This is a genomic window from Puia sp. (assembly GCF_036500295.1).
GTDB lineage: Bacteria > Bacteroidota > Bacteroidia > Chitinophagales > Chitinophagaceae > Puia.
In genome coordinates, this window is the sequence record NZ_DASYCH010000009.1 from 1 (window position 1) to 115,343 (window position 115,343).

Sequence of the window (115,343 nt, forward strand, 5' to 3'; positions counted from 1 at the left end):
ATACCGGCACCACGGAGATCTTCGACCCCGCCACCTATCATTTTACCTATTCCGGCAGCCTCCATATCCCGCGCTGCGGGCAGACCGCCACGCTTCTTGCCGGCGGAAAAGAACTGCTGATCACCGGCGGGAACAACGACAGACCCCGGTTGGCCAGCGCCGAACTGTATAACGTCGCCACGAGTCAGTGGACCCAGCTTCCCGACATGCGGGCCGGCCGCGAAGGCCACCAGGCCGTACTCCTGAACAATGGAAAGGTCCTGATCATCGGCGGCAGCGGCGACCCTACAAAAGCAACGGAACTCTATAACCCGGCCACGCGGAAATTTGAAAGTGGCCCGACCCCGCCCCTCGATCTGGCCAACACCCTCGCTGTTCCGCTCGCCGATGGCCGCATCCTGCTGGCCGGTGGCAGGGACGGCCGGAAGCTCACCCCGACAGCCATGGTCTATGATGCGGCGACCAACCGGTTCACCCGGGTAGGCGATCTGGTGACGGCCCGCTACAAATGCGCCGCTGCGAATTTGCCCGATGGCCGGTCGCTGATCATCGGCGGCAGCGATGAACGGGACTGGAAGGGGAAACTCCGCAGCACGGAACTCTTCGACCCCAAGACAAACACCTTCTCAAAAGGTCCCGAACTTAATTTCGAACGGTTTAAACTGACCCATGCCGTCATCACGATGAAAAGCGGTGATCTGCTGGTCGCCGGTGGGGACCAGCACCTGGAACAATGGCGTCCCTCGACCGGCCGCTTCACCGTCGTAGGGGCCTTTGATCAACCCTGTTATTACTCCACGGCAACGCTGTTGCCTTCGGGGCAGGTGCTGATGGCGGGTGGGTATGGGAATGATGCGCAATGCGTCGCCAAGGCCTGGGTGTACGTGCCCTGACCGGCCGCGGCCGGACGCAAATCTCTAATTGACGATGATGCCCTTTTGATCGAGCAGTTGATAGATGCTGGTGCGGATCTCGCCCGTAGTGTATGGTGTTTTTGTGATATCCTTTATCCAGAAATAGACCTTCAGCTCTTCGGTCTTTGAGGTCAGGGTATTGATCATGACCTCCGGATCGCGGCGATCGAGCACGTTGGGATGTTTTTTCACGACGTCGCGGATAGCTTTGGGATCGAGGGCCCCGGGATGCGTGGGTTTCTCGATGGTGAAACTCAGGGCCAGCCGGACATGGTTGTTGCTGAGGGTCCAGTTGACGATATGATTGGACAGTACGTCGCCATTGGGAATGATCACCTCCGCACCGTCGTCGGTCAGCAGGGTGCTGCTCCGGATGCCGATCTCTTTCACCCGGCCGCGTTTGTCGCCGACCTCCACCGTATCGCCGATGCGCACCGGGCGATCGAAGATCAGGATGATACCCGACACAAAGTTGTTGACGATATTTTGGAGACCCAGGCCGACGCCGACGCCGAGGGCCCCCAGGATGACGGTGATCCGATCGACAGAAAGTCCCGATGCGGCAACGGCCAGCAGAAAGCCGCCGATCAGCAGGACGAGCCGGGTGATTAGCAAGCGCGAACGCTGACCACGGTCATCCATAGCCGCGTCGTCCCCGGTGTCGCCGAAGAAATAGGCGATGAAACGCTGCAGGAAGTTGGCGAGCCAGATGATGCCGAGGAAGAGAACGAGTCCGCCAAGCGTGAAGGAAAAGCTGCCGACCGAGCGGGAGTGGCCAAAGAAATCCGTCGGCCAGTCGTTGAGGGCGTCGAACAGGTTCAGGTTGGTGGTGAAAACGATGAGCCAGAGAACGATGGCCAGCAGCAGGACAAACCGGTTCAGCGATTTCGAGACCGCGGCGAGATCAAAGTTCTCGGGATAACCCTTGCGTACCCGGCTGCTGACGATCTGCAACAGAAAGGTCTCCACCACGAGCCTGAGAAATACGGCGAGCGACACCGTCTGGGCAAAGGTATAGACGGCCGTTGCGCCGAATATCTGGGACAGCGTCACCCGCCCGAAGATATTGCAAACCACGGCCAGCAGGTTGAGCAGTAGGTAGAGACCGGCCGCCGCATAGATAAAGCGCAGCCGGCCGCCCAATTTCCGCTTGCCGAAAAGATAGAAGGAGGCGAAGGCGAGTGAGGCGAGGTCGACAAAGAGTTCGGCCCAGCGTTGCATGGCGAAGGGCAGTCCGAGGATGCGGATGACGGGCAATAGCAGGAAGAGGATCAGAAAAGTGCACCAGCCATAGAAGAGAAAGCGGGAAAGATGCTTTTTCAGGATAAAGCTAAGCACGATCATGAGCAGAAACTCGATGGATTCGATATAGATGGCCGGCGCATGAAGGTCGAATAGGGGCGCGAGGCTAAGGACGAAGACCAGCGCGCCGGCGACGGGATGGGGGTTGACAAAAGAAAAATGGTACTCGTCGAGGGCGGGAAGTTTACTCATCCGGCGAAGAGTATGGAAGTTGTACCAGACCCAGAAATAGAAGGCGATGCCGGTGAAGAGCAGCCAGAGGCGGTTGGTCCGGTTGTTGTCGAAATAGAATCTGGCCAGCTGCCGTTCGCTGTCGACCGATCGCTGGAAGTTCGCGCGGGAAAAACTGCTGGGATTGGCCGACCGGGGCTCCCAGATATATCTTCGTTCTTTGCCGAAGGCGCGGGAGCCGACGGCTTTCAGGGCCTGGTCTACGCGGTAGCTGAGATCGGTGATGGTGATCGCATGCGCCGAAGCCTCGGACTTCAGCGAGTTGACATAGTTACCGTTCAGCGCGACGAGGCTGTCCACCTGCCGCCATTTGGTCTTTAGCTGTTGCAGCTGCAGCTGAAAAGTATCTTTTAAGGCCGTGTCGCGGAAGATATGGAGGATCAGGGTATCCTTGCGGAGATCGGCAATTTCCTTCCGGATGCCGTCGAGAGCGGTGTCATATTGATTGAGATAACGCGCATAACCCCGGATATTCTTGTCGAGGGCATCCAATAACGTATTGAACATCTGCAAGTTACGGATATTCAACGTGCGATCGCTTTGCGACATCCTATCCTTCAGGATGTCCAGTGCGGAGTCTTCCAGGTCCAGTTTATTATCGATCTCCGGCAGCCGGACAAAGGATTCCGTAACGATCGGCACCCGGTTGAGGGTCTGGTACACCCGTTCCAGGTCCTCGGCATAGTCGCTGGTGGTAGGCAGATCTTTTGTGGTAAAAAGCGTGGAGTCGAATTTGCGCCGGACATGCTTGAATGCCTCGCGGTAGATCTCGCTCTTTCTTCGGGTGGGCTTTGCCGAGTCGGTCTTTTGCGAGTTTGCCTTTGCCGAGTCGAGCTTTTGTGCTGCCGGTTTTGGCGGCGGCACCTTTATAGTATCCTGCGCATGCAGGATCCCGATGGTCCAAATGCTTGCCGCCAGAAGAAAGAGGTGTTTCATAGCATCATATCTAGTGTGTTGGCCATTTTCCGGTACCGGAATGAGTCGATCACGTAGAACGTTCCCATAATGATGCCAAAACAGCCGATGATCAGCGTAATACTTGTTGCCCGGGCAAACGGACTGAAGAGAAGCAGGGCTCCGAAGAGGAAGAAGATCATCCCGATGAAGATGATGAATCCCCATCTTCCCAGGCGGCGACGGAGGAACAAGGCCGCGAGTATCTTTAATAACCCGACGAGGAAGAGCCAGCTACCGATAAAATAGGGTAGGGCGATAAAGGCGAGCAGCGGGTTCAGCAGGAACAGGATGCCAAAGAAAAGATGGAGGATGCTTTCGGCCTGTAACCAGTTGCGTTGCTGTGGCCGCATCGGGCGGATAATGATCATCGCCAGGAGCAGTCCGCCGTTTAGCAGGAGACCGATGCCGGCGAATTTCGTCAGCTTTACATAACTGCTCATCGGATTAATAAAGGCAAGAACACCGACGCTTATAAAAACGACGCCGGCGATAAAGAGCAGTCCCCAGGTGGCAAAATTCTTGGCAGGAGAAGACATGCAGCAATATACGCAGAATCAGCTTTTTATTAAAAATATACCCAAAAGATACCCTTAGACGGAGCGAAAATTATCCAAAAAAGCTTGCAAGGCTCAAAATCGAACACTATTTTTACATCATCGACAGCACGCAACTCCAATCTCCCCGAGAAACCAGCGTCGTACCCAATCTCCCTCGAAACACCTTTTCTTTCTTCCTTTCTTCCAATGACTATGAGCTACCCCCAATAGCGTAATTCCTTTTTATACATAGTCTTCAATCACCAAAATCGTACCCAGTTATGAAAGCTCTTATCAGCATCACCGTTCTCGTTGCCATCGTTTTTACCTACATCGTCAGCGCCTCTTTTTATGTTCAGGGCGAACTGATCCTGGCTTACTCCCTGATCCTCGTTTCCATCGCTTCTTTTGTTCTCTGGATCAAGTCGAATGACTTGCTCAAAACGCTGGCAAAGGCTTAATGCCTGCTTTGTTTCACGGTTGATAGTTCATGTTCTTGCTTCTTGCTTCTTAGTTGTTGCTTCTTTGTTTCCTGGAATGCTTCTTTTCTCTAACACCGCAAAATCACAAAAATGAAAAAGTTCGTTGCTTTTCTGACGCTGCCCGTTATCTTCCTGCTTTGTTTCTTCGCCGCAAAACTTTACATTAACGACCAGTATTTCGCTGCCTACACGCTGGTGGCCACCTGGTTCTTCTCCTTCATCTTCTGGATCCAGAACGTCGGCCAGCTGTTTAATAAGCCGGCGGTAGTCGTTCCGGCGGTTCCGAGGGCGTATATCAGCAATAAGAAAGTTGCTTAATCGACAATTTGATCAAGAATAAGGCCTGCCTTATGTAAATAATTTCGGGCCTGCTGGTGGATTCTCTTTTTTTGCTTTACAATTTCAGATTATGAAAAAAGCAAAACAGGAGGATCCTATCAGTGTTATCGAAAGCGAGGACGGCATCGACAGAGCCGGCTTTATAAAATGTATGGCCTGGGCCGGTACAGGCGTGTTATGGATGTTATCCGGCGGCGGGCTCAAATCCTACGGGATGAGCCAGTTGCTCGACAAGGACACCGGCAGGCTCAAACCGGGCATCTCCCTTCCCAAGGCGGATTTCAGTTTTGTTCAGATCAGCGACAGTCATATCGGGTTCAACAAAGCCGCCAACCCGGATGTGATGGGCACGCTCCAGGCGGCCATCGACAAGATCAACGGCCTTCCCACGGCCCCTTCTTTTGTCCTGCACACCGGCGATCTGTCGCATCTTTCCCAGAAGGATGAGTTCGATGCCCTCGACCAGTCGCTGAAAAATATAAAGACCGACCGCATCTTTTATGTCCCGGGTGAGCATGATGTCCTCAACGACGGCGGGAAATCCTATCTCGAACGGTATGGAAAGGGCACCAAGGGTCAGGGCTGGTACAGCTTTGATAAAGAGGGCGTCCACTTCATCGGCCTCAACAATGTCTTCGACACTTCCGAAGGCGGCCTTGGCTCGCTTGGCGCCGATCAGCTCGCGTGGCTGGCGGATGATCTGAAAGGGCTGTCGAACAGCACGCCCATCGTCGTGTTTGCGCATATCCCGCTTTGGGCTGTTTATCCGCAATGGGGGTGGGGGACCAGAGACAGTGAGCAGGCGCTTTCGCTGCTCAGGCGGTTTGGCTCGGTGTCGGTCCTCAACGGACATATCCATCAGACGATGTTGAAGGTGGAGGGCAATATCACGTTCCACACCGCGACTTCTACGGCATTCCCGCAGCCAAAGCCCGGAACGGCGCCCGCGCCCGGACCGATGAAGGTGCCGGCGGAACAGCTGCGTGGGTTGCTTGGGCTTACTTCGGTCGTTTACCAGGAACATGCCAGCTCGCTGGCGATCACGGATACGGCGTTAATTACGGCGCCATGAACAAATACATCGTCCTTCTTTTGAGCCTCTTCATTGCCCGGCAGGGTGTGGCTCAATACCAGCCGCAGGGATCGGGGTCTTCGGTGCAGTTCAAAATAAAGAACCTCGGCTTCAATGTCACGGGATCGCTGAGCGGTCTTGCGGGAAAGATCGTGTTCGATCCTGCCAAACCGGAGGAAGCCAGCTTCGACGTTTCGGTCGACGCCAGTACGATCAACACGGATAACAATATGCGCGATGAGCACCTACGGGCGGAGACTTACTTTGACGTGTCGCATTACCCGCGGATCCGGCTGGTGTCGGACAGGATCACCCAACAAAAAAAGGGAACTTATCTTTTTACCGGTCAGCTCGCGCTGAAAAATCATCAAAAGGAGATCTCCTTTCCTTTTATGGTCACGGAAGCCGCCGGTGTTTACCGGTTTCAGGGAAGTTTTGTGATCAGCAGAAAAGACTTCGAGATCGGGGGTTTCAGCACGATATCGGATCAGTTGGAGGTCACGCTGGACGTGACGGCAAAATAAAATCAATCGGGTTTTAAATAAGAATCAACATGCTTGTAAATAAAAGGACAAGAGTGGTCACGGGTTTGGCGGTCGCGGTGACGATCGCTTCGATAACGGCCGGCTGGGCGAAGCCCGACAGCGAATTCGTGAATTTGAAGGTTCTTCCGAAGGATGTCTCTTCGAAGATCCTGCAACATATTATGATCGATGAGTTTGAAGATGGTCTTGGCGTAAACTGCGCCTTCTGTCATGCGGAGCAAAAGGGTTCGCATAAACTGGATTATGTCAGTGATGCGAAGCCTGAAAAGCAGATTGCGCGGAGTATGATGCGCATGACGTTGAAGCTGAACGCCAGGTATTTTCAGGTGCACCGGCCGGGGTTGGGGGACCCCGGTCTGGTGGTCACCTGTACGACTTGTCATAATGGTAAGCCGATGCCGGGGGAGTGAGGCCTTGCGGGGGCGGACCTTGCCGGGGAACGAGGGCTTTACGGGGAGAAAAGCTGCGAGATCTTATTGGGGCGGTGCGGGTGGTGGCGCCGGCGGGGTTGGGTCGCGATTGAGGATCAGGTCGAATCCGAGTCCGCTGCTGCCTTCTCCGCGGCCGGTCGTTTTGCGTGCGCCGAACCAGACGAATACCTTCCCATTTGCCCAGCGCGTTCGTTTGAAGCCCTGGGCGACGATGATGCCCGAGCGCGGCACTTCTTCTTCGTGGATGAAATAGGCTTTTTTATCGGGAAGACCTTCCTGTAACAGGGCGGTGCGTGGCCGGACCTTGTCGGGCTTTGGGGAGGGGTTATTCTCCAGGATCCTCGGCATGGCGGCCCTTTGCAATTGTACCTCCCGGTTGCTACCATCGACATGCGTTGGGATAAAGGGTATCCAGTTTTCAGGAACGGTATTCATGATCTCGTAGCGGATCTTTGCCACCTCGTCGCCGTCTGCAACCGGCGGTTCAGGCGGTGGCACTACTCCGAGGTCGTCGATCTGTTTTTGCAGCAGCCCGAAATATTCCGCCGCGGCGCCAAAGCCCGATTTGCTCCAGCCGCTTGGCAGAGGGATGATGGTCTCTACGCCCCAGACCATATTGGCTACCTCGTCGCGGATGAAAAGCACTTCTTCCATGGATGGACTCTCCTGGATCCTGGCGACGGTCGGCAGAAGGAGCAGATCGGTGTCGGCGGCGACGGGTTGGTTACTGTCCACTTTCAGCGTGAACATATCCCAGCGGCTTGTGTCGGCGTCGCTGCCTTTATCGGCGGCTTCGATCCAGAAGTTCTCTCCAAAGGAATTGGTGACGGAAAGACCCTTTATCGCCGTCAGGCTGCCAACCGGCAGATCATAGGGAACGAGATACCAGTCGTTGGCATATACGAGCCCGAATTCGATGAGGAGTGATCTGGCCAGACCGGTCGTGTCGGGTTTGACGGCGCCGAAGTTGGTCTTCGCATCTTCGAAGGCCCACCAGCGGGTATTCGGCATCCCTGCGAAGGTTACGGGCGTAGGGATGAGGGACATCCTGGTGAGGACGGGCGGTACACCCGGCGGTACGATCGGGGGCACGACCGGCGGTGCGACCGGCGGTACACCCGGCGGCACAGCGGGCGGCACGGGGGCGGAACCATCCGGCAGGGGGCCGAGTGGTTTATCCTTGCGGTCGACATTTACATTATACCAGTCCAGGTGACCCTGGTAGTACCCTTCGGCATGCAGCAATTTCTGGCCGTCGCTCTCCGGCGCGGAAAGATAGAACTGGTATTCGAGCTGGGCGGGCTCCCAGGCATCGTTGACCGGATCGTCCGGCTGATAGAAGAGATCCCGGTACCAGGAAGTAAAGTCCGTTTCCGCTTTATCAAAGGCGTTATGGTCCAGGCCTGCCGGGAAGGAAGGGTCATCATAATAATGCGGGACCGTCTTCCAATCGGCATATAGCGCGGCGCCGTCGACCATCCGGCCTGCCACCGCGGCAAACTGCTGCCAGGCTTCGACATGTGCGCAGATGGCGGCATCTGTTTTTTGCGTCGGATCGGGCTTTTTGAATCCGTAGTGATCCAAAAAGAATTTCCTGCTGTCATTGGTCAGCACTCCATTGTCATTTACCAGCTGCAGCCAGCGTCTACCCATCACCAGCCGCAGGTCCAGGGAGATATCCTGCTGAAAGGTGGAAAAAGGGAGAGGACGCTGCTCGACTTTTGCTTCGAAGGGGATCTCTTTATCGAACGCCTGCACCCCCTTGCTGTCGGCCTGGTATTTATCCAGTTCCGTCGTCGACGTACACAGCTTGGCCGTCACGGGGGAGCCGGCATCTTCGCCCTGGAACTCGCCCATCTGCCATTGTTTGCACAACATCCAGGAGGCATCCCTGACCTCGGCCTTCAGCGCCCTTTCAAATTCGTCGGTGTGGGGCCTTCCTTCGAGTCTGCTCCAGGCAAAGGTGAGCGGAAAGGCTTTCCGGGCGGTGAACTCTTTCAGCGCTACTTCAGCAGGGATTATCGTTAGCTCAGCCATGGGATCATTTTTTTGTGGTGATGATATTCTTTACCGTTGTTTCCGACAGATAATGCGCTTTGTTGTCGAGCACGATGGAATAGGGAAAAAGGCTTTCTGCCGCCAGCACGGCGGGCAGGAGGCTGGCAAAGGGCGTAGTGTCGATCTGGTCGGGCCCGACTGCCCGGCTCTTCGCGGCGTCCAGCGTATAAATGAGGGAATCCACCAGGTCGTCCCATTGCCAGTTGTCTGTCAGTTGGGTGGGGGTGACGAGCAGGAGGGTCTGCGGGGCCTCGGCATTGGGGCGGTTGTAGTTGAACGTTATCCCTGTCGTTTCTTTTCTTGCGGGTATTATCTCCACCCATTCGTCGGCCCTTACGCCGCAAACTTCGGCGGGCGCCGCGGCGTCACCGGCGGTGAGGGAGGTATAGAGGAGAACGTTGGACCCTTCTGCATCGACATCGGCTTCCGGGTAGGGCAGCGCCATCCAATGGTAGTTTGACGTGAGGAAGGGCAGTTGCACGGGATGCAGGGTCAGGTCTTTTTCCGGGAGTCCGAACGCCTCCCGCAGTAAGAGACAGTTTTCCAGGTGTTTCATCTTGTCGTGCACCCGGGCGATGCCGTGCAGCCAGTCCTCCAGCGGGCGGGTGCGTCCGCCGGTGATGAGGAAATCAAGCAACGGCCCGGTAGCGCCCCATGAATTGCCCACCTCTGCCTGCTGGTCCGCCGGCAGGACATATCGCGGGATCATCGTGAAGGCATCCCCAAAGATCTGTCTGGCGGCGGCCTGTAGTTGTGTAACCTGGTCGCCCGGTGACAGAACCGGAAGTCCTGTCAATGCCTGGTCGACGGCGGGAAGCCGTTTTTGCTGAATGTCGGTCGCGAGGGCAGCGCCCCTTGTCTGCCAATCGTAGACAAAGGTGACGATCTGGCCAAGCAGGGCGCTGATATCCAGCGGTTGCAGGTCGAAGGGCCGGGTATCTACGGCCTGGATATCGGTGATCAGGGCGTGTAAGGAAGTCTGTTTGCCCTCGACCGCCTTGCTCAGTGCGTCAAAGGCATCGTCGAATTGCGATTTATGATCCTGGACGATCGCCAGGGTGATGGCATCGGCCGATGTGGCCGTGGCGGCGACCAGCCGGTCCAGGCTCTGAAGTGTCGGGATATCCGGGACCGGGTTGGCGAGCAGCAGGGCGGCATACTTGTCGGAATTCACCTGCCAACGGGTAAGGGTATCTTTTTTTACCTGGGCGATCAGTGCCGTGAACCACTGTTGCCGTTGGGTGTACAGGGACCCGGAACCCGTCTGGGGGATCCCGTAACTGCCCAGCTGCAACAGGAAGGAAATGAAACCGGCGATCGTGTCGTCCACCTGCTGCACGATCTTATCGAGTTGAAGGGGGGTGGCTGTCGCCCGATCGGGCAGGACGGCCAGGTAGTGCAGGATACCAGCGGTGGCCGAGTCGGTGACCAGGTTGCCCAGGGAATGCGAGACATCGGCTATCCGTTGGGCAGACAGTTCGGGCGGCGGCGCTGTTTTTTTATCCGCTTCGTTGGAAAGGGCGAGGTCTGTCGGGCTCAGGGAAGCCGAAGCCACCAGCAGGGTGCGCAAGCTGTTGAGCAGCGGCATGACCTCGAACAGGGAGAGGCGTCCGGCAACGGCAGAGCTCTCCGTATAGCTCAGGCGGATGGTGCTGTCCAGCCGGACATCCGTGTTATCGTAGACAAAATGTATGAACCGGTCGTCCAGTTCGTCGAGCGAACCGGTATCCCGCGTGTTGGCCACATAGAGCAGATCGATGGGCTGCAGTCCGATGTCCGCGAGAGATATCTCGAGTCGCTGATCGGGGCCGGCAGCCAGACTGTCAAAGCGGATGACGCAGATGATCTTGTCGAGTCCCGGGAATATATTTTCCAGCCACTGGTTCATGGAGGGCTCGCCCTGGACGCGGGGATTGGTGCCTGCCGCGGCCAGCGGCATATAGGTAAAAGGAATGGCGACACGATGTGTCAGGGTTGTCCCGCTTCGGGGGGTGCGGATGACCTCGGGCGCCTGGGGATAGTTGCCTTTGCTGTATGAGTCGAGGACGCCGGCCGCCCTGTCCATATTTCCCATCAGCGCATGGTGTACGCTTTCCGCCATGCCCAGGTCGGCGACGGCATCCGCCATATCGATGATGTGGTTGACGGAATTGGTTATCGCGAGGGCAACGGCTGGGGTGGCCGGCGGGAGAACGAGATTGAAGGGGTAGCTCTTGCCCGCGCCCGTCTGCTTTCTAACCCAGTCGGCTAATCGCTGTCCATGCACCACATTCCTGGCCTCGATGGCCGTGATCGGAACCTTGTCCGGGTCCACTGAGGGATCGGGGGTATTCTTCACCTGGGTGTCTTTGATCTGGTCGGAGTTGAGGGGGAACAGTTTGCGGATGGAATAGATATAGCTGTCGATCTTCTGGGCGGTGAGATCCTGCCGGTCGTGCAGATCCCGTTCGAACTGGTAACCCAGCAGGGCGGCAAGGCTTTGTCCACCCTGGATCCCCTCGATGATGGAAAGGGCGAGCCGGATGCGTTCGGAGTTGAGGTTGACGGCCAGCACGCTGGTATCGTCCGGTTTGCCGTGGGAGAGATAGCCGTTGCGCAGGATCGCGGCCGTGACGGCCTGATTTAGCGAGGGGGCATGGATATATCCTTCGTTGGCGCTGTCGCTGAGGAATGTCTTCGCGCCATCCGGGTTGAATTCCTTCGCCATATCGGATGGGAGCTGTGCGTTGCGGATGGCCCCTGCCGGTGCGGGGGCTACATTTTCCAGCCAGCCGAAGGCGCCGAGGAAGATGCCCTTTTTTCGGTTGTCCCCGGCGGCGGATGGGGAGTTTTGCCGCATGATCGTCAGCTCGTCGGTCAGGATGCCCATCTTCCAGGCATCCAGCCGGTAGGAACAGCAGTCGAGGTGTTCGGCCAGCGCGCGTTCGAGCCGGGCGGTGGATATCTTCTGCAGGGCATCCAGGGCCGTCAGCTGTGCGGCGAGATAACGGGAATGCTCAGGTACCAATGCAAGGAATAGCGAATCGCGGATAAATTCCGACACCGGTTTCGCCGGCGAGATGGCGGGGACCGTCTGATATAGCAACGCATAACGGCTCTCGGTGACCACCCCTTCCCACTGCTGGTGGATGAAAGGTTGTTCCACCCGCATGGTGGCCAGCTGCGCCGCGGGAAAGGCGTTGACCGCACCGGCCGCGTTGACGGCGCTGCCGTGATAACCCAGTTCCAGCGCATATTTTAACAGCCGGTAGAGTTCCGCTTCCGGTCGTTCCTTCAGCCCGTCCCCGACGCGTACGGCGTTCTCCGAGGTCCTGGCCTGTTCCAGCAGGGCGGTGAGATAGTTTTTGCCATCGGCCGTATAGGCGCGGATGGGCAGGGTTTCCGAGAGGGGGCTGTCGTCGATGAGCACCTTGATGGGGTAGGGGACGGGCAATGCCAGCAAATGGGCCAGCTGCGGATCGGTGACCGTTGGATATCCCAGGACTCTCAGCATATTGATGACATTGGCGATCAGCGTGGATGCGGGCGGGGAGCCGGGCCGGAGGAAGCGGATGGCATTACCCAGCTCTTCCAGGCTTTCGAGATATCGCCGGTGGAACTCCACTGAATTGGGGTGAAGGCTGAGGATGTCGAGCAGGGTCTTGTATACATCGGGTGTCGGTGATCCGATTTGCGGCAGACGGCTTGCCTGGTCCGACCAGGTTCCGTCAAGCTTTAGCAGCAGTTGATAGAGACCGGCTACAAATTTCGTTGCCGGCGGGATGAGGAATTCCCGTGGACTATTGGGACTGGGGTTCATCCATTTCAGCCGCCGGAAGGCTGCCGTCGGCAGGATACCATAAGGTTGTGTTCCGATGCGGATGGCGGGGACGGGCCCGCGGCCGCTGATAAAGGCATTGAAGAAGTCCCGGGTCTGAACGATGGTCCCGGTGGAGAACCCGTCCTTCATCATCGACTCCATGGCATAGCCGAGGGTGGCGGGCCACAGGGCCGTATTCATATTCCGGGCATCCGCCTGGTCAAGTCCTTCGCTGTACAACACCTTTTTGATCACCGCGTCGTCCAGTCCCAGCCATTCGGCCAGCCATTGGCCGTCCGACTTTTTGTTCCAGTCCGCGGTATAGCTGAAGCCCTCCTTCAGCAGAAAATATTTGTCAAAACTCTTATCGGGGTCGTCGAGGGAGATATACCCGCTGCCGCCGGAGTCGGTATTGTTTGTCGCAGTACCCTGTGGAACGATGGCAAATCCTTTGTTGCTGAAGTAATGATGATCCAGCAGGTCCGCCAGTTGCTGACTGCCGGTGGCGGCATCGGCGCTGAGCCGGACGCCGAGCACCATCAGCCGTGCGAAGCCCCCGGTCTCATCGGGCGCCAGATCGACGCGGAAGCCCATGCCGATGGAGACCGCCCTGTCGAAGTCGGCTACCCAGCGAATGGCATCGCCAAAGACAAGATCCCCGTCGGGGGTCTGCTGGAATTGTGGATCGGCGGGCGGCGCGCCGGGATCGTCGGGGAGGGGCGAAGGATCGGGGCTTGTCGGCAGAGGAAACGGTATCGGCTGGCCGAAGATGGGGGCCATCGCCATGTTGTTCTTTATGCGGATCAGGGCCAGCCGTTCGGGCATCAGGTTGACCCTTGTAGGCTGGGACCAGCTGTTCTCTTTTCCGATGTTTTTGTCGAGGTCGGGGAACACGACGATGGCGAACGCCAGGGTCGTCTGCTGGCGGGTGAGTCCGGTGGGGGGCTGGTCCCCGAAATTGACCGGTTGGAATTGGGTGATGACCGTATCGGCATCCAGCAGGGGGTTGGCGAAATTAAAGGCGTCTTTTACGGTTTGTACCTGCTGGGCGTTGCCGTTGGCCAGCCATAGTTTGCCGAACAGGTCGAAGATCGCCGCCTGATTGGTGGGATCCCATGTCTGGATCTGAATGGCGAGGATCAGCGTTTTGTCGCCGCCGACGGGAAAGATGCTGGTGGCGGCATCGGGTTTCAACTGCCGGGTTATCCAGGCCGCACGACCACCGCCGTGGACGCCGCACAGCATCCGCCAGGCCGCTTTCTGACCGGCGAGTGTTGTCGCATCCGGATTGGCCGGGTCGGCCGGCTGTCCGGCGCCGTAATAGGCTGCCCAGAACCGGGCGCCGTTGTTCACCTCCTGGCGCGAAAGCAGGGGCTCGAAGCTGTCCACCAGGCAATCGTCGGGATACACCCGGACCCATAATTGCGGTTTGCCGTTGACGGTCTTGAAGCGTGTCTCCATCCGCAGGGGGAAAAGAAGAAAGGGGGTCGTGGCGGCAAAGGTGGACTCCAGCTGTCTGCGGGGATCGAGGAAGACGGCAAAATTGTTCTCGACGGCAGCCAATTGCTTCCGAACGTTGGAATAGCTTTTCTGTAAAGCTCCGGCCCTTTCTTTGCTTGCGGCTATCTGGTTGTCGAGCTCGGCACTGCGCTGAATAAAAGCGGGGTTGTTGTCGCCTTTCTGCCGGTCCAGGCCGGTCCGTTGCTGCTGCAGCATGTGAAGCTGCTGATTGGCCGCAATCAGGTCGAGCCTTGCCTTTTCCGTGTCCTGCCTTCTGGCAAGCAGATCGGTCCTTGTCTGTGTGAAGTCCGCCATGGGTTGATCGGTTAACTATTTTTTCAATAACATTTCTGACGCATGCACGCATACCATCATCGGCTCCTGGTAAAGGATATAGGCGAGGTTGGCGGAATCGATCGCGGCGTTCCACTTCACCTTTATATCATCCCCATACTGTTCATTCTCGTCCTGGCTTTCCGTATCTGTTCCGGGATTGTGAAAGCCGGGCGGCAGGGCCAATGGGGCCGGCAGGCCGATGACATCGATGACCCCTTCATCGGCGGGTAGCACCCTCGACCAGGCGAGATCGTTCCAGGTGTTGAGGGTATCATCGCTGCCGTCGGTGGCGGCGATATCCAGGCCAAAGCGCAGCTCACCCGGTCGCTCCTTGAGTACAAAGAACCAGCCGGCATTTTCCTGCGTCGGGATGGCCGGCTCAGTCGCGCCCTTGGCTTCGTCCACGGTGAGGTCGAATCCGAAGAAATAGATATCCGGGTCGATCTTTGCCTGATACAGCGGGGTGCGGACGGCGGCGGGGTCGGGCGTCTCGGCGTCACCCTGTTCCGGCTCGAAAAGGCTGCGGACGAGGTGTACGTCGATCTTTCCGGTTTCCTTGTCGACGGTCCAGGCTGCTTTCTGCGCATATACGACGGTGGTAGGATATTTCTTGAGGAGTTCGCCGCGGACGACGAGCACCACTTCTTCTTTTGGCGGCTGGCCTTTCGGCTGGCGGTTATCGTGATCACCCAGGTTGTCGCTGCGGAGCCAGGTATCCAGCCGGGTAATGTCATAGTAGGGCTCGTGCTGCAGGTCTTCCGGCAATCTGGCAAGCGCCGGGTTTTTCAGAATGGAGGTTACGTCCCAGAACTGGCGGAAATAGCTGCCCCGCTGGTCGGTTGGAAATTCCCGCCACAGCAGTTCACGGGCAAACTCGTGGTTGAGGCCTACCATATAGGATTCGATAAATTTCTCGTTGGTCTCCAGGAGGGTAAGACTGTTCTCTTCGAGGAGCCCGACGTTTGGGAGGAACAGCTCGTCCGAGATCTTTTTTAAAGGCAGGTACATGGGCGTATTGATCTTTGGATAGGCCATGGCTTCCACGAGGCCGTCGTCGGTCTGCTGATCTTTTATCCATGCGGGGATGGTGATATATTGCCGGAACCAGGCAGGAATGGTCTTTGACGGCAGTATTTGCGCGAGGATGGCGTTTGAAAGGGTGGGAAGCGTCAGGGTGGTCCGGGCAGGCGCCGGCGGGTTGTCGTTTTTGACGATCGTCAGCAGACCGTACATGTCTTTTACGGATGTCTTGAACAATGCGGCTGCCGCGTTATCGGTGGTCCCACCTGTCGAAGGGGAAAAAGGTTCCTGCGGTTCGGTGAGCTTGAAGTCATTGCTTGCGGGCCATTCGTCGACGGAAGCCGGTGTCTGGTTGGCGGACAACAGCGTGTCGTCGGTCTTTAGCTGGTTTGCCCAGGTGGTAAGCCGGCGCCAGAGATAGACAAGGCCGCCCGCGACGGCCAGTCCAGCGATCCACAAGCCGGCGGCGGCTCCCAGCAGGATCAGGAGCAGGACCAACAGGATGGCCAGTCCGAGCGGGACAGCCGGCAGCCAGGGATATTTCCGTAGCAAGTCTTTCAGCCAGCCGGGTATCGCAGGGGATATTGCGCCGGCGATGCTGTCCACGGTGGGCAGGGCCGGCGCCGTCACTTTTGGCGGAGAAGCCGGAAGCTCGCCGGTGCCGACGCGGGTGACCACGGTTTCCAGTCTCAGGGTCTCGCCGGCGGGCAGTTGTTTTTGCAGGCGGACAGCCATGCGGCCGCGGGGGCGGACGATGCGGCGCATGGCCGAAGAGAGGATCGTATTGGGCAGGACGCTCTGTTTAACGGTGGAGAATACGGTGGCACCGTCGACCAGTACGCGCCGCTTCAGCGGGGCCGTCAGGAGTAACAGCTTGGATGGATCGGTGTCCGCGGCCCGGATAAAATGTTTTGAGTACAAGGCCGTCGTCGCCAATAGAGCGAATTGGCCGAGACGGATATGCCGGTTACCGGTCAACACATCGCCTATCTGCTCCCAGGCCGAATTCATAAAATCTTCCTGGTTCTCCTGGACCACCCGCGTGCCAAAATGGGCCGGGACCCGGAAGCGCGGATCGAGGTTGAGCTCGGTGATCCAATTGTAAAAATTATTATCGTTATTGATCCGGGTGCCATCCGCGTTCTCATACACTCTTTCGACCATCGCATGCCAGCGGCCATAGATGGGCGGCAGGATCAGCGGGTCCTGGTCGACATTGGGGTCCGATGAGGGCAGGCCGTCAAAATCAGCGTTGGCGTCAAGGGTCGACTTACTGTTATAGTCGTCTCCCAGGTTCAGGAAGCTGGCTACGGATACCTGGAAGGGATGGAGGTCCGGCAGGTGATTGATGGCCCAGTCGTCAAACTTCTTCATCTTTGCGATCTCGTCATCCGTCAGCGCATCTTCGGGCACTTTGAGGGCGCCGCCGAGCCGGAGGATGCCGCCGAGGGGACTGGCGGGGTCTTCTTCCCAATGGAGGTTGCCTTCCGGTTTGGTCATGTCCATCACCCTTCTGCCGATACGGCTATCGGCGACCTTGGGTTTCAGGAGCCGAACGAGATATTCGAAGTCTCCCAGCGACCCCGTATTGAACTTCCAGCGATAATAATAGGGATAATCCAGGCTTGCGACGCTGTCTTCCCATGCGATGGTCTTTTTTGCGTTGGCGATATCTGTTGCGCTGCCCCCGGTGCCGGCCAGGCGGCCGCTTTCGTAGGCCGGGATGAGAAAGGCGCTGTAGGAGGTCGCCGGCTTTAGTTTGCGCGGACAGATGAGCCGGGAATAAGCCTGATCGGGATTGGTATCCAGGGCAGTTTGCAATTTGTCCAGGGCCGCGCCGACACCCGGGGCGTCATCGGTCAGGATGGTGGCGGGATCGGCGGTCAGGTCGCCGTTGTAGTGTACATGGGCCCAGGCCCATAGCTGATCGGTCCTGGGAAAAAGGCTTCGGGTACTTATATCCTTTAGGGTGAAATAGGGCAGCGGGCGATCGAGCAGGTTCTGGCCTTCGGTATACTCTCCATCCGCCAGCACTACCAGGGCTATCCAGGGATTGAGCCGTTGTGATGCAGCCTGTACGGGGGTGTACCGCCAGGGGAAATCCTCGTCATAGAAATCGATATGCGCGAGATAATTGGATTCGAAATTCGTGATCCAATTGTGCGGCTCCGTTTTTATGACCTCGCGTGGATCGATGCCGATGATATCCCCCGGGCCGTAGATCTCGATCGTCTTGTCGTCGAGGTCCTGGGACAGGGCGTCACCATTGGCCTTTAGCTTAACGATAAAAGCGGCCCGGGCCCCGGCGGTCGGAACGATATCGTTGGCAATGCCCTGCCGGAGATAGGGCAGGAAGGAGTAGGTTGCTAGACTCATACGAATGCGGCTTCAAATGTCGGGATGACGTGAATTTCTTCCGTCATTCCGGGGTTGTTGGAAATATGTGTGTTCAGATAATCCCTGGCATGCACTTCCGAGGGGAAGACCGGCGCGCCGGACAGCGGCCTGTTATCATCCACGCCTGCTACGACATAGGTCGGCTGACCCACCTTGATCCGCTGATCGACGGTCGTCGGAACTTTGTCCTTTTTAACGGCGTAGGACAGGGAGTTGCGGGTGATGGCGGCCCCAGCCAGCCAGTGATAGAAAAGTGTGCCGAACGTTTTGAAATGGCGTGTCGGCAGGTCTTTGTCGCCGTCGATGACCTTGAGTTCGTACCGGACGATCCTTTTGACCACCTTTCCCGAGCCCAGTTGCCTGCCGGAGAAGGCCAGTTCCACGCCGCCGGCGATATCCTGGAAAGGGGCGAGGGAGAGCTTGTCCGCATCGCTGAGGTTCTGGAACTGCGCGATCGCGAATTTCTCTTTTGGCGGGTTAGCCGTGGCGGTCAGGTCGGCGCTGTTGACGGTCACGCTGAAGAGATGGGCGTCGGAGATGGGGCTATTGCCCACCTTATCCACGTGGACGCCCAGGGGGAGGACCCGCTGGCTGATCCGCAAACTGCCGAGGGGATGCAGTACCATGACCTCCGTCGTCGCATCGAGCTTGCGGAGCGACACGAGGAGGTTGGTGTTCGGGGGCAGTTGGGCGCGCCAGTTGTCCGCTTTGTTCAATTCGGTCACGAGGATCGGGATCGCCGGGATGGCGGGGAGGGCCGGATTGTCGGCCTGGCCCCAGGTGATATCGAAGTGGACGGAGATGTCGATGGAGAAAAGCCACAGATCGATGGACAGCGTGGCCTTGCCGGAGGCGCGCCAGGGGGCAGGACCTTCAAGATGCAGGGCCAGGGAGATGGTGAACAGTCCTGCTCCGAAGACGGTTATGCCGATGGAGAACGAGATGTCGATGATAAAATGGAAGGGAGAGAATTGGAAGAGGGCGTCGAAGGCGAAATTGCCGTGGATGTTGAAATCGTCGATGCCATAGAACAATTCCGCACTGGCGCCAAACTGCACTGTGTTGGAGGTGACGGCGAAATAGCACTCCACCGAGATGCGCTGCAGAGGATTGCGCAGCACGTCGATCGCGATGCGCTGAGGGCTGGGGAAGGGGAGGGGCGGCGGATTGAACTGAGGGTGGAAGCCGCCAACGCTGAGCACGAAATTCGGGTTATCGCTAAAGTCCATCAGCAGACCCATTTGTCCTTCCATGGTCATGAACAGGATGCGCGAGTCGAAGAGCGAGGCGAAGAACCAGACCCTGCTCTTGTCAAATTCCAGCGCACCGATAAAGGCGACGTTGATGACGATCAGCGCCGCGTCCGCGGTGGGCAGCGCGACGGCCAGGATGCCGATGATCGCCACGTTACCGGGGATCTCTATGATCAGGCCAAAAGAAAGACTGATCAGTGTCGGGGTGCCCCAGCCGATCTTGAGCATCGGTCCGATGAGAAAAGTCCCTTCCTTTGGCGGGAACCAGGTACGCAGATCGCTGATGATCCGGGGTGCATTTGCCACGGGGTCCGTTGGGAACATAATGCTGTTGATGGCGCCGGTTTTGACACCGGCGGCAAGGGGCTCGAGCAGCATCGTGCGGTTCAGTCCGAGGAGCCCGCCAAGGCCTATCAGCGTGAAACCAAAACCCAACTGGATGCCGGTGCCGAATTCCGCCGTTATGATGACCAGCAGGGAAAATCCTTTTGTGCCGTCGGGCATGATCGTCGTGATGATGCCGATGGCTTTGACCGTGACGATCTCCGCAATGGACAATTCCAGCACACCTGCATATTCTCCCTTGTCGGGATTGCAATAGAGAAAACCGCCGCCCTGGACGATGGCCGCGTCGATGCTGAGACCGGCGCCGTCGGGCGGTTTGAAACCGATGTCCAGCTGAACGGGTCCCAGGTTGCCGCTGTTGCCGGGAGGGAAGGAGAAGGTACCGGTGACCCCGATATTCTGCACCACGGCTGTCAAAGGCCCCAGCGCCGCTTTCATATTTGCGCCGATGCTTATGGGGAACTTCCCGCCGTTGAAGCCAGCCATCAACGTCAGGCTATCGATGGAGAGGGGTCCCAGGTCGATGTGTGTGGGCAACTGTATCTCCAATGCGCCGCTGCCCTGGAAGTATACGCCCTTCGATGTCGAAATGCCTAACAACAGATCGAAGTCCCCTTCGATCTTTGTATTGCCCAGCAGTTTGCCGATGAATCCGTCGCTATTCGACGTATCAATCACCACCTTGCATTGAGATAATGCCGTTTCCCAGGCAAAACTTCCTTCCGCCTGGTTGGTAGCGCTGTTCCAGGTGAAAGTAGCCTTGATGCCTGTTTTCAGCTGGTTCAGGGTGATCCTGCTGCCACCCGATTCTCCCAGCAGCATCAGCGCGGATTGGCCCTCCGGCGGATCGATGATAAAACTGATCGTCAGATCGCCCGCCACCTGCCCCGAGGGCGGCTTGATAATGATGTTACCGCCGGAATCGAGGATCAGGGTGGTTGAGCCTTTGATATCGGCGTTCACCACCAGGTCGAAGAACCAGTTGTCCCGGAGAAAGGGCAGCTTGACCTCGATCCCTTTTGAGAGGTCTCCCTGCAGGATGAGCTGAAGGCCTTTTTTTCCCGTTAGCAAGGGTTGAAGGGTCAGAAAGGAGAACTCAAAGGACGGTATATCGGCCGGCAGTATCGGCTGGTGATAGATGACCGGAAGACCGATGGCGCCGATAAACTTGTTGATATTGGTAAAAAGCTGCTTCCCGTCGAATGCGGGGTCGCCCCATCCGTATAAGGTTTTGAAATACCCGGCGGGATCGCCGAAGAAATTACTAAGGTTGCTGAGCGTAATGCTGCGTTTCGTATAGGCGGGATTGGAGATATTCCCGTCCACTCCGGGAACGTCCTCGTAGGTGATCAGCCCACCGAGGTTGAGTATATTCGAAAAGACGGGATAGTGTCCTTCGAGATGATAGACGACCAGGTATTCGAATATCCTGCGCGGAAGTTCGTCTGCGAAGGCGGTCAGTTGACCGGGATCGACTCCGGGCAGCGAGCCCGACAGGTTCTTCAATTCGGTGCCGATCGCAGTTGCATCGGTGATGATGTTCTTCAGGAAGGAGGAGACATCTTTTACCGAATTGATCGCGGCCCCCAGATCCTCATCGGTAACCGCTTTTTCGACCTCCGTCACCAACGCGGGTATCCTGGCCACTTCCGTCACCAGGTTTGTCAGAGAAGTAACGAACTGGCCAAAGGTCCCCAGGTTCTCCGGCAAGCGAAGACCCAGGGATGCCAGGGTCGCCCTGATCTTATCGCCGGCAAATTTATCTTCGATGGGCTCGAAGGCGGCAGCCAGCTCTTTCGCGATCAATTCCAACGTTCCGGAGGGTTGATTGGCCATGACTGTTTATTTAAAGAAACCAATAGAATAGAGAAAAGACGCTGAGGCTTGCGAAGGTTATCAGCAGGATGATCATGGACAGACATCCCTTGCTGGTGGAACCCGATGCCGGCGGGGTGGACATTACCACTGGCGACCAGGTGGCGGCATATTTCAGCATCGCGATAACCGCAAACTGCGCCTCGCGCCGAACCTTTAGAAATTGGTTGGAGGTGGAACTGATGGATGGCCAAAACTCACCGTCGGAGCCGTCTTTGAGGCCAACTTCTATGGTAAAGGCGAACACCGGGAACAGGGCCGGTTTTATCCTGACCTTATCTCCCTTGGTCGGGTCGGGGACGGGGTCTTTTTCCAATTGGGTGTTGAGAGCAAAATCGTCCGAACTGCCGGCGGTGGGGTAGAGATCGATGGATTGTTTTGTCGCGTAGTTTGACCTGGCCTTTGCATGGACATCGGTTCCGGCTGCCAGCTGGATCAGGCCGGCCATCGTCCCCGCCAGCTTTTGATGGCTATCGAGGAGATCATAGGCCGGGCTGGTAGGGAAGAATTCGCTGAAGGTAGCCGGTTTCTTAAAGGGCCGGCCTTGCTGGGCCGGCGGGTTGGCGGCGATATTGTTCCATTTGGGATTGAACTGGCTTTGGGTCGGGTCGGGGCTGCCGGCGGGCTGGTCGGGATTGAATCCCCAGGGCCAGTAGATCTCGCCGTGGAATCCGTGGATGTCGAGAAAGAACCGGATCTTCTTATCGGTAATTAGTTTTTGGATGTTTTGGGTCTCGTTCTCAGAACCGGCGGAGGGACCGTGGTAGTTCTGGAAAAAATTACCTTCCAGTTTACCAAAGTCTTTTGCTACGGCGGTATGCCGTTTCGCCTCGTCCAGATCGGTCGGGCCATTCTTGAAATAGAGTTCGATATTCCAGGCGGGCAGGTCGAAATTCCGGTTGATGTCCACGCCGATAGCCGGTCCGCCGTCCGTACAGACGCCGTAGTCCTTTCTGTTCTTTCGCCAGCGAAATTTCGGGACGGCTTTTCCGTCTCTATCCAGGACTCCGGTGATCGTACCCGCCTGTTGAGAAAAATTCCGTCCGTCGGGGTTGACACAGGGGACGATAAAGACTTCCAGGTTCTTGAAGACCCGGTCGATATCCGGCAGGGAAAAGAGGTCGGGTTTTGTCTCGTCATAAATGACTGTTCCGGTATAACTCCCATCCGTAGCCGATTTCTTGGCGTCGAGTACGAAGCGCGGGTCAACATAGGGCTTCCTGGCTGTAAAGCATTTTACGAGTCGTTCGGCGAAGTCTACCAGGGAATCCGGCGGGGCCCATTCCCTTGCGTGGACCCCACCGACGATCAATACCCCGACCGGTGGTTTGTCCGCGGGGGCCTTCGATATCCGGATGCATTTTATGTCCCGGCCGTCCGCGGAAGAAGGCTTGTCCAGTTTGAAGACGGTGACGATACCGGCATTGGCGGGATCGTCGGCGAGGGCCTGAAGCCTGGTGTTGATTTCGTCAGTAGTTAGGTATCGTGCCATAGGTTATGCGCTAAACGATGGTGGTGCCGTCGATATCGTCTTCCAGTGATGCGAAATGATCAGTCCGGTCGGAGTCGCTGATCAGGATCGTCACGGTCAGCCCGAGTGCCTGGATATCCGGGATCGCGATGTCCGGGCTGTAGGCATACAGTTGGAATTTCGTGTTATCATCCGGGGAAACCGATTTGCCCATGGGGGAGATCGTTTCCAGTGCCGCGGCCGAGTCGATGGCATCCGAAGAACCTTCTATAAGAATGTAATTCATAAGCTTATAGCAGTTTAACCCGAAAATGAGATCAATAAGATGGAAGCAGAGCCCGGGTAGGGAGCAGGGAGGCGAATTGGGTGTATGAAAAGACCTTTTTAAAGGTATAGGGAATATTCAAGTTGGCCAATACCACTAAGCGGTAAGAAATCGGACAATAACCATCGGCGTCCTCCGTTTTTCAGTCGATGAGGCTACCCCCTAAACCCGATTGGTTCCTGAACGTTCTGCTGCCGCTGGCGCTGGGGGTTGGGGTCTATTGGAGCGCGCGTCCGCTTCATCTTCCGTGGGGCGTCGCCGGTCATCTTCCCGACGGCCTGTGGGCGTATAGCCTTCTGTCGGCGGTTCTGCTGGTCTGGCAGCGGCGGGTCGTCACCGGTTGGGTGCTCGCGGCGATGGGCGTTGCTGTCGGCTTCGAAGCCCTGCAAAGCGCGCATTGGATTGCCGGCACCGGCGATCTTTACGATATCCTGACTTATTTTATCTTCTTCGCCATTGCTCTGGCGCTAAATCCAAAATATGAAAAATCGGACAAAACATCTCGCCTCCCTCGGCGTCCTCATCGGCTTTGCGCTTCTCGCGGCGTCCTCGATGGTCAATAAGATCCACAATGGGGCCTTCAATTATGGGAACCGGGTGGAAGGAAAGACGGATAACTGTCTCGTCAAACAGGATGGAACAAAAGTTTGGGGGCACCGGATCTATTGGAACACCGGTATCCTGGCTCGAAAAAGCATCAAGATCGATAATGAGCGGTATCCTTTCACGGAGATAAAGGGGTATTACGAGGATGGGAGCTATTATGGATTTTACCGGGGGGAATATGGCCGCCGGATCGTCCATGGAAAGATCAATGTCTATGTCCAGTTCAAGCAGGTCACCAGTACCAGCACCAGCAATGGTTTTACGAATACCCACTCGTACCTGGATGCTTTCCATTATGCGCAGATGGGCGAGAACGGCCCGATGATCGCGCTGACGAGCAAGGGCAGGATCACACAGTTGTTGGAAGGCTGTCCGCTGGCCCTCGAGATGTTTGGTAAGGGCCGCCGCGAGTTGAAGAACGACCCGGACTATCTGAATCGCGTATTTGATGTGTATAATGCGGGATGCAGGGAACCGGGTACGGATTCGACGTCTATCCGGTTACAATAACGGACGACGGTTTTGGTGGGGCTACGAAGTCTCAGGGGGCTTCCAGGTTAACACTCACCCTCAGGGCTTTTAGCCCGCTGACTCCCTGCAGCTCCTCCAACTCGAGACATTCCACCCCGGGGCTCAGCAAACGTTTGCTTTGGAGGAACAGGATATATTCCTGGTATTCTTCCGCCTCTTTGGGATTGGAGTAGACCATCGCTATTTTTCCAGGCTGGGTAAGCCGTTCGCCGGTCCCCTGGATACGCACCTTGTCCAGCCGTTTTTTCATGACCTCATAGCGAATATTGCGGGAGCCTTCCACATCGAACCGCCGTTCGTCGCGGCGGAAACTGATGGAAATGGGATGGCTATGGATCAGGATCAACTGGGTTGTCTGTAGGGCAACCGGCAGTGAAGGCGTTAGTTTATGGGTAATGCCCGCTATTTCGGCCATGGAGCGGATCTGCCACAGCCGGATGTTTTTGAGGTACAGCAGATCGAATTGGCGATCGGGGGTGATGGACTGGCCGATGTAAATGGTATATTCGACTCCGTCGGTCTTGAATTTCTCATAATAATGCGGGTAGGAGCGTTGCATCGTTTCCTCGGCCTGCTCGAAATGGTGCAGTACGACATTATTGATGGTGGTCATCGTTTGTTCGTACTCATTGCGGAAGCGGTAGAAATAACCGGCTGTATCGTCTGCGAGTTGGTTATATCCCTCGATCACTGTTTGCACGTCTTCGTTGCTTTTTTGCAGATGGCGCAGGACAGGGTGTAGTTCTTTTTCAAAGAAATCATGGATGCGTACCTCGTCATCCGCCAGCAATTCTTTGCTGATCACCTGGAGCAGATTATGGGTTTTGAACTTCAGGCTTTCCAGCAGGGGCAACTGCAGTTGGGTCTGCAGGTGGTCTAATGTCAGGTCGATAAAGTCCAACTGGACCTCGAGGTCTTTTCTAATGGCCTGGCTTCTTTCAACGGACGAATTCCGGATATCAATAGCCCCATACAGCGGGTATACATCGTCAAAAGCGACATTTCCGGATACACAATCCGGCCCCTCTGTATCAGGATTCTGCATATATTCCCATGCGACTTCCGCGAATTTCCATTCCACGGAGGGCTGTAAGGCGGTGAATTTTTCTTTGATCAGTTTCTCTACGCGAGCGTTAAATGCGTCCCTGTTTTTCAGCAAGGCCACCGACAACAGGGGCATGGCAGGTTCTATCCGGCGCATGATATCCTGGTTCAGTTGATTGGGAACGGAGGACGCGATCTCCAATATTCCCAGCAATCCGTCATCGTTTTGGATGGGGCACACGATATAACTGCGTACGCCGTCGGTCCACATTTCTCTCAGCATGGGGGCGTTATCCAGGACCTGCTCGTCCACCATGCAAACCGGGATGGGCTCCGGGTGCTCGGTGAGGAAGTCCATGCACGCCCGGTAGGCCCTTTCGCTGTTCTCATCGGAGGCCCGCCATCTGTTTCCGATGAGCCCATGTCTGGTGCAGGTTTCATCCAGGATAAAGCGATTGTTGAGCTTGACGAAGGGGGTCAGCCCGACTTCGACATTATTCATGCCGACGAGGGCCTGAATATTCATCTTCAATTCATCGATTATGCCGGCGTCGCAGCCTCCATGGCGTAGCAGCGCTTTTTTGATCGCGTCCAGCGATTCTTCAGCGGTGACGTCTTCCGCGATCCACACCGCAAAACCTTCCATGGAAAACAGGCTTAACGGCATGGTCCGGAGCTGGCGTTCAAGGTCCAGGATCCGGAATGTATTCAGACAAACGGCACAATCCTGGATCAGCGGCAGTTGTCCTTCCAGGTGGATATCAATAAACCTTCTGTCGATCCGCAGCCGGTAATACCGGCGCATCCCACTTTCCCGGTCGACCACGGGATAGATGAGGCCGGCATTGTCGTTGAGTTTTATGCCATAGAATTTGTCAAGCACATGTTCATAGACGAGTGAACACTGAACATGTCGCATGTGCTCCATGGAAACGCCTTCGGGCAGAAGGAAATGCTCTTTTTCCGGATCGACAAACAATTTGCCGAAAGATGGGGTATAATCGAAGAGGGCGAACTGATAGGGAACGGCGAGAGCAAAGGCGTTCTTTTCCTGTTCGCTTATGAGGGGGAAGAGGGTGGTGTTCAGCAGTTCGAGGAGGTCTTCCTTGCTATCCGGTGAAGGATCTATCAATGGCTGCGACGGGTCCGACCCGGGCTCGAATTTTTCGAGCAGGTATTTGTAAAATCTTGATCGGGTGCCTGAGCTGGCTTTTGATTTATCTTTCAGGTAGTTGATGAACGGCTGAAAAGAGATCTTACTGTTTACGGATAGCCGGTCGTCTATTGACCCAGGGTTGGCAGCAAGTATTTTCACTTTTCTAAGAAGCCGGGTAGCAGGTGCTAATTCTTCCAGCATAATCAGAGCAGTTAAAAAGTGAACAATGTCGACGAACTATAAAGTTACCATTTCTTTTGCAGCATGAATTTCAATTCACCGGATACTTCATAATGTGTTGAAATTCAGTGAAGTATAGGCATTTGGATCATTCGTTGGCCGGCCGTGGAAATTGCGTCCAGACATTATCATCGGGCCTGTCTTTAGGCAGCTGATCCAATTTGTCATACCTGCGCATATCGATCCATCGATGACCTTCGCCAAATAAAGAATACCGTCGTTGATCAAGGATCTCGTCGATCAGGCTGTTTAGATCTGTTGGTCCTGCATAATCGGGCAATCCTGCCGCTTTCCGGATGACATTTATTGCCGTTTTGGCATTTGTGACGTCACCCAACTGAGCCTTAACTTCTGCATAGATCAATATAAGCTCCTCATTCCGGATAAGGGGGATCGGCGCAACATTTGACTGATAAACCCAGAAGTCATAGTCGCTTTGTAAGCCATCCTGAAACGCAGTGGCCGTTCGTTTACTTGTTTTGGATGCAACGCGGGTATCACCTGGCTGGGCGTCTGTAATGAAAGAGGGTTGTACCACTCTTGTTTCACCGCTCGAGTTTTGGGGGAAATATTGGGGATTGAGCTGATCGCCGCCCGCCGTGGAGAATAGATGGTAGGACCCGGTGGTCAGGTCTCCGTTGATATCAAAGAACGATTCCGATAAAGCGGAATTAGCCTGAGCCCAGTCCTTCCTATAAATGGCTACTCTTGCAGCAAATGCCCTGTTCAATTTTGAAAAGTCGTCGGCCACATTACTGTACAGACTTGTGGTGAAGGGAAACCTGGCAGCGTTGTCATTCAGGTCCAGGTCTGCCTTGTTCAATGAATCCTGGATAGCCTTCAGGGATTCATCCTGGGAGAGGAATGGACCGAGCCTTTCGGGATCGGATACGTCAACCCGTATACCATTGCCGTACTGTTGGTTGAATACCATTAATAACTGGTATGCCTGTATGGTCAATGCGTAGGCAATGCCTGCCTTGCGTTCTGCCTCCGAGATGGTTGCTTTTGTGTTTTGTAACGCCTTGATAAGGATGTTGGTATTCTTTACCACCCTGTAGCGGGATGCAAACGGATTGGTGGTGTAAAAAGTGTTACTGTCCAGCGTAGCATTTCCTTTTCCCAACAGGTCTGATGTAAAACGGGGATCGGAAGTCGAGTAGCGATAGAATTCCCTGCCGATGACCCCCACACCGTCGAAATAACTATTCAGATTGTCCCGCATCCCGGATTCCATTCCATCCACCAGATTTTGTATCTCGCTCAATGAAGCATTTTCCGAAATAGTTCCGGCGCCCGGATTATTGGGATCATCGATAACATCCACTTTGCAGGAAGTCCACATCAATATCGCAACAATAGGGAGCAGAAAGATATTTTTTGAGTAGTTGATAATCTTTTTCATAATAGGTCATTTGCAGTTTAGAAAGCAACAGATACATTAAAATAGATGCTCTTTGCCGAGGGGAAAGGTGTAACGTCCACATTGCTGGAGATGGCATTGGTGCCAAAGTTGGATACTTCCGGGTCATAACTCCTGTATTTAAAGACATTGATTAGGTTTCGTCCGGAGACGCCCACCACGATGCGGGAGACACCTTTGATCAGATCGGGGGGCAATCGATACGTCAACCCGATTTCCCGGACGCGGAAATAGGAAGCGTCCTGTATCCATGGACGGGCGGATGCGCCCAATTGCGACAGCCGATAGTTGCCGTTGGTCAGTTTCTTCCCAGGATCCAGATCTGTCTTGTCAAAGTCGGGTGAGGTGCCGAATATATCACTCAGCAAGGTTGTCAGATTGATATTGTCGCCGCCTTTTTTCCAATGCATAAGAAACGTAAAGCCAAAATTCTTCCAGGTTAGAACGCTGCGCAGGGAAGACTGAAAGTCGGGTTCAGCATTTCCGAAAGTATGCAGTCCCGACTCCGGATCCTTTACGTCCTGGGAGTCTGCTATGCCAACCAGTTGCGTTGGGCTTTGTCCCTTTTGTATCCGATACGTTCCCAAAGACGCTCCGAACACGCCCAAATTGAAAGAGGGCACGTCCAAACGCGTCACCTTCGCCGTGTTCTTCCAGAAGCGGAGCTCCAAATTCCATCGCAGGTCTCTCGTCGTCACGGGAATTGCGCTAACTCCCAGTTCAATCCCTTTGTTGTCGATGGCAGCAACATTCTTCCATGCGAGGCTGAAGCCTGATGAAGTGGGCACCTGCACATTCAATAGGAGGTCTTCCACCTTTTTAATATAATAGGTGCCTTCAAAGGTCAGCCTGTTTTTCAGGACACTCATATCCAGGCCGAACTCGAATTCCTTTTGTCTTTCCGGCCCCAGGGTTTCATTACCCCGGGTGAGGTCGATGAGGGATCCGGTATTGCCATTGATGATAGCCGGCACCAGCGGGGTATAGATCGCCCCAAACGGAGCAAAATTGCCCGCCTCGCCATAAGCTGCTCTTACTTTCAGCTGATTAACCTGCTCCAATGACCAGGAAGCCAAATTTTGAAGATTGACCGCTACGGACGCCTTTGGATAATAATAGAGTTTATTGGCGTCTCCATTGCGGCTGGACTTGTCCCCTCTGACTCCGAGCGTTGCGATGACAAGGTCATTGAAATTGACTTCTTCCTGGGCAAAGAATCCTCTGTCCTTTTGAATCGTTCTCACCTGATTCACCTGGATAGATCCGGATTGGTTCACGTTCGTCTGGGTGCCGATCAATTGAGTGGCCGTGCTGACCACCGTATTTTGATCGGTGTTTTCAGCCGTCATACCGGCCTGAGTGCGAAAGCTTAGGTTTGGCGTCGGCCTGAAATCATAGACGGCGGATGCGTTGATATTGGAGTTTCTCGTCAGAGTCGTTCCAAAAATGGAAGCGCCATTGGTACCGGCGCCGTCTTTTTCGAATTGCAATTCCTTGGGGAAGATCGCGGTGGTGCTGAGCGTGTAGTAATCGATGCCTCCTCTGCCTGTCAATCTTAAACTATGTCTGTCAGAAGAAAATAGTTTCCAGTTTATAATGGTCCCCAATAAGGTCCGGTTGACATTCTCCCTGTTGGTCATGAGGTCCCTGGTTTGGATGAAATTGGAAGGGGCGAGGGGGTTATTGGGGTAATTGCCGTTGGCGTCCGGATAAAGGTTTACCCAACTGGGCGTGGCGACATACGACACACCCAATGTGGTACTGGTGTTGTCATTGTTGAAGTATCCTCTATCGGCTTTGGATTCAACGTAATTGGCTGTTATGGAAAAATCCAGTGTTTTGGTGATCTTCTGATCCAGGTTGACCCGGAATGACGTTTTTCGGTAGCCGGTGTTTTCTACAATGCCGTCGTCATTCCGATAGGTAACTCCTGCATAATATGTCGTAACATCATTGCCTCCGCTGACGCTCAACCTTGTGTTGTTCAATAACCCTTTGCGGCCATATAATTCGTCCTCGTAGTTATAGGTTTTCCCATTGTTGGCATTGTATATTCCCAGGCCGGCGGCCCCAAACGCGCTGTTCACTTTTGCGGTATCCCAGCTGCGTTGGCCCAGTTTGCGCAACTGAGCCTGCACTCCGATGCTTTCGCCGATCTCAATTCTCGGTTTCCCTCTGATCCCTCGCTTGGTGGTAATAATAACGACACCGCCTGCCGCCCTTGAACCATATATAGCAGCGGCCGAAGCTCCTTTTAATATTTCGACGCGGTCGATGTCTTCGGGATCCAGATCGGCGACCCTGTTCGACGGATTATCCTGGAAGTTATTATTTCCCTGTCCGGCAGCCTTTGAAACGAGGTTTAGTCCGGCATTGATGGACGAATTATCAAAATAAACGCCATCTACGATGAATAAGGGTTGTGAGTTGGCGACAATAGATGTAATACCCCGTAGTTTAAGGGATATACCTCCTCCCGGTGCGCCGGAATTGGCGGATATATTCGCGCCAGTGAACTTTCCATACAGGGCCCCATCGACCGTCGGCTGTGTGATCGTACCTATGAGCTCCCGGCCGGATACCGAGGCTATCGCATTGGCAAGATTGGATCGCTTGATCGAGGTTGCAAAGCCGCTGATCACTACTTCTTCCAACTTGCCGGCTGCTGCGACCAGTGTAACGGAAAAATTGTGATGGGCATCGTCGACTTCAAAGGTCTGAGGGCTATATCCAATAAATGAGATCTCGATCATCCCGGCTTTGCCGGGGATGGTCAGAGAAAATTTCCCGCCTTCATCCGTGGTAGTCGCGAGTGTACTGTTCTTCAGATTGATCGTTGCTCCCGATAGAGGAGCGTTTGCGGCATCCCTTACGGTGCCTGTTGCGGTGATCTGTGCCGATGAGAGGAATGGCAATAATAGCACAACCAGCACTGGAATAGCTCGCATGAATTTTTTTTTCATGACAGTTGTTTTGGTTAATGAATCAGAATGGTCTCTGATGAAGGGGAGGGGAGGTTCGGGTGGGATAAATTCGGTACGAGTTTATCTAATATACAAAAAATAATTAATATTTAAGAATTTACCGTTGCTCGCTGCGAGATTTTTAAGTTTGTGTTCATGAACAAATCCTGCCCCGTATTCTATTTAACATAATGTTAATTATAGGACAAAAGGGGCAACATTTCCGAGCCCGCCAGCAGGAATGCGCCGACGCCGTAGGCGTCGGTGCTGTTGGCGTCCGACGTGCCGGGCTGATCGCCGATCGGCTGGACGAATCCTAATCGGCCGTCGGGCTGTACGGCGTTGGTTAGCGCGGCCCAGGCGCGCCGGATGACGGGAACATAGGATTTGCGGTCCAGCAGCCCGTGGTTGACGCCCCAGGCCAGCGCATAACAGTACAGGCCGGTGCCGCTGGTTTCCTTGTTTGGATAGCGCTGGGGATCGAGCAGTGAGGTTCGCCAGGTGCCGTCGGGTTGTTGTAAGGCGCTGATCCGGGCGGCCATTTTGCGGTAGAGTTGGATGAGTTTGGCCCGTTGGTCCGACTGGGTTGACGTACCGTTCTCCCGGGCAAGTATATCTTTCTCCCGGGCAGGCAGGTTGGCTAAAAGCCGGGCCAGCCCTGCCAGCACCCAGCCGTTGCCGCGCGACCAGAACATTTTCCGCCCGTTGGGTTCCTGCTGATGGAAATACCGGCTATCGCGGAAGAACAGGTTCTCCTCCTTGTCGAAAAGGTAATCGGTGGTCTTCCACCACAGCCGAACGGCCATGACGCGGTATTTGCGGTCACCCGTGACCGTGGACAGCGCCGCGAGCCCGGGCGGCCCCATGAACAGCGCATCGCACCAGGCCCATTCCCGCAGATGGATATCGTTTGTCCATTCCAGCGATTCGTTATGCGGAAGCGAATAGATGGTATCGCATTGCGCGCGAAAGTGTGCGAGGATGCGGGGTTGGCGGTAGGTTGTGAAGAGTTCGGTATAGGTTTGGCCGATACAATAGTCATCGGCCAGCGTTCGGTGGGCGCCGGTATTCCAGTCGAGCTTCTCCCCGATGGCATATAAGGCGCGATAATACGCCGAATCGCCGGAAACCCGTGCCAGCGCCGAGATACCGGTATAGCAGACGGCATTGACCCAGTCGTAGGCGGGCCAGCGCATCCCCTGCTGCTGCCAGCGATCGAGCTGCCAATCGGTAACGCGCTTCATAATCGTCAGCGTTGGCGGTCCGGGCACGGAGGCACATGCCGTATCCCCGGACACGAAGGCACATGCCGTTTCCCCGGGCACGGGGGCACATGCCGTATGCCTGGACACGGGGGCGAACGCCATAAACGACATCGTCATCACCGCAAAAAGCCTTTTCATACCCGGCAATGTAATAAAATTCGGCCGCTGCCGACCCATCGGATATGCTTGAATTCAGACAGGTGGAAAAGCGATTCGATGACCGGCTGATCGTCTCCATTCCCGATCAAACCCTGGACAGCGGCATCTATTGGCTGCAGGGCGCCAATGGGACCGGCAAGACTACCCTGCTGCGGATGATTGCCGGGATCCTGCCCTTCCGGGGCGATATTCTCCTGCAAGGCTGCAGCCAGCGAAACAATCCCGTGGACTACCGCCGGATCGTCGGCTGGGCCGATGCGGAGCCCCTATATCCCGGTTTCCTGACCGGGGACGATCTCCTTAACTTCTATGGCGGCATCCTGCGACCCGAGCCCCGGCAGATCGCCGGTCTCACCCAGCATTTCGGGGTCCGCGGCTGGCTGAATACCCGGGTAGCCACGTGGTCGAGCGGAATGACCAAGAAGTTCGCCCTCCTCCTCGCCTTTCTGGGCCGCCCGGCGCTGGTCACACTGGACGAACCGCTGATCACCCTCGATGAACCCGGGCTCACCGGCCTGACCGCCCTGATCCGGGAATATCACCGGGAATATGGCACCGGTTTCCTGCTCAGCAGCCATCAGCCGGTACCGGCCGAAGCCTTTCCGGCGGTGCGTCCGCTGACCTTCGAGGACCATTCTATTAAAGTGGAGATGAATGTTGTATTAAATTGATTTTGCGATTAATATGGGTATTGTTTGGACTAAAATGGTGGTCAAGGCCTTTTACCGGCAGCACGCAGGTTTCTTTCTTTTTGTATTCCTGTTGTTTTTTGGGATCGTCCAGCCTTCCACCCAGCTTTATTTCCATTATGCGCTGATCCGCGGCATGCTCGAAGCGCCGGCGTTGATGTTCGCGGTGGCCGTCGCCTGGCTGCTTTATGGGCTCAGGGTCCGCCGGTTTGTCCTGGGGGTGCTGGAAGGTCCGGATGCCCTCTTTTTGTATAAGGTGAACGCGCGGCCGCCCGCCGGGGTGCTACGGGAATGGCTTCGGGTGGAGACCGTGCTTTTTGCACCGGTGCTCGGGTATGCGGGGGTGGTAGCCGGGGTGGCGATCGCCCAGAAGGCGCAGGCCCAGGCGTTGGGTGTCCTGGCGTATGTGGCGGGGTTGATCGGGCTGGAGGCCCTCGAGGTGTGCTACCGGCTGAGGTATCCGGGGATTTCGGCAAAGGCGGGCCGGCTCCGGCTTCGTTACCGGTCGGTACCCTACTGGTCGATCCTTTTGCGGTTTCTCCTGGCGGAGAACAAAGGCGTTTTGGCCGCGGTAAAACTATTCAGTTGTGCGATCCTCTATCTCCTCCTCCGGCTGCAGACCCCGGGTGATTATGATCTCCGCATGCCCTTCCTGGTCTATAGCCTGGCGTTGTTTGGCCATGGGATCCTGTTCTACCGTTGCCGGCAATTGGAGACGATGCGGCTTTATTTTTACCGGGGCTTACCGGTACCGGTATTCCGCCGACTTGCGCAGTATGCCCTGTTCTGTCTTCTGCTGTTGTTGCCGGAAACGCTTCTGCTGGCGGGGCTTACGCCGCATCCTGTCAGGCTTGCCGACGCACTGATCTTTGGCGGTATGGGCTACGGCCTGCTGCTATTGCTCAATAGTCTATGGGTAATCTGGCCCCTGTCGGCGGCGGATTATCTGAAACTATGTCTGGTTCTCTTCGGGATACTGTACGTCTTCGTACTGAAAGTGTGGGGATAGTGGATCGAAAGAAAGCGGATCGAAAGAAAGTGGGGATAGTGGATCGAACGAAAGAGCGGGGATATTGGGAGGACTAGTTGCTGTCCTTAAGGATGGTCAGGTCGTTGAAAGAAGGACGGTAAGCGGGGATCTTTACATTGTCCTTGGAGAAAACTTCGGAGTCTTCGAGTTTGATGCGAACCTTCTCGTTTTTCTGCGATTTAACGTTCACGAGCATTTCCATGTGGTCGCGGTGCAAGCCCTTGCACTGAACCGTCACAAAATACTTCCCGGCAGGGATCGTGGAGATCGTGATACCATGTTCTGCGTCGGTAGCGAACACCTGGAAGATGATCCCGGCGCCGGTGTGGTCATAACGGTCGAAAATAACGAGTACGGAATCCTGATGGTCATCGCCGGTAGGCATTGCGTTGAACTGGAAACGAACGGTACCGGAATTGACGAGGGCCTTACTGGCGGTGGACTTGGTGCCGGAAGGAGCCGGGGTGGGCCCCGGGTCGGCGATGGCTGCGGTGGAGATCAGCAGACCGATGAGGTAAAGGGTTATCTGTTTCATTAAGCAACGAATTTGCTTATATAAATCCAATCCCGATGCCAGAACATACTCGTCTGTGATCCAACCCCATACAAACAGGTGTCAAGCCGCAGTTTTCCCAGGTTGGGAAACCTCCTTCCAAAATCCAGAAATACCCTTATTGTCCGCTCAGGATATTCTCTATTTGTTTTAGTTCATCCTCCGAGAACCAGGTATTGCGGAAGCATTGGAGCGAATCGGTCACCTGTTGCGGCCGGCTCACCCCGATCAGCACCGAGGTGATGCGTTTGTCGCGGAGGATCCAGGCCAGGGCCATCTGGGCCAGCGTCTGATCCCGTTTGGTCGCCAGATCGTTGAGCCGTCGGATCTTGCCGAGTTTGTCTTCGGTAACTTCTGTTTCCTTCAAAAAGCCCGTCGGCTTCGCGGCCCGGGAATCCCCGGGGATCCCTTTGAGGTATTTATTCGTCAGCAGCCCTTGCGCCAGCGGCGAAAACGGGATACAGCCAACGCCTTCTTTGTCGAGCAGATCGAGCAGGCCGCCTTCCACCCAGCGCTCGAACATCGAATACTTGGGCTGGTGGATCAGACAGGGCGTGCCCAGCTGCCGGAGGATGGCGATCGCCTTCGCCGCCTCATCCGCGGGATAGTTCGAGATGCCTGCGTACAGCGCCTTCCCCTGGCGGACAAGATGATCCAGCGCCGTCATCGTCTCTTCGAGGGGCGTATTCGGATCGGGCCGGTGGTGATAGAAGATATCGACATATTCGAGGCCCATCCTTTGCAGGCTTTGATCGAGGCTGGAGACCAGATATTTCCGGGAGCCCCATTCTCCATAGGGACCGGGCCACATATAGTACCCCGCCTTGGAGGAGATGATCAGCTGGTCGCGATAGCCATGAAAATCCTGCTTCAGGATGCGGCCAAAATTCTCTTCCGCGGAGCCGGGGGGCGGTCCGTAATTGTTTGCCAGATCGAAATGCGTGATGCCGGAATCAAAGGCAAGATGGAGGATTGACCGGGCGTTTTCGAGGAGGTCCACATGCCCGAAATTGTGCCAGAGTCCAAGGGACACGGCCGGCAGCATCAGGCCGCTTCGGCCGCAGCGCCGGTATTCCATGGAATCGTATCGGGTAGGACTGGGTTTATAGCTCATGTTGGAAGGAATTATGCCCTAAATTTAGGCAACTATGGATATACTGCCCTTGCTAAAAAAAGAACACAGCAAAAAACAAACGGACCGGATCGTGAAGTGGATCGGTGCGGACAACAAGCCGTTGCGCTAGAGCATTCTTTTTGAGTAGACCTCTACGGGCGAGCCTTCCGCCAGGAAAACGGATTGCGGCTTCTGCTGCCGGAGATGGGCAAACGCGGGGCCGTACAGCTTCCCGAAATCACAGTCCAGCTCGTATTCCCGGACGGGATAGATGTCCCAGCGGGGATGCTGCACCTGGTATTCCACCGTGTTTTCGCCGTGTGCGGAATAACCCCAGAAATGTTCGGTAATGAATTCTTCATGGCTGCCGGCGACGAGGGGGCGGGCGACGGGGTCTGCCTTCAGGCTTAATCCGTTCCACCGGGATTTGAATCGCCAGTGGTAAGCCGCTCGCAGCACCGTGCCGTCATTGGTATCCACGAAGCGCATGGGGATGGCGATATACCGTTCATGAAAGATCGTATTGGCAAAAAAGGCGACGGCGGGCAGGGGAACGATCTCCCGGATGAACACGACTCCCCGCTTCCATTCTCCTTCTTCCTGGTATCGCACGTAGAACCGGAGGTTGACCTCGGGGAATTGCGTATGAAGGGGGATCCGCAGGCCGCGGACGCGGACCTCACGAAACTGAAATCCGACGAGGCTGACATAGGCTTGGCCGTCCCAGGTATCCAGTGTGGTCCGGGCGGGCAGGAAGGGCCGAAGGGCCCCGGCGTCGATGGGATAATTCGCCATGGCCAGCTTTTTCCATTCCGCGGTAAGAAAAACGGCCGCCATGAGAGAAGGTTTTTAGTACAATAATCGCGTTTTGATCGTCTGTTTGACTTCTTTCAACAACTGCAGGGCCTGGTTGGACAGCCGTTTGTCGATGTCCAGCACCACATACCCGATATCTTCGTTGGTCTTCAGGTACTGGCCGAGAATATTGATATTATGGCTGGAGAGCGTGCTGTTGATCTCGGAGAGTACCCCCGGCACATTCTTGTGGATATGGAGGATGCGATGCGTTCCTTCCTGGTGCGGCAGGCTTAGTGGAGGCACGGTATGGCTGCCGATGGTGGTCCCGGTCTCGAGGTATTGGAAGAGCTTGTTGCTGACGTCCTCGCCGATATTCTCCTGCGCCTCTTCGGTGGAGCCGCCGATGTGCGGGGTCAGGATCACGTTGGGCAATCCTTGTAGAGGGGTGGTGAACTTATCACCGTTTTTCTCCGGTTCCCAGGGATAGACGTCGATCGCCGCGCCTGATAAATGCCCTTCTTTCAGCACGGCGGCCAGCGCTTCGAGATCGACCACTTCGCCGCGGGCGTAGTTGAGCAGGATCGCCCCCTTCTTAAACTGCTTTAAAACCGCTTTGGTGATCATATTCTTCGTCTGCAGGGTTTCGGGGACATGCAGGGTGACAATATCCGCCTGGCTCACCACGTCTTTGATGCTCTTTTTGGCTTCGGCATTGCCAAGGGGCAGTTTGGTCACGGTATCGTAGAAGATGACCTTCATCCCCATGGACTCGGCCAGGATGCTCGCCTGGGTGCCGATATTTCCGTAGCCAATGATCCCCAGTGTTTTACCTCTCAATTCGTAGCTGCCCTTCGCCTCTTTCAGCCAGACCCCTTCATGGGCGGCCTTGCTTTTGTCGGGAATCCGGCGGATGAGCAGGATGGAAAGGCCGATCACCAGTTCGGCAACGGACCGCGTATTGGAATAGGGTGCGTTGAAGACCACTACCCCATTACTGGTGGCAGATTTGAGGTCTACCTGATTGACTCCTATGCAGAAACAGCCTATTGCCTGTAATTTTTTTGCGGCCGCCAGTACCTTGGGGGTGATCTGGCTTTTGGAGCGGATCCCGAGCAGGTGGACATCTTTTACTGCTTCGATAAGTTGGTCTTCCGGCAGGGCGCCGGTCAGCTTTTTGACGGAGGCATAACCTGACTCTTTGAAATGTTTGACGGCGGCGTCGCTGATATTTTCTAAAAAGAGAATGTTAATCTTTTCCTTCGGATAGCTTGTAGTTTTTTTCTCCGCCATAATTTTGACCGTCTTTTTTCGTTAGTTGCGAAATGGAAGTGCAAAGTAACGTCGGATTCTTTTAATTTTGCCATTTTTCTAATCCAAAAAATTCAAGACAATCTTAGCAGAGATGAATGGAAAAAGATTGGGCTATATAGTATTGTCCGTATCGTTGACGATCGTATCCTGTGGTCAGGCTCAGACAGCAAAGAGTGGCCCTCAGGCAGATACTCTGGCGCCCGCACCGGTGGCCGTTCCCGCGCTGACGGGTCCTGAGGCCGAGCGATACACTGTGATGACCGAGCATTTTTTCGATCCGATGCTGGCCGGCCGCTTCAACGGAAGCATCCTCGTGGCAAAGAATGGAGTTGTGTTGTACGAAAAATATAAGGGCTTCCGCGACCCGCGGCATCACCAGGACTCGATCACTTCGCACACCGCGTTTCATCTGGCTTCCATTTCCAAGACCTTTACGGCGATGAGTGTATTGAAGCTCTGGCAGGATGGGAAACTGGATATCCACGATCCTGTTTCCAAATACCTCACCGGTTTTCCTTATCCCGCGGTGACTATCCAAAGCCTGCTCGATCATCGCAGCGGTCTCCACAACTACGTGCATTACATGGACCGTCCGGGTATGGACAGGCATACGTTCCTCCGCAACCAGGACGTGTTGCAATATATCATCGATCATCCCAATGCCCGCGAGATCTTCAGCGGTCAGGCCAACCGGCACTTCGAATATTCCAATACCAACTATGCGCTGCTGGCCCTGGTCATCGAGAAGGTGTCCGGCCTCCCTTATCCCGATTATCTTTCGAGGACCTTCTTCCAGCCGCTGGGCATGCAGGACACGTATGTCTGTACGGCCACGGATTCCGGCAGGAGCATGCTCTCCTATTACCAGAGCGGGCGCCCCTTTCCTATGCAGTTCCTGGACCAGGTATATGGCGACAAGAATGTCTACAGTACGGTGCGGGATATGTACAAATGGGATCAGGCCCTGCGTTCGGGTCAGCTTTTCTCGAAGGGGGTGCTTGACAGCGCCTATTCGGGGTACAGCTTTGAAAAGCCCGGTCAGCACAACTATGGGCTGGGCTGGCGGATGCTGCTGATCCCCAATGGCAAGAAACTCATCTATCACAATGGCTGGTGGCATGGCAACCGGACCGTTTTTGTCCGGATGCTCGACGAGGATGCGACGATCATCGCTCTCAGCAATAACGACTACAAGAATGTCTATTCGGCCAAGCGGCTTTGCGATCTCTTCGGTGACTACCGACAGGGTTCGGAGCGCTTTGACGAAGGGGAGAACGACTCCGCCGACAGTACCGCCGGTTCTACGAGCGGCGAGCCTACGCCGGTAGAGCGGAAGCCCGTCGTACATACGGTGGTACATCACCGCGTGCATACGGTTACGGCTGGTAAAAAGACGGCCGCCACCACGCGAAAGACTGTAGCCGGAAAGCCGGCGCCTGCGGTTCATCGCAAGCGGACGGTAAAGAAGAAGCCGGTGCAGTCGGTTTAGAGCGGGTGGGCTTTCGCCAGCTTAGAGCGGAGGAGCTTTCGACAGCTTAGAGCGGAGGAGTTTCCGCCAGGTTAGAAACGGAGGAGTTCCGACAGCTTAGCGCTTGCACATCGCTGCGGTTCTCGGCGAAATTGCCTAAATTTCCGCATGGAAATCCTTTCAGCCGAACAGATCCGGGCCTGGGACGAATATACCCTGCAGCATGAGCCCATCGCCTCTATCGACCTGATGGAGCGGGCTGCGGCGAGCTGTCTGGCCTGGCTGGAAAAAGCCGGCTATGCCGGTCGATCGTTCTCCATCTACTGTGGTAAAGGCAATAACGGCGGCGACGGGCTGGCGCTCGCCCGGATGCTTTCCGACTGGGATTGTCCGGTCGCCGTTCACATCCTGGAATTCGGCAATATCGGAACCGAAGATTTTCAGATCAACCTGGCCCGGCTTCACTCCACGCCGGTGGAGGTGCGGTTTGTCCAGGGGCCGGAGCATTTCCATCCAATTCCGCCGGGCGATGTCCTTATCGATGCCTTGCTGGGTTCGGGTCTCAACCGGAAGCTGGAAGGTGTGACTGCGCAGCTGGCGGAACATCTCAATGCGTCGGGCAACGAGATCATCTCTATCGATATCCCCAGCGGGCTTTTTGTAGGCAGAAGCTCGAAAGACAATACCGTCATCCGCGCCACCCATACGCTGAGCTTTCAGGTGTATAAACCGGCCTTCCTGATGCCGGAGAACGAAGCCTGGGTCGGCGAGGTCCATATCCTGGATATCGGCCTGCATCCGGGGTTTCTGGCTCAAGCCGCCGGCGAGGCCGAGCTGCTGGATACGGGTATCATCGAAGCCATCTACAAACCGCGGAAGAGCTTTGCGCATAAAGGTAATTTCGGTCATGCCTTACTGGTGGCGGGAAGTTATGGGAAGATGGGCGCCGCAGTCCTGGCCGCAAAGGCCTGTCTGCGGGCCGGCAGCGGGCTGCTGACCTGTTCTATTCCGGGCTGCGGATATGTCATCCTGCAAACGGCGGTGCCCGAGGCCATGCTGGTGATGGATCCCGATGAACGGATACATACGGCGGTTCCCCCGGACCTGGACAAATATTCGGTCATCGGCATCGGTCCGGGGCTGGGTCAGGAGGAGCGGACGGTGGCCTTTTTCCGCGATCTGCTGCGGCAATCTAAAAAGCCCATGGTGGTGGACGCCGATGCGTTGAATATCCTCGCCGCCCATCCCGATCTGCATTCGATGCTGCCCCCCTACTCTATCCTGACGCCCCATCCCAAGGAGTTTGAACGGCTTTTCGGCGCCGCTGCCGACGACTATGCCCGTTTTGACCGGGCGCGTGAGCAGGCCAGACGACTCGGCGTCATCATTGTACTGAAGGGTCACTATACGTTCATCGCGATGCCCGGCGGCAAGAGCTACTTCAATTCCACGGGCAACGCCGGTATGGCCAAGGGCGGCAGTGGCGATGTGCTCACCGGCATCCTGACGGCGCTGCTGGGCCAGTCCTACTCTCCGGGCGAGGCAGCCCTCCTTGGCGTCTACCTCCACGGCCTTGCCGGCGATCTCGCCGCCGACACTCATTCTCAGGAGAGTATGCTGCCTTCCGACCTCGCCGACCATCTCGGTAAGGCCTTCCAGCGCATTTCCAAAAGACAATAATCGATTTTGCCGGATGCCCGGAGCGTCTTAAATTTGCCTCCCGTTTGACGGACAATGCGCACGTCAAACGCCTCGGGAAGTAGCGCAGCCCGGTAGCGCACTACGTTCGGGACGTAGGGGTCGCAGGTTCGAATCCTGTCTTCCCGACAATGAGTCTAAAGCTATCTTAAGACGGAAGCCCGTAACATGCTGTGTTGCGGGCTTTTTTGTGAGTTTTTCATATCATTTTCAATCTATCAAATATTATCTTGTTGGTGAGTCGTGAGCCCCGCCCAAAAAGGCAACCACGCCAGAGCCTCTAATTCGCAAATATCAAAGCCTGTTGGCTTCCATTACAACGGCTTTGATATCGTCCCGCATCTTCCATCTGGAGGTGAACCTTTCGTCGATGAATTGCCCAAGGCCACCGGCCTCTCCGTAAAATACCTTGATCTTATTCTGGAAGGTTTCCAGTTTGTCGTAGTTTTTTAAAAAAAGGACAGCGCCATCGGCCCTTTCGAATGTGAAATAGGTAGGTGGGGAGCCATAGCCACCTGCGCTGTTAGGCTCATAATAATACAAGCTGGCCTTTGGACCGAGGACAATTACCTGCTGAAACTTTATCGTGCTGTCCCGGTGCATTTTCGCTCGAAAGATGTGTTCTCCACTCTTATCGGTGAAACCAAAGGCGATTACTTCGCCGGGTTGATATGTGCTGTCCCGCCCAGTACTATCAGTTATAGCTACCGCATCATAAGGGTTATATCCCTGGCCCAAAAAACTCGCGCCACTGATCTTTATATCTCCGCGAAGTGTATCATTATTAGGGAAAACGACATAACCGGGTAGTTTTTTGGCCTGTGTTACTCCCGCAACAAGCAGAAGAGTGGCTAAGATGACAAGTGGCTTCATTGCTATTTTAAGGTTCAGGGCTAAATTTACTACTTTCAATGTGAAATCGCTCGCCTTAAAAAAGACGGGATTACTGACTGGCTGATATAGCCTTTTCGGGCAGCTTCTAACATTTTTTTAGCTTTTCGGGCTTTGCAACGAGAAATAAAAAAAGCGACCGAAAACATTCGTTTTCAGATCGCTAGGTTCGCTAATCGCCCCAAGTCATTGACAAATTGGTTCGAGAATTGTCCTGCCAGGTCGACTTGAGTCTAAAGCTATCTTAAGACGGAAGCCCGTAACACACTGTGTTTCGGGCTTTTTTCGTTTTCTCCACTTCAAAGGGCGGGGTTAATAAAATTTGGTATTCCACATTTTCAAGCTAATTTTATAGAACGAAAGTCCTCTCTTCAATTTTATCCCTTCCCACAACAATCCTTACTATAGTCCCCCCGAGAATTTTAATAATATTGGACTAATCCGATAACAAGGGAAAACGGTCTTCATTTGAATTCCTCTGAGCTCTCCGTGGTCCACCAGGTACCGAATCTCACGAATCATTTTTTAGCCAACTAAAACTAAAAACAATGAAGAAGTTTATCATCAATAGCCGAATTTCCGTGCTATTGGCATTCTGCTTTGCCATGTTAGTCCCGAGTTGCAAAAAAGGTGACCATCCGCATGGTGTCCCAAAGACCGCACAATTACTCGTTACGGGCCTGGAGGAACTCCAGGGCAGTGCCGTCGGTCCTGACAAGGCGTTGTACGTCACCGCACCACTCGCCGGCACCATCTGGCGTGTAAACCCGAAGACCGGCGCCTTCACTCCCTTCACCACCGGATTGCCGAAGCGCATCCCGGATCTGTTCTACATTGGTAGTGGAGTGGTCGATGTCGCCTTCCGCGGCGGGACTGCCTATGCACTGGTTACCGGTGTTGCGCCGGATCTCGATGGTCACGACACCGTAGGCATATACCGTGTGGACGGGCCGAATAGCTTTACGATCGTTGCGAATATCGGCGCGTGGTCCGTTGACCACCCCCCGGTGCCGGCCTTCTTCGTGCCTACCGGCTTCCAGTATGCGCTCGAACCCTACCGGGACGGTTTCCTTGTCACTGACGGGCACCATAACCGCGTACTATATGTCACGCTCGACGGCGAGATCACTGAGGTGATCGCCTTCGCGGATGTCGTGCCGACGGGGCTGGCGGTGAGAGGCAACACGATCTACGTCACCCAAGCCGGTCCCATTCCCCACCTGCCTGAGAATGCCAAGCTCATGTCCATCTCGCCAAAGTCGCCCACTGCCACGGAAGTGGCATCCGCCGCGGGGTTGGGTGTTGGGTTATTCGTCGACGTGGAATTTGGCTTCGGGAGTAGCCTCTATGCCCTCGCACAGGGCATCTGGGATGGTCCCTTTGAAGGGGCACCGGCGTTGCCGAACACCGGCGCACTCCTGAAACTCAAACCGAATGGCACTTTCAGCGTCATCGTAGACAGCCTTAACCAGCCCACCTCGATGGAGTTCATCGGAAACAGCGCCTACGTGGTTAGCCTCGCCGGCGAGGTCTGGAAGATCGACAATTTCTCGCATCCGATTTCTGGTCATTGACATCTGTATTTTAGATCCATCTCCTCACCTTCTTCCTAAAAGTCTCATAATCTTCTCCAAATGCCTCCTGCAGATATTGTTCCTCTTTTCGGATCACAACCTGTTGAATAGTGATCATCAACAAAGGGAGCAACAGCATAGTCCAGGCATTGCCTTTGAAAATGGCTACCCCATCATACAAAAGCAGCAGTCCCAGGTACATGGGGTTGCGGGTGATGGCATAAATGCCGGTTGTTTGGAGAGAACTTGCCGGCCTAACCGTTACGAGCGTGTTTTTGGATGCGGCAAACCGGCGGAGGGCGGCGAAAAGGATTAAAAAACAAAGCACAAACATGATCCAGGCTGCTGCCCGGGCCGCAATGGTTTCCTGCCAACTGTTGGGTAGTGGCCATTGCTTTTGCAGTAAATGGGAAAGAAAGAAAAATGCGGCATAGATCAGCGGCGGCGGCACGTAAACGCCGGGGTGTTTTTTGTTCTCCATAAAATGAAAATTATTGGAAAACGAAATTATAGGGTCAATTCGTCAGGCTCTGGTATAAAAGCGACATTTCTAACCGGTGGGGAATTCGCTGTAGCCACTGGTGGGCTGTAAATAGAAGCGGCTGGGAGGAAATTCGGCAAATTCTTTAAACTCCCGGAGTATATGTGAGGAATCTGTATAATCACATTCCGCGGCAATATCAACCCAACTCCTATCGGGGTATCGGTTCTTTATTTTCATCGCCCATTCGAATCTGACAATGCGGACGAACAATTTAGGAGATATGCCTACCCGGGTGGTGAAATTGCGTTCGAACTGTCGGCGACTGAGGCAGGCCATAGCGGCCCATTCTTCCAGGGGGCGGGTATTTTGCGGATCGAGCATGCTGATAGCCACCTTATCAAGAGCCTCTTCCGGCCGGCACGAATGGATAACTTGTTTCTCCAGGAAGGCCTCAGCGATCCTGGCCATCGAATCGTAATCAGCTGCCTGGCGCAACCGATGCAGAATTTCGACTACTTCATTCCCCCAGAACTTCGTTGCGTCCAGCCCGGTATTGACGATTAGCCGCATATTATTGCCAAGCAGACGATATATGCCGGTCGGATGAAAAGCGACTTTTAGCATCAGGTGATCTTTACCAAATAGCAACCCGGCTGTCTTATATTTTGGCCCGGTGACGATCACCGGGGGAACGGGCAGTTCCATCCGGGTAGGAGTAATTAGTGTAGTCGGGTCATTAATATAGAAATAGAGATTTTGTTCGGTATTAGCCAGGCAGGAGATAAACCGTGGAGGCAGATCTCCTTCGACATTCCAATTCGCACGATAGATCTGAAGTTCCCGGATAAGGGTGCCCAGGATGGCCGGAGGATGATATACTTTATAAAAAGGCAAAATTATTTAATCACTTTATTCCCGGATTAAAGGTAATGTGTTTGTACTCAAGAAAAGCTTCCATTGCCGCCTCTCCATTCAAACGTCCAATGCCACTTTGTTTGTATCCCCCTTCTTCAAACTCGGGAAATACCTGGGCATAGGTATTTATCCAGATGGTGCCGGCTTGTAATGCTTTGGCAACCCGCCAGGGCCTGTCCACATCGCGTGTCCAGATGCCGGCCGCGAGTCCATAATCGCTGTAGTTTGCCAGGGCAATCGCTTCGGCTTCCGTGTCGAACACCTGTAATGTTGCGACAGGACCAAATACTTCCTGCTGGACGACAGGGAGATCGGGGTTGGTCACCTCCAGAAGAGTAGGCCGGTAAAAGGCCCCCTTGCCAAGTATGCCTTCGGTAGCGGGACCACCCCTGACAATGACTTTTGCCCCGGAGGCAATGGCCTCTTCCACCACACCATTTACCCGAAGTACGTTCGCTTTGTCGATCATCGGGCCCAGCTCACTGGAAGGATCAGATGCGGGGCCTACGCGGACCTTTTCGAGTCGCTCTGCAAGTAGTTGCTTTACCCTTTCGGCAACTGCTCGTTGTACGAGTATCCGGCTGCCGGTCATACAAAACTGCCCGCTAAAGATCGTAACTGCCTTGCCTATCGCAAAAATGGCAGCCTCTATATCCGCATCATTAAAAACGAGCATTGGGGTCTTACCGCCCAGTTCTAAACTAAGTCGTTTCAATCGCGATGCACCGGCTGCCATAATCGCCCGGCCTGTTTTACTGCTTCCTGTAAAGCTGATGACCGGGACATCGGGGGAATTGACCAGGAATTGAGCGGCTTCACTCCCGCTTTCCGTAAGGATATTTATCACGCCTATGGGCAAATCCGGTGTTCCGGACAGTATTTCGCAAATAAGATGATTGGTTTGAGCCGTAAGGCCAGGCAATTTCACGACTGTGGTGGCACCTGCCGCCAGGGCCGGGGCAAGCGCCCTGATCGTTAAGGCCACCGGCGCGTTGAATGGTGCAATAATGCCCGCCACGCCCACGGCTTCACGGATCGTAAAGGAAAAACTACCAGGTCTTACTTCCCCCGAACGCCCTGCCGTAAAGGTTTTGGCTGCCCAATACCGCAGAAGCATTGGCGCCGCATCAACTTCCATCGCAGCTTCCGACGCTATCTTTCCATTTTCGGCACATAATATCTGTATCAGATCGTTGGCTCTCGTTTCGATCCGATCAGCCATGGCCAAGAGAACCTTAGACCGTAGTGCGTGATCGGATTTCCATCCTGTTTGCCGGAAGGCGGTCAATGCGGCATCCACCGCTCTCCCGGCTTCTGCGTCTCCGCCGTCAGCATAGGTCCCAAGAGATCCCCCGGTGGCCGGGTTTAGGCTTATCCCATGTTTTTGGGAATCTATCCACTCGCCGCCGATCCAATGTTTTGCAATACTTTGTGTATCGGCGGTTACACCTTTTGATGCTGGTGCCTTTTCAAGGATTTCCATGAGCTGTTTATTTAACCCTAAAGTTGAAACATAGTGGGCATAGCCCGGTGGTAAAAAAAGGACATTCCTATATCAGGCCCCATCCGGGAGACGCAACCGGCTCTGGTAGACGCAACCGGCTCTGGTAGACCTCGTCTGTAAGGCCCAGCCTTCTTTCAGGGGAGTTACCCTCCAGTAAATGCAGCTCATTGGGAGTAACCCCGGTGAGATCTTTGTAATCTTTTACCAGATGCTGGTAATCAAAGTAATCGCATTCCAGCGCAATGCGCAGCCAGTCCCAATCCGGGTTGGCATTTTTCGTGTTGAAGGCTTTTGAAAATCGGATGATCTTCGTATAGGTCTTGGGATTAACCCCTGCCCTCTCATTAAATTTTCTCCTGAATTGTTTTGGACAGAGACAAGACTCCCTGGCGAGCCAATCGAGGGAAACATTGCCGTCCCTTTGCATCATCAGTTTGCTTACCGAATCTAACTGGTGCACACTCTTGCGTACGCCCTTTATAAGGGTATCTACAAATTTATCCGCGACTTGCAGCATTTCAGTATAATTTCCTGCATGCCGAAGCTGTTCAAGGATAAAGCGGATATTTTTTGAAAAAATGTCTTCTGCGTCGAGGTATTGATTGGTCAGCTCGAAAGAGGGGATACCCGTTAACCGGTATAAGCCGGTGGGTTGAAAAACGACCTGGAAATTGAGAAAATCCCTTCCCAAAAACCTGTTCAAAACAGAGGTCAACTGACCCACCAGAACGATCGGTAGTTGATAGTCTTTTTTTTTGGCATTCAATAATTCCACCTGTTCTCCCTCCCGGGTAAAAAAATGAAGGCATTCTTCCGGCAGCGGGGGATAAGCCTTAAAGGGGAACTCGGCCGTTTTGTCAAACTCAAAATGAACGATCCTGTAACATCGCACGAACTCCCTGAATGCGGGATCAGGCAAATAGTCACGCACGATCATAATGAGTGCTTCCTTTGATTTACTTCAAGATATGACTTTTAATTGTAATAAGGCGTCCAGTTTTCGATAACCCTCGTTAAGCCCTTTTTCTACGCCCGACTGCATCATGGCGTTTCTATCGGCAACCGAACGGAAAACAGAATGTGCGGTCACCTTTGTCCGGTTATCCGGTAATTCTTCAAAGATCACGGTATCCAGCGTAACGTGTCCTCTCTCGGGTAAACCTTCAAATTCAAAAGTTTGGATGATCCTTTCCGGCGCCGTTACCTCATGGATCGCGCCGTTGAAAGCCGCGATGGTCTTTCCCTGCCGGTTACAAATAAAGTATCGGTAAGCTCCTCCCGAACGCGATTCATACTTCTCTATTTTCATGATCCTGTCTTCGGGGCCAAGCCATTGCACCAATATTTCCGGATCGGCGTAGGCATTGAATACAGCTTCTCTCGGGGCATCAAACTCCCGAATGATGTAGATCTCCTGTTTGTTGCTCTCGGCGATGATCTTTGTTTGATTTTGCGTGCTCATTTTATTTATTTTTTGTTATTGATCTTTTCGCTTTTTATTAACCAGCTTGTTAAGAACCTTATCCAGGCGATCATGTTTTTGCTGCCATACCGCTCTGTACTGTTCTATCCACTGGGCTACTTCATCCAGTTTTTCGAGTTTGGCCTCGCAATACCTTTCCCGCCCTTTTTTCTCTACGGCTATCAGCCCGCACTCGATCAATATTTTCATGTGCTGTGAAATAGCCGGTCTGCTCATTGTGAAGTTTTCGGCAATGGTATTAAGGTTCAATGGCTGGTGAGCTATAAGGTTAATGATCTCTCTTCTTGTAGGATCCGATATTGCATGGAATACGTCTCTTCTCATAGTGTTACAGTTATATGTAAGTAATCGCTTACAAATATATGCGTAAGTATTTACTTACGCAAAAAAAATTACTTTGAAGGTTTTTTGGGGATTCAGACTTCCGATATCACCGGGTCCCATATAATCCTGCGGCATTGTCATGCAGCGCCATCCTGGCCATTTCCATTGCCTTTGCGCGGTCTATTTCACCGTCGTTTATCATGCCGGTTAATGCCAGTGCCAGCGCCCGCCTTGTCGAGTTGTTTGAAAGCCATGTCACCACCTCCCAGTCAATTTCCGGGCTTAAGGAAAAGGCATCCGTTCCAAAAAGGATCTTTTCGGGGTACATTTCAAGCCAGTTCCTCAATGTTTCACTGAGCTCACGGGGGTAAGTGATCAGTGTTTGCAGCGAAAAGTCGCCATAAACATTTGGTTTGCTCATCAGGGAGCTGACCTCTTTTGTGAAGGGATAGCCGCCATGGAGGAGCACAAAATTGGTTTTACGCAAAGAACTATCGTTAAAAACCGATTGAAGGAGCAAAGGGTTGCTGCCGCTTTGGTCGTAGAAACTGCCGACCCCCGAAAAGCAATGGATGTGAACTGCCATTCCCAGGCGGCCTGCTTCACGTGCCAGGTAGTAGAAAAGAAAATCCTGGAGGATCTTATAGTCATTGGCGCGCGGCTCGCCGCCTGCTACGAACCTCGCGTAAGTTGCGCTGGCTATCGTCCTGTCGGGGTTGTTAAAATCCAGTTTGCGCAGGTAGGCGGCTTCGAATTTAATGGCCACTGCCCCGGCCTTCTTTTGCCTTTCGAGCGTTGGCGTCACAATGGTCTTAAGGTAAAGATCCAGTGATGACGGCAAGGTGCTCAGGCCAAGATCGCCGATATAGCGTTTGAGCAATTTCTCCACCCCAGGGTAAAAGCCATTGTAGTCCGGATTGGCGGCTTTCGCCTTTTTGTTGCTAAGCGGAAACAGTAAGGCATCGTCAAATGCCACCCATCTAAAACGGGGATGAATCAGCCCCTCGCCCATCGCAACCCGGTTGGCGAACATCGTTTCAATATTGACCCTGTCCAGTACCCAGGCCGGAAAATTTTCTCCCAGCCTGTCGAGTACGCGTTGTTTGGAAGCCATCAGTTCTTTGAGATGTGCCGGGCTCCTGTCATTATAGGGATAGCCATATAATTCCTTCCAGGCCCTGATGAATTCGGGGTTGGTTTCTCTGATCCGGAAGGGCAGCGGGAAAGGGGGAACGGCTTCGACCGGTAATGCGTCATATTCATTATCGGGCTTCTGCCCCGCAGCCACATACTTCAATGGATGCGCGTGATTGTCGATCGCTTTGATCGCCGAAATATCTTTCAGCAGGTCTTCATCTATCCCCACTTGCGCGCGGGCTATCATCGGCGCGATCGCCAGCAATAAACATACGCTGACCACAATCGATCGATCTCTCATATTAGTATAGTTTTGGCAACCTAAATTTACAATTCCTGGAAGACGTTAAAAAGCCCGGCCTCAGCTTTCCGACAAATAACCGGTAAGCATGGAGATCACCGAAACGATAAAAAAGATGATCGCATATTTCTCCTGTCCGGCCCTGGACCATAAGAAAGCCGCCAGTCCGAAAAGGACGGTGGCAAAAATGGCCCGATAAGGCATTCCCAATCTGCGGGAAGATCTGGGTGCGGCCCATATCCCCCATAGAAAGGCTACTGCCAGCGGCAGGCCGATTCCCCATAGCCAGGCGGGGGCGCCTGTATGGGTATGGAATCCCCAATAGCCCAGTGCCGTCAACATCCCTAATTCCATAAAAAAAAGGACGACCAGATTAAATTGTAATACGGTCTTCATTCGTTACTTATTTTTCATGTAAATGACGTTATAATAGTCGACATTTGTCTGGACCCTTTAAAGAATATCATCACTTGCACATGGCCAAAGTAAGCTTCAATAACAAAAATCAAGTCTTTTACACCTCCCTAAAAGCGTCTGTAGACCAATATTTTACATATACTGGAAAAAAGAAGACGGGCAATGTACAGCTATACGTTAAATCTGTCGTTCTCATCCTTTCGGCTATTTGCTTATATGTATTATTGCTATTTGTACCCATGACGGTTCTGCCCACGATCCTGGCCAGTTTGTTTTTGGGTTTCGCGCTGGCAAGCATCGGGTTTAATGTCATGCACGACGCCAATCATGGCAGCTATTCTTCCCGTAAATGGGTTAACAAGACACTCGGGCTTACCCTGAATGCCCTGGGGGGTAATAGTTTCATCTGGAAACAAAAGCACAATATCATCCACCACACCTACACCAATATTGAAGGGATCGATGATGATATTGCCAAAAGCCCTTTTATCCGGATGTGTGGCTCACAGCGGTGGTTGCCTGCTCATCGCCTGCAACACCTTTATACTCCGTTGCTATACGCCTTCAGCTCCATCATTTGGGTGCTTTTCCAGGATTATGAGAAGTATTTTAGAAGGAAGATAGTCAACACCCCGCTTGCGAAGATGTCGGCGGCCGATCACACGATCTTCTGGATAAGCAAGGTGCTTTACCTGGTCTTTTATATCGTTGTTCCCATTGTGCTGATGGGTTGGCAATCCTGGTTGGTGTACTTTTTCTCCATGCACATTGGCCAAGGGCTCACCCTATCCATCATTTTCCAGCTGGCCCATGTCGTTGAGGAAACAGAATTTGATTCGGTAAGCGTTGAAGCGAAGCTGATAGAGAATGAGTGGGCAATACACCAGGTAAAAACGACTGCCAATTTTTCACGCAATAACAGAATTATTTCGTGGCTTGTCGGCGGGTTGAATTATCAGATAGAACATCATTTATTTCCGCGAATAAGCCATATACACTATCCGGCATTGAGCAGGCTTGTTCAGAAGGAGTGCGCGGCGTTTAATGTGCCCTACAATAATATGCCCACCTTCAGATCAGCCGTCGTTTCACATTTTCGGTTTATCCGGCTTTTGGGAAAGAAGCCAGCGTAGGTCGCCTTTCAGGGGTTCGGGCTTACCAATGCCTTTTCGGTGAAACGGTTCTTTTGAATTCGTATTGATTTTCAATTAGTTGTATTTCCTGGCGCTTCCTTCCTGTAAAAACGATCACCTATAACCAGGCCATTAACGGTCGCCCGGCCGCTAAGCACCTTGTCATTGAACTTTTCCAATCTTGAGCTGCCGCTTGGTATGACGCAATAGTCACATTTGGTCATAATAAGACGGATAACGAATTGATCTTCTTTGCTGGTGATCGTTCCTCTGTAGTAGAAGAAACCACCGTCTGATGCCGACCAGACTGTATCATGTCTATGGATCGTGACCGGGTCCTGGGAAACCCATACGCTATCACCTTTTATTGTAGCCTTGCCCGGATGTCGTGTTTGTGAGGAAAAGACCTAGAAAGAGTATGGAGATTAAAATTGGGTTATCCATTGGCTAATTTGTCAAAAGGTGTAATTGATTCACCACTCTTTAATATAGTAACGCTATTGTTATCTTCGGTCACACAAAAGAATGTAAACCAACCGTATTTTTTTTCAACAATGAAGAAACTGGCCTTGTGCAGTCGTACCAGGGCAATCAGCGAACCTAGATTGCAATCATACACATAGTGGCTTGCTGTCGGCGCCTGACTATTGGGGATTATTACCCAATGATTGGTCGAATCAGTCAGAAACATTAAAGAGCTTTCCAGGTCTTTCGCGTTTATGGTTGCTACTTCAATTTCTTTTCTAATATTATTCTTCCAATTGGAAAAATGGTAATTAGAATTGACCTTCTTTATAAAGCGATTCTCAATCTTTTTCATTATCTCAACCCAATCGCTAAAGGGGACTGAAAACTCTGCAGGAGAATATGATTTTTTTAGTCTGTCTATATGTTCTTCCCAATACATATTGGTCAAGATTTTGGCAATACTGAATCAAGTCAATTTTGCTTTTGGAGAATTACTTATCCAAAAAAGCAAGCACCATCTTCATAAGCGCCACCCGTTTATTTGTGAAGGGATGATCGGTTTGCCAAACGTCGTATTTGAAATAGGACTCGTTAGCCGATCGTAACGCATTGGCCAGGGCACTATTCCGGGTATGTTCATCAAGCATTATGAGCTGTTTTTTCGCCAATGCGGTTGCCCCTTTGGCCAGATTAAAATAGTCCGGGTCCTTTAATACGGGATCAAATATTTCATGAAGCGAGGAATTTAAAACGAAGTACCGTCCGCCAAGGTCGGGGGCGGCGGCCATTGCCACCATTTCCTTTTCTGTCAGCACCTTTTTGTAATCACCGTAAATATCCCAGGTCGATAAGGCAAAGCCCTTTTTTATTCCGGGCAGCAGCTGCAATGCCTTCAGACAAACAAACCCGCCCATGCTATGCCCAAACAGCGCGATATTGGAGGTGTCGATCTGCAAAGAATCTGCCTGTTTTCTACAAAAAGCCACGACGTTGACCACATCTTCAACACAGTTTTTGAACGAAAATTTGCCCTGGCTTCCCCACGACCCACGATAATCAAAATAGATAACATTCCATCCATGGGCCCTGACCACCTGTGCCAGGTCGAGGTTACGCTCGTTACCCGGATAGCCATGGAGGAGCAACAGCGTAGGGTGTTTGCGGGACCCATTCGCCTTATAGATAAATCCGGCTAAGAGCGCATTATTCGAAGGAATAAATAACTCCGTCATGCCGGCCGGCGAATTCTTATCCCAGGAGATGTCCCTTAAGACGATGGAATCGGTTTGGGCAACGGCAAGGGTTGAAGCAAAGAAGGTCAACACAAGGGAAAACCATAAACACAATGCGGGCTTTGATCTGAAGAGAAGGGGCATAATTTAAAGTGGGGTTTGATAACAAAGATATGGATTAGGAGCTCTGGGTTAGCGCGCGCGGTGCTGATTGGGCCAGGGCCTCCCCTCGCCGGTTTCGCACAGCAACTTTAAACTCCGCAGGAACTGGCCCCAGGTATAGCTGCATTCGGCGAACATGGGCGTATCCTCCCGCCAGCCATCATGCCGGAAGATCAACAGCGTCCCTTCCGGTTCACTTTGCTGACCGATCTGATCCTGTGCTTCTGGATGCAGACGCAGCAAGGTGGCTTTGCTGCCCGGCAGGAGGGTAAAAGAGAGTGCGGTTCCTGTCCACTCGGCAGCCCCGCTGATGCAGGTCCACTTGACGAGTTCACCGGGTTTTAGTTGCGTAATCTTCATTTCCTTGAAGTAATCCGGGCCAAAGGGAAAGCGGGCGATGCTGTTGACCTCGGCCCTGGCCGTCGTGTCGGGTGTCCACCAGGCGGCGAGGCCTTCCTGCGTGGTGAGGGCGCGATAGACGTTTTCAGCAGACGCGCCTATAAGTACTGACTGGTGGATATCCGGCATTGGTTGGGCTTTGCTATTTTATCGTTATGACCGCGCGCCGGTTCTGGTGATTGACGGCGGGATTGCCGGGCTGCACGGGATCGCTTTCGCCGGCCGACGTGACGCTCATTCGGTTGCGGTCGATGCCTTTTTCCCGGAGGTAACGGGCAACGGCACGGGCCCTTGCCGCCCCTACCCCTTTGTTCTCCGTTTCGGTTTCGCTGTCGCAATAATGCCCTTCAATGATGATGCGAACTTCGGGATATTGCTTCAGGAGGTTTACCACATCTTCCAGATGGGCTTTCTGGATCTCGGGAACGGCTGTCTCCCCAACAAAACCAAATACAATTGGCGCCTGGATGATCGCTGCTTCGTCATAGTTGAGGGTCGACTGCGTGGGTTGCTGCGAGCCGATCTTTTTGGGCTGGTAGGCCGGTTTTTCCTTCGAGGCGCCGATGGTCAGCCTTGCCTGCAGTCCGAAGGAAAATATTTTCGCCGGGCCGGCACCGGGCAGATCGAGCACGCTGTTGACCTTCACCCCGTTTATCCCGGAGGAACTGTAGGTGGCGAGGGACGTGACGCTGTTCTTGCCATTTACCTTGGTCAGGCCGTAGTCGAGGAAAAGGCCCGTATAAAGACGCATCCCGGGTCTTATCACAAAACTTACACCGGAGGCTGCGCTTAGCGCCGCCGCGGGTTTCAGGTCGGAGCTGGTGCTGCCGGACCAGTTGTTCAGAGTTCCGAAGCCATGTTGGGGCAGGTTGGACACCGCGATGTTGAAATCGGGATAATAGCCGGACATACTCAGCTGTTGTGCGGAGGCCTGGATGCTGGTATGGAAGGGGATGAATACTTTTGCGCCGCCATTGACGTACCACTGGATGTCGGCGTCGATGGTATGGAATTGCAACAGCAGCGGAATGCTTGCGGCAAAAAATCGCTGCGATTCCTTATACCCGGTTACTTTCACGTTGTATTGAAACGCGGAACCCCCGTCGTCCACCTCACCATAGGTAAGAACAAGGCCGTCCCGCAAGCTGGCCTGGGTACGGTAGAGCCCGCCGGAGATGCCGGTCAAAAACCCCAACCGGCTGGTCAGCCGAAACGTATAGTTCACCCCCAAAGAACCGCCCGGCTGTTGCTTGTTCTGGCCGTTCTGCAACGAGTATTGCAATCCCTGCAAACCGGCGTTCAACTCCACCCCTATCTCCTGCGCACGGGCTTGGGTGAGAATTGCGGTAAGACAGACCAGGGCTCCTATTATTTTCGCGATCATTTTATTGCTTTCTGATTTTCATTTGTCATATCCTATTTCACCACCAGCACATTGGTGCTTGCCTTTTGTCCGCTGGCCAGCAGCAGGTTGATAACGTAGATGCCTGTTTCGGCAGGCATGGTCACCTGCATCGCCGGCTGAACGGCGGTTATTTGTTGCCGGACCCTGCCGGTGAGGTCCACGATCTGCATAACGGCGCCCGGCAAGGCGGCGCTGGTATAATTGCTGGTCACGGTGACCTGCGTGCCCGCGGAAGCCGGATTGGGACGAACGCTGATCCCCCCGGTCAACGGGGCGCCGCCGGTGATGGCGAGTATACAGCTCTGGATCTGCTGGCCGATCAGGTTGGTCGCAACGACATAGTATTTGCCGTTGAGCGTGGGTGTTTCGCTATAATACGGGTTCGTGGCGCCTGCAACGGCCTGGCCATCCTTGTACCATTGCCATTGTAAATAATTGCCACCGCTGTTGTCAAAGAAGATGGCATCGGTCCAGTGTTGCCGGATGAGCGAAGCAGACTGATAGAATACGGTGTCGGTAACGGGCGGCGCCGCGGTGTGATTGGCGTCCCCGGTCTGCGTGGCGGTTACGACCGTGGAGCCCGGGTGCAGCAAGGTCAGTACGTTCCCCGATACGCTGGCGACGCTGGTGTCGGGTACCGAATAGGTCACCGGCAGACCGCTGCTGGCCGTCGCGGTCAGCTGCACCTGTGTTGTGCTGTTGCAGCCAACCATCAGACTTTGGCCCCAGGTGATATGCTGCGGGGCAACGGTGATCGTCAACAAGCTTCCGGTGTAATTGAGCGTATAGTTGTTGCCGCCACTAAGGCTGCCGAGCGTTATGGGATAGGTACCTACATTCTCACCTGCCGCTCTGCTCAGCGATCCGGTAAATATTCCGGTGTTGTCTCCATTTAAATAGCCGCTGGCTGTATACGCTAGCGCCGGGTCTGCGCTGCCATAGACTTTTGTCTGAGGCGTGGCGGTTACGGCCAGCGCAGCTGGATTGACGGTGAGTGTGCCGGGGTTATAGACAAAGTTGTAATTCGGACTCACCGCGCCGGATACCGTGATGGGATAAGCGCCGGCGGGCGAGGCCGGGGTTACCGTCGTAGCTACCGTAGCCGGCGTGATCAGCCTGGAGAGATTGTCCCCGTTGACAAAACCACTGTAGGACGCTGTCAGCGGCGGCACTGCGCCTCCGTAGGTGATGGACTGGTCAGCCGCCGAAACGGTCAGCACCGCCGGCCGGATCGTATAGTCGCCATTGTTATACTGGATGGTATAGTTGGGGTCCACCGCACCGGAGGGGATCAGGGTATAGGTGCCTACGGGGGCACCCGGATAGGCCGTGTTGGTGATGGTTGGCAGCACGGTCAGGCTGTTGGGACCATCCCCGTTGAGGAAGCCGGTGTAGCTGATCGGAAGCGATCCGGTGGGTACGAGGGGATCGCCGTAGACGCTGCCGGAGGGACTGGCCGTGATGTTCAGGACGGCGGTTGCCACGGTCAGGGTGCCGTCGACATAGCTGAAACTATAGTTGGACGACGATCCGCCGCTGGCCGTGATCGGATAGTTGCCGGCGGGCGAAGCCGGTGTTGCCGTCGTCGAGGCCGTGGGCTGTGCCGCCAGGCTGGCCGCGTTGTCCCCATTGACAAAGCCGGTGTAGCGGACCGTCAGCGGGGGCAGCGGACCTCCCAGGGACATGGCTTTGTTGTCGGCCGTTACGGTTAGCAGCGCCTTGTCTACCGTCAGGGTGCCCGGCTGATAGGAGATGCTATAGTTGGGATCCACCGCACCTGACGCGGTGATGGTATATGGTCCGGCAGGGGAAAGCTGATTGGCCAACGTGGAGAGTGTGGGCGGTGTCGTCAGGCTGCCGGCATTGTCGCCGTTGACAAAGCCCGCATAGGTGGCGTTTAAAGGCGGCACTGTGCCTCCATAGGTGATATTCTGATTTGCCGCCGTAATCGTCAGGGCCGCCTGGCTGATCGTATAGTTGCCGGTGACATACTGGATGGTATAGTTGGGGTTTACGGCGCCGGAGGGTGTCAATGTGTAGGTGCCCACGGGAGAGCCTGGCAACGCTGTGTTGGCGACGGTTGGCGGTACGGTCATACTGCCGGGACCGTCTCCGTTTACAAATCCGCTGTAATTGACGGTAAGCGCACCGCCGGACAAGAGGGGAGCGCCATAGACGCTGCCGGCGGGATTGGCGGTGATGGTGAGGAGGGCGGTAGCCACGGTCAGGGTGCCGGGGAGATAGTTGAAGCTATAGTTCAAGGATGCGCCACCGCCAGCGGTGATCGCGTAGCCGCCGGCGGGCGAGCCCGCCGTTGCCGTGGTAGAGGCTGTGGGTGCGGCGGTGAGGCTGCCCACATTGTCTCCATTGACGAAGCCGGTGATGCTGACGGTCAGGGGTGGCAGGGGGCCGCCCAGGGCCATGGCTTTGTCGTCGGCCTTGACGGTCAGCGGCGCCTTGCCCACCGTCATCGTGCCGGGCTGGTAGCCGATGGCATAGTTGGAATTCGCGGCCCCTGTGACGGTGATGGGGTAAGGCCCTGGGGGGGATGTCGGGCTGGCCGTCGTGGAGAATGCCGGCGGGGTCGTCAGGCTGGCGGCGTTATCGCCATTGACAAAGCCGGTATAGGTGGCGGTTAACGGCGGCACCGCGCCTCCATAGGTCATGTTCTGGTCCGCCGCGGTAATGGTCAGGGCCGCCGGGCTGATCGTATAGTTGCCGGTGACATAGTTGATGGTATAGTTGGGGTTCACGGCGCCGGAGGGAGTCAGGGTGTAGGTGCCTGCGGGAGACCCCACCCCTGCCGTGTTGGCGACGGTCGGCGGCATCGTCATACTGCCGGGGCCGTCTCCGTTGACAAAACCGCTGTACGTGACGGTAAGCGCACCGCTGGACACCAGGGGGGCGCCATAGACGCTGCCGGCGGGTTCGGCGGTGATGGTCAGGATGGCTGTAGCTATGTTCAGGGTGCCGGGGACATAGTTGAAGCTATAGTTCATGGATACGCCGCCGCCGGGTGTGATCGGATAAGGACCGGCGGGTGAGGTCGCCGTTGCCAGGGTCGAGCCCGTGGGTGCGGTCGTGAGACTGGCCACATCTTCTCCATTGACGAAGCCGGTGATACTGACGGTCAGGGGCGGCAGGGGGCCACCCAGCGGCATCGTCTGGTTATCGGCCGTGACGGTCAGCGGGGCCTTGCCCACCGTCATCGTTCCGGGGTTGTAGGTGATGGCATAGTTGAGACTCGCCGCGCCGGAGACCGTGATGGGGTAAGGACCGGGGGCGGAGGTCGAGCTGGCCGCCGTAGAGAAGGAGGGGCCGGTCGTCAGGCTGGCGGAATTGTCGCCGTTGACAAAGCCGGCGTAGGTGGCGCTTAAGGCCGGTATGGCCCCCCCATAGAGCATGTTCGCATCGCCTGCCGTGATAGTCAGGGCGGCCTGGTCGATGACCAGCGTGTAGGTCTGCGTGCCGATGGTCTGATCCGGCGCCGGGGTGGCGTCCGCGGCTGCGAGGGTAAACGTGTACGAGCCGGCGGCGGTTGGCGTACCGGATATTCTTCCGTCGGGGGTCACGGACATGCCCGGGGGAAGGGTGCCTGCGGAAAGAGAAAAAGTATACGGAGAGAGGCCACCTGTCACCGTCAGGGGCTGATCGGTATAGATCGAGCCATATAGCCCATCGGGGATCGTTGTGGGTGAAAAGGTCAATGTTGTCTGGCCGTATAACAGGTGGGTCAATCCGGTTAAGAGGGCTGCAACTATGAAAGACTTCAATTGCATAAGGGCGACACGTAGTTTTGGATCGTAATAATACTATATAATTTACGACAATAAAGCCCGAAATCCTAGGATCGGCGTTATTTGCCGATAAAATTGGCTGTCAACCACTAAAAACTCCATTTCACCGACAGTTTTCGCCCGTTAATCGTATTTCCCAATGGACAGTTTTCCAACGACACGATCTTTGTGTCGAAGGATAGAGCCTTAAATCGCTGTCTGGCCGGCAGCAAGCCTGTGTACCATCCAAGAAACAGAAGAGAAGCCTATGATGACCATTCATTTCCCCCGTCAGGACTCTACTACATGTCACACTACCTGGACGGAAATATCCCCCCGGTGATGTAAATTACCGGGGGGATGATCTTAACCCGGGATCATCTTACGTGGGACCACCCTAAGCGGGCAGCGAGGCATAGTAATCCCTGGCCTCCTTCAACGCACTGAGGCAAACCCTTTTCACGGCCGTAATGGCATCCAGGAATCTTTTTTCATCGAAGATCTCGAATTCCAGCACGTCGAGATGCGGCTGGATCTCGTCCAGCAGTCCCAACACCGCAACATCGGATCGCATGATATGCGCAACTTTCGCGAGTGCGACGGCATCCTGGTTGGCTAGTCCCGTTTCCAGGTCCCCGATATCGCCGGGGATCACCTCGATAAATTGTTTTGTCACGGTCTTTTCATAGTCCTTATTCCCCTCGCTGATCCCGTGCATATACCGCAGATCGATATGCTGGTAATCGTGGTTTACGCCGGTGAAACGTTCGATCAGTCTGAAGAGTTCGCGTTCACTGATGGGTTTGGCAATGTAGTCATTCATTCCATAGCTGAGACATTTCTCCCGTTCGCCCGCAAACGCATGGGCCGTCATCGCGATGACGGGCGTGTCGAGCTTTAATTTCATCCTGATCTCCCGGGTTGCGGTATAGCCGTCCATCATGGGCATCTGGACATCCATCAGGACCAGGTCGAATCGCCGGGTCTGTAATCTTTTTATCGCTTCCATCCCATTGTTCACAATGTCATAGGAGAACCTCCAACGATTGAGCAGATGCTTGACGAGGTTCTGATTCGTTTCATTATCCTCCACGACGAGGATATGGATATGGCGGGCGTCGGGATATTCGGATTCTGTCGCTGCGGAGGTTGTCGCCCCGCTCAAGGGGCCGATGGCTATTTCATAAGGCAGGGTAAAATTGAAGGTCGTACCGACGCCCGGTTCGCTCTCTACGGATATTTCCCCGTGTTGCAGGTATACCAGGTCTTTAACGATGGACAGACCCAGCCCGGTGCCGCCATATTTGCGGGTCATGGAATCCTCCGCCTGCCGGAATCTTTCAAAGATGTCGGATACTTTTTCCTTTGCAATTCCTATCCCGGTGTCCCTGATGACGAAGCCGAGGAGGATCCGCTTCGGGGTCATTCCCCGATTGGAGATCTTAACCTGTATGGAGCCCTCGGAGGTGAATTTAAGCGCGTTGCCGATCACATTCACCAGGATCTGCGTCAGCCGGGTGGCATCGCCCGACAGGGTATCCGGGATCGACTCGTCGACCGTACAGGAGAAAAGCAACCTCTTTTCATTCATTTTTTCCGCGAACATCGTTTGAACGGAATGCAGGAGTCCCCGGACGCTGAAGGGGGCGGATTCGATGCGCATCATGCCCGCCTCGATCTTCGACAGATCGAGAATATCGTTGATGATCGTCAGCAGGTTATCCCCCGATTGCCGGATGGCATCGACAAATTCTATCAGTTCGGGATCGCGGGTCTTCGATTTTAGCAGGTTCGTGAATCCCAGGATCGCATTCATGGGGGTGCGGATCTCATGACTCATGTTCGCCATGAAGTTCTCTTTGATCATTGAGACCTCCCGTACTTTTTTCTCGGAGGAGTCCAGTCGTTGGATCAGGAGATTCTGCTGGCGTATCCTGCTGATGATATACCAGAACAATACGGCCCCGCTGACGAGCACGATCATGATCATGACGATGCTCCAGTTTTCCGCCTGTGATCCGCTTTCATCGATCGAATTGGAGATAGAATCCAGCAATCGCTGACGGCTGGCGTAGATCCTTCGGCTGGTTTCGTTGACATCGGCGAAAAACAGCCGGTGTTGCATAATGGTCCTGTAACTTTCGGGGGTGACCTTAGCCTTGTGGCGGAAGCTGTCGAGGATCTGATTGATCATCGCGGATTTTTCATCGGCCAGCGTGGCAAGCCGGTTGATGTTCCTCAGGGTGCTATCCTGATTATAGGTTATTCTCAGGGAATCGAGTAAGGTGAGGGCTTCGGCGAGCAGCGATTCTGCCTGGACGAGCGGGATGCTGTCATTGGTGAGTACGGCCCGGCCGATCCTTATTTCTGAGGAGAGGAGGTCTTGCTCCAGTTCGCGCAGGCGGTTTCCCGAGCGCATTTCATTCAACAGCTGTTTGTTCCCGGTGATGAGCAATTGAATATTCCGGGAGGAATTATATTGCATGAAAATGACCAGCAGGTTGCCGGCAATAAATGCGCAAAGTAGGAGATAAATGATCCGGTTACTGGTCATAGCCGATAGATATTGATCAACCTGCTAAAGGATGTTCATTCTCTTGTTCAATGCGGCGCGGAATGCATCGGCCACCGGCAGCGGTCTGCCGTTGATGACCAACGAACCTGCGTCCATGGTGTCTATCTTATTTACTGCCACCAGGTAGGACCGGTGTACGCGCATAAAGTAGGAAGGGGGAAGTCTTTCCTCCACCGCTTTCAATGTGGCATGAATAGCATAGAATCGTTCGGACGTGTACAACTTGACATAGTCACCCATGGCCTCCGCATACAGGATACTGTCCAGTTTCAGTCTTCGCACGATATTGGAGTCGCGGATAAAGATGAATTCATCCCCGGACCACTTCACCTCTTCCCTGTTGCTTTCGATGATGTCCCTTGCCTTATCGATGGCCTGCATAAAACGGGGGGTCGTTACGGGCTTTATGAGATAGTCGGCCACGTTGAGTTCAAAGGCATCGGCGGCATACTCTTTTTTGGAAGAGACAAAAATGATAACGGGACGTTTGTTGGTCAGATTGCGGGTGAGGTCCAGTCCTGACATGGCCGGCATTTCGATATCCAGCAGGAGAAGGTCCACCGGTTGGGTTTGCAGCAGATCATAGGCCTCCATTGCGTTGGTGCATTCGGCGACAACAACGATGTCACTTACCTTACCGGCAAGTTGGCGGATGGTGGTCCGGGCGATCTTGTTGTCATCTATGATCAAGGCATTCATACATTAAAAGTAGGAAATATGCCATTGATCGCAGTACACGGGTTGTGGGTAATTAGTGCTGGAACAGGGCCTAATTTAGCTCGGCATTTTCTTTGACGTAATGCATTGTCAATATGAGCTTTATCTCTCGCCGCTCGTTGAAATCATCATACAGATAAACGGCCAGATGCCATTTTTCAATGCCTTGCTCTTTGCTGTCGGCTTTATTGTTCAGGACCAGCAGACCGGAGCAGGAGTTGATGCTTTTCCCATCCTCCAATTTTCCTTCCAGGGAAAAGACCAATTCGCCATTCGAGATATCGGAGAGATGGACTTTCACCCCCGGAAATATCTGGGCATTCACTTTTATTCTTCCCTTGCTGAAAGTCGACCGGGCCAGTCGCGATCTTCCCGTGTCCGTCACCATCAGCTGGCTGTCGCCTTCCAGGGACAGGTTTCCCTTTTCGAAGTCGATATTGACGTTTGTCATATTGGAATTCGGGGCAGCCGTTTCAGGAATAAAATATTCGAGACGTTTGACTGGGATGGTTTGTTTCATTTTATTGGTTTTTAACGCTTGAAGTAAACTTACTTCACTTGACCGGGGAAATTGGGGGTCAATCGTTGAACAGGCAAAAACTGTCGTCGGGATCCTAGACCCTTAGCAGGCCGCGGAATCCCCGGGCTGCGAAGTAGGCGGAGGCGCCGTTGTGATAGATGAACACCTTGCCATACCGGCGATCGGCAAACAGGGCGCCGCCGAGTTTTCGGATGTCGGCAGGTGTTTGCACCCAGCTCGAGGTCTTCAAGTCGAAATCGCCGAGTTGCTGCAATTCCCGGTATTGTTCTTCCGTCAAGAGTTCGATACCCATGGCCGCCGCCAGATCGATTGCACTGTCTGCCGGTTTATGTTCCTTCCTTTCCTCCAGCCCATCCCGGTCGTAACAAAGGCTTCTGCGGCCTTTCGGCGTTTCCGCGGAGCAATCACAAAAGATGTACTCCTGCGTCTTTTTATCATATCCGATGACATCCGGTTCGCCACCTGTTTCTTCCATTTCATCCAGCGACCGGAGTTTTTCGGGAGCGGCCTCCAGCTTCGCCTGCACGGGGGCCCATACATGCGCCTTGTGGCGGCCCATATTCTTTTCAAAACGGGCTTGCAATACCTTGAACAGCTGTTCGTGTTGTTTGGAGGTCATGCTCAAAAATATTATATTTTCCTCATCGAAACGCCCTATCCGCCCATGTTTACGCTGACCCCGATCATCAGCCTTGACTTGTTGGTCTCGAAGTCATAAGCCGGCATGGACCAGACGGTTGTCGCCAATAGCGGGAGGTTGAATCTGAAATTGGGGCCGATCCCATGACCCCGCCAGGCGGTGAGGCCGGTGGTAAACCGGTTGGAATATTTGTGGAACAGGTTGATCTTGTACAAATAATTATCTTTTCCACTACCCACCTCCCCCCAGACAAGGAGGGATGTCTTCCCTTTCCCCCGCCAAAAGCTGGCCGCCCACCGGGGGCTATTGCTTCCATGCTCGATACCCGTGTATGCCCCAAGGATGATGTCGCCGGATACGGCGTAGTTGGCGCCGATGAGGGCCTGTCCCCATTTTTGTTCGACAAGACCAAAGAAGGCCAACGAGACCTTCTTTGTGATCTTTCGGATGGCAAAAATGTTTATGTTGGGTTCGACATAGCCGCCGGCGGTATATCGGCCGTAGGTCTCCAGTTGGGCCTGTGCTAAAAATGGCACAGCCGCCAACAAAAGTATAATTGTCTTTTTCATTTTTTAAAGTATGTATCGATGCTCCAATCGTAAACGGGGATCTTCGAGAGTAACAGGCTGGCTGAACAGATAATAAACACCGCGAAGTTTATCGGCGCCTTTATCCCTAAAAAGACCGTCATGGTCAGGGCAAAGACGAGGGTCAACAGGCAGCTGGCGATGGCGGCCATCCTTGTTTTGAATCCGATGATGAGTAAGATGCCGATGATCAGTTCCAGCGTTGTGGCGACGCCGCCCATGATATTGACCGCGGGTCTGTCCAGGAAGGGCATCAGCGTCCCGGTATAATCGATAAAGCTGTGCCAGTTGCCCCATTCGATATTTGGGGTCCCGAAGGGCCCGAGCAAACCGAGCCTGTCCGATACGGTGGTGAGAAAGCCCACGCCCAGTGCGAGGCGTAAGAGAAGTTGCGGCAGTTTGAGTGAGTTTGTCATAATCATTTTTTTTATCGTTAAGAATTTGTGATGTAAAATTAGTACCTTGCTGGACCATATTTATATACCAGATATTAGAAAATGACCAGCCCAGATGTTACCGTACAAATCATTGATCAAGGTTGACCGGAAGACGTCCATAAGCCTGCACATACAGGTTTGCAACACTTTTATCTCGCTGATCACCAATGGCACGTTAAAGCCATCGGACGCGCTGCCCGGGTCGCGCATCCTGGCGGAACTGATCGTTATAAACCGAAACACGGTAAAGCTGGCTTATGAAGAACTGATCAATCAGGGTTGGGCCGAATCGATCGAGCGAAAGGGAGTTTTCGTGCTGGCCCGGTTGCCGATCATCTCCCGGACCAGACTGCCTGAGGCCGGCAAAAGCAACGCTCCGCAAAAAGCCTTTTTATGGACCGACCATTTTGAGGATGCCCTGCCCGGCAAGGATCTTCAGAAGCCCACGCTCGCCATCGATGACGGGTTCCCCGATGTGCGCCTGGCGCCCGTCAATGAGCTGATGCGGGAGTATCGAAGTCTTTTCAGGAAGGTGTATGGGAAGAAATATCTGAAATATGGCGGCTCCCGGGGATCGGAACATCTTCGCGTCGCCATTTGCAACTATCTTTCCAATACCCGGGGATTGGTTGTTTCCGCCGACAATATCCTGATCACAAAAGGCAGCCAGATGGGGATCTACCTGGCCGCGCAGTTGCTGTTGCAGCCCGGCGATCCTATCGCCGTTGGGATATCGAACTATGGCTCCGCGGATGCGGCTTTCAGGTATACCGGGGCGAACCTTCTGCGGATTCCCGTGGACAGCCGGGGAATGAATGTCGATCACCTTGAAAAACTGCTAAAGCGGAAGAAGATAAAGGCGGTGTACATCATCCCGCATCATCACTTTCCGACAACCGTCACCATGAGTGTGGAGCGGCGGATGAAATTGTTGAATCTTGCCAAGGAACACCGTTTTGCGATCATCGAAGATGATTACGACTTTGACTTTCACTATGACAATAACCCGTACCTGCCCCTGGCGAGTATCGACCACAATCACAATGTGATCTATATCGGCTCCATCTCGAAGACTTTTGCTCCTGCCTTACGGATCGGGTTTATGGTCGGGCCCGCGGAGTTTATCCAATCGGCGTCCGCGTTAAGGGACCTGATCGATAAACAGGGAGACACCCTTCTGGAAGAGGCGTTTGCCCAGCTGTTTGACGACGGGGAGATGGAACGACATTTTCGCAAGTCGTTAAAGATCTATAAACAGCGCAGGGACCTTTTTTGCCAGATCCTCCGGGCCGATCTTGCCAAGGCGATAACCTTCAGGGTCCCGGAGGGCGGGCTCGCGGTGTGGGCTGAATTTGATAAAAAGATCGATCTGCACCGGATGTCGGAAGATGCTTCAAAAAAGGGCCTTTATATCGACAACGGGGATTTTTATAAGAATGAGGCTTTTGTCACCAATGCGATGCGGCTGGGCTTTGCATCGCTTACCGATAATGAAATGATCAAGGCGCTGGGCATCCTGAAAAAGATAATTTGTTAGGGCTACTGGGCCAGCCGATATTTTGGAACTGGGACATTCACCGGCGTGACCGGCGAACTAATTTTGGAGGATAAAAAATAGAAATGCAAACACGAATCAACATCGAAAAGACCGAGCCGGCAGGATACCGGGCCATTCTCGGGCTGGAGAAATTCATTGAAAGCACCCCGCTGACGAAAACGCACAAACATCTGATCAAGATCAGGTCGTCACAAATAAACGGCTGTGCCTATTGTATCGATATGCACACGAAGGAGGCGCGTAAAGCCGGTGAAACGGAGCAGCGGATCGATGCCCTCAGTGCCTGGCGCGACACGCCCTTCTTCTCAGAGGAAGAACGGGCTATATTGGCGCTGACCGAGGAAGTGACGCTTATCAGCGGTCATGTGGCGGACGACACCTATGCACAGGCCGCGAGTATCCTGGAAGAGACCTATCTGGCACAGGTGATCCTGGCAATTATCACCATCAATGCCTGGAACCGGATAGGCATCGCCACTAACCTGATCCCGGGATAAAAAGTAAGTTAGAGGGCAATTCCCTTTATTAAAACGATGCGGTCGACCGAAGCCTCTTTCAGGTGCAGAAACGCCGCTCTTTCCGGGTCTTTGCCAAAGGCCTCGAAATCCTTTTCTGCCTCGAAACTAACGAGATGGATCTCGTAGGGCGGGCTTCCTTCCCCGGCGATCAGGGCCCCGGCACCGGGGCGGATCCGCAGTAACAGTTGGCCGCCATAGCGGGCGATCAGCGGGATGGCCACCGCTTCAAAGGCGTCGAATTCCGTTTCTTTGCCCGGTTTGAGATAGATGAGCTGAGTTAGATAGATCATAATAATTAAACCTTAATATACTAACTTTAGCGAAAGCACAAGCCATATGATCAACGATACAATAAAAAAGGAAGACGTCAAACAGGAAGTCTTCGACCTGTATGACGCCTATGCGCATAGCCGCCTCAGCAGGAGGGATTTTATGGAAAAGCTCTCCCTTTACGCCGTTGGCGGTATTACGGTGACCGCGCTGATGAGTTTCCTGATGCCCGATTACCAGAACACCCTGCAGGTGAAGGCCGACGATCCGCGGTTGATAACGGAGACGATCACCTATTCCTCGCCAAAGGGCGGCGGCACGATGAAGGCCCAGTTATCCAAACCTGCCGATGCGAAGAAAAAGCTTGGCGGTGTCGTCGTTGTTCATGAGAACCGCGGGTTGAATCCCTACATCCAGGATGTGGGCCGGCGGCTGGCCGTGGCGGGATTTATCTCCATTGCTCCCGATGCCCTGACGCCTCTCGGCGGCTATCCGGGTGATGATGACAAAGGGCGGGAAATGCAGAGTAAAAGGGATAAGAACGAGATGCTGGAGGATTTTATCGCGGCCTTCGAGTACCTGAAAAAACACCCCGACTGTAATGGGAAAGTGGGAGTAGTGGGTTTCTGTTTTGGCGGCGGTATCGTCAACCTCATGGCCGAACGGTGTCCCGACCTGGCGGCTGGAGTGCCTTTCTATGGTGCGCAGCCACCCCTGGACCAGGTTGCCCAGATCAAGGCGCCGCTGCTCCTGCATTATGCGGGGCTGGACACGCGGATCACGGAGGGCTGGCCGGCTTATGAGAATGCGTTGAAAGAAAACAAGAAGGAATATACGGCCTATATCTATCCCAATGTCAACCACGGGTTCCATAACGATACCACGCCCCGGTTTGACAAGGCTGCCGCGGACCTGGCCTGGAGCCGGACCATCGAGTTCTTTACGCAAAAGTTGTCCTGAGCCCCCTAGCCTTTCCCGGCGGGCATCCTCAGCACTTTGAAAGCATGTACCCAGTCGTTACGCAAAAAGCCGGGGATGCACCAGAGGATACATAGCGGTTCGATGGCGCGGGCGGCGATGGCGGCGCCCATGTCATCCGTTTCCCAGCCGAATTTCGTCAGGATGTCCGTTACGGTCTTTCGCGCGGCGGCGTCGTCCCCGCAGATGAACATCGTTGGTGTTCCGCCGGGGAAGGCAGGTTTATACATGGAGGTGCTTCCCACGCTGTTGAACGCCTTTACGAGCCGCGCTTTCGGCAGCAGCCGCTGGGTACGTTCCATCGCCGAATCTTCCAGGGTGGTGAAGAATTTCAGTACCCCGCCGACGGGTTCTCCCTTTGCTATCGGGTTGGTGGCATCGATCACGATCTTACCGGAGAAATTGTCCGCCCCTGCAAGACCCACCACCTCTTCGACGGCGGAGCCGGGACAGGCCAGGACGAGCATCTCCCCGAATTTTGCGGTCTCCGCGAAACTGCCGATCCCGGTGCCGGGGTGAGCCTGCTTCCATTTTACGAGTTCGTCTTTGTTTACGTTGCGGGTGCCCAGCATGACGTCATACCCTTCTTTGGCGAAACCTTCGCCGAGGGCCTGACCGACCTCTGCCGACCCGAGGATCCCGATTTTCATATGATTTGTTTTAGAACATGAATTTACTGAAAACGGGTAGGGGCATTTGGGTGGGGCTGTTTGCTTATATCCTTGCCATCCGGTAGTTGAGTCCTGCCGTCGTCCCGCCGGTGACATCGACGGTGACCCCGGTGATCATCCGGGCCAGATCCGAGGCGAGGAATACGGCGGTGTTGGCGATATCGGCCATCAGGGGAAGCCTTTTCAGCATCGTGTCCCCTTCCATCTGGTTGATGACCGGCGCCATCATCTCCGGGTGACTATCGATATTCGATTTAAAGACATGCGAGTCGGGTGAGCCGCCGCTGCGGATATTGACGACGCGGATGCCGTAGATGCCCAGTTCGGCCGCGAGGTTCCGGGAGAAGCTTTCCATCGCGGAACAGGCCGGTGCAAATCCGCCTGTCAGGGGATAACCGATCCCGCCGGGTGTCGCCGTTAGCGAAAGGATGACCCCGCTTCGTTGTCGGATCATCGTTTTAGCCGTAAGGGTGGCCGTGAGAAAACGGGTCCGCATCGTTTGCGTAATTGGCTCGACGAAGTCTTCCACGGAAATATCGACCAGGGGAATATTCTGTACGACATCAACACCTACTGCGTTGAAGGAGATGTCGACTGTTCCGGCCTTTTTCACCACCGATTCGAGATGACTGAAGACGGCTGCTTTGTCGAAGGCATCGACGACCGCGGTCTCTTCCTTGCCGCCGGCGGCATGGATCTCGCCGGCGATCTTGCGGACGGAGTCGATGCGGTGGCCGGTGAGGAATACGTTGGCGCCCGCAGCGGCAAGGGCTTTGGCGACAGCGCCCCCGAGGGAACCGCCGGCGCCGTAAACGATCGCGTTTTTGTTTTGAAGGTTCATATGGTTTTGCAAGATTAAGGCTACCTTTCGCAGGTATTCGCTTTTTTAAAGGTAAGACTTATGAAGATCAAAGCAATCATCACCGGGGCTACCGGCATGGTCGGCGAAGGCGTTTTGCTCGAGTGCCTGGATCATCCCGATGTGGAGCAGGTGCTGGTGATCAACCGAAAGCCGGGCGGCCGGAGTCATCCCAAACTGCGGGAGGTGATCCACGCCGATTTTTTTCATCTCGAACCGATCGAATCCCAACTCGCGGGCTATAACGCCTGCTTTTTTTGTCTTGGGATATCTTCGGTCGGGATCAGCAAGGAAGAATACCGGCGCATCACCTTCGATCTGACCCTGCATGCCGGGGAGATCATGGCGAGGCAAAACCCCGCGATGACCTTTTGTTATGTATCGGGCGCCAGTACGGACAGCAGCGAGAAGGGCCGGGTCGCCTGGGCGCGGGTAAAAGGAGCGACGGAGAACGCTTTGATGCGCTTGTTTCCTAACGGCTATATGTTCCGGCCCGGGATGATGAAGGCGACACCGGGTCAGCAAAACCTGAAAAGCTGGTACCGGTATCTTGCCTGGCTCTATCCCGTTGTCCATGCGCTCTACCCTGCCGGAACCTGCACGCTCCGGGAGGTGGGGCAGGCGATGATCAACGTGGTGATCAAAGGCTATCCGAAGAAGATCATGGAGGTAAGGGATATCGTCGCAGCAGCACAAGGTTGAGCGGGGCTATTCGCGGGCATGAACGACGCGATTCGTGAGCCTGAGCGGGGCTATTCCCCGAGGTAGGGATCGGCGATCTTTTTGGTTGAATAATGGATATCGGAAAAGAACACCTTACAACTTTTTCCCGTTGGCGATTGTGCCAGGAATCCCAGTTTTAGCGGCTTTCGGCTATCGAACACCAAGTGCCGGACGAGGAACCAGTTGCGGCCTTCCCGCGAATAATACAGCGTGATCACATTTCCGGCCTTCGCGATCTTGTAGTGGATCGTATCGGCTGCGGCTGCAGCCGAATTGCAGTCGTCCGAGATGCCTTTTGTAACGACGCTGACCACCCGCTTCCGACCGGTATAGTCCTTCTCGAAACAAAATTTTATCCAGTTGAGCGAGTCGGCTTTCAGGACGATCGCGCCGCCGTCCCATTTGCCGGCAAAGACATGATGGATCGCGACGGTCAGCACAAAATTGCTGTCGGCGAGGAACAGCAGCTTGGGCGCGTTGTCGGTATTGTAGGTGACATTGGGATCGCGGAACATATCGGTCTTCTCCCCTGCTTCGATCATCAGCCGGCCGTTGGCGGCTTCAAAATGGACCGGCGTGTTCTCCCAATACAGCGGCCGGGGGATGGCGGGCAGGTGCACCGGTTCCCGGGATTGAGCCATGAGGAGAACAGGAGACAGCAACAGGCTGGCAAGACAGAGTAGCGACCTCATAAAGACTGTTTCCTTAAACTTACGAAAAATCGGTGAGGGTTATTTACGACCGCCGTAAAACCGATCGCCCACCAGGTTCAGCTGGATACCAAACTCCAGCCAGGCCTTCGCACCGGCCAGCACCCAGCAGAACCCGCTTGCCGAGTCCGTGACCATCTGTTGGACCTTATCCTCGTCGCCGGTAAAGCCATCCATGACGATGCTGACAAAGGTAAGCCCCGTTTCCACGGGCTGGAAGGTCCATTCCACCCTTGTCCGGGCATCGTCTGTCCCCCACTCTATCTCGATCTTTTTATCGGGGACCAGGTCTTTTACAAAAACCCGCGAGGTCAAATTGTACATATCCCAGATCCAATTGACGGTCTTGCCTTTTTCCAGCCGGCCGGTGCTGCGTGTGAACCAGAATTTGGTGATGATGTCCGCATCGGTGAAGGCCTCGAAGGTTTCGGCCACGGGCTTACGGATGAGCATCCCCGTCTCCGCGGCGGGATGTTGCTGTTTCCGGTACCGTTCTTCCACCAGGGCCCATTGCCGCCAGAAATTGGGCGGGGTCTGGCCGGTGAAACGGGCGGTCAGGATATCGAGATGCGTATGCCAGCCGGTTGTGTTATTTCCCCGGGTTGCTGCATCGGCCGGAAGCTTCCGGTGGGTGAGCAGCAGCACGACCTCGTCGCCATCCGGCTCCAGTTCGAAGGTCACCTCGGACCCGCCTTCCCAGGTGAACGAGAGTAAATGGGGTGGATCGATCTTCAACACTTTGCCCGTAAAAGAATGGCCTGCCTCCATGGCCCTGAATTTCTCCGGCGGAGCACCGGCTTCTGGGCTCAGGTCGCTATGATGAAACAGGAGGTTGACCTTGCCGCCCTCGAAGAGCTCCATTTCACCGGTCGCGAGCCATTTGCCGCGTTTTTCCGATTCCGTCAAAAAGGCCCATACTCTTTCGAGCGGGCCGGGTAGCCGGCGTTCGAAGTAAAGCGTATCCGGCGTGATCATTTTTCCCAGGGATGCCATATACAATATTTAAAGTAGTGATTGAGATGATATTAGTTTATTCGTTCTTGTTCAATAAATTCTGTAGGGTGTCCAGCCGGCTATTCCAGAACACCCTGTATTGCTCCGCCCATTTCGCCACCTCTTCCAAAGCGGTCAGGCGGGCGGTGCAATGCCGTTGGCGCCCATGTTTTACGACCACGACCAGGCCGCATTCCGTCAGGATGCGCATGTGTTTGGAAACGGCGGGCTGGCTCATCCTGAAGTTCTCGGCTACCGTATTCAGGGTGAGGGTCTGGCCTGCCAGCAGGCCGATAATGGCCCGGCGTGTCGGGTCTGCGATGGCCTGGAAAACATCTCTTCTCGCTTTCATGCAATGGGTTTAAATACAAAACCGAATGGTTTACTAAAGTTATAGGTAACCATTCGGTTTACAAAATTTATTTGCTTTTCGCTTTTCGGCGGAAAGCAATAATCAAATGGCTTCGCGACAGCACCGCCTCCTGGCGCTGGCCCAACGGTAAAAGCCGGGGCGGCATCGAAAAGCGGCTGGACCATCCTGTCACCACGATCAGCTACCGCGATGTCCAGGCCTACTGTGCCTGGGCCGGGGTCCGGCTGCCCACGCTGGAAGAATGGGAGGTTGCCTGCCGGTCGGCAGTTTCAAGCCCAATCCCTGGGGGCTGTACGATGTGTACGGGAATGTTTTCGAGTTTTGCAGCGGCAAGCTCTCTCCTACCGAACATCCCGGGCTTGCTCATGCCCGCGGCGGCTCCTGGTGGTGCAGCCGGAATTCGTGTCGCTCGTCCGCTGATCGAATTTCCTGGTGGATAGCCGCTACTTCGCCGGTGCGGGCCGCGCATGTCTTGGCTCATAGACGCCGATCGTGCCGCCACCCGGCAGGGTCAGGGCCGTCAGCAGCCCCCAACGCTGGTCCCGGACCTCGCTGCACGCGACACCTTTTTCGGCCATCTCCCGGACGAAGGCCTGGATATCGTCGCACATCAGGTAGAGTTCGTGCTTGCCGTTTTCCTCGGCGGGATGGAAAGCCACCTCGGCCGGCGGCAACCCGAAGATGAGCCAGCCATTGCCGACATCGACGTTCGTCAGTTTCAGTACGTCGCGAAAGAAGGCGATGTCCGCCTCCGCATTCTCGCTGTAAATAATGGTGTGTGCGCCTGTGATCATGGTTTGGGTTTTATGGTGCCTTCCTCCACTTCGTATTGGGCAGCGCGCCGGCCCGGCCGTCGCAGGGATCGTCTATCAGCACGAACTTGAGCAGATCGTCCGCCTGTGACATCTTGTATCTGCCCGTCATACTGGGGCAGGCATACTCGCCGTCATAATCGGTCAGCGAGAGGGTGTCGCCGGAGAGCTTGCAGACGGAACGGACAACGACCGCCCCCGTCGCATTGGTGACAAAAGAAGTGTCGGTCTTGATATGCAGCACCAGCGTGTCGTTTACCGGGTCGGCGATAAAGGCCTTCCAGTTGGTATTGACAAGGGATTGCGCATCGGCCCGCGACCTAGCGCCGGCCGCCACGAAAAGCATAAGCAGGATAGTAAGGTGTTTCATCATCTTGGTTTTGAATAGGAAAATACGCTATCTTGTACCCTTTACAAAAATTTTCTATGTTTCTCCTGTATTTTATCCGCAAACCCTGGCTGCCGCTGTGTGGCCTTTTCGTGCTCGCGGCCTGTACGGTCAACCCCTATAAGTCCGCCAACAGATCCTACCGGAAACAGGCCCGGCAGTACGCCCGGGCCATCGGCGAGCACCCGCTTCCCACCGGCGCCGACTCCGTGCCAGCCGCACCCTACTGGGTCGGCACTACCAACTTCAACCTCCGCAAACCGAATTTTGTCATCATCCACCATACCGCGCAGAACAGCTGTCCGCAGACCCTGCAAACCTTCACCATGACCCGTACCCAGGTGAGTGCGCACTATGTCATCTGCCGCGACGGCACGGTTTACCACATGCTGAACGACTACCTCCGCGCCTGGCAGGCCGGGGCCAGTAAATGGGGAAATATCACCGACGTCAATTCCATCTCTATTGGCATCGAACTCGATAACAACGGCTTCGAACCCTTCCCGCCTGAACAGATCAACAGCCTTCTCCACCTGCTGACGAGGCTGAAGAAGAGCTATAACATCCCCGCTGCGAATTTCATCGGTCACGGCGACATCGCCCCCACCCGAAAGGACGACCCCAGTAGCTTCTTTCCCTGGAGAAACCTCGCGGATAGCGGCTTCGGGCTCTGGTACACGGACACTACCAGCATAACGCTTCCTCAGGACTTCAACTCGCTGACGGCACTCCGGCTTATCGGCTATGATGTAAGGGACAGCAGCGCCGCCGCGATGGCCTTCAAGCGGCATTTTGAACAGGACACCACCCGGATCTGGGGACTGCCGGAAGAGAAGGTGCTCTATTCGCTGTATCGTCAATATCAGTAAGATCGAGAGAGCCTCATTGCCTCAACAAAACCTGCAGCTTCGCGGCCATAGCGTCCATGCCCGTATACAAGGATTGTAATTCCTTTCGTTTCGCTACCCGCGACTCCACTTGGTTCCGGAACTGGACATTTGCAGCCAAAGCCTTGATCCCGCCGGGATTTCGGAAGATTGGTGCGTCGTCAGACCCGTCCATGGCAAACCATTGCAGGAAGTACGCTGCATTCACTTCGATCGTTGCCTGCTGCTCGGCTTCCTGTATTCGATGCAAGTTTTCTGCCTTGCTATAGTAAGAGAATAGCAGCCAATTGAGCGTGACGTCCTTTATCAAGTGGATGTTGCCGGAGCTTTTCAGGTTGGAAAAGGTAGCGTCGTGCGCAAGGAAATTGGGACGTTCCAGCAATTTTCGGACGTCCTCATTAATCCGGGCCGGCGGCAACGCATGGCCATCCGGGTCTTTCACAAACTGCCGAATCTCCTCACCCTGGCGCAACAGGCTGTCCGTAGACAAAACTGCATAATGCAGAGAGCTCCGGTCGGACTCAATATCCGCGGCGAGGTTGCCCAGCAAATGCAGGACGCGGTTCTTTTTCCGGGGTGCCGGCGCGGTTGCAGCCTTTGCGTCCGATGCGTCTACCGAAGCAACGGCGCCTGCATCGTTTGTCTTTTCCATTTCTTTTATACGTTCTTCCATAAGTCTGAGCCAGGACATAGACCTTCAAATTACAAATTTCTTTTAGATCTGCAATCCGAACGAAATATACGCCCGTATATGATTGTCGAAGACTATCCAGCAATACCCTCTCCATACCTGTAAGTCCGCGCGGGAATTCTCTATTTATCATTATTAACACAAATTAAAATGAAACGAAAAAAACTCGTGCTCATGGTGGCATGTGCTGTCCTTATCGTCGGGGGTATCCTCTACGCCGCCGACCATATCGATGCACCGGCCGTAAAAGGTCAGCCGGCCGATATCACGGACCTTTATGTTTTTCAGGGAAAGAACAGCGACAATCTCGTCTTCGTCGGCAACTCGCAAGGCTTGCTCTCGCCGGGCGCAAGCGGTGCGGCATCTTTCAATGCCAACACGCTTATCCAGTTCAAGATCGACAACAATGGCGATAATGTGGAGGACCTTGTCATCCAGGCCATTTACCAGGATGGTAAAGTCAATTTTTTCGGGCTCTGCCGGCCTTCCTATACGGGCCTCCGCAGTAAGATCGAAAAGGGTAACTTCCTCGGCTCGGTGGCAGTGACGCCCTATGCGTCACACACTCCTATTGTGGCGACGGGTTCTTATGGGATCAGGTTCTTTGCCGGACCGCGCGATGATCCTTTCTTCTTCGATCTCGACCAGTTTCACCGGATCACCGGCGGCATGGCGACCAGCTTCAACAACCCGGGTATCGACGCCTTTGCGGGGACAAATGTCCTGAGCATTATTGTTGAAGTTCCCAAATCGCTCCTGCATGCCCAAAAAGGAACCATCGGGACCTGGCTAACTTCCAGCACCACCGAAGCCAGCGGCGGCGCCATGTGACGGATGTCTTGATCCGTGAAAAAACCTGTCCTGTTCAATCAAAATTTAAAAACAGTTGATCATGAAACTAAAGAATGTTCTTTTAGTGCTGACGACGCTTGCCTGTCTGGCTTCCTGCCGGAAGCAAACTCCGACGCCGCCCTCCCCTTTCTTTGATCAGGCGGACCAGATGGCCCGGCCGGCGATAAACACGGTCTTTATCGGCGCTCCCGACAAGGATAAGTTCAATCAGACCATCCCCGGAAAGATGGCCGCGGCATTCGGCTCGGAGATGAAATCCATCCTGCTGGCGTTGAACCCCGGCTATACCACCAATCTGCTCGGACTAACCGCCGACCAGTTCATCGGGGTCCTCTCCACGGACGTGCTGAATGTTGCGACCACCGGCCCCACGACCTTCTACGACGGCACCCATGTGCTGACGGGAAGAGCCCTGGGCGATGACGTCATCGATGTCGAGCTTACGCTGGTTTTCGGCGGTCCGGATGGCAAGGTGAATCCCGGCCTGACCAGCGATCATGTCAATGGGAACGACGTCCCGTTCCTCACTGAATTTCCATATCTTGCCCAGCCTCATTGATTCTGTCATTCAATGATAAAGGGAGGTCTTCCTCCCTTTATTCTTTTTGATCCGCGGTAATGAAAAAAGCGCTGACCATATTCCTGCTCTTCGCAACCGGCCTGCTCTGCAAGGCCCAGCATTCCATCGTCGGCACGGTGGTCGACAAAACGACCCGCGAGCCCCTCGAGCTGGCTGTCATTCGCGACAGGGCCACCGGCAGGACGGTGCTCACCGATCACCGGGGGCAATTTCAATTGGCCAGGCAGCAGCATGATTCCCTGCTGCTGGACGTCAGTTTTATCGGCTACCGCACGCGACAGCTCCGGCTTGCCGGCGGCGGCGGCGGAACGCTCATCGAACTGGAGAAATCCGCCCTCGATATGACCGCGGTGACCGTCACCGGCAAGACCGGTATTCAATCAGCCCCAACGCTTAGCCGCATCGATCTCAATCTTGCGCCGGCCCGGTCCGCCCAGGACCTGCTCCGTCTTGTCCCGGGACTGTTTATCGCCCAGCATCAGGGCGGCGGCAAGGCCGAGCAGATCTTTCTTCGCGGCTTCGATGCCGATCACGGCACCGATGTGAACATCTCCGTCGACGGCATCCCGGTAAACCTCCCCTCCCATGCGCACGGTCAGGGGTATGCCGACCTGCATTTCCTGATCCCCGAGACTGTCGCCGGTTATGAATTCGGCAAGGGGCCCTACTATGCCGGTTACGGCGATTTCACCACCGCAGGTTATGTCAGTTATCATACCATCAATGTCCCCGATCACAGCCTGGTAAAGATGGAAGGCGGCAACTTCAACACCGCCCGCATCGTAGCGCTCGTGGACCTGCTTGATCAAAAAGCACGGGACCGGGGTCGCAGCGCCTGGCTGGCAGGCGAGGCCTTGTACTCCGACGGCCCCTTTGATTATCCTGAACATTTCAACCGGTTCAATCTCATGGGAAAATTCATCACCCCGCTGGATAAGAATAACCGGTTGACCTTCTCCCTGTCCACCTTCAGCTCCGGGTGGCGGGCCGCCGGTGAGCTCCCCGGCCGCGCCGTTGCCGAGGGGTATATTCCCGACCGCTTTGGAGTCATCGACAGCGCCCAGGGCGGATACACCAGCCGGACGAACGCAAGCATCGGCCTTGTGTCCCATCTATCGCCCCGCCTCACACTGGAGAACCAGGTCTGGTACTCCCATTATTTCTTCAACCTTATTTCCAACTTCACCTTCTTTTATTTCTACCCGCAAACGGGTGATGAGTTCCGCCAACGGGAGTCCCGCGACCTGGCTGGTACAAACACCCGGCTCTTGCACACTCTGCCCTTTGCCGGCGGAACGCTGAGCTCCGTTATCGGCGCCGGAACCCGCTATGATGCCGTGCATCCCGGCTTTATCGCCCATACGCGGGACGCAAAAGATATCCTGGACTATATTCAATTGGGAAAGACGAGGGAAACCAACGTCAACGCCTATGCGGATGAAAGTCTTGTCCTTGGCAAGTGGTTGTTTGGTGCTGGTCTCCGCCTCGACTATCTGCATTTTTTTTACGGGAACCAGGCCCCCGCAAGCGATACCGCCGCCGCCATCTATAACGGTCTCCCGCCCCGGAGCGGCGAGGCCATCCTGAGCCCGAAGGTCAATATTGCCTATACCGCAAATTCCAGGTTGCAGTATTATCTCCGGCTGGGTAAGGGATTTCATTCCAATGATGCCCGCATTGTCATCGCCAACAAAGGGTATGAGATCCTTCCCGCGGCCTATGGCGCCGATCTTGGCGTCAACTGGAAGCCCCTTCCCGGGTTGTTCCTCAATGCGGCGTTGTGGTGGCTCTATCTCCGCCAGGAGTTCACTTATGGCGGCGATCTTGGTGATCAGGCCGTATCGCCCGGGGGCAGGACCACCCGCAAGGGCATTGACCTGGCCTTGCGTTACCAGTTGACGTCCGGGCTGTATGCTTTTCTCAATCTCGACCTCGCCCAACCCCGTGGGCTGGATGCGCCCAAGGGGGAAAACTATCTGCCGCTGGCGCCGACTTTCACCAGCACGGGCGGTCTGAACTTTCGTTTCCCCAACGGCTGGAATGGCGGCATCAGTTATCGTTATATGCACGACCGGCCGGCCAACGAGGATAATACCCTTGTTGCCCGGGGTTATTGGATCGGTGATTGCACGGTGAACTATACAAAAAAGCGATATGAGCTGGGCCTGTCCATTGAAAACCTGTTCAACAGCCGCTGGGACGAATCGCAATTTGAGTATACCTCCCGCTTGAAGTATGAACCGGCGCCTGTGGACGAGGTAAGCTATACTCCCGGAACTCCCTTCTTTATAAAATTAAAGTATGCGCGTTTTTTCTAACCAGCAAAAATTCGCCTTTCTGGCGCTGACCGGCAGTTTCATCTGTCAGCCCGCTTCGGCGCATGTCATCGTCGGGGAATTGGAGAAGATGTCGGCCGGCGGCGCCGCCTTGCTCTATCTCAAATTGGGTTACCTGCATATCCTGCCGCTTGGCCTCGATCACATCCTGTTCGTGCTGAGCCTGTTTCTCCTGAACCCGCGGTTGAAACCCATCCTGTGGCAGGCAACGGCGTTTACCATTGCGCATAGTGTGACCCTGGGACTCGCCATGTATCATCTCATTACGCCGCCGGCGCGCATGGTGGAAGGCCTTATCGCGCTTTCGATCCTCTATGTAGCATTGGAAAATATCTTCTCACCCCGGTTGCGCAAGACCCGCGTGGGCATCGTCTTTTTATTCGGATTGGTGCACGGAATGGGTTTTGCCGGCGCACTGGGACAACTGGGGCTGCCGTCCAATGCGTATCTCCTGTCCCTTGTGATGTTCAATATCGGTGTGGAGCTGGGCCAGATGACGATCATCTTTGCGGCATTCTTCCTGCTGGGAAAGAGGTTCGGGGACAAGCCCTGGTACCGCCAGCGCGTCGTCATCCCCGTGTCGGTTTCCATCGCCGCGATCGCTGCATTTTGGACCGTCCAGCGGTTATTCTTCTAGCTTTTTTTGGACATAGACGGCGTCCGCCGGATCGAGATCATACCGGCTTCTGGCCGCCGCCCGGAAAAATTCCCGTGCATTATAGTTCTTTCCTGCCCCCTCCATCAGGCGGCCCATCCAGAAGAGTTCCAGTGCTTCGAGTGGTTTGCCGGAGACCTGCCGTTGAAAAAGTGCATACGCATCCTCCCTTTTATTGCATGCAAAAAGCGCCCAGACCTGCCATGCGTACGTCTGGGGCGTCGCGCGGTTTTGCAATTCCGCCGTGGCAAGGGCCTCCGCCGCTGCAGGGTCGTGTAAGACGCCGGTGTAAAGCTGGATCAAATATTTGTTATACATTCCCCCATAAACGGGGCGTGTGGCTTCACGAGCGAAATCCCGGGCATAGCGGAGTTGTAACCCGCTGTCGCCACGGACTCCCGCCATCTGTTCCAGTCTGAATAAGACATCCGGCAACGGGTTCTTTGAATGAACGAACCGAAAGATGGTATCGGCCATCCGGGCATCTTTGTCATGGATCAGCGCGATCCATCCAAGTCCCATCCAGCTGTGAAAGTCGGCGCTGTTCTGCCGAATACCCTGCAGGTATGCCTCTTTTGCGCGGACCGGGTCTTCCGCATGCAGATAAAGATCGCCTGCATTCGATAGCGCTACGCCTTTCAGGTAGCCGTTGGTCCCCGCCAGGCCGGCGGCTCTTTCCATATCCGCAATCGCGCTGTCCAGTTCTCCATCGAGATGATCCAGCCTGCTGCGGCGAAAATAGTAGCCATAATCGCCCGGCGACCGGATGGCATTCAGTTCTGCTTTCGCCTGGAAATAGTTGCCCAATTCGAATGCTACGTCAAAGGAGGCGGCGTGTGACTCATATGGCCGCAAACCCAGTGCTTTGGCTTTTCGCAGGAGGCTGTCTGCCTCCCGGAAACGATGTTGGCTGATACCCTGCGCCGCCAGCGCGAGACAGGCGGACGCCTCCCGGTGATTAAAATTCCGGTCCAGGGCGAGTAGAATGCTGTCGGCTTTTTTCAGGCTGTCGATTTCCCCGGAGAGCCGGAAGGCCATGTTGAGACAGGCGGCATATCGCGATTCGTTCAGATACCCGGGATTGGCCGGGTTGATCCTGCTTTTCCAGAATTGCAGTTCCGTCTCGTTCCGGGCGGCAACGGGCGGGAGGGTAAAATGCGTGATCAGGCTGTCGGTCAGGATCGCGCTGACCAGTGTCTTTTCTTCGTGCCGGCAGGAACCAAGCCAGATGGGAAGGAGCAAGGCCGGGAGGAGTTTTTTCAAGACGGTTGTTTACAAACATCTACGAAAAACCCCATATTTTGGATGCAGCATTTTCTGCGGGGCCGTGACCTGCCGGGACGGCCGGCATGCGAGGTCCTTCGCTGGCCGGTGAGGTTATCAGGCGTATTCGCGGTTATACCGGTTGCGGTATTGCAGGGGCGAAAGCCCGGTCACTTTTTTAAAGGTCATCCGAAACGCCTTGGCATCGTTATAGCCGACCCTGTCCATCACTTCGTTTACACCTACCTGGGAGGTTTCGAGCGTCTTCTTCACGGCTTCCATCTTTACCCGCTGGATATATTCCATTACGGTATTGCCTGTTGCTTTTTTGAACCGCCGTTCGAAGTTGCGCCGGCCCAGGATCAGCCGGGCGGCCAGATGGTCCACGGTGATCCTGCAATGGGTGTTCTTCTCGATATACTCCTGGGCCGTCCGGATGGCCTCATCCTCGTGATCTTTCTGACCGGAGAAGATGATAAACGGCGACTGGCTGACGCGCTGGAAGTCCACCTGGAAACCTTTCGAGCACGTGATCGCGATATCCCGGCCGCAATATTTCTCGACGAGATAGAGGATGAGGTTCAGCCAGGAATATGCGCCGCCGCTGGTGTAGATATTATTCTCATCGGTGATGATCTTGTCTTCAAGCAGGGTGACATCCGGGTACATCTCCCGGAAGACATTGGCGAACTGCCAATGCGTGGTACAGCATCTGCCGTTGAGCAGACCCGTCCCCGCCAGCAGGAAGGCGCCGATACAAAGCGAGGCCACTGCCGCGCCCTGGTTGTACTGCGTCACAACCCAGTCCAGCAAGGGGCGGTTCTCCACGACGATCTGTTGCTTCTCACCATGCACCGAAGGAATAATGATCAGATCGGTTCGGTTAAGCTCCCCCGTAAGTACGTCGGGGTACACCCGAAAACGTCCTCCTTTCATACTGACCTCGGGATGATACCCGACCAGTTGCACCGTGAACATCGGATCGGCACCGGCCTCCGCGAGATAGTTATTCACCTGCAAAAGGATCTGGTGGGGCCCCTCGATCGTGGTGAGGCTGCACTCCCCTTCCGGTACAAGTATGGATACATGCTTCATATCTTAAAATTAGTAAATACCTGGCAGTCAACAAAATAAGCCAATCGCGTCTAAGGGTAAATGGGGGTTTCGGGAAAAGATAACCCCGGCGACATACTATTTCAATGCCCGCGACCGTTTTAAGCGCGCAAAAAAGTAAACAATACCCTTTATGAAAAAGAACATTCTTCCTCTTATCCTTTGCTTCGCCATTTCGTCTGTAACAGCAAATGCCGCAGAAGGAGGCAAAAATGAGGGAGGGATGCCTAAGAAGAGCTCCCCAGTTGTACACAACATCCTCTCTGACAAGTTACCTTCCCGGTTGCAGAAATCGATCAAAAAAAGTTATGGCGATTATTGGATTACCGGTCTTTACAGGTCTCAGCAGAATGGTAAGACCTCTTACCATATCACCATGGAGAACGCGGATCAGATCGTGCGGTTGAGCGCAACCCCGTCGACGACGTGGTCGGTCAATAACGTAGCTCCGAAGGAAGGCCTTTAAGCATTCAAAAAACCTGTAAGCATCCTATAAAGAAATCTGCCGGGCACGCCCGGCAGTTTTTTATTTTAGTGTATCGGCCGCGGGAGCGCGAGCGGTCTGGCGATACCGTTGAGGTCGTAAACGATCTTTCCAGCCCGGACCGTCATCTCGCAGACGAACCGTTGTGCCGCTTCGATGCGGTAGCCGGTATAGTCGTACAGGCCGAACTTCCCTTTTTCCAGGTTGAGGATCGCGATATCCGCGACGGACCCGACGGACAAGCTGCCCAGATCGACATGTTTGATCTCCTTTGCCGGGTTCCAGGTCACGGCCCGGATCACTTCGGGCACGGGCATCCCCATGGCCACGAATTTCGACATGCAGTTGAGGAGATCGCGCATTGAATTGTTCATGCTATGTGCATGGATATCCGTGCTGATGGAATTGGGAAAGAAGCCGCTTTTGACGGCGGGGATGGCCTGTGAGTAAGCGAAACTGATCTCGCCGTAGCCGACGTCGAAGATGATCCCTTTCTGTTGCGCCTCACGGACGAAGGGCTTTACCGTATGCGTGAGCGTATCGACGATAAACTCCCGGCTGGCCAGCTGGCCAAAGCAATGCGTAAAGATGTCGCCGGGACGCAGATGCTGAAAGAAGAGCTCCTGGATGGACAGCGGCGGGTTGCTGCCGCCAAAATCGATCATGACGGGGATATTCGCCAGCTTCCCCGCTTTTACCGCTTCATCCACCGGCGTCCATTCGGGTCCCGTGTAGTGCGCCACCTTGATGCCGACGATGATGTCGCGGTATTGACGGGCCGTGAGGCCGGCCAGCTTTCCGTCCATTTCCCGCAGGTCCTGTTCGAAAGGATTGCCGCGCATCCCCGAGCCGTTGATGTTCAGAAAGGCCAGTACGCGGGTCCTGGCGACGTCGATCACTTCGCGCTTGAAGGTGGGAAAATCCCTCCAGCCCGAACAGCCCGCATCGACGACGGTCGTCACCCCGGTCCTGAAGCTGAACACGTCCGGCGGGATCGAGGCGCTGCCGCCGTCATAGGCCCTCAACGGATCGGTGCCGAAGAACACATGCGTATGCATGTCGATCAGCCCGGGCACGACGAGCATTCCATGGGCGTCCACCACCTGTACCGCTCCGCGCGGATCTATCTCTTTGGCGACCCGGACGATCTTACCGTCAGTCACGGCGACGTCCATCACCGCATTGAGATCGTTCTTAGGGTCTATAACCGTTCCTCCTTTGATGACAAGGGTATATTCCTGCGCCTGCAGGGAGGAAACGGCGCAGAGCAGAAGAAGCACCCGAATGAGTCTATACATAAGCGATACAATCCATTTCGACCAGAGAATTTCCCGGCACGCCGCCCTTGGCAACGGCAACGGTTGTACGCACGGGAGGTTTTTTGCCAAAACGTCCCTTGAACACCTCGTTCATGCCCGCGTAATCGGCGATGTCATTCAGGTACACATGCACCTTCAACACTTTCTCCATGGAAGAACCCGCGGCGATGAGTTGCTTCTCGAGGCCCTTCAACACGATCTCGGTGTGTGCCTTGATCTCGAAGGGTTCGACATGCGCGCCCTGGCCGGCGATGAACACCATTCCATTGAACTTGGTCGCCTGCGAGAACAGGGGAACTTCCTGGTCTTCGACAACATCGAACACCTCTTTTTCAGCAGGTGCGGCGGGCGTTTTGGCCGCAGTCGGCGCGGCGGCGGTTCCTTCGGCCTTCGCCAGCATACCCATTCCAAGGGTGCCGCCGATGGCGAGGAATAATTTCTTTAGTGCGCTTCTTCGTTGCTTTTCCATAGTTGCAATTAATTTGCACTAAATATAACCATTTCCCCCAATTGTGAGCGGGTTTTGCGAAATAATTGCAAGCCTTCCGGATTGATCGACTTCTACTTTGTCACCGGCACTTCCAGATTTATCGTCACCTGATCGCCTATCGAGCCGCCGGGTTTACCGATGTTATAGTCTTCTCTTTTAATATTAAACTCGCCCTTGAAGACACCCGTGTTGCCGTTGGGCTGGAAGGTGAAAGGGATCTGTACGGTTTTAGTGACGCCCTTCAGCGTCAGTTCGCCATCGGCGGTAAAGCCGTTGGCCGTCCTGACGATCTTTTTCGAGTGAAAGCTGATCGTGGGATATTTGTCCGTGTTGAAGAACTGTTCCTCTTTCCGCAAATGATGATTCCGCAGTCCGATGCCGGTGCTTACCGTCTTTGCATCCACGCTTGCGGTCACTTCGCTGCCGGCGAGGTCGTGTTCGTCAAACCGGATCGTGCTCTTCAGCCCTTTAAAATTTCCATGCACGGTTCCGAGCGGCCCTTTTATGCTAAAGCCGATGGTCGCCTTGTCAGCGTCCGCTTTCCAGTTGGCTGCCCACATCGTCCCCGCGAGGACGAGTGGCATCACCAGGATCCACATCTGTCTCATACTATTGGTTTTTTTTATTGAATACAAAGAAGCGGACCCCCGCGTAGAAATCCGTAGCCTTCAGCCGGCCCAGCGCCAGCAGGCTGGCGGGAGCATCTCCCCCAAAGAAGACATATCCTGCCCGGACGGCCAGCCCGACTCTCGGTTGCCAGGCGCCGTAAAACAGGAGGGAGATGGGAACGCTGACATCCCACCACTTGCTTTCATAGCGCGGCGTGATCGAATAGATGTCCGGCTGCCCGGCACCCTGGGCGGCGCCATGGCCGAATCCCTTTACCACGGTGGCGTTGACGAAGAAATTTTCACGGAGCTTCCAATCGGCCTGCAGACTGAGTGCGGTGGGCAGGCCCATATGAAACCCGCCGGCTGTCTGCGACTTCGAGGAATCCCCGCCATAGAACACGGCGCTGAGCGTCCGGTCTACCTCGAGGTTGCTGTGCAATTGCAACTGGCCCCAGCCGGCAAGGTCGGCTTCCGTCGTGGCCAGATGATAGGCGGCGGCGTGCCGGTTGAAATGGATCGAACCGATGTCCATGATCGAAAGCCCGATCTTGAATTTATCGGCATGGGCGTATTGTACGCCGAGGTCCGCGCCAAAGCCGTGGCCGTGATTGAGGTCGCCATAGCCGCCGATGTGGCGATAGGAGTCATAATCCGTTTGCCCATAGTCAATGCTTCCCGAAAAGAACAGATGGGTGCTGTCCTGGATGCGGTAGCCGAGATGGGTGTTCTTCGCATAGGCGCCGACGATGCCCTGCAGGTATTTGAGGGTGACTCCCGCGTTCCACCGGTCGGTCCCATCGTCGAAGAGTGTGGCGGCGTAGTGGAACCCATATTCCAGCCAGTTCATGCCGTCAAGCCTCGTGCTCCCGTCGGACAATGTGGTGTCCCAAAGCGCGGGGCTTCGCAGATAGGCATAGGCGTTTTCCGCCGTGGAGCCGGGGATATCGCGGATGCTGACGGATGTCCGGTTGGCGATGCTGAATCCCACGGACTGGCCGTAGGGCAGCGCGAGTTGCACGGAAGGCCCGAGGATCTCCGCGGTGAGCGCCACGTTGTACAATTTGCCCGGCTGGGACTGATCGAAGTTGGTCGCGAATTTATCGGTGTGGATGATCCCCTTTATAATGGAACCGAATCCGAAGGCGGGGACGGCACCTTTTGGAACGTAGAGAAAAGTATTATCGAAGAGAACGCCTGCCGACATTACGTTCACGTCCCATTTGAATTTTGGATCGGCGCCCGCCGCGGGATTGAGCAGCACTCCCCGGATACCGGAGTAATTACTGTTGGCGATACCCATATCATATTGGGCCCGCGCCCCGAAAGGCAGGGCGGCAAACGTTAACCAAAGAAATGCCGCACGTGCACGAGTGGTTACTCTCATGGTGTCCAGTTTTTATTTAGCCAATAATGATATCGGGAAATTAGCGGTGCGGCGTTGTAAAAGGATATAGAGTCAAACGCAGGTTTAAAAACAGGAGTTGCCACATCGGCGTGAGAGCAATCAAAAAATTGTGGTAAATTCCCCTGAACAAAAAAAATACTCCGGTGAGACCATCCTCTACTTTGCTGTTCCTCATTCTGCTGCTTCATTCGGGCGCGGGCATGACGCAGACCCGGCCACCCCGCATCGGAATCGCTGGCCTGGGAATTGAATCAAGTACCTTTTCCCCGGCGCTAACCGGGGAGCCGGCCTTCCATGCCAGCTATGGTCCGGCCGTCTTCGACACCTATCCCTTCCTCGCTCCCGACTCTGTGCTCCGGCATCGGGCGATATGGATACCCACGATAACGGGCCATTCCCTGCCGGGCGGCGCCGTCACCCGTGCGGCGTATGAGTCGTTGGTGAGTAAAACGCTGGACTCGTTGCGGAAACATCTCCCCTATGACGGGCTTTTCTTCGACATCCACGGCGCGATGAGTGTCGTTGGGTTGGACGATCCCGAGGGAGATTTTATCGTTCGCATCCGGAAGGTCATCGGCCCGAAGACGCTTATCTCGACATCGATGGACCTGCATGGAAATGTCTCCTGGCGGCTTGCACAGCATACCGATCTCATCACCTGTTACCGCATGGCGCCGCATGAAGATGCGATGGACACAAAGCGGCGGGCGGTGGTGAACCTCCTGACGAGGCTGGAGAACGGAAAGGGCCGACCGGCCTACAAGGCCTGGATCCCCATTCCTATCCTGCTGCCCGGAGAAAAAACAAGTACGCGGATAGAGCCGGGCCGGTCGATCTATAAGGCAGTCGCCCCGGCTGCTGCACAACCTGGCATCATCGATGCGGCCATCTGGATCGGCTATGCCTGGGCCGACGAACCGCGGAACCATGCGGTCGTCATGGTCACCGGGGATGACAAGGAAACCGTCTCCCGTACGGCGGAGCATCTGGCCCTGAGCTTTTGGAAGGCGCGGTCGCAATTTGTCTTTGTCGCGCCGACGGGGACCCTGAAGGAATGTCTGGATAGTGCCGCGAAGAGTACTCTGCATCCGTTCTTTATCAGTGACTGCGGGGACAACCCCACGGCGGGCGGCGCCGGCGACGTCACCTGGACGCTGCAGCAGATATTGGCCCGGCCCGAATTCAAGGCGGCGGGTGGTCCTGCGCTGATCTATGCCTCGATTCCCGGACCCGGGCTGGTAAAGGCGGCGATCGCGGCAGGTGTCGGCGGGACGGTGGACGCCACTGCCGGAGCAGCTGTGGATCACCGTTATGCACCGCCGGTGCGGCTTCATGGTGTCGTCGAATCCATCGTAAAGGGCGATAAGGACGCCGAGGTGGAGACGGTGATCCGGGTGGGCAGCGTCCATGTTATCGTCACACAGAAGCGAAAACCCTATCATAAGGAGGTCGATTTCACCCGGCTTGGTCTGCAGCCGCGGAAAGCGGCCATCGTCGTGGTCAAGATCGGCTACCTCGAACCCGAGCTCTATGCGATGCGGGCCGCCTGGCTGATGGCGCTGACGCCCGGGGGTGTCGACCAGGACCTGACCCGGCTGCCCTATAAGCGCATCCAGCGGCCCATGTTCCCGCTGGATCCGGTAAAGAAGGAGCCGGACCTTCATGCGAGACTGGTGCCTGCGGCGGATGCGGTGATCAAATAGGGCCACAGCGAGCCGAGCATGTCGGCTCGCGCCCGCCGACCCACGCCCGCTCCTGCCCGCCGACCCAGGCCCGCCGGGGGCCTGCTAAAACCCTGCTAAAATGGTCAGTTCCGCCGGATACTTTATCTTGCGTGAATTCGTTGTATTAGTATCCTATCATACCTATGACACCAAAAACGCGCAAGAGGATCCTCCGTTGGACGTTGATCCCCATTCTTAGCTTTCTCGTCCTGGTCGGCATCGCCGTCGCCATCCTGTTCACCCAGCAGGAACGGCTGGTGAAAATGGCCGTGACCGAACTCAACAAGAAGCTCCCCGGCGAGCTGGAGATCGGCGGCAGCACCATCAACGCCTTCCAGACCTTTCCCTATATTTCCATTGCGTTGAAGAACGTGAAGTTCCTGCCCGGCAAGGCCGCGACCGACAAGCCGATATACGAGGCGGAACGCATGTTCATCGGCTTTAGCATCAAGGATATCCTCGATCATCACTACCATGTAAAAGTGATCGTACTGAAGAACGGTCATCTCGATCTGGCGCAGGACAGCACCGGGAACCTGAATATCGTGCAGGCGGTGACCCTCCCTCCCGATACGACGGTCCATACCAGCACTCCGGCGAAGGCCCTTGACCTGGATATCAAAAAATTCGTGCTGCGCAATATGCGGGTCTCGTATTATGACCGCGCCAGCGGCCAGCGCATCGTGGCGGATATCGAGCGCATCCAGACGGCCCTCCGCGACGATGACGGGAAGATCAGCGCCGAGCTGCACGGAGCTTTGCAGGCCGATCTCACCAGTCCCGGCGACACGACGCTCTTCCGGCATAAACATCTCGAAGCGGATATCCAGACTTCCTATGATGAGAAGACGAAGTTCCTAAGGGTGCCGTTGGGCAAACTAAAGCTCGAGGATGCCGTCTTCGATATCAGCGGCACCGTTGACCTCCAGCACGACAATACGGTGGACCTTCATATCAAGGGAGACAAACCGGATTTCCGCCAGCTTTTTGCTTTCGCTCCCGCCTCGGTGGCCAAGCAGCTGAAGAACTTCAAATATGATGGCGAACTGAGCTTTGACGGATCGGTGAAAGGGGCGCTTAAAAGCGGACAACAACCCCTGATCGCGCTGTCCTTCGCCTGCAAGAACGCCTACCTCCATAATACGAAGGCGGGCAAGAACCTCGACTCGCTTTCCTTCAAAGGCTTCTATACGAATGGTGCGGGCCGAAACCTAAAAACCTCCGAGCTGAGGATGATGGATATGAACGCCCGGCCCGACAAGGGTATCTTCAAGGGCAACTTCGTCATCCGGGACTTCACCGATCCGAAGATCTTTATGCAGATAAGAAGCGAACTGGAGCTCGGCTTCATCGGCGCTTTCCTTGGCATCAAGGACCTCGAGCGGCTCTCCGGCCATATCGACCTGCGGATGGATTTCAAGGAATTGGTCGACCTCACCGATGACCGGACGATCAGCAAGCTCACCGAGGGCATCCAAAGCGAGCTGAAGGTGACCGACCTCACGTTCCGCGTGCCCAACTATCCCAATCTGATCGAGAATCTCAACCTCCATGCCAGCATGAAGAACGGCTTTCTCGACCTCGATACCCTCAGCTGCACGGTGGGTCACTCCGATCTCCATCTCAACGGTTCGCTCACCGACCTGCCAGCGCTTTTCCATCACCAGGAGAAACCGGTGGTGCTCCGGCTGAACGCTGCCAGCAACAAACTCATCCTGCGGGAGCTGTTCAATGCCGATACCACGAAGAACCGGAAGGCGCGGGAGGAGATCTATGGATTCAACATCGGGCTCACGCTCGAGACCTCCGTAAACGAACTGCAGCATCCCGATCCCCTGCCGCGCGGCAAGTTTAGTATCGCCGGCCTTTCCGCCGCCTTCAAGAACTACCCGCATGCCTTTAAGAATTTCGGCGCCGACCTCACGATCGGCGATACCTCGGTCCTGTTGCGCAATTTTGCCGGCAATATCGACAGCAGTGATATCCAGTTCAAAGGCCGGATCAACAACTACGCGCTTTGGTTCCAGAAGGTGAAGAAAGGAAAGACCATGCTGGCTTTCGATCTGAAGTCGCAGCGACTGGCCATGCGCGACCTGCTTGGCCGCAAGAGCCGGCAGTACCTGCCGAAAGAATATCGCGAGGAGGTCGGCTCCCAGGTTTGGATCCGCAGCAAGACGGAGCTGCGTTATGACTCGGTATTCAAATTCGCGAATATAAAGATCGCCAACCTCTCCGCCCACCTGCACCGGCACCATTACCGGCTGGACAGCCTCAGCGGCAATATCAAGTTCAGCACGGACAATTTTGTCAAGATCGATACGCTTCGCGGGAAGATCGGCAACACCGATTTCGACCTGAGTATGCGGTTGTATACGGGTAAGGACACGGTCCGGCGGAAGAAGGAGAATTATCTTTCTTTTAGCTCGAAACTGCTCGATGTGGATCAGTTGTCGAATTATGTGGCCAGGGCGGATGGCGGCGAAACCGCGGCGGAAACGGCGGCACAAACACCGGCGGCACCAGTAAGTGCGGCGGCAACAGCGGTACAAGCGACGGCGGCCAGCGGAACTGCGGCTCCGGATACCGCTTTGGTCAGGACCGTGGCCGACCACAACGCGGAATTCAATCTGTTCAACATTCCCTTCATCGACTTCAACGCCCATATCAGCATCGGCCGCATCCGGTATCATAAGATCGGCATTAAGAATCTCAACACCCGGCTGCGCATGCTGGCCAGTCAGCAGATCTACCTCGATACCTTCTATGCGGAGATGGCCGGCGGCCGGATGGCTGCGCGGGCGCATTTCAATGGCAGCAACCCCAATCGCATCGCCTTTAACAGCCGGTTCAACGTTGAAGACATGAATATCGAGAAACTGATGTTCAAGCTGGATAATTTCGGTCAGGATATCATGATCAACAAGAACATCAAGGGCATTGTCAGCGGACAGATCAAGTCCAAACTGGTTCTTCATGCTGATGGAACCCCCATGATCGACCAGTCCCAGGCGCAGATGGACCTCGAGATCGTAAATGGGACGCTGATGAACTTCGCGCCTATGAAGGCTATGTCGGCCTATTTCACGGATAAGAATCTCATGATGATCCGCTTTGACACGCTGCGCAACACACTTTCCTTTAAGGATGGCGCGGTGGTGATCCCCGACATGAATATCAATTCATCGCTGGGCTTTCTGGAATTTGCCGGCAAGCAGTCGCTCAATATGCAGATGGAATACTATATCCGGGTGCCGCTGAAGATGGTGACCTCGATCGGATTCCGCAAGCTCTTTGGCAAGAAGCCCGAGGAGGTGGACCCCAACCAGGTGGATGCCATTCAATTCCGGGATATGGACAAACGCGTTCGGTTCATCAACCTGAGGATCACGGGTACGCCTACCGAATACAAGGTTGGTCTCGGGAAGGCGAATAAGGATCTGATGACGGCGCCGGCCGCGGCGACGACCCATTCGTGAGTTTTTTATTACGCAGATACCTCGCAGGCCTCATAGCGGAAAACGCGGATCAGGGAGCCGCCGCCCAGCAGGATCTTTGCATGCCGCGGGATCAGCGGGTCGAAGCGTTCGGGGGTGAAAAAGATGACCAGCAGGCTCAGCAAGGGCCAGACGGAGCCCACCAGGTACCAGCGCAGAAAGACCGCCGGCATAACGTCGAAGTTTGTGGGCAGACAATGAAAGAACGCCAGCTGAAAGTAAAGCACGAATGGCAGGAGGAACACGCCGATCAGCAGCCAGAAGAACCGGGTCCGGCTCAGGACCAGCCGCGGGCCTTTGACGGATGCCAGGAAAAGAGCTTCTTCTTCCAACTCATACAAATTCTCCCGGTAACAGCTTCGGAAGACCTTGGCGAGCAGTTCCTCAAAATTGCCGCCCTGCTCCATTCCCTGTTCGACAAGGATACAGATATGGTCCAGCAGGTTGTCCTGCAGGCCTTCGAGGCGGATGCCATGCGCCCGGATCGCGCGAGCAATAAAGTCTACCTGCTCATCGGTTAGCGTTGCCATGTGATTAGATGGATTTTGTTTTCAGATCCAACAACACCGTCATCGTCTGGATAAAGGAAGACAGCTCGCTGACCTTCTCCTTCGCCCTGGCCTTGCCGGTGGGGCTCAGACTATAGTATTTCCGCACCCGCTTGCCGATATATTCGACTTCAATGGTGACCAGCTTGTCCGCTTCCAGGGCGTGCAGCGTCGGATACAGTGCACCTTCGGTGATCTGGATCTTGTCGCCGGTTACCTCTTTCACGCGCTGGGTGATCTCGTAGCCATACATCTTTTTATTGTCGGCCAACAGCTTTAAAACAATGGTTTTAAGCGTTCCTTTCAATAATTCCGTTGAATATACCATAGAGCTAATATACATAAAATACCAATGCATTCAAATTTTGGGGAAGATGTTCCCCGGAAGGGCTGGCATCGTCTTTGAATCACCATTGGTATTCGTGAACTAAAAAGTATGACTTATGCAAATCACAGCAAAACACAATCTTTACCGACTTGGTGTCGCCGCTGCGGTTGCAGCTCTCACTTCGGTGGCCTGTAATAACAGCGACTATAAGACAAGCGACGATACGACTCCTGCGGATAGCCCCAGTGCACAGATGAACCCGGCTGCGCCTGCGACACCCGCGGGTCAGCCTGCGGCGGTGGATATGGACACTACGAAGTCTTCCGCCGGCACGCCTGCCACGCATAAAGCCGGGATGCACAACCGGAAGAGAGCATCCACGTCCATCGTGCTGACGGATAAGGAAGCCGGAGTCACGGCCCCGGAATTCCCGGGCGGTCAGAAGGCGTTGGACAGTTATGTGAACGATCATATCAACTACCCGCAGGGCGCGATAGACAACGACGTTTCGGGGATCGTCCGCGTGTCCTTCGTCGTGGATGAGCATGGCAAGATCACCAAGGCAAAAATAATCAGCCCGCAAAAATTGGGGGAAGGGTTGGATGAAGAAGCGCTTCGCGTCGTCAGTACGATGCCGGAGTGGAAACCCGCCACGTTACATGGGAAAAGGGTCAAAACCCGCTTAGAGTTACCCATCTCTTTCCAAGTTGAAAGCTAGTTGGGCTCTATCACCTGGACACACACAAAGGCTCCCATTCGCTGGGGGCTTTTTTTATAAATGGAATTCGACCTTTTTCTATAAATGCAGTTCGACCTTTTGCTATAAATGCAGTTCGACCTTTTGCCCGGACTTTGTCGCCTGGTAAATAGCGTCGATGATCTTCAGGTCCTTGACGGCTTCCAAGCCATCCACCGCCACTATCGGCTGATGACCTTCCAGGAGGATGCCCGACATCTCGTCCATCTGGACGGTTTGATGTGTCGTCACCGGCTGATCCAGCACGCCCTTATGGGTTCGGCCGGCGATCGGGCCGTAGCCGGTTGACGGCATTAATTCGGCAAAGCCCTGCGTTCCGTCGAGAAAGAAGCGGTCCAGGTTATTGAGGCTATAGGTGGACAGACAGGAGGCTACTGCTCCACCGGGGAAACCGAGCTGGAACTGGATCGTCTCGTCGACGCCTTCTTTAAACTTCATGGGGTTGGTTTTCGGCGGCTCCTGCGCCGTGACCCAGATGGGATCTTCACCGATCATATAGCGCGAGCCGTTGATCGAATAAATGCCGATATCCATCATCGAGCCGCCGCCGGAAAGCGCCCTGTTCAGCCGCCACTGGGAGGGATCGCCGATGATAAAGCCGGACAGTCCCTGGAAGAACAGCACCTTTCCGAATTCCCCCGCCTTCCGCATGCGGATGATCTCCAGGGTATGCGGCTCGAAATGCATCCGGTAGCCGACCAGCAGCTTCACCCCCGCATTGCGGCAGGCATCCACCATCTCCTGTCCTTCCTTCGCGTTGACGGCCATCGGCTTTTCGCAGATGACATGTTTTTTGGCCATCGCCACGCGGATCACCTGGTTATGATGAAGGCCGTTTGGGGTAATGACATACACCGCATCGATATCGGGGTTATCCTTTATGCGGTCGAAATTCTCGTAGTTGTAACAATTCTTCTCGGGGATATTGTACTTCGTCTGCCAGGCCTTGATCTTCGCGGGGGTGCCGCTGATCACTCCGACCAGTTTGGCTTTGGTACAGGTCTTCATGGCTTCGGCCACTCGCGTCCCATAACTGCCGAGGCCCATGATGGCGACCCGCAATACGGGGCTGTCGTTTTTTCTTTCGGGATCTGCGCAGGCTGCGACGGCAGTGGAAGACAAGGCGGAAAGCGCAAGGACCGAACCGGTCATTTTCTGGAGGAAATCGCGGCGTGTTTGCATGGTGATGGCAACTTTTTGATAAGTCCCCTAAGTTATCCCATTTTTTGATCCAGCCCAAACACCTGTGCCCGGTATTGTGCTGGCAGCAGCAGGGTTTTTATCCCTTTGTCGAGCCGGAGAAACCGGAAAAGCTTATAAACCTGTACTACGGGATAGAGCCAGTGGATGGAGGGCAGGTCAAGCAGCCGGCGGACCCGGCCGGGAACCAGTAACACCTGGGCGTGGATCAGCAGGAAATACCGGATGGGCCCGAGACTTTTCCGGTAACGCCGGTAGAGATCGGGTGTAAAAGAGCTTATCGCCAGGTTTTGCTTTACGTATTGTTGCCGCATCAGCTCCCAGGCCGCGAAGTCATCGGGTATACCGGTGAGCCCCATGTGCCGCCCCACCCTGGCGAACACGTCAAACACTTCGGCCTTCTCCTCCGGCCGCAGCGGCCGCTCGATCAGTTCAAAGCTGCTGATCGAATAACCGATGAGCATAAAGAGCACGTCGAGATAAGCGCTTGCGGGAATGTTGGCGCCACGCTTTGCTTCCACGCCTTTATGGATCGCGGTGATATGATCGATCGCCGTCAGTGCGCGGTCCTCTTCGGCAAAGACGATCTGCTGTGCATAGGATACCGTGCTGAACAGCCGGCCCAGCGGATCGGCCGGGAGTTTGCCGGTAAAATACAGCCAGTCTACCGCCTGATTGAGGGCAAATTCGGCCGAAGCACCCGCGAATATCAGCAGGACGGTGTCTCCGCGCCCCCAGATGGTACGAACGACGGAAGAAGGATGTGCAAAATCTGCCATAACGAAGTTATTTTAATTTAAGCCGCAACGGCGGTACCAGGGCCTCCAGCGCCAGTACCGTCAAGATCCCCAGCGCATAGCAGCCGACGTCCACCCAGGTAAAGGAATAGCCCATCAGCGTGCGGATCAGCGAGGGTTTTGTAAAGCCGAGGCGGTCCGCCAGATGGAAATACTGTGTCACCTCCACAAAACAGGCAAACGCGAATATCCATGTCGCCAGCGGGCGTACCGGCAGATCCCAGAAGGTCTGGACCAGGGTATATAAAAAGATGACGCAGAGATAGTCCCCGCCATAAGGCCGGACGATGGCGTCGTGCGTGCACCAGGCGATATAGGCCTCGATCCCCAGGAGCAGGACGCTAAAGATGAAATACCACAGGCTGAAACGGAAATGTCGGCGCATAGGCGAAAAGTGCTTTGAATTACAAAGTAAGTGTAAATATTTTGGTTTTACAAGTATGGGCACATAATTTATTGTTTGATCCGGTTTTGCTCGTCTTCGGAGCTTCCGGTCTTCCGCGCCTTTACCGTTTTGCCGGAGGAGAAGCTGTAGGAAAAGGACAGGCCCACGACCTGCGTGTCGACATAGTTGCGGAATTGCACCGCCACGCCGGGGACATTGGTGAGGCTTCCTGCCGGCCGCACCGTATGGAAGATGTCGCGTGCGGACAGGCGGATGACGGCTTTCCGGTGCAGCAACTTCCGCGAAATTCCTGCGTTGAGCATGCCCGTTGCGGACATGACGAATTGTCCATCCGTTGCCGGACCTGAATAGTTGCCGCCGAGATCCATTGCCCAGTTGTCGGTGAATGCGACCTGGTTGTTCCAGTTGATGGAAAAGGAGACCGTATGGGTGGACAACGAGGAATCGCCGATGAACCCGATATAGCTGCTGCTGATCACCTGCGAGAACAGGTTCATGGTCCAGCGCTTCATCGGTTGCAGCGAGGCGTTGACGGAGAACCCAAGCCCGGTATGATGGCCGATATTGCCTGGCTGACTGATAAAGACCTCGCCCTCCGACCGGATCACTTCCTGTTCGATATCGCGCGTATAGTTATAGAAAAGTGTCGCCGTCAGCATTTGGGTATGGCGCCAGGACAGCTCCAGATTGTCGGAATACTGCGGCCGCAGATAGGGATTCCCCGCGAGATAGGTATACTGGTTGATCAGGAAAATAAATGGATTCAGATCCTGGTAGCCGGGCCGGTTGATCCGCCGGCCGTAGGCCATGTGGAGATGGTTCTTGCCGCTGCTGTCGAGGCGGTAATCGAGATTGGCGGTCGGAAACAGATTGGTATACCGGCGGGTGAACGAGGAGTCCGGTTTTACCGCGTTGCCCAGCTGATGTCCGTTTGCAGCGGTATTCTCGACTCTCAACCCGCCCTGAAACGCGAGTCGCCCCGATTCACGGGACAGGCTTATATAGGCCGCCCGGATATCTTCTTTATAGATAAAATGATTGGTCTTGTCATAATCGGGAACGGCGCCGGCTCCCACCAGGTACTCATAATCCGCGCGGTTGTCGGAGGAGACGGAGCTCCACTTTGCACCGGTCTCCAGCCGGGACTTGCCAAGCGGCAGCGTGTAGTCCGTCTTCGCCGAATAGATGCGGATCGAGGCGGGCAGATCGGCCTGCTCATCGCTGGTCGATTGCGGGAGTCCATGCGCGTCGAAGGTGGTATTGAGAAAAAGCTGCCGGCTCGCTGCCGGATGTTGGACGAGATCGGCATCCGCGGTCAGCAACTCGCCCGGCCGCCGGAAGCTATGGCTGAAGTTGAGATTGACGCCCTTGTTTGAGAAATGATCCTGGCTGGAATTGGCCGCCTTCGTCACGCTGTCCAACTGATGGTCTGCGCCGCTGATGATATTTTGTTCCGGATTATGGGTATCGGTTGTCGAAAAAACACCTGACAATACGAATCCCAGCGTTGTCTTCGGCGACAGGGAATAATCCATTCCCAGCCTGCCTGTCTTGCTTTTCCGGACCGGGGTGTTAAAGGAGGTCTCGTCAAAATAGGATTGCGGGGCGCCGTTGGCATCCCGGTATATCCGTTGCAACTCCAGGCGTCGGTAGGAATGCTGTTCGCTGTATGATCCGTTGGCGAAAATATTCACCCTCCCCTTGCGCCAGTTGAGCACCCCGGTCTCGTTAGTGCGTCCATACACCGCCTGGCCGTAGCCCGCGGAGACCTGCCAATTGAGACCCTGCTCGCGGTTCTTCTTTGTGCGGATCAGGATCAGGCCTGCCCCCGCGGCGGCGTCATAGCGCGCGGGCGGGTTGCTCATCAGCTCGATCCGTTCCAGCAGACCTGAGGGCATGCCGCGGAGATAGTTGGCGAGATCGGTCGCCGACAGATAAGTGGGTTTGTCATCGATCAGCACCAGCACCCCTGCCCTGCCGTTGAGCCGGATCACTCCGTCGCCATTTACGGAGACTCCGGGGAGCTGTTCCAGCAATTCGAGCGTGCTGGTCCCTGTCAGCGCGGTCATCGCCTCGACGTTGATGAGGATGCGGTCGGCTTTTTGGACGATCAGTGGCCTAAGCGCGATAACGGTGGCCTTTTTCAGGGTAGCGGTATCGGTATTGGAGGTGACGGTATCGTTTTTTGCGACAACCGTATCTTTCTGAGCCTGAGCGACAAAGGACGGCGCCGTCAGGAGAACGAAAAGCATAGCTTTTATATACATAAGAGTCTTTTGCATAAAAATACATAAGATTCCGATATATCAAAATGCCCGGTTGTGAAAAAAGGCCTAAATTTGCCAATTGATCATTGCTAAAGAACTGAATAATGGACAGGACAGAACTCATCTGCATCGGACATATTACGCATGACAAAGTCGTCACGCCGCGCTCGGTCGTTCATATGGCCGGCGGCACCGCCTTTTATTTTTCGAATGCCGTATCCCGGCTCGATATCCGCTACAAGCTGATCACGGCCCTGGCGCCGGTGGATATGCCCTTCGTATTCGAGTTGCGGGAGAAGCACATCGATGTGGCCGTCCTGCCCAGCGCGCATACCGTCTTTTTTGAGAATATCTATTCCGGCAACCAGGACCATCGGACCCAGCGCGTTGCCAGCCAGGCCGATCCCTTCACCGTGGATCAGCTGAAGGATGTCGCCGCCCAGGTCTTCCATCTCGGCCCGCTGCTGGCCGGCGATATCCCGGTCGACCTGATCCGTGCTCTTGCGGAAAAAGGAAAGGTCTCTCTCGACGCCCAGGGCTATCTGCGCGAGGTGAAGAACCAGAATGTGCTGGCGATTGACTGGTGTGAAAAACGCCAGGCGTTGCAATACATCCATACCCTGAAGGTGAACGAATCCGAGATGGCCGTCCTCACCGGGCAGGACGAGGTCCGCAAGGGTGCGAAGATCCTCGCCGAATGGGGTGTAAAAGAGGTGGTCATCACTCTTGGCAGCATGGGTTCCGTCATCTATGACGGTCAGAACTTCTTTACCATCCCGGCCTATATCCCCACCACCTCCGTAGTGGATGCCACCGGCTGCGGCGATACGTATATGGCCGGTTATCTTTATCAACGGATAAAAGGCGCTTCCATCCAGCAGGCCGGGGAATTTGCCGCCGCGATGGCTACGCTCAAGATCGAGGGGTCGGGCCCTTTTACCGGCACCAAGGAAGAAGTGTTTGCCCTGCTTTCGAGCCGTAAAGACAAAGTTTACCGATGACCCCGGGCGAGATCACTGCCCTACTGTTCGAAAAGGATTATTTTTCCCAATGGCTTGGCCTGCAGGTTGACGAATCCGGTGAGGGCTACTGTAAGCTCCACTACCGGATCAATGAGCAAATGCTGAACGGCTTTGGGATCGTTCATGGTGGCGTCGTCTTCTCTGCTGCCGACTCGGCCTTTGCCTTTGCCTGCAACTCGCACGGCATCCTTACCGTAGCCTTAGACGTCTCCATTTCCTTCACCCGTCCTGCCCGCAGCGGCGACCTGCTCTTTGTCGAGGCCCGCGAGCTTCACCTGGGCAACAAGACCGGTCTCTATGAGATCCGCACCACCAACGAGAGCGGGGAATTGATCGCCCTGTTCAAAGGCACCGCCTACCGTACTTCCAGGGAGGTCAAATAACTGACCCTCAATCGTTTTTATTTAATATCATTTTAATTCAACGATTACTCAAAAAGAGCAATCTTTGCGGCGTAGCACTCCTCCACTGACCTCGCAGTTTCCAGAACGCTAACCCTGGAATACGTTTCATATTATATTATAAATTTCCACGATCGATATGTTTAAAATTGCCGACGTTATTTTAAAGCGCCTGATCATCAGCCCTTGTCTCTTTCTCCTACTATCGATTGCCTGCTTTTCCCAACCCGTGATGAAGGCTGACAGCTCGCTCACCCTGGGTCAGTGTATCGACTATGCGCTGAAGCATCAGCCCTTTGTCAACCAGGCGCTGATCAACGAAGCCATCGTGCGGACGACCAATGCCATCAACCAGTCGAGCTGGTATCCGCAGGTGAACGCCCAGGCCAATCTCACCCATTATAATTCCCGGCCGACGTCGTATATCGTCGACTCGGCGGGTAATGTCCATCTTCAAAAGAATGGGGTCGTCAATACCTTCATCCCCGTACTCGGCGTTTCGCAGACCATTTTCAACCCGGCCCTGCTTTATGCCACCCGCAGCGCACCGCTTTTCAACCAGCAGGCGCAGCAGATAACCGACAGTACAAAGATCGATATCGTGGCCGGGGTCAGTAAGACGTTTTACGGTCTGCTGCTGACGCTCGAACAGATCAGCGTTCTCAAGGAAGACACTGCGCGGCTCGCCAAGAACGTAAGCGATGCGTATCATCAATATGTCGGCGGGATCGTCGATGAGACCGACTACGATGAAGCGGTCATCTCGCTCAACAATTCCAAGTTCCAGCTCAAACAGGCCACGGAGAATCTCAACCCGCAGTATGCGATGCTGAAACAGGTGATGGGCTATCCGCCAAGATCGCAGTTCAACGTACTCTTCGACACCGTGCAGATGATGAACGACATCGCCTTCGACACAACTCAGGAGCTGCAGTTCGAGAAACGCATCGAATACAAGTTCCTGCAAACGCAGAAGGCGCTGCAACTGGCCAATATCAACTATTACCGCAACGCCTGGATGCCAACCGTTGGCGCCTTCTTCAACTACGACTATGAGTTTCAGAGCAACGGTTTTGGCGATCTTTTCTCCAAGGCCTATCCCTACAGCTATATGGGGCTTTCGCTGACGATGCCCATCTTCACCGGCTTCAACCGGACCAACAATATAAAACGGGCGCGGCTGCAGGGCGATCTGCTCGACTGGTCGGAGGTCAACCTGAAGTCCCAGATCTATACCGAATATGCCACGGCGCTGGCCAATTACAAAAGCAATTATTTCAACCTCGGCATTTCAAAGGAGAACGTCAGCCTGGCGAGACGGACCTATGATATCGTGGCGCTGCAATATCAACAGGGCGTGGTTCCCTACCTGAACGTCATCACCGCCGAATCAAACCTCATCACTTCCGAGATCAGCTATCAGAATGCGCTTTTCCAGGTGCTGTCGAGTAAGATAGACCTGCAAAAATCCATGGGCTTTATTGTCGTCCACTAACCCGAAACCGTCGTTAATCATTAAGCACAAATACTAATAAATCACACGTATGAGCAGACTGGCATCGATCCTTGTTTTTATCCCTGGACTGGCGATCTTCTCCTGCCAGCAGAAGCCACCGGCCCCCAATCCCCCTACCCCCGTCAATCTCGCCACGGTGAAGTCTTCGGCCGTCACGTACTATGACGATTATCCCGCCACTACCCAGGCCCTGAGTCAGGTGGATCTGCACGCCCAGGTGACGGGCTATGTGACGGCCATCCTGTTTACGGAAGGCACGCATGTTCACAAAGGACAAAAACTCTATGAAATAGACGAGCGGCTCTTCAAGGCGGCCTACGATCAGGCGGCGGCCAATGTCCAGGTAGCGCAGGGCAACCAGCAGCAGGCGCAACAGGATGCCGACCGGTATCAGTACCTCATCCAGCACAACGCAGTGGCCAAGCAGACCCTCGATCATGCGATCATCGCTCTGCAGAACGCGAAGAACGAGACGGCCGCCGCCCAGCAGGCAATGAAGACGGCCGAAACGAACCTTACCTATTCGGTGATCAGCGCACCCTTTGACGGGACCATCGGGTTCAGCATGGTGAAACTCGGGAATCTCGTAACTGCGAGTACGACCATTCTTAATACCGTCTCGACCGATAATCCCATGGCGGTGGATTTTTTGATCAACGAGGCCCAGCTGAACCATTACGAGCAGCTTCAGCATGAGAAGCACCAGTTGGATTCGCTGTTTACGATCGTGCTGCCGGATCATTCCGTCTATCCGCATACGGGTAAGATCTCGGTCATTGACCGGGCGGTTGATCCGCAGACGGGAACTATCCGGGTTCGCCTGGAGTTCAGCAATCCCAAACTCGATCTCCGTGCCGGGATGTCGTGCGTTGTGCGGGTGCACAACCTGGAACAGAAGCCGCAGATCGTTATCCCTGCCCGGGCTGTGGTCGAGCAGATGGGGGAATATTTTGTATACGTTGCCAAAAAGGACAGTGCCCTTAAGGCCCTCCAGGTGAAGATCGAGACGGGCCAGACTATTGGGCCGAATATCATTGTCAAATCGGGCCTCCAGGATGGGGACCGGCTTGTCGTCGACGGCGTACAGGCCCTGCACGACGGATCGCCCATCACAACGGCCAACACCATGGGACCCGGCCAGCCCGGTCGTCGCCGCTAACAAATTTTTTAGACTACATCTATGATCGCGAATACTTTCATAAAAAGGCCCGTCACAGCTATCGTCATTTCCATTGTGCTCGTGCTTACCGGCTCCATCTGTATCGCCATCCTGCCGGTCGATCAGTACCCGGATATCACGCCGCCCATCGTTCAGGTCAACGGCCAGTTCACCGGTGCGGATGCCCAGACCGTGGAGCAAACCGTCGCGACCCCGATCGAACAGCAGGTGAACGGAACGCCGGGCATGGAATACATGCAGAGCAACAGCACCAACAACGGTCTGATGTCGATCAACGTCACATTCAATATCGGCACCAATATCGACGTTGCCGCGTTGGATGTGCAGAACCGGGTGAGTATTGCGACGCCGCTGCTGCCGGCCGTCGCCAGCCGGCTGGGGATTACCGTTCGCGCGGTGAACCCGAGTATGCTGATGATGGTGGCCATCTATGCACCGAAAGGAACGCATAACATTACCTTTCTCGACAACTACGCGAATATCTTTGTGCAGGATGCGTTGTTACGTGTTCCCGGGGTCGGCACTATCCAGCGGTTTACCGATGACTTCTCGATGCGTGTCTGGATGAACCCGCAGAAGATGGCGGCCTACAGTCTTACCCCGCAGGATGTGATCAACGCCCTCAATGCCCAGAACGTCCAGGTTGCCGCGGGTTCCGCGGGCGTGCCGCCGCAGAATAAATCCCAGACCTTCGAGATCGGGATCCTCGTCAACGGCCGGCTCAGCAAGCCAAAAGAATTCGAGAACATCATCGTAAAGACCCTGCCCGCCACCGGCGAACTCGTCTATCTGAAGGATGTCGCCCGGGTGGAACTGGGTAAGTTTACCTTCGCCAGCAATTCCTTTGTCGACGGGAAACGCGCCTCCTATCTCCAGATCTACCAGGCCCCCGGCAGCAACGCGTTGCGAACGGCTGAGGGTATCTATAAAGAGCTTGCGCAGCTGAAACAGTTCTTTCCAGCCGACGTCGAATATTCAGTTCCTTTCGAGTCAGTCACGGTTGTGAAGGTCTCGATGGCGGATGTGGTCGACACCCTGTTGCTGACCCTCGGACTGGTGGCGCTGGTGGTGTATCTCTTTTTGCAGAACTTCCGTAGCACCCTGATCCCGGTGCTGGCTATCCCGGTGTCCATCTTCGGCACCTTCTGCTTCTTTATCCCGCTCGGCTTTACCATCAATACCCTAACCATGTTCGGCTTCGTGCTGGCCATCGGTATCGTGGTGGATGACGCTATCATCGTCGTCGAGGCGGTGCAGCATTATATCGATCACGAGAAGATGTCGCCGAAAGAGGCTACCTATTTTGCGATGAAGGATATCTCGGCGCCGGTGGTGGCCATCGCGCTGATCCTGGCGGCGGTCTTCGTCCCTGTCGGCTTTATCCCCGGCATCGTCGGCCGGCTGTATCAGCAGTTTGCGATCACGATCGCCATCTCCGTGCTTATTTCAGCCTTTATCGCGCTCTCGCTGACGCCGGCGCTTTGTACCCTGCTGCTGAAGCCGTCCAAGACAAAAGAAGAAGCCCGCGGCATCCAGAAACTCTTTATCCGGTTCAACGGCTGGTTCGACCGGATCACCCAGCGTTATCAGAACGGCGTGAACGGAAGCATCAAGGGTGCGAAATACATCCTGATCCTGCTGCTCGTGCTCTGCATCGGCGCTGTTTTTCTGTTCCGGGACAAGCCCTCCGGCTTTATCCCTTCCGAGGACGACGGGAACATCTATGTGACCTTCCAGCTGCCGCCGGCCTCCTCCACCAGCCAGTCGGTGGCGCTGATGCAGCGGCTGATGGACGTGGTGTCCAAGACGCCGGGCGTGGCCCACTATGCGGCCCTTTCCGGGCTCAACGTGATGACCAACGCGAGCAATTCCAACTGCGGCACCATTTACTGCCAGCTGAAACCCTGGGATGAACGGGGTGAGGAGTCGGAACGCGTTCCTGGTATTCTCGCGGAGATCCGTCGGCGGATCGACGATGCGGCTATCCGCAATGCCAATGTCGAGGTGATCCAGCCCTCTCCCATTCCGGGTATCGGCGCCGGTGTCGGCTATAGCCTGCAGATCGAGCAGCGCAGCACCAACGACAACCTCCAGGGCTTCGAGACTGTCGTGCAGAAATTCATCGATTCCGTCAAGAAAGACCCGGCCATCGGCAGTGCGTATACCTTTTATTCCGCAAAGACGCCGGGCTATAACCTGACCGTCGATAGGGACAAGTGCGAGAAGCTGGGTGTCAACGTCGCCGATGTCTTCACCACGATCCAGGCCTTTATGGGCAGCCTGTATATCAACGATTTCACCACCTATAACCGCACCTTCCACGTCGTGGTCCAGGCCGATACGATGTATCGTTCGATGATCTCCGATATGGACAAATACTATGTGCGGAACCAGTCGGGAAATATGCTGCCCCTCGGCACGCTGATCACCTATCAACCCACCGAGACGGCCCCGCTGATCTCGCATTTCAATATCTTCCGGACGGCGGAGGTGGACGGAGCCCCGGCGCCGGGTCATAGCAGCAACGATGCGTTGAAGGCCCTGCAAAGGATCGCGGCCCGCGTTCTTCCCGATGGCTATACCTACGAGTTCTCGGGACTTAGTTTTGAGGAGGTGAAGGCCGGCTCTACCACGATCTATATCTTTCTGTTTTCCATCACGTTCGTCTTCCTGTTCCTTGCCGCGTTGTACGAAAGTTGGTCCGTACCCTTTTCCGTTCTTCTGGCGGTGCCTATCGGGGCCTTTGGCGCCATCCTGACGCTTGTGCTGGTGCCCAGCCTGACGAACAACGTGTATGCGCAGATCGGTCTGATCACCCTCATCGGCCTGGCCGCCAAGAACGCCATCCTGATCGTGGAATTTGCAAAGGTCCGGGTCGATCGCGGGGAAGACCTGCTCCGGTCGACCCTGGATGCCGTCAGCCTTCGGTTACGCCCCATCGTGATGACCTCCATGGCCTTTATCCTCGGGGTGCTTCCCCTGGTGTTCGCCAGCGGCGCTGGCGCTGTTGCGCGGCGGACCATCGGCTATACGGTATTGGGGGGTATGCTTGCTGCATCCACGATCGCGATCTTTGTGGTGCCGGTGCTCTTCGTTCTGATCACCAAGGCCTCCTATGGGAAGAAGAAACTGGACTATCTCCGCGCTCATCATGCCGACCTGATGGAAAAGGCTAAAAAGGTAGAGGCTCAGAATATCGATCCTGAGCTCGAGTTCGAAATCCAAAAATCACGCGACCTGCACGGAATGGATCCGAAGCAGGGGCTACAACCCGGACAAGCATGATCGCCAATACGTTCATAAAACGACCCGTAACGGCCATCGTTATTTCGACGGTCCTGGTCATCTCGGGCATCATCTGTATCTTCAATCTTGCCGTCGATCAATACCCGGATATCTCGCCGCCTTCGGTATCGGTCAGCGGAAACTATACGGGCGCCGATGCCCAGACCACCGAGCAGACCGTTGCGATCCCTATCGAAGAGCAGGTTAACGGCTCCCCGGGCATGGAATACATGCAGAGCACCAGCACCAACTCGGGCAGCATGAACGTCCGGGTGACCTTTGGCATCGGCACCAACGTGCATATTGCCGCCCTGAACGTCCAGAACCGGGTGGGTATCGCCTCCCCGCTCCTGCCCTCCGTGGTGAGCAAGCTGGGCCTTACGGTGCGCGCCCGCAACCCGGATATGCTGATGATGGTCGCCGTCTTCGCGCCGAAGAACTCACACAACATCACCTTTCTTGACAACTATACCAACGTATTTATCGAGGATGCCCTGTTGCGGGTGCCGGGGGTCGGGGATGTCAGCGCCCGTACCGATCAGTTCGCGATGCGCATCTGGCTCGATCCGGATAAGATGGCCGCCTATGGCCTGATGCCAAAGGATGTCACGGCCGCGCTGAACGCGCAAAATGCTTATGTGGCCGCCGGCGCCGTCGGTGCGCCGCCGCAGTTTAGCAGTCAGGCCTATGAGCTGACCGTCATGCCCAACGGTCTGCTGACAAAGCCGGCCGATTATGAGCGGGTGGTCGTCAAAAACATTCCCGACTCCGCGGGGATCACCGGTCACCTCGTGTATCTGAAAGACGTCGGCCGGGTGGAACTGGGGAAGTTCACCTTTTCCAGCTATTCCTGGGTCGACGGGAAGCGGGCTTCGATCCTGATGGTCTACCAGGCGCCCGGCAGCAACGCGCTTCAGACGGCCGAGAACGTATACGCGGAGCTCGAACGGCTGAAAAAATATTTCCCGCCCGACGTCGACTATAAGGTTCCCTTCGAATCGGTGACGATCATCAAGGTCTCCATCCACGAGGTGTTGCTGACCCTGCTCCAGGCGCTGGGACTGGTCGCGCTGGTCGTCCTGCTCTTCTTACAAAATTTGCGGTCGACGCTTATTCCGGTGTTGGCGATCCCCGTGTCTATCCTCGGCACCTTCTGTTTCTTTATCCCGCTGGGCTTCACCATCAATACCCTGACCCTATTTGGTTTTGTCCTGGCTATCGGGATCGTCGTGGACGATGCCATCATTGTGGTGGAGGCGGTGCAACACTATATTGACGAGCAGCATATGTCGCCGAAGGAGGCGACTTATCACGCGATGAAAGAGATCTCGGCGCCCGTGGTGGCTATTGCCCTGATCCTCTCCGCGGTCTTCGTTCCTGTCGGGTTCATCCCCGGTATCGTCGGCCGCCTCTATCAGCAGTTTGCGATCACGATCGCCATCTCGGTGATCATCTCGGCCTTTGTCGCCCTCTCGCTGACCCCGGCGCTGTGCACCCTGTTGCTGCGGCCTTCGCATTTGCAGAAGAAGAACATCTTCGACCGGTTCTTCCTTTGGTTCAACAACGGCTTCGATAAGATGACCGTAAGCTATGCGCGGGGCGTTCACCGGTGGGTGAAGGGGGCGCGATGGACGGTCCTGCTGCTGGCCGGCATCTGTGTCGGCACTTTTATCCTGTTCAAGAAAAAACCTTCGGGGTTTATCCCCTCGGAGGATGAGGGCCGGCTTTATGTGACGTACCAGTTGCCCGAAGCCTCGTCGGTGGCTCAGTCGGTGACGCTGATGCAGCGGCTGATGACCATCATCGAGAAAGACTCTGCGGTCAACCACTATACCGCCATCTCGGGGTTCAATATCCTCAACGGCGGCGCCAACTCCAACAACGGCAGTATGTTCGTGATGCTCAAACCGTGGGAGGACCGGATCACCCCCAACTCGAGGGTTCCAGGGCTTATCGCCTCGCTGCAGAAGAAGATCGCGCTGGCCGGCATCAAGAATGCCAACGTGGTGGTCATCCCGCCTCCGCCCATCCGGGGCATCGGCGCGGCCGCGGGCTTCAGCATGCAGATCCAACAGGGGAATACGAGCGACGATATTCACCAGTTCGAGACCGTGGTCAAGCGCTTCGTCGCCGAGGCGCATAAGTATCCATCCATTGCCACAGCCTTCAGCTACTATGGCGCGCATACTCCCAGCTATGACCTTACCGTCGACCGCGAGAAATGCCAGAAACTGGGTGTCAACATCTCGGATGTGTTCAACACGATGCAGGCCTATATGGGGAGCCTCTTCGTCAATAACTTCACCCTTTATAACCGTACCTATCATGTGGTCGTCCAGGCCGATACCAACTATCGCGCGCTGATCGCCAACATGGATAAATACTATGTACGCAACCAGGCCAACCAGATGCTGCCCCTGAGCACGGTGATCCACTATGTGCCTATCGAGACGGCGCCGCTGATCACCCACTTCAATATCTTCCGGTCTGCGGAGGTGGATGGTTCGACCCCGCAGGGATATAGTACGGGGCAGGGCATCGAAGACCTTAAGAAGGTCGCCGCCAAGACGCTGCCGCAGGGGTATACGTATGAGTTCTCCGGACTTAGCTACGAGGAGATCCGGGCGGGTTCGACGACGGTTTATATCTTTATCTTTTCCATCGTCTTTGTGTTCTTGTTCCTGGCGGCCCTCTATGAGAGCTGGTCCGTTCCTTTTGCGGTGATGCTGGCCGTGCCGATCAGCGCCTTCGGGGCGATCGCTACGCTCAGCCTGATCCCGCCGTTGACCAATAATGTCTATGCGCAGATCGGCCTGATCACCCTGATCGGCCTTTCGGCGAAGAATGCGATCCTGATCGTCGAATTTGCGAAGCTTCGTGTGGATCGCGGGGAGGAGTTGATCCGAAGTACACTTGAGGCGGTGAGACTACGGTTAAGGCCGATCATTATGACCTCGATGGCGTTTATCCTGGGGGTGATGCCGCTTGTGCTGGCTACGGGCGCCGGCGCCGTTGCGCGTAAGACGATCGGTTTTGTCGTGCTTGGCGGGATGATCGCTTCGTCATCGCTGGCTATTTTTATCGTTCCGGTACTGTTTGTCCTCTTTACACGGCTTTCTTATGGGAAGAAGCAGCTGCAGTGGTTGCAGGATCACCATGAGGAGTTGATGGAGAAGGCGAAGCGGGTGGAGGAGCAGAATATCGATCCGGAGTTGGAGTATGATATCGATCAGGCGCATAAGGATAATAAGAAGAGCCGCGAGGCGGGAGGAGGCGCCGGTGGCGCGACGCCGGATATGGCGTAGGGGCGCGGAATTGGAGGTCGCATTTTGCGTCCTCCAATTTTGAGACTACTTGAGGTGCCAAAATGGCTTCTCAAGAATAGCCCGCCGGATCAATCCGGTTCATCGACCCTTCGAAAACCTATCCGAAGCCGGGATTGATGGGGAGGATTCAGCAGCTCTTTGAGGGCCGCAAAGATCGTCTGTATATCTTCGCTGTTTTGCGATACTTGATTTTCAAGCTGTTCCAACTTCAGAAGAATATCCTTATGCGTCAGCAGCAATTCTCGCATCTTCGTATAAATGCGCATGATTTGAATGTTTACCTTGATGGCCCGCTTGCTGTTCAACACGCTGGACAACATTAGCACCCCATGTTCTGTAAAGGCATAGGGAGCCACCCGTCGGCCTCCCCAACTTGAGGTCGCATTTTGCGACCGCAAGTTGGTTACCTCTTCAGCAGTCAATTGAAACATGAAGTCACCAGGAAACCGGTCAATGTTTCGTTTGACCTGTTCATTCAATCGCTTGGTAGGTACGTCGTACAATTCGGCCAAGTCCTGGTCCAGCATCACTTTGTGTCCCCTTAAATAGTATATTTTAGTCAATATTCTGTCGTCGGTGATTTGCACACCCACATTTACCTCTGTCATAAAATAGATTTTAGCGGTGTCACAATTTGTGATACCACCCAATAAAATTATCGATTTGGCCAATGATTGCAGGTGAAAAATTCGCGGAATTCGCTTATGGGTAAGAGAGGTTTTTGCGTAATCTTGAAGATCAAGGATGTATCGCGGAATGCTTTAATTTTCCAGTCGTTCGCACCAGCACTCGCCATAAAATGAAGACCCCGCATAGAGATGCGAGGTCTTGTTGTTTATTCCAACCATTCAAAAAGTAGACAATGTTATTCGCCGGGCCGGGTCAAAGTGTGACATTGTTATTCGCTGCGCAGGGCCTTGACCGGGTTGCTCAGTGCGGCTTTGATGGCCAGGAGGCTCACGGTCACCAGCGCGATCGCGAGCGCTGCGATCCCCGCCATCAAAAACACCCACCAGCTGAGCGAAACGCGATACGCATAGTCCTGCAGCCACCGCCGCATCGCCAGCCAGGCCAGCGGCCACGCCAGCAGGTTTGCCAGCAGTACCAGCCGGACAAAATGCCGGGACAGAAGTGCCACGAGGCTGTTGACGCTGGCGCCCATCACCTTGCGGATACCGATCTCCCTGACGCGTTTCTCCGCGGCATAGGAAGCCAGTCCGAAAAGCCCCAGACAGGAGATGAAGATGGCCAGCCCTGCCAGCACGCTCACGATCCGGCTCACCTGGGTATCCGCGCGGTAAACCTCGGCGAAATGATCATCGAGGAACTGGTATTCCAGCGGACGGTCGGGGAACAGTTGCTTCCAGGTTGACCGGATAAAAGAGATCGCCTCTTCGGTCCGGCCACCCTTGATCTTCACCGAAGCCGCGCTGAAATATTTATCGAAATTGAAAAGGAACAGGGTTTCGATCTTATAATGCAGCGAATTGAAATTGAAGTTGCGGGCGATACCGACTATCTCTCCCACGGAGTCGAATCCGAAATGCTTTCCAACGAGGTGCTCTATCGACTTGTTTGGCTCGTTTTTCGCCAACTCTTCGGCCATGGCCTGGTTGATGATATACTCCTTGGCGACAGCCGATTTCTCCCGCGAGAAATTCCTTCCCGCCACCAATTGGATGTTGTAGACCCGCAGATAATCGGCGTCGACGATCAGGCGCGTTCCCGTCAGGTCCCGCGCGGGGCCATCTCCGCGGAACGTTACACCCGACTGGTCCAGGTGGCTCCCCAGCACATCCTGCGCGCCAGTGACCCCTGCCACTGCCGCATTGGTGCTGAGCTGCTGCTTGAGCAGTTCGAACTTTTGGGAAGTGACTCCGTCCAGGGTGATATTGATCACCTGGTCCCGGTCGAATCCCGGATCCCTGCCCTGCATATAGGTCAGTTGACGGTAGACGAACACCGTCGCGATGATCAGGAAGATGGCGCTTGCAAATTGCGTTACCACAAGCACATTCCGCAACAGACCTTTGTTCCTGCCCACCTGCGGCAGACCCTTCAGGACTTTGACGGGCTGAAACGACGACAGATAAGCCGCGGGATAGAGTCCCGAGAGAAGGCCGACCAGGATCGTGCCGCCCAGTACCACGAGCGGGATCCACCGGTTATGCTCGAAGACGATCTCGAGGTGGCGCTGGCTCAGGTTGTTGACATAAGCCATCGCCGGCCACAGCATGACCAGCGCAAGTCCCATTGCCAGCAGGGCCAGGAGCACCGTCTCGCTCAGGAACTGTATGCTCAGCTGCGAACGCCGGGCGCCAATCGACTTCCGGATACCCACCTCGCGGGCCCGTTCGGCTGATCGCGCCGTCGACAGATTCGTAAAATTGATACAGGCGATGACCAACACGATCAATGCGATCACCGAGAAGATATTGGTATAGTTGCTATCGAACTTCTTGTAGTTGATATAATCCAGCCCTATATCGGCGGCACGCGCATGGACGGATTGCAGGGGTAGCAAAAATAATTCGTAGAATTTCCAGCCATCCCCGTTGAGATGCCGCTTCAGATAATCGGGGAACTTTTTTTCCATGGCCGCCACGTCGGTATTCGGTGCCAGTTCGAAATAGGTGTTGAGCCAATTGCCGCCCCAGAAACCCATCCAGTCTGGCTTGATGAACGTGTTGAAAGATCCGAGGGCATCAAACTGCAGCTGCGAGTTCTCCGGGACGTCCGCTGCTATTCCGGTGACCTTCCAAAGCACCGTGTCCGTATCGAAATGCGTGATCGTCCTGCCCATCGGGTCCTCGCCGCCAAACAGCTTCCGCGCCGTCGAAGCGGTCAGCACGATGCTGTTGGGTTTTAGCAGGGCTGTCGCCCGGTCCCCCTGTAACAACTGGAAATCGAACATCTGTAAAAAACCCGTGTCGACGTTGAACATCTGGGGAAGGAAGATCCGTTTGTCCCCATTTGTCATCTGGTATTTATCGTGCCAGTTGATGCGCGTGAAGTTAAGGATCTGGGGGAACTCCTGCTTCATCGTCGTCCCCATCGGGAACATCGACAACGCCACTTTCTGTGAAGCTACCATGCCGGGAAACTTCTGTACTTCGTTGAGGCGATAGATGTTTTTGGTGTGAAAGCGGTCGAAGCTCTTCTCATAGAATACGAAGAGCATGATCACCATGCAGGCGGCCATGCCGATTGCAAGCCCGGCAATATTAATGATGGAATAAACCTTGTTCTTCCAAAGGTTGCGCCAGGCGATCTTAAAATAATTTTTAAACAAGGATAGCGCTTTGATTGTCAACGCTACTACCAGTGGAGTGCCAAATCCTTCAGTTGCTACTAATCAATTAGTTGTATTATTACCGGGGCACCGGATGTCCGGTTTCGATACAATGATTGTCTCATTATGCGCGCGCGCTTGTTTATACCAGAGATTGCTTTATCTCGACGACGAAGGCTTCGGGGACATTTACCAGCGTGGCAATTTCGCTAACCGTATGATGTGTGTTCAGTAATAATGCCTTAACGACCTCGAGCGTCTTTTCCTCCTTCCCTTTTTCCATTCCTCTCTCGATACCCCTCTCCATTCCTCTCTCTATACCCCTTTCCTCTCCGATCACATACAGAACGTCGTTTTCCAGCTTAAACCACTTCTCGATACTTTCCATGATGATCTTATTTTCAGGGACTAATTTACGCAAATTCGATAATATCAGCAACTGGCGGAGGGAACGTTGCTTCGAGAAATCGCCCCTGGAAGAGGCGATAATCTCACCTACAATGGTTTCCACCACCTGTTTACGGTCGTTGTCCCCAAAATTTCCCAAAATTGCCAGCATTTTTTCCTCGGGGCTGGCTGCCTTCAGAAATATCCGGTAGTCTATTGAGGAAAGGGCGATAAGCCCATATTTATAATGCATTATCTGCGTGAGTAGATGATCCTTCATCCGTGGTAATCCTTGACCCAAATAGATTACATACTGGCGAACGGGAAGTTGATACCGCCGCAACAAGAGAATATAATATTCTGCCATGCGGTACACCATCTCCTTTTCGTCGGCCACCTGCATTTCCAAATGCAGCACAAACGTTTCCCCATCTTTATCCGTGATCTTTTTCAACACATCCGGCTTGCGTTCCTTGGTATGTTGAACGTCATCCGGCAATTCTTCGGTGATTACGCTATCAATTCCAAGCAGGTCCCTGATCAGGCCTGGCAAGACAGCCTCGATGTTTTCGCGGAGTATTTTGTCATATTGATGAACTTGTTTTTCCATTTTGGCAGATCGTGGCAAAAAAAATACGGACTACCTGTAGTAGATAGTCCGTATAATACCGAGGTTATGAGCCCCAAATCGCCCACCTCGCCGGTGGTTCTATGGTTCGTTAAGCTTTATTTTGCAGGCAAATTTATCCAAGGTTTTTATCTTCAGAAAATTTCTTTATCCAAACCGCTGCAGCACGTGGTCGGCGGCGGTGGTCCAGGCGGTGTGGGCGGCGGCGGCGGTGAGCTCTTTGCCGGCTTGTTCGTTGATGCCGCCGGGCGTGGCTGCGTGCTTTGCGAGATCGCCGAAGTCGATGGGCCGGGAGTGCTGGGCGAGGAAGGAGAGGGATTGAAAGAGGTTGGCGACATAGGCGTTCGCGGTCTCGGGCTGGACGCCGTGGGCGATGGTCCATTCGCTGAGCCCGCGCAGAAGATCGTAATAGGGGGTGATGAGGCCGGTCAGGGTCCAGAGGGCGTGGAGGCCTGCCTCGTCGGTCACGGGGAGGGTTTCGCCGAGGTAGCTGAACAGGCGCGTGACGCGCTCGTCCGCGTCGAACAGCGGGATGGGACAGTTATGCTGCACGACGGTCGGCAGCGGGATCGCCCGGCAGACGACGGCGGCGGGCTGCGTCAGCTCGCGCAACGGCCCATAGGGCAGCAGCGCCACCAGCGATACCACGGTCTGCTCCACCCGAAATCGCAGCGCGCCGAGCACCTCCTTCGCCACGGGCGGCCGGACGGCGAGGATCACGATGTCGCTGGCATCCACTACTTCCTGGTTGGTGGCCAGACGCGAGACGTTTGCATACCGCGCCGCCAGCGTCTTCGACGCCGCTTCGCTCCGGGGCGATAGAAAGATCTCCAGCCCCTCCGCTTCCGAGGTGCATAGTCCCTGAACGATCGCGCTCGCGATCTTGCCGATACCGATGAATCCGATTTTCATATATTCGTCAAATATATGGACAGTCGTCGTGAATTCATAAAGAAGACCGGATCCGCCGCATGGTTGCTTACTACCGGGGGGCTGCCGGCACTGGCTGGCGCGCCTGCGGGGACCTTAATACGGCCTGCGCCGCTCGATGCATCGCCAAATGCGCCATCCGCGCCCGGGGCACCGTGGTATCGCCGGGTCACCCGCTGGGGACAGGTTAATATTACCGAGAAAGACCCGCCACAATATGATATCGCCTGGTGGCGCGACTACTGGCGGCGCACAAATACGCGCGGCATCATCGCGAATTCCGGGGGCATCGTGGCCTACTACCCGACCAAGATACCGCTGCACAAAAGATCGGAGTTCCTCGGTGACCGGGATTTGTTTGGCGACCTCTGCCGCGCCGCGCACACGGATGGCCTGGCCGTCTTTGCGCGGATGGACAGCAATCGCGCACACGAGGAATTCTACCAGGCGCATCCCGACTGGTTCGCCGTCGATCCGGCCGGGAAGCCCTATCGCGCCGCCGATCTTTACATCGCCTGTATCAACAGTCCGTATTATACGGAGCATTTGCCGAAGGTGCTGCGGGAGATCGCCACGCTCTATCATCCCGAGGGGTTTACCGATAACAGCTGGAGCGGACTGGGTCGCGACAGCATCTGTCATTGTCGATATTGCAAAGCCAGCTTCCGTGATAAGACGGGCTTCGACCTTCCCACAAAAGCAAACTGGGAGGACAAGGTCTACAGAGCCTGGCTTCGCTGGAACTATGACCGGCGCATCGAACTCTGGGACTTCAACAACAAGATCACCATCGAAGCCGGCGGCCCCGACTGTATCTGGAGCGGGATGAACAGCGGCAGCATCAGCGGCCAGAGCCGGAGCTTCCGCGACTGTAAGCGGATCGCCGAACGGGCGGAGATCATCATGCTCGACGACCAGGCGCGTACCGACACCGGCGGCTTCCAGCACAACGGAGAGATCGGCAAACTCTATCATGGCCTCCTCGGCTGGGAGAAGCTGATCCCCGAAAGCATGGCGATGTACCAGGCGCACAAACCCTGGTTCCGGCTCGCCAGCAAACCCGAACCCGAGGCGCGGATGTGGATGGTGGAAGGCCTGGCCGGCGGCATCAGCCTCTGGTGGCATATGGTCGGCGCCACGCATGAAGACAAACGCATGCACCATAACCCCGAAGCGATCTACGCCTGGGAAGCCGCGCACGAAGAATTTCTCCTTCACCGCCGCCCCGTCGCCGCCGTCGGGCTCGCCTGGACCCAGGAGAACACCGATTGGTATGGCCGCGACAATACCGAAGAACGCGTCGATCTGCCCTGGCGCGGGATGGCCGGCGCGCTGATCCGCGCCCGCATCCCTTATCTTCCCGTTCACCTCGATCATCTGGACCGGGACGGCAAGGACCTGGCTGTACTGATCCTGCCCGATCTGGCCGTCATCAGCGATGAACAGGCGCAGGCGATCCGCCGCTTCGTCGAAAAAGGCGGCAGCCTCGTCGCTACGGGCAACACGGGTCTGCTGACGGGTGACGGCGAACCCCGTACGGACTTCGTGCTGGCCGATCTCTTCGGTGCGCATCTTGAACATCCCAGATCGCTGTTCACCAAACCAACGGAAGAGAAGATGGCGGGGGAAGCCTACCACACCTATCTGCGGATCGCAACCGGCGACCGCCACCCCGTCCTTAAAGGTTTTGAAGAAACGGATATCCTGCCCTTCGGCGGCCTCCTCGACAGCCTGCGGGTCGACGCCGGCGCCACTACCCCGCTTACCTTTATCCCGCAATTCCCGACCTATCCGCCGGAGAAGGCATGGATGCGCGTACCCCGCACCGATATTCCCGGGATGATTCTCCGGGACACCGCTGCCGCCGGCACGCACACCGCACGCGCCAGCCGCATTGCCTTTCTTCCCGCGGATATTGACAGACAGTACGGCCGCAGCAACCTGCCGGATCACGGCGATCTGCTGAAGAACATCATTC

General features: G+C 55.0%; 95 protein-coding genes, 1 tRNA gene and 1 pseudogene (1 of these 97 running past the window's edge). 36 read left to right on the forward strand and 61 right to left on the reverse strand.

Translation table 11 applies throughout. The annotated features are described in order from the left end of the window. Positions 1-893: Kelch repeat-containing protein (locus VGM48_RS03700; protein ID WP_331576369.1), on the forward strand; the 893-nt coding region annotated here is incomplete at its 5' end. 24 nt (positions 894-917) lie between these two features. Here the strand turns inward: VGM48_RS03700 and VGM48_RS03705 are convergent. Continuing rightward, positions 918-3,383 (reverse strand): mechanosensitive ion channel family protein, encoded by a 2,466-nt coding sequence (locus VGM48_RS03705; protein WP_331576370.1) that lies wholly within the window; start codon positions 3,381-3,383, stop codon positions 918-920. Continuing rightward, a complete protein-coding gene (locus tag VGM48_RS03710; RefSeq protein ID WP_331576371.1) occupies positions 3,380-3,940 on the reverse strand; it encodes an HdeD family acid-resistance protein in 561 nt (186 codons plus the stop codon). Before VGM48_RS03710 ends, VGM48_RS03705 begins: the two co-directional genes overlap by 4 nt. Positions 3,941-4,221: 281 nt before the next feature. On the opposite strand from VGM48_RS03710, the gene VGM48_RS03715 reads away from it, so the two are divergent. From VGM48_RS03715 to VGM48_RS03735, 5 genes are all read left to right on the forward strand, one after another. Continuing rightward, positions 4,222-4,401 carry a hypothetical protein gene (locus VGM48_RS03715; protein WP_331576372.1) on the forward strand — a complete coding sequence of 60 codons (180 nt, stop codon included), beginning with the start codon at positions 4,222-4,224 and terminating at the stop codon, positions 4,399-4,401. Between the two features lie 111 nt (positions 4,402-4,512). Further along, positions 4,513-4,740: a hypothetical protein gene (locus tag VGM48_RS03720; protein ID WP_331576373.1), complete on the forward strand. Its 228-nt coding sequence runs from the start codon at positions 4,513-4,515 to the stop codon at positions 4,738-4,740. Positions 4,741-4,831: 91 nt separating this feature from the next. Continuing rightward, positions 4,832-5,833 (forward strand): metallophosphoesterase, encoded by a 1,002-nt coding sequence (locus VGM48_RS03725; protein WP_331576374.1) that lies wholly within the window; start codon positions 4,832-4,834, stop codon positions 5,831-5,833. After that, the gene (locus VGM48_RS03730) at positions 5,830-6,357 is read left to right on the forward strand and encodes a YceI family protein (RefSeq protein ID WP_331576375.1); all 528 of its coding nucleotides are present in this window, start codon (positions 5,830-5,832) and stop codon (positions 6,355-6,357) included. The genes VGM48_RS03725 and VGM48_RS03730 overlap by 4 nt, the downstream gene beginning before the upstream one ends. Before the next feature lie 29 nt (positions 6,358-6,386). Then, the gene (locus VGM48_RS03735) at positions 6,387-6,788 is read left to right on the forward strand and encodes a c-type cytochrome (protein WP_331576376.1); all 402 of its coding nucleotides are present in this window, start codon (positions 6,387-6,389) and stop codon (positions 6,786-6,788) included. Between the two features lie 63 nt (positions 6,789-6,851). Here the strand turns inward: VGM48_RS03735 and VGM48_RS03740 are convergent, their stop codons facing one another. From VGM48_RS03740 to VGM48_RS03765, 6 genes are read right to left on the reverse strand one after another with little or no spacing between them, the layout of a single operon-like run. Continuing rightward, positions 6,852-8,846, reverse strand: coding sequence for a hypothetical protein (locus VGM48_RS03740; protein ID WP_331576377.1), 1,995 nt, complete (start codon positions 8,844-8,846; stop codon positions 6,852-6,854). A gap of 4 nt (positions 8,847-8,850) precedes the next feature. Next, entirely contained in the window at positions 8,851-14,481 is a 5,631-nt protein-coding gene (locus tag VGM48_RS03745) for a hypothetical protein (protein ID WP_331576378.1), read from the reverse strand. A 15-nt stretch (positions 14,482-14,496) separates the two neighbouring features. Next, positions 14,497-17,898 carry a hypothetical protein gene (locus tag VGM48_RS03750; protein ID WP_331576379.1) on the reverse strand — a complete coding sequence of 1,134 codons (3,402 nt, stop codon included), beginning with the start codon at positions 17,896-17,898 and terminating at the stop codon, positions 14,497-14,499. Next, positions 17,895-21,353, reverse strand: a complete 3,459-nt coding sequence (locus VGM48_RS03755; RefSeq protein WP_331576380.1) for a DUF6603 domain-containing protein — start codon at positions 21,351-21,353, stop codon at positions 17,895-17,897. Before VGM48_RS03755 ends, VGM48_RS03750 begins: the two co-directional genes overlap by 4 nt. Positions 21,354-21,363: 10 nt before the next feature. Beyond that, on the reverse strand, positions 21,364-22,884 hold the full coding sequence (locus VGM48_RS03760) for a M14 family zinc carboxypeptidase (RefSeq protein ID WP_331576381.1): 1,521 nt from the start codon (positions 22,882-22,884) through the stop codon (positions 21,364-21,366). A gap of 10 nt (positions 22,885-22,894) precedes the next feature. Then, positions 22,895-23,149, reverse strand: coding sequence for a hypothetical protein (locus VGM48_RS03765; protein WP_331576382.1), 255 nt, complete (start codon positions 23,147-23,149; stop codon positions 22,895-22,897). 188 nt (positions 23,150-23,337) lie between these two features. Here VGM48_RS03765 and VGM48_RS03770 point away from each other — a divergent pair, with 188 nt between their 5' ends. Beyond that, a complete protein-coding gene (locus VGM48_RS03770) occupies positions 23,338-23,751 on the forward strand; it encodes a hypothetical protein (RefSeq protein WP_331576383.1) in 414 nt (137 codons plus the stop codon). Further along, positions 23,669-24,304, forward strand: coding sequence for a hypothetical protein (locus tag VGM48_RS03775; RefSeq protein ID WP_331576384.1), 636 nt, complete (start codon positions 23,669-23,671; stop codon positions 24,302-24,304). Before VGM48_RS03770 ends, VGM48_RS03775 begins: the two co-directional genes overlap by 83 nt. A 31-nt stretch (positions 24,305-24,335) precedes the next feature. Here the strand turns inward: VGM48_RS03775 and VGM48_RS03780 are convergent, their stop codons facing one another. From VGM48_RS03780 to VGM48_RS03795, 4 genes are all read right to left on the reverse strand, one after another. Further along, a complete protein-coding gene (locus VGM48_RS03780; protein ID WP_331576385.1) occupies positions 24,336-26,726 on the reverse strand; it encodes a GAF domain-containing protein in 2,391 nt (796 codons plus the stop codon). Positions 26,727-26,853: 127 nt separating this feature from the next. Further along, positions 26,854-28,170, reverse strand: a complete 1,317-nt coding sequence (locus VGM48_RS03785; RefSeq protein ID WP_331576386.1) for a RagB/SusD family nutrient uptake outer membrane protein — start codon at positions 28,168-28,170, stop codon at positions 26,854-26,856. Between the two features lie 17 nt (positions 28,171-28,187). Then, positions 28,188-31,136: a SusC/RagA family TonB-linked outer membrane protein gene (locus tag VGM48_RS03790; RefSeq protein WP_331576387.1), complete on the reverse strand. Its 2,949-nt coding sequence runs from the start codon at positions 31,134-31,136 to the stop codon at positions 28,188-28,190. 209 nt (positions 31,137-31,345) lie between these two features. Then, positions 31,346-32,395 carry a glycoside hydrolase family 88 protein gene (locus VGM48_RS03795; RefSeq protein WP_331576388.1) on the reverse strand — a complete coding sequence of 350 codons (1,050 nt, stop codon included), beginning with the start codon at positions 32,393-32,395 and terminating at the stop codon, positions 31,346-31,348. Positions 32,396-32,598: 203 nt separating this feature from the next. On the opposite strand from VGM48_RS03795, the gene VGM48_RS03800 reads away from it, so the two are divergent. Beyond that, positions 32,599-33,246: an ABC transporter ATP-binding protein gene (locus VGM48_RS03800; protein WP_331576389.1), complete on the forward strand. Its 648-nt coding sequence runs from the start codon at positions 32,599-32,601 to the stop codon at positions 33,244-33,246. 13 nt (positions 33,247-33,259) lie between these two features. Continuing rightward, the gene (locus VGM48_RS03805; RefSeq protein ID WP_331576390.1) at positions 33,260-34,273 is read left to right on the forward strand and encodes a hypothetical protein; all 1,014 of its coding nucleotides are present in this window, start codon (positions 33,260-33,262) and stop codon (positions 34,271-34,273) included. A gap of 73 nt (positions 34,274-34,346) precedes the next feature. Here the strand turns inward: VGM48_RS03805 and VGM48_RS03810 are convergent, their stop codons facing one another. The 4 genes from VGM48_RS03810 to serA form a co-directional block, all read right to left on the reverse strand. After that, positions 34,347-34,829: a hypothetical protein gene (locus tag VGM48_RS03810; RefSeq protein WP_331576391.1), complete on the reverse strand. Its 483-nt coding sequence runs from the start codon at positions 34,827-34,829 to the stop codon at positions 34,347-34,349. A 136-nt stretch (positions 34,830-34,965) separates the two neighbouring features. Then, the gene (gene mgrA, locus VGM48_RS03815; protein ID WP_331576392.1) at positions 34,966-35,961 is read right to left on the reverse strand and encodes an L-glyceraldehyde 3-phosphate reductase; all 996 of its coding nucleotides are present in this window, start codon (positions 35,959-35,961) and stop codon (positions 34,966-34,968) included. Between the two features lie 126 nt (positions 35,962-36,087). Then, positions 36,088-36,798 carry a DUF2071 domain-containing protein gene (locus VGM48_RS03820; RefSeq protein ID WP_331576393.1) on the reverse strand — a complete coding sequence of 237 codons (711 nt, stop codon included), beginning with the start codon at positions 36,796-36,798 and terminating at the stop codon, positions 36,088-36,090. A 12-nt stretch (positions 36,799-36,810) separates the two neighbouring features. Continuing rightward, positions 36,811-38,049, reverse strand: coding sequence for a phosphoglycerate dehydrogenase (gene serA, locus VGM48_RS03825; protein WP_331576394.1), 1,239 nt, complete (start codon positions 38,047-38,049; stop codon positions 36,811-36,813). A gap of 112 nt (positions 38,050-38,161) precedes the next feature. Between serA and VGM48_RS03830 the strand changes: the two genes are divergently transcribed. The 3 genes from VGM48_RS03830 (at position 38,162) to VGM48_RS03840 (ending at position 41,365) form a co-directional block, all read left to right on the forward strand. Next, on the forward strand, positions 38,162-39,559 hold the full coding sequence (locus tag VGM48_RS03830; RefSeq protein ID WP_331576395.1) for a serine hydrolase domain-containing protein: 1,398 nt from the start codon (positions 38,162-38,164) through the stop codon (positions 39,557-39,559). Between the two features lie 147 nt (positions 39,560-39,706). Next, the gene (locus tag VGM48_RS03835) at positions 39,707-41,218 is read left to right on the forward strand and encodes an NAD(P)H-hydrate dehydratase (protein WP_331576396.1); all 1,512 of its coding nucleotides are present in this window, start codon (positions 39,707-39,709) and stop codon (positions 41,216-41,218) included. Positions 41,219-41,291: 73 nt separating this feature from the next. Beyond that, positions 41,292-41,365, forward strand: a tRNA-Pro gene (locus VGM48_RS03840). A gap of 165 nt (positions 41,366-41,530) precedes the next feature. Here the strand turns inward: VGM48_RS03840 and VGM48_RS03845 are convergent. Continuing rightward, positions 41,531-42,109, reverse strand: a complete 579-nt coding sequence (locus tag VGM48_RS03845; protein ID WP_331576397.1) for a hypothetical protein — start codon at positions 42,107-42,109, stop codon at positions 41,531-41,533. Between the two features lie 623 nt (positions 42,110-42,732). On the opposite strand from VGM48_RS03845, the gene VGM48_RS03850 reads away from it, so the two are divergent. Continuing rightward, positions 42,733-43,701, forward strand: coding sequence for a ScyD/ScyE family protein (locus VGM48_RS03850; RefSeq protein WP_331576398.1), 969 nt, complete (start codon positions 42,733-42,735; stop codon positions 43,699-43,701). A 10-nt stretch (positions 43,702-43,711) separates the two neighbouring features. Here VGM48_RS03850 and VGM48_RS03855 read toward each other — a convergent pair whose 3' ends face one another. From VGM48_RS03855 to VGM48_RS03890, 8 genes are all read right to left on the reverse strand, one after another. Then, complete coding sequence (locus VGM48_RS03855; RefSeq protein WP_331576399.1) at positions 43,712-44,182, reverse strand: isoprenylcysteine carboxylmethyltransferase family protein; 471 nt, start codon at positions 44,180-44,182, stop codon at positions 43,712-43,714. A 69-nt stretch (positions 44,183-44,251) separates the two neighbouring features. Beyond that, the gene (locus tag VGM48_RS03860) at positions 44,252-45,079 is read right to left on the reverse strand and encodes a helix-turn-helix domain-containing protein (protein ID WP_331576400.1); all 828 of its coding nucleotides are present in this window, start codon (positions 45,077-45,079) and stop codon (positions 44,252-44,254) included. A gap of 10 nt (positions 45,080-45,089) precedes the next feature. Beyond that, positions 45,090-46,583 carry an aldehyde dehydrogenase family protein gene (locus VGM48_RS03865; RefSeq protein ID WP_331576401.1) on the reverse strand — a complete coding sequence of 498 codons (1,494 nt, stop codon included), beginning with the start codon at positions 46,581-46,583 and terminating at the stop codon, positions 45,090-45,092. A gap of 67 nt (positions 46,584-46,650) precedes the next feature. Beyond that, positions 46,651-47,541 (reverse strand): AraC family transcriptional regulator, encoded by an 891-nt coding sequence (locus tag VGM48_RS03870; RefSeq protein ID WP_331576402.1) that lies wholly within the window; start codon positions 47,539-47,541, stop codon positions 46,651-46,653. 24 nt (positions 47,542-47,565) lie between these two features. Then, on the reverse strand, positions 47,566-48,066 hold the full coding sequence (locus VGM48_RS03875) for an SRPBCC family protein (protein ID WP_331576403.1): 501 nt from the start codon (positions 48,064-48,066) through the stop codon (positions 47,566-47,568). A gap of 15 nt (positions 48,067-48,081) precedes the next feature. Continuing rightward, entirely contained in the window at positions 48,082-48,411 is a 330-nt protein-coding gene (locus VGM48_RS03880; RefSeq protein ID WP_331576404.1) for a metalloregulator ArsR/SmtB family transcription factor, read from the reverse strand. 106 nt (positions 48,412-48,517) lie between these two features. After that, positions 48,518-49,849: an amidohydrolase family protein gene (locus tag VGM48_RS03885; protein WP_331576405.1), complete on the reverse strand. Its 1,332-nt coding sequence runs from the start codon at positions 49,847-49,849 to the stop codon at positions 48,518-48,520. A 60-nt stretch (positions 49,850-49,909) separates the two neighbouring features. Beyond that, on the reverse strand, positions 49,910-50,245 hold the full coding sequence (locus VGM48_RS03890; protein WP_331576406.1) for a YrdB family protein: 336 nt from the start codon (positions 50,243-50,245) through the stop codon (positions 49,910-49,912). Between the two features lie 260 nt (positions 50,246-50,505). On the opposite strand from VGM48_RS03890, the gene VGM48_RS03895 reads away from it, so the two are divergent. Next, positions 50,506-51,399 (forward strand): acyl-CoA desaturase, encoded by an 894-nt coding sequence (locus tag VGM48_RS03895; RefSeq protein ID WP_331576407.1) that lies wholly within the window; start codon positions 50,506-50,508, stop codon positions 51,397-51,399. A gap of 436 nt (positions 51,400-51,835) precedes the next feature. Here VGM48_RS03895 and VGM48_RS03900 read toward each other — a convergent pair whose 3' ends face one another. From VGM48_RS03900 to VGM48_RS03950, 11 genes are all read right to left on the reverse strand, one after another. Continuing rightward, the gene (locus VGM48_RS03900) at positions 51,836-52,306 is read right to left on the reverse strand and encodes a DUF6756 family protein (protein ID WP_331576408.1); all 471 of its coding nucleotides are present in this window, start codon (positions 52,304-52,306) and stop codon (positions 51,836-51,838) included. A 52-nt stretch (positions 52,307-52,358) separates the two neighbouring features. Further along, complete coding sequence (locus VGM48_RS03905) at positions 52,359-53,243, reverse strand: alpha/beta hydrolase family protein (RefSeq protein WP_331576409.1); 885 nt, start codon at positions 53,241-53,243, stop codon at positions 52,359-52,361. Between the two features lie 48 nt (positions 53,244-53,291). After that, positions 53,292-53,789, reverse strand: coding sequence for an SRPBCC domain-containing protein (locus VGM48_RS03910; RefSeq protein ID WP_331576410.1), 498 nt, complete (start codon positions 53,787-53,789; stop codon positions 53,292-53,294). 13 nt (positions 53,790-53,802) lie between these two features. Beyond that, positions 53,803-55,044: an OmpA family protein gene (locus tag VGM48_RS03915; protein WP_331576411.1), complete on the reverse strand. Its 1,242-nt coding sequence runs from the start codon at positions 55,042-55,044 to the stop codon at positions 53,803-53,805. Positions 55,045-55,076: 32 nt separating this feature from the next. Beyond that, positions 55,077-58,844 carry an MBG domain-containing protein gene (locus VGM48_RS03920; protein ID WP_331576412.1) on the reverse strand — a complete coding sequence of 1,256 codons (3,768 nt, stop codon included), beginning with the start codon at positions 58,842-58,844 and terminating at the stop codon, positions 55,077-55,079. Between the two features lie 394 nt (positions 58,845-59,238). Continuing rightward, positions 59,239-61,395, reverse strand: a complete 2,157-nt coding sequence (locus tag VGM48_RS03925) for an ATP-binding protein (protein ID WP_331576413.1) — start codon at positions 61,393-61,395, stop codon at positions 59,239-59,241. A 24-nt stretch (positions 61,396-61,419) separates the two neighbouring features. Continuing rightward, positions 61,420-62,115, reverse strand: coding sequence for a LytTR family DNA-binding domain-containing protein (locus VGM48_RS03930; RefSeq protein ID WP_331576414.1), 696 nt, complete (start codon positions 62,113-62,115; stop codon positions 61,420-61,422). A 70-nt stretch (positions 62,116-62,185) separates the two neighbouring features. Further along, positions 62,186-62,653: a hypothetical protein gene (locus VGM48_RS03935; RefSeq protein WP_331576415.1), complete on the reverse strand. Its 468-nt coding sequence runs from the start codon at positions 62,651-62,653 to the stop codon at positions 62,186-62,188. A gap of 94 nt (positions 62,654-62,747) precedes the next feature. After that, positions 62,748-63,293, reverse strand: a complete 546-nt coding sequence (locus VGM48_RS03940; RefSeq protein WP_331576416.1) for a DUF4256 domain-containing protein — start codon at positions 63,291-63,293, stop codon at positions 62,748-62,750. A 35-nt stretch (positions 63,294-63,328) separates the two neighbouring features. Then, positions 63,329-63,883, reverse strand: a complete 555-nt coding sequence (locus VGM48_RS03945) for a hypothetical protein (RefSeq protein ID WP_331576417.1) — start codon at positions 63,881-63,883, stop codon at positions 63,329-63,331. Then, on the reverse strand, positions 63,880-64,317 hold the full coding sequence (locus tag VGM48_RS03950; protein WP_331576418.1) for a DoxX family membrane protein: 438 nt from the start codon (positions 64,315-64,317) through the stop codon (positions 63,880-63,882). The genes VGM48_RS03945 and VGM48_RS03950 overlap by 4 nt, the downstream gene beginning before the upstream one ends. A gap of 94 nt (positions 64,318-64,411) precedes the next feature. Between VGM48_RS03950 and VGM48_RS03955 the strand changes: the two genes are divergently transcribed. Together VGM48_RS03955 and VGM48_RS03960 are read left to right on the forward strand one after the other, a co-directional pair. Next, positions 64,412-65,875, forward strand: a complete 1,464-nt coding sequence (locus tag VGM48_RS03955; protein WP_331576419.1) for a PLP-dependent aminotransferase family protein — start codon at positions 64,412-64,414, stop codon at positions 65,873-65,875. Positions 65,876-65,958: 83 nt separating this feature from the next. After that, a complete protein-coding gene (locus VGM48_RS03960; protein WP_331576420.1) occupies positions 65,959-66,393 on the forward strand; it encodes a carboxymuconolactone decarboxylase family protein in 435 nt (144 codons plus the stop codon). A gap of 8 nt (positions 66,394-66,401) precedes the next feature. Here the strand turns inward: VGM48_RS03960 and VGM48_RS03965 are convergent, their stop codons facing one another. Then, the gene (locus VGM48_RS03965; protein WP_331576421.1) at positions 66,402-66,704 is read right to left on the reverse strand and encodes a DUF1330 domain-containing protein; all 303 of its coding nucleotides are present in this window, start codon (positions 66,702-66,704) and stop codon (positions 66,402-66,404) included. 46 nt (positions 66,705-66,750) lie between these two features. Here VGM48_RS03965 and VGM48_RS03970 point away from each other — a divergent pair, with 46 nt between their 5' ends. Continuing rightward, positions 66,751-67,644 (forward strand): dienelactone hydrolase family protein, encoded by an 894-nt coding sequence (locus tag VGM48_RS03970; protein WP_331576422.1) that lies wholly within the window; start codon positions 66,751-66,753, stop codon positions 67,642-67,644. Positions 67,645-67,649: 5 nt separating this feature from the next. Here the strand turns inward: VGM48_RS03970 and VGM48_RS03975 are convergent, their stop codons facing one another. Both VGM48_RS03975 and VGM48_RS03980 read right to left on the reverse strand, forming a co-directional pair. Beyond that, a complete protein-coding gene (locus VGM48_RS03975) occupies positions 67,650-68,429 on the reverse strand; it encodes an NADPH-dependent F420 reductase (protein WP_414711245.1) in 780 nt (259 codons plus the stop codon). Then, positions 68,377-69,174, reverse strand: a complete 798-nt coding sequence (locus tag VGM48_RS03980; RefSeq protein WP_331576424.1) for an SDR family NAD(P)-dependent oxidoreductase — start codon at positions 69,172-69,174, stop codon at positions 68,377-68,379. The genes VGM48_RS03975 and VGM48_RS03980 overlap by 53 nt, the downstream gene beginning before the upstream one ends. Before the next feature lie 60 nt (positions 69,175-69,234). Here VGM48_RS03980 and VGM48_RS03985 point away from each other — a divergent pair, with 60 nt between their 5' ends. After that, positions 69,235-69,894, forward strand: coding sequence for an epimerase (locus VGM48_RS03985; RefSeq protein ID WP_331576425.1), 660 nt, complete (start codon positions 69,235-69,237; stop codon positions 69,892-69,894). 50 nt (positions 69,895-69,944) lie between these two features. On the opposite strand, the gene VGM48_RS03990 is transcribed toward VGM48_RS03985, so the two are convergent. The 3 genes from VGM48_RS03990 to VGM48_RS04000 are packed head-to-tail and all read right to left on the reverse strand — an operon-like array spanning position 69,945 to position 71,970. Continuing rightward, positions 69,945-70,607, reverse strand: a complete 663-nt coding sequence (locus tag VGM48_RS03990; RefSeq protein ID WP_331576426.1) for a DUF1349 domain-containing protein — start codon at positions 70,605-70,607, stop codon at positions 69,945-69,947. A gap of 39 nt (positions 70,608-70,646) precedes the next feature. Continuing rightward, entirely contained in the window at positions 70,647-71,618 is a 972-nt protein-coding gene (locus tag VGM48_RS03995; protein ID WP_331576427.1) for an SRPBCC domain-containing protein, read from the reverse strand. Between the two features lie 37 nt (positions 71,619-71,655). Next, entirely contained in the window at positions 71,656-71,970 is a 315-nt protein-coding gene (locus VGM48_RS04000; RefSeq protein ID WP_331576428.1) for a metalloregulator ArsR/SmtB family transcription factor, read from the reverse strand. Between VGM48_RS04000 and VGM48_RS04005 the strand changes: the two are divergent. Then, positions 71,925-72,349 (forward strand): annotated as a pseudogene (locus tag VGM48_RS04005) (formylglycine-generating enzyme family protein); the annotation flags it as partial. The gene VGM48_RS04000 and the pseudogene VGM48_RS04005 overlap by 46 nt on opposite strands. A gap of 85 nt (positions 72,350-72,434) precedes the next feature. Here VGM48_RS04005 and VGM48_RS04010 read toward each other — a convergent pair. Further along, positions 72,435-72,785: a hypothetical protein gene (locus tag VGM48_RS04010; protein WP_331576430.1), complete on the reverse strand. Its 351-nt coding sequence runs from the start codon at positions 72,783-72,785 to the stop codon at positions 72,435-72,437. 10 nt (positions 72,786-72,795) lie between these two features. After that, on the reverse strand, positions 72,796-73,173 hold the full coding sequence (locus VGM48_RS04015) for a hypothetical protein (protein WP_331576431.1): 378 nt from the start codon (positions 73,171-73,173) through the stop codon (positions 72,796-72,798). 56 nt (positions 73,174-73,229) lie between these two features. Between VGM48_RS04015 and VGM48_RS04020 the strand changes: the two genes are divergently transcribed. After that, complete coding sequence (locus VGM48_RS04020) at positions 73,230-74,060, forward strand: N-acetylmuramoyl-L-alanine amidase (RefSeq protein ID WP_331576432.1); 831 nt, start codon at positions 73,230-73,232, stop codon at positions 74,058-74,060. Positions 74,061-74,073: 13 nt separating this feature from the next. On the opposite strand, the gene VGM48_RS04025 is transcribed toward VGM48_RS04020, so the two are convergent. Then, complete coding sequence (locus VGM48_RS04025) at positions 74,074-74,769, reverse strand: hypothetical protein (protein WP_331576433.1); 696 nt, start codon at positions 74,767-74,769, stop codon at positions 74,074-74,076. A gap of 150 nt (positions 74,770-74,919) precedes the next feature. Here VGM48_RS04025 and VGM48_RS04030 point away from each other — a divergent pair, with 150 nt between their 5' ends. The 4 genes from VGM48_RS04030 to VGM48_RS04045 all read left to right on the forward strand — a co-directional run bounded on the left by VGM48_RS04030 (position 74,920) and on the right by VGM48_RS04045 (position 79,174). Continuing rightward, positions 74,920-75,600, forward strand: a complete 681-nt coding sequence (locus tag VGM48_RS04030; RefSeq protein WP_331576434.1) for a DUF4331 family protein — start codon at positions 74,920-74,922, stop codon at positions 75,598-75,600. Positions 75,601-75,661: 61 nt separating this feature from the next. Then, complete coding sequence (locus VGM48_RS04035; protein ID WP_331576435.1) at positions 75,662-76,180, forward strand: DUF4331 family protein; 519 nt, start codon at positions 75,662-75,664, stop codon at positions 76,178-76,180. A 59-nt stretch (positions 76,181-76,239) separates the two neighbouring features. Continuing rightward, on the forward strand, positions 76,240-78,519 hold the full coding sequence (locus tag VGM48_RS04040) for a TonB-dependent receptor (protein ID WP_331576436.1): 2,280 nt from the start codon (positions 76,240-76,242) through the stop codon (positions 78,517-78,519). Next, positions 78,503-79,174, forward strand: a complete 672-nt coding sequence (locus tag VGM48_RS04045; RefSeq protein ID WP_331576437.1) for a HupE/UreJ family protein — start codon at positions 78,503-78,505, stop codon at positions 79,172-79,174. Before VGM48_RS04040 ends, VGM48_RS04045 begins: the two co-directional genes overlap by 17 nt. On the opposite strand, the gene VGM48_RS04050 is transcribed toward VGM48_RS04045, so the two are convergent. Then, on the reverse strand, positions 79,163-80,455 hold the full coding sequence (locus VGM48_RS04050) for a hypothetical protein (protein ID WP_331576438.1): 1,293 nt from the start codon (positions 80,453-80,455) through the stop codon (positions 79,163-79,165). The genes VGM48_RS04045 and VGM48_RS04050 overlap by 12 nt on opposite strands. Before the next feature lie 117 nt (positions 80,456-80,572). Next, on the reverse strand, positions 80,573-81,550 hold the full coding sequence (locus tag VGM48_RS04055) for a GlxA family transcriptional regulator (protein WP_331576439.1): 978 nt from the start codon (positions 81,548-81,550) through the stop codon (positions 80,573-80,575). Between the two features lie 151 nt (positions 81,551-81,701). On the opposite strand from VGM48_RS04055, the gene VGM48_RS04060 reads away from it, so the two are divergent. Next, positions 81,702-82,034, forward strand: a complete 333-nt coding sequence (locus tag VGM48_RS04060) for a hypothetical protein (RefSeq protein ID WP_331576440.1) — start codon at positions 81,702-81,704, stop codon at positions 82,032-82,034. Positions 82,035-82,099: 65 nt separating this feature from the next. On the opposite strand, the gene VGM48_RS04065 is transcribed toward VGM48_RS04060, so the two are convergent. From VGM48_RS04065 to VGM48_RS04080, 4 genes are all read right to left on the reverse strand, one after another. Further along, positions 82,100-83,350, reverse strand: a complete 1,251-nt coding sequence (locus VGM48_RS04065; RefSeq protein WP_331576441.1) for an amidohydrolase/deacetylase family metallohydrolase — start codon at positions 83,348-83,350, stop codon at positions 82,100-82,102. Next, positions 83,343-83,840: a RidA family protein gene (locus VGM48_RS04070; RefSeq protein ID WP_331576442.1), complete on the reverse strand. Its 498-nt coding sequence runs from the start codon at positions 83,838-83,840 to the stop codon at positions 83,343-83,345. Before VGM48_RS04070 ends, VGM48_RS04065 begins: the two co-directional genes overlap by 8 nt. Before the next feature lie 92 nt (positions 83,841-83,932). Continuing rightward, entirely contained in the window at positions 83,933-84,469 is a 537-nt protein-coding gene (locus VGM48_RS04075; protein WP_331576443.1) for a YceI family protein, read from the reverse strand. A 1-nt stretch (position 84,470) separates the two neighbouring features. Continuing rightward, on the reverse strand, positions 84,471-85,856 hold the full coding sequence (locus VGM48_RS04080) for a DUF5723 family protein (RefSeq protein WP_331576444.1): 1,386 nt from the start codon (positions 85,854-85,856) through the stop codon (positions 84,471-84,473). Between the two features lie 164 nt (positions 85,857-86,020). On the opposite strand from VGM48_RS04080, the gene VGM48_RS04085 reads away from it, so the two are divergent. Together VGM48_RS04085 and VGM48_RS04090 are read left to right on the forward strand one after the other, a co-directional pair. Continuing rightward, entirely contained in the window at positions 86,021-87,580 is a 1,560-nt protein-coding gene (locus VGM48_RS04085; protein WP_331576445.1) for a M81 family metallopeptidase, read from the forward strand. A gap of 164 nt (positions 87,581-87,744) precedes the next feature. Beyond that, entirely contained in the window at positions 87,745-91,077 is a 3,333-nt protein-coding gene (locus VGM48_RS04090) for an AsmA family protein (RefSeq protein WP_331576446.1), read from the forward strand. 8 nt (positions 91,078-91,085) lie between these two features. Here the strand turns inward: VGM48_RS04090 and VGM48_RS04095 are convergent, their stop codons facing one another. Together VGM48_RS04095 and VGM48_RS04100 are read right to left on the reverse strand one after the other, a co-directional pair. Beyond that, positions 91,086-91,625, reverse strand: a complete 540-nt coding sequence (locus tag VGM48_RS04095; RefSeq protein WP_331576447.1) for a hypothetical protein — start codon at positions 91,623-91,625, stop codon at positions 91,086-91,088. Positions 91,626-91,629: 4 nt separating this feature from the next. Continuing rightward, entirely contained in the window at positions 91,630-91,971 is a 342-nt protein-coding gene (locus VGM48_RS04100) for a PadR family transcriptional regulator (RefSeq protein WP_331576448.1), read from the reverse strand. A gap of 115 nt (positions 91,972-92,086) precedes the next feature. Between VGM48_RS04100 and VGM48_RS04105 the strand changes: the two genes are divergently transcribed. Then, entirely contained in the window at positions 92,087-92,689 is a 603-nt protein-coding gene (locus VGM48_RS04105; RefSeq protein WP_331576449.1) for a TonB family protein, read from the forward strand. A 102-nt stretch (positions 92,690-92,791) separates the two neighbouring features. Here the strand turns inward: VGM48_RS04105 and VGM48_RS04110 are convergent, their stop codons facing one another. The 4 genes from VGM48_RS04110 to VGM48_RS04125 all read right to left on the reverse strand — a co-directional run bounded on the left by VGM48_RS04110 (position 92,792) and on the right by VGM48_RS04125 (position 97,383). Continuing rightward, the gene (locus VGM48_RS04110) at positions 92,792-93,910 is read right to left on the reverse strand and encodes a Gfo/Idh/MocA family oxidoreductase (protein ID WP_331576450.1); all 1,119 of its coding nucleotides are present in this window, start codon (positions 93,908-93,910) and stop codon (positions 92,792-92,794) included. A 32-nt stretch (positions 93,911-93,942) separates the two neighbouring features. Further along, positions 93,943-94,707 (reverse strand): oxygenase MpaB family protein, encoded by a 765-nt coding sequence (locus tag VGM48_RS04115; RefSeq protein ID WP_331576451.1) that lies wholly within the window; start codon positions 94,705-94,707, stop codon positions 93,943-93,945. A 7-nt stretch (positions 94,708-94,714) separates the two neighbouring features. Next, a complete protein-coding gene (locus tag VGM48_RS04120) occupies positions 94,715-95,110 on the reverse strand; it encodes a DUF2809 domain-containing protein (protein ID WP_331576452.1) in 396 nt (131 codons plus the stop codon). Between the two features lie 68 nt (positions 95,111-95,178). Beyond that, on the reverse strand, positions 95,179-97,383 hold the full coding sequence (locus VGM48_RS04125) for an outer membrane beta-barrel protein (protein ID WP_331576453.1): 2,205 nt from the start codon (positions 97,381-97,383) through the stop codon (positions 95,179-95,181). Positions 97,384-97,502: 119 nt separating this feature from the next. On the opposite strand from VGM48_RS04125, the gene VGM48_RS04130 reads away from it, so the two are divergent. The 6 genes from VGM48_RS04130 to VGM48_RS04155 all read left to right on the forward strand — a co-directional run bounded on the left by VGM48_RS04130 (position 97,503) and on the right by VGM48_RS04155 (position 108,107). Next, on the forward strand, positions 97,503-98,399 hold the full coding sequence (locus VGM48_RS04130; RefSeq protein WP_331576454.1) for a PfkB family carbohydrate kinase: 897 nt from the start codon (positions 97,503-97,505) through the stop codon (positions 98,397-98,399). After that, positions 98,396-98,803 (forward strand): hydroxyphenylacetyl-CoA thioesterase PaaI, encoded by a 408-nt coding sequence (gene paaI, locus VGM48_RS04135; RefSeq protein ID WP_331576455.1) that lies wholly within the window; start codon positions 98,396-98,398, stop codon positions 98,801-98,803. Before VGM48_RS04130 ends, paaI begins: the two co-directional genes overlap by 4 nt. Positions 98,804-98,960: 157 nt before the next feature. After that, positions 98,961-100,316 carry a TolC family protein gene (locus VGM48_RS04140; RefSeq protein ID WP_331576456.1) on the forward strand — a complete coding sequence of 452 codons (1,356 nt, stop codon included), beginning with the start codon at positions 98,961-98,963 and terminating at the stop codon, positions 100,314-100,316. 49 nt (positions 100,317-100,365) lie between these two features. Then, positions 100,366-101,496, forward strand: coding sequence for an efflux RND transporter periplasmic adaptor subunit (locus VGM48_RS04145; RefSeq protein ID WP_331576457.1), 1,131 nt, complete (start codon positions 100,366-100,368; stop codon positions 101,494-101,496). A gap of 21 nt (positions 101,497-101,517) precedes the next feature. Beyond that, positions 101,518-104,802 carry an efflux RND transporter permease subunit gene (locus VGM48_RS04150; protein ID WP_331576458.1) on the forward strand — a complete coding sequence of 1,095 codons (3,285 nt, stop codon included), beginning with the start codon at positions 101,518-101,520 and terminating at the stop codon, positions 104,800-104,802. Further along, the gene (locus VGM48_RS04155; protein WP_331576459.1) at positions 104,799-108,107 is read left to right on the forward strand and encodes an efflux RND transporter permease subunit; all 3,309 of its coding nucleotides are present in this window, start codon (positions 104,799-104,801) and stop codon (positions 108,105-108,107) included. Before VGM48_RS04150 ends, VGM48_RS04155 begins: the two co-directional genes overlap by 4 nt. 89 nt (positions 108,108-108,196) lie before the next feature. Here the strand turns inward: VGM48_RS04155 and VGM48_RS04160 are convergent, their stop codons facing one another. The 4 genes from VGM48_RS04160 to VGM48_RS04175 form a co-directional block, all read right to left on the reverse strand. Further along, positions 108,197-108,736, reverse strand: coding sequence for an ORF6N domain-containing protein (locus VGM48_RS04160; RefSeq protein ID WP_331576460.1), 540 nt, complete (start codon positions 108,734-108,736; stop codon positions 108,197-108,199). A 290-nt stretch (positions 108,737-109,026) separates the two neighbouring features. Next, a complete protein-coding gene (locus VGM48_RS04165) occupies positions 109,027-111,420 on the reverse strand; it encodes an ABC transporter permease (protein ID WP_331576461.1) in 2,394 nt (797 codons plus the stop codon). Positions 111,421-111,562: 142 nt separating this feature from the next. Further along, on the reverse strand, positions 111,563-112,417 hold the full coding sequence (locus tag VGM48_RS04170; RefSeq protein WP_331576462.1) for a hypothetical protein: 855 nt from the start codon (positions 112,415-112,417) through the stop codon (positions 111,563-111,565). Between the two features lie 165 nt (positions 112,418-112,582). Next, positions 112,583-113,347, reverse strand: a complete 765-nt coding sequence (locus VGM48_RS04175) for an NAD(P)-binding domain-containing protein (RefSeq protein ID WP_331576463.1) — start codon at positions 113,345-113,347, stop codon at positions 112,583-112,585. A gap of 15 nt (positions 113,348-113,362) precedes the next feature. Between VGM48_RS04175 and VGM48_RS04180 the strand changes: the two genes are divergently transcribed. Beyond that, a protein-coding gene (locus tag VGM48_RS04180) for a beta-galactosidase trimerization domain-containing protein (RefSeq protein ID WP_331576464.1) crosses the window boundary here: on the forward strand, positions 113,363-115,343 show its 5' portion. It continues 317 nt past the right edge of the window; 1,981 of the gene's 2,298 nt are visible here — the first part of the coding sequence; its start codon is at positions 113,363-113,365; its stop codon lies beyond the right edge, outside the window.

Bases quoted from the DNA above. Each gene is read 5' to 3' on its own strand.
- VGM48_RS03705 (WP_331576370.1), bottom strand. From the start codon at position 3,383: ATGAAACACCTCTTTCTTCTGGCGGCAAGCATTTGGACCATCGGGATC.
- VGM48_RS03710 (WP_331576371.1), bottom strand. From the start codon at position 3,940: ATGTCTTCTCCTGCCAAGAATTTTGCCACCTGGGGACTGCTCTTTATC.
- VGM48_RS03715 (WP_331576372.1), top strand. From the start codon at position 4,222: ATGAAAGCTCTTATCAGCATCACCGTTCTCGTTGCCATCGTTTTTACC.
- VGM48_RS03720 (WP_331576373.1), top strand. From the start codon at position 4,513: ATGAAAAAGTTCGTTGCTTTTCTGACGCTGCCCGTTATCTTCCTGCTT.
- VGM48_RS03725 (WP_331576374.1), top strand. From the start codon at position 4,832: ATGAAAAAAGCAAAACAGGAGGATCCTATCAGTGTTATCGAAAGCGAG.
- VGM48_RS03730 (WP_331576375.1), top strand. From the start codon at position 5,830: ATGAACAAATACATCGTCCTTCTTTTGAGCCTCTTCATTGCCCGGCAG.
- VGM48_RS03735 (WP_331576376.1), top strand. From the start codon at position 6,387: ATGCTTGTAAATAAAAGGACAAGAGTGGTCACGGGTTTGGCGGTCGCG.
- VGM48_RS03740 (WP_331576377.1), bottom strand. From the start codon at position 8,846: ATGGCTGAGCTAACGATAATCCCTGCTGAAGTAGCGCTGAAAGAGTTC.
- VGM48_RS03745 (WP_331576378.1), bottom strand. From the start codon at position 14,481: ATGGCGGACTTCACACAGACAAGGACCGATCTGCTTGCCAGAAGGCAG.
- VGM48_RS03750 (WP_331576379.1), bottom strand. From the start codon at position 17,898: ATGAGTCTAGCAACCTACTCCTTCCTGCCCTATCTCCGGCAGGGCATT.
- VGM48_RS03755 (WP_331576380.1), bottom strand. From the start codon at position 21,353: ATGGCCAATCAACCCTCCGGAACGTTGGAATTGATCGCGAAAGAGCTG.
- VGM48_RS03760 (WP_331576381.1), bottom strand. From the start codon at position 22,884: ATGGCACGATACCTAACTACTGACGAAATCAACACCAGGCTTCAGGCC.
- VGM48_RS03765 (WP_331576382.1), bottom strand. From the start codon at position 23,149: ATGAATTACATTCTTATAGAAGGTTCTTCGGATGCCATCGACTCGGCC.
- VGM48_RS03770 (WP_331576383.1), top strand. From the start codon at position 23,338: ATGAGGCTACCCCCTAAACCCGATTGGTTCCTGAACGTTCTGCTGCCG.
- VGM48_RS03775 (WP_331576384.1), top strand. From the start codon at position 23,669: ATGAAAAATCGGACAAAACATCTCGCCTCCCTCGGCGTCCTCATCGGC.
- VGM48_RS03780 (WP_331576385.1), bottom strand. From the start codon at position 26,726: ATGCTGGAAGAATTAGCACCTGCTACCCGGCTTCTTAGAAAAGTGAAA.
- VGM48_RS03785 (WP_331576386.1), bottom strand. From the start codon at position 28,170: ATGAAAAAGATTATCAACTACTCAAAAAATATCTTTCTGCTCCCTATT.
- VGM48_RS03790 (WP_331576387.1), bottom strand. From the start codon at position 31,136: ATGCGAGCTATTCCAGTGCTGGTTGTGCTATTATTGCCATTCCTCTCA.
- VGM48_RS03795 (WP_331576388.1), bottom strand. From the start codon at position 32,395: ATGAAGCGCGTTACCGATTGGCAGCTCGATCGCTGGCAGCAGCAGGGG.
- VGM48_RS03800 (WP_331576389.1), top strand. From the start codon at position 32,599: ATGCTTGAATTCAGACAGGTGGAAAAGCGATTCGATGACCGGCTGATC.
- VGM48_RS03805 (WP_331576390.1), top strand. From the start codon at position 33,260: ATGGGTATTGTTTGGACTAAAATGGTGGTCAAGGCCTTTTACCGGCAG.
- VGM48_RS03810 (WP_331576391.1), bottom strand. From the start codon at position 34,829: ATGAAACAGATAACCCTTTACCTCATCGGTCTGCTGATCTCCACCGCA.
- mgrA (WP_331576392.1), bottom strand. From the start codon at position 35,961: ATGAGCTATAAACCCAGTCCTACCCGATACGATTCCATGGAATACCGG.
- VGM48_RS03820 (WP_331576393.1), bottom strand. From the start codon at position 36,798: ATGGCGGCCGTTTTTCTTACCGCGGAATGGAAAAAGCTGGCCATGGCG.
- serA (WP_331576394.1), bottom strand. From the start codon at position 38,049: ATGGCGGAGAAAAAAACTACAAGCTATCCGAAGGAAAAGATTAACATT.
- VGM48_RS03830 (WP_331576395.1), top strand. From the start codon at position 38,162: ATGAATGGAAAAAGATTGGGCTATATAGTATTGTCCGTATCGTTGACG.
- VGM48_RS03835 (WP_331576396.1), top strand. From the start codon at position 39,707: ATGGAAATCCTTTCAGCCGAACAGATCCGGGCCTGGGACGAATATACC.
- VGM48_RS03845 (WP_331576397.1), bottom strand. From the start codon at position 42,109: ATGAAGCCACTTGTCATCTTAGCCACTCTTCTGCTTGTTGCGGGAGTA.
- VGM48_RS03850 (WP_331576398.1), top strand. From the start codon at position 42,733: ATGTTAGTCCCGAGTTGCAAAAAAGGTGACCATCCGCATGGTGTCCCA.
- VGM48_RS03855 (WP_331576399.1), bottom strand. From the start codon at position 44,182: ATGGAGAACAAAAAACACCCCGGCGTTTACGTGCCGCCGCCGCTGATC.
- VGM48_RS03865 (WP_331576401.1), bottom strand. From the start codon at position 46,583: ATGGAAATCCTTGAAAAGGCACCAGCATCAAAAGGTGTAACCGCCGAT.
- VGM48_RS03870 (WP_331576402.1), bottom strand. From the start codon at position 47,541: ATGATCGTGCGTGACTATTTGCCTGATCCCGCATTCAGGGAGTTCGTG.
- VGM48_RS03875 (WP_331576403.1), bottom strand. From the start codon at position 48,066: ATGAGCACGCAAAATCAAACAAAGATCATCGCCGAGAGCAACAAACAG.
- VGM48_RS03880 (WP_331576404.1), bottom strand. From the start codon at position 48,411: ATGAGAAGAGACGTATTCCATGCAATATCGGATCCTACAAGAAGAGAG.
- VGM48_RS03885 (WP_331576405.1), bottom strand. From the start codon at position 49,849: ATGAGAGATCGATCGATTGTGGTCAGCGTATGTTTATTGCTGGCGATC.
- VGM48_RS03890 (WP_331576406.1), bottom strand. From the start codon at position 50,245: ATGAAGACCGTATTACAATTTAATCTGGTCGTCCTTTTTTTTATGGAA.
- VGM48_RS03895 (WP_331576407.1), top strand. From the start codon at position 50,506: ATGACGGTTCTGCCCACGATCCTGGCCAGTTTGTTTTTGGGTTTCGCG.
- VGM48_RS03900 (WP_331576408.1), bottom strand. From the start codon at position 52,306: ATGTATTGGGAAGAACATATAGACAGACTAAAAAAATCATATTCTCCT.
- VGM48_RS03905 (WP_331576409.1), bottom strand. From the start codon at position 53,243: ATGCCCCTTCTCTTCAGATCAAAGCCCGCATTGTGTTTATGGTTTTCC.
- VGM48_RS03910 (WP_331576410.1), bottom strand. From the start codon at position 53,789: ATGCCGGATATCCACCAGTCAGTACTTATAGGCGCGTCTGCTGAAAAC.
- VGM48_RS03915 (WP_331576411.1), bottom strand. From the start codon at position 55,044: ATGATCGCGAAAATAATAGGAGCCCTGGTCTGTCTTACCGCAATTCTC.
- VGM48_RS03920 (WP_331576412.1), bottom strand. From the start codon at position 58,844: ATGCAATTGAAGTCTTTCATAGTTGCAGCCCTCTTAACCGGATTGACC.
- VGM48_RS03925 (WP_331576413.1), bottom strand. From the start codon at position 61,395: ATGACCAGTAACCGGATCATTTATCTCCTACTTTGCGCATTTATTGCC.
- VGM48_RS03930 (WP_331576414.1), bottom strand. From the start codon at position 62,115: ATGAATGCCTTGATCATAGATGACAACAAGATCGCCCGGACCACCATC.
- VGM48_RS03935 (WP_331576415.1), bottom strand. From the start codon at position 62,653: ATGAAACAAACCATCCCAGTCAAACGTCTCGAATATTTTATTCCTGAA.
- VGM48_RS03940 (WP_331576416.1), bottom strand. From the start codon at position 63,293: ATGACCTCCAAACAACACGAACAGCTGTTCAAGGTATTGCAAGCCCGT.
- VGM48_RS03945 (WP_331576417.1), bottom strand. From the start codon at position 63,883: ATGAAAAAGACAATTATACTTTTGTTGGCGGCTGTGCCATTTTTAGCA.
- VGM48_RS03950 (WP_331576418.1), bottom strand. From the start codon at position 64,317: ATGACAAACTCACTCAAACTGCCGCAACTTCTCTTACGCCTCGCACTG.
- VGM48_RS03955 (WP_331576419.1), top strand. From the start codon at position 64,412: ATGTTACCGTACAAATCATTGATCAAGGTTGACCGGAAGACGTCCATA.
- VGM48_RS03960 (WP_331576420.1), top strand. From the start codon at position 65,959: ATGCAAACACGAATCAACATCGAAAAGACCGAGCCGGCAGGATACCGG.
- VGM48_RS03965 (WP_331576421.1), bottom strand. From the start codon at position 66,704: ATGATCTATCTAACTCAGCTCATCTATCTCAAACCGGGCAAAGAAACG.
- VGM48_RS03970 (WP_331576422.1), top strand. From the start codon at position 66,751: ATGATCAACGATACAATAAAAAAGGAAGACGTCAAACAGGAAGTCTTC.
- VGM48_RS03975 (WP_414711245.1), bottom strand. From the start codon at position 68,429: ATGTCACCGGCGGGACGACGGCAGGACTCAACTACCGGATGGCAAGGA.
- VGM48_RS03980 (WP_331576424.1), bottom strand. From the start codon at position 69,174: ATGAACCTTCAAAACAAAAACGCGATCGTTTACGGCGCCGGCGGTTCC.
- VGM48_RS03985 (WP_331576425.1), top strand. From the start codon at position 69,235: ATGAAGATCAAAGCAATCATCACCGGGGCTACCGGCATGGTCGGCGAA.
- VGM48_RS03990 (WP_331576426.1), bottom strand. From the start codon at position 70,607: ATGAGGTCGCTACTCTGTCTTGCCAGCCTGTTGCTGTCTCCTGTTCTC.
- VGM48_RS03995 (WP_331576427.1), bottom strand. From the start codon at position 71,618: ATGGCATCCCTGGGAAAAATGATCACGCCGGATACGCTTTACTTCGAA.
- VGM48_RS04000 (WP_331576428.1), bottom strand. From the start codon at position 71,970: ATGAAAGCGAGAAGAGATGTTTTCCAGGCCATCGCAGACCCGACACGC.
- VGM48_RS04010 (WP_331576430.1), bottom strand. From the start codon at position 72,785: ATGATCACAGGCGCACACACCATTATTTACAGCGAGAATGCGGAGGCG.
- VGM48_RS04015 (WP_331576431.1), bottom strand. From the start codon at position 73,173: ATGAAACACCTTACTATCCTGCTTATGCTTTTCGTGGCGGCCGGCGCT.
- VGM48_RS04020 (WP_331576432.1), top strand. From the start codon at position 73,230: ATGTTTCTCCTGTATTTTATCCGCAAACCCTGGCTGCCGCTGTGTGGC.
- VGM48_RS04025 (WP_331576433.1), bottom strand. From the start codon at position 74,769: ATGTCCTGGCTCAGACTTATGGAAGAACGTATAAAAGAAATGGAAAAG.
- VGM48_RS04030 (WP_331576434.1), top strand. From the start codon at position 74,920: ATGAAACGAAAAAAACTCGTGCTCATGGTGGCATGTGCTGTCCTTATC.
- VGM48_RS04035 (WP_331576435.1), top strand. From the start codon at position 75,662: ATGAAACTAAAGAATGTTCTTTTAGTGCTGACGACGCTTGCCTGTCTG.
- VGM48_RS04040 (WP_331576436.1), top strand. From the start codon at position 76,240: ATGAAAAAAGCGCTGACCATATTCCTGCTCTTCGCAACCGGCCTGCTC.
- VGM48_RS04045 (WP_331576437.1), top strand. From the start codon at position 78,503: ATGCGCGTTTTTTCTAACCAGCAAAAATTCGCCTTTCTGGCGCTGACC.
- VGM48_RS04055 (WP_331576439.1), bottom strand. From the start codon at position 81,550: ATGAAGCATGTATCCATACTTGTACCGGAAGGGGAGTGCAGCCTCACC.
- VGM48_RS04060 (WP_331576440.1), top strand. From the start codon at position 81,702: ATGAAAAAGAACATTCTTCCTCTTATCCTTTGCTTCGCCATTTCGTCT.
- VGM48_RS04065 (WP_331576441.1), bottom strand. From the start codon at position 83,350: ATGTATAGACTCATTCGGGTGCTTCTTCTGCTCTGCGCCGTTTCCTCC.
- VGM48_RS04070 (WP_331576442.1), bottom strand. From the start codon at position 83,840: ATGGAAAAGCAACGAAGAAGCGCACTAAAGAAATTATTCCTCGCCATC.
- VGM48_RS04075 (WP_331576443.1), bottom strand. From the start codon at position 84,469: ATGAGACAGATGTGGATCCTGGTGATGCCACTCGTCCTCGCGGGGACG.
- VGM48_RS04080 (WP_331576444.1), bottom strand. From the start codon at position 85,856: ATGAGAGTAACCACTCGTGCACGTGCGGCATTTCTTTGGTTAACGTTT.
- VGM48_RS04090 (WP_331576446.1), top strand. From the start codon at position 87,745: ATGACACCAAAAACGCGCAAGAGGATCCTCCGTTGGACGTTGATCCCC.
- VGM48_RS04095 (WP_331576447.1), bottom strand. From the start codon at position 91,625: ATGGCAACGCTAACCGATGAGCAGGTAGACTTTATTGCTCGCGCGATC.
- VGM48_RS04100 (WP_331576448.1), bottom strand. From the start codon at position 91,971: ATGGTATATTCAACGGAATTATTGAAAGGAACGCTTAAAACCATTGTT.
- VGM48_RS04105 (WP_331576449.1), top strand. From the start codon at position 92,087: ATGCAAATCACAGCAAAACACAATCTTTACCGACTTGGTGTCGCCGCT.
- VGM48_RS04110 (WP_331576450.1), bottom strand. From the start codon at position 93,910: ATGCAAACACGCCGCGATTTCCTCCAGAAAATGACCGGTTCGGTCCTT.
- VGM48_RS04115 (WP_331576451.1), bottom strand. From the start codon at position 94,707: ATGGCAGATTTTGCACATCCTTCTTCCGTCGTTCGTACCATCTGGGGG.
- VGM48_RS04120 (WP_331576452.1), bottom strand. From the start codon at position 95,110: ATGCGCCGACATTTCCGTTTCAGCCTGTGGTATTTCATCTTTAGCGTC.
- VGM48_RS04125 (WP_331576453.1), bottom strand. From the start codon at position 97,383: ATGCTTTTCGTTCTCCTGACGGCGCCGTCCTTTGTCGCTCAGGCTCAG.
- VGM48_RS04130 (WP_331576454.1), top strand. From the start codon at position 97,503: ATGGACAGGACAGAACTCATCTGCATCGGACATATTACGCATGACAAA.
- paaI (WP_331576455.1), top strand. From the start codon at position 98,396: ATGACCCCGGGCGAGATCACTGCCCTACTGTTCGAAAAGGATTATTTT.
- VGM48_RS04140 (WP_331576456.1), top strand. From the start codon at position 98,961: ATGTTTAAAATTGCCGACGTTATTTTAAAGCGCCTGATCATCAGCCCT.
- VGM48_RS04145 (WP_331576457.1), top strand. From the start codon at position 100,366: ATGAGCAGACTGGCATCGATCCTTGTTTTTATCCCTGGACTGGCGATC.
- VGM48_RS04150 (WP_331576458.1), top strand. From the start codon at position 101,518: ATGATCGCGAATACTTTCATAAAAAGGCCCGTCACAGCTATCGTCATT.
- VGM48_RS04155 (WP_331576459.1), top strand. From the start codon at position 104,799: ATGATCGCCAATACGTTCATAAAACGACCCGTAACGGCCATCGTTATT.
- VGM48_RS04160 (WP_331576460.1), bottom strand. From the start codon at position 108,736: ATGACAGAGGTAAATGTGGGTGTGCAAATCACCGACGACAGAATATTG.
- VGM48_RS04170 (WP_331576462.1), bottom strand. From the start codon at position 112,417: ATGGAAAAACAAGTTCATCAATATGACAAAATACTCCGCGAAAACATC.
- VGM48_RS04175 (WP_331576463.1), bottom strand. From the start codon at position 113,347: ATGAAAATCGGATTCATCGGTATCGGCAAGATCGCGAGCGCGATCGTT.